At 63.1% G+C, this 115,343-nt stretch carries 91 protein-coding genes, 1 tRNA gene and 2 riboswitches (2 of these 94 cut by a window edge); of the genes, 59 read left to right on the top strand and 33 right to left on the bottom strand.

From position 1 onward, the window contains the following. On the bottom strand, positions 1 to 98 hold the 5' end (the start) of the coding sequence (locus MHM84_RS12305) for a 4'-phosphopantetheinyl transferase superfamily protein (RefSeq protein WP_239266561.1). The gene continues 625 nt to the left of window position 1, outside the view; only the first 98 of its 723 coding nucleotides appear in the window; its start codon is at positions 96 to 98; the stop codon falls past the left edge of the window. 3 nt (positions 99 to 101) lie between these two features. Continuing rightward, on the bottom strand, positions 102 to 722 hold the full coding sequence (locus MHM84_RS12300; protein WP_239266559.1) for a hypothetical protein: 621 nt from the start codon (positions 720 to 722) through the stop codon (positions 102 to 104). A 95-nt stretch (positions 723 to 817) separates the two neighbouring features. Between MHM84_RS12300 and MHM84_RS12295 the strand changes: the two genes are divergently transcribed. After that, a tRNA-Ile gene (locus tag MHM84_RS12295) sits at positions 818 to 894 on the top strand. A gap of 56 nt (positions 895 to 950) precedes the next feature. Then, on the top strand, positions 951 to 1,721 hold the full coding sequence (locus MHM84_RS12290) for a diguanylate cyclase (protein WP_239266557.1): 771 nt from the start codon (positions 951 to 953) through the stop codon (positions 1,719 to 1,721). Between the two features lie 43 nt (positions 1,722 to 1,764). Here MHM84_RS12290 and MHM84_RS12285 read toward each other — a convergent pair whose 3' ends face one another. After that, positions 1,765 to 2,187: a CBS domain-containing protein gene (locus MHM84_RS12285; RefSeq protein WP_239266555.1), complete on the bottom strand. Its 423-nt coding sequence runs from the start codon at positions 2,185 to 2,187 to the stop codon at positions 1,765 to 1,767. 309 nt (positions 2,188 to 2,496) lie between these two features. Between MHM84_RS12285 and MHM84_RS12280 the strand changes: the two genes are divergently transcribed. The 6 genes from MHM84_RS12280 to MHM84_RS12255 all read left to right on the top strand — a co-directional run bounded on the left by MHM84_RS12280 (position 2,497) and on the right by MHM84_RS12255 (position 13,306). Then, positions 2,497 to 5,160, top strand: a complete 2,664-nt coding sequence (locus MHM84_RS12280) for a bifunctional acetate--CoA ligase family protein/GNAT family N-acetyltransferase (protein WP_239266553.1) — start codon at positions 2,497 to 2,499, stop codon at positions 5,158 to 5,160. A gap of 815 nt (positions 5,161 to 5,975) precedes the next feature. Then, complete coding sequence (locus tag MHM84_RS12275) at positions 5,976 to 7,706, top strand: glucan biosynthesis protein (protein WP_239266551.1); 1,731 nt, start codon at positions 5,976 to 5,978, stop codon at positions 7,704 to 7,706. Positions 7,707 to 7,728: 22 nt separating this feature from the next. After that, positions 7,729 to 9,744: a glucans biosynthesis glucosyltransferase MdoH gene (gene mdoH / locus MHM84_RS12270; RefSeq protein ID WP_239266549.1), complete on the top strand. Its 2,016-nt coding sequence runs from the start codon at positions 7,729 to 7,731 to the stop codon at positions 9,742 to 9,744. 107 nt (positions 9,745 to 9,851) lie between these two features. Further along, complete coding sequence (locus tag MHM84_RS12265) at positions 9,852 to 11,621, top strand: SLC13 family permease (RefSeq protein WP_239266547.1); 1,770 nt, start codon at positions 9,852 to 9,854, stop codon at positions 11,619 to 11,621. Between the two features lie 82 nt (positions 11,622 to 11,703). After that, the gene (locus tag MHM84_RS12260; protein ID WP_239266545.1) at positions 11,704 to 12,369 is read left to right on the top strand and encodes an alpha/beta hydrolase; all 666 of its coding nucleotides are present in this window, start codon (positions 11,704 to 11,706) and stop codon (positions 12,367 to 12,369) included. A gap of 4 nt (positions 12,370 to 12,373) precedes the next feature. Then, positions 12,374 to 13,306, top strand: a complete 933-nt coding sequence (locus MHM84_RS12255; protein WP_239266543.1) for a prenyltransferase — start codon at positions 12,374 to 12,376, stop codon at positions 13,304 to 13,306. A 3-nt stretch (positions 13,307 to 13,309) separates the two neighbouring features. Here MHM84_RS12255 and MHM84_RS12250 read toward each other — a convergent pair whose 3' ends face one another. The 6 genes from MHM84_RS12250 to edd form a co-directional block, all read right to left on the bottom strand. Beyond that, complete coding sequence (locus MHM84_RS12250) at positions 13,310 to 14,281, bottom strand: carbohydrate kinase (protein WP_239266541.1); 972 nt, start codon at positions 14,279 to 14,281, stop codon at positions 13,310 to 13,312. Beyond that, the gene (pgi, locus tag MHM84_RS12245; protein WP_239266539.1) at positions 14,278 to 15,948 is read right to left on the bottom strand and encodes a glucose-6-phosphate isomerase; all 1,671 of its coding nucleotides are present in this window, start codon (positions 15,946 to 15,948) and stop codon (positions 14,278 to 14,280) included. The genes MHM84_RS12250 and pgi overlap by 4 nt, the downstream gene beginning before the upstream one ends. 100 nt (positions 15,949 to 16,048) lie before the next feature. Further along, positions 16,049 to 16,918 carry an aldo/keto reductase gene (locus MHM84_RS12240; protein ID WP_239266537.1) on the bottom strand — a complete coding sequence of 290 codons (870 nt, stop codon included), beginning with the start codon at positions 16,916 to 16,918 and terminating at the stop codon, positions 16,049 to 16,051. A 2-nt stretch (positions 16,919 to 16,920) separates the two neighbouring features. Beyond that, positions 16,921 to 17,784, bottom strand: a complete 864-nt coding sequence (locus MHM84_RS12235) for a D-hexose-6-phosphate mutarotase (RefSeq protein WP_239266535.1) — start codon at positions 17,782 to 17,784, stop codon at positions 16,921 to 16,923. Then, positions 17,781 to 18,749, bottom strand: coding sequence for a glucokinase (glk, locus tag MHM84_RS12230; protein WP_239266533.1), 969 nt, complete (start codon positions 18,747 to 18,749; stop codon positions 17,781 to 17,783). Before glk ends, MHM84_RS12235 begins: the two co-directional genes overlap by 4 nt. Beyond that, positions 18,746 to 20,602: a phosphogluconate dehydratase gene (gene edd, locus MHM84_RS12225; RefSeq protein WP_239266531.1), complete on the bottom strand. Its 1,857-nt coding sequence runs from the start codon at positions 20,600 to 20,602 to the stop codon at positions 18,746 to 18,748. Before edd ends, glk begins: the two co-directional genes overlap by 4 nt. A gap of 199 nt (positions 20,603 to 20,801) precedes the next feature. On the opposite strand from edd, the gene gap reads away from it, so the two are divergent. The 4 genes from gap to MHM84_RS12205 all read left to right on the top strand — a co-directional run bounded on the left by gap (position 20,802) and on the right by MHM84_RS12205 (position 25,028). Next, positions 20,802 to 21,803 carry a type I glyceraldehyde-3-phosphate dehydrogenase gene (gene gap, locus MHM84_RS12220; RefSeq protein ID WP_239266529.1) on the top strand — a complete coding sequence of 334 codons (1,002 nt, stop codon included), beginning with the start codon at positions 20,802 to 20,804 and terminating at the stop codon, positions 21,801 to 21,803. A 245-nt stretch (positions 21,804 to 22,048) separates the two neighbouring features. Continuing rightward, positions 22,049 to 22,411 (top strand): hypothetical protein, encoded by a 363-nt coding sequence (locus MHM84_RS12215; protein WP_239266527.1) that lies wholly within the window; start codon positions 22,049 to 22,051, stop codon positions 22,409 to 22,411. A 14-nt stretch (positions 22,412 to 22,425) separates the two neighbouring features. Continuing rightward, positions 22,426 to 24,102, top strand: a complete 1,677-nt coding sequence (locus MHM84_RS12210; protein ID WP_239266525.1) for a sensor domain-containing diguanylate cyclase — start codon at positions 22,426 to 22,428, stop codon at positions 24,100 to 24,102. Positions 24,103 to 24,170: 68 nt separating this feature from the next. Further along, positions 24,171 to 25,028, top strand: coding sequence for a dienelactone hydrolase family protein (locus MHM84_RS12205; RefSeq protein WP_239266523.1), 858 nt, complete (start codon positions 24,171 to 24,173; stop codon positions 25,026 to 25,028). Positions 25,029 to 25,047: 19 nt separating this feature from the next. Here MHM84_RS12205 and MHM84_RS12200 read toward each other — a convergent pair whose 3' ends face one another. Together MHM84_RS12200 and MHM84_RS12195 are read right to left on the bottom strand one after the other, a co-directional pair. Next, positions 25,048 to 26,475 carry a coniferyl aldehyde dehydrogenase gene (locus MHM84_RS12200; RefSeq protein WP_239266521.1) on the bottom strand — a complete coding sequence of 476 codons (1,428 nt, stop codon included), beginning with the start codon at positions 26,473 to 26,475 and terminating at the stop codon, positions 25,048 to 25,050. Between the two features lie 71 nt (positions 26,476 to 26,546). Continuing rightward, entirely contained in the window at positions 26,547 to 26,846 is a 300-nt protein-coding gene (locus MHM84_RS12195) for a DUF4190 domain-containing protein (protein WP_239266519.1), read from the bottom strand. Positions 26,847 to 26,944: 98 nt separating this feature from the next. On the opposite strand from MHM84_RS12195, the gene MHM84_RS12190 reads away from it, so the two are divergent. The 3 genes from MHM84_RS12190 to MHM84_RS12180 are packed head-to-tail and all read left to right on the top strand — an operon-like array spanning position 26,945 to position 30,788. Further along, positions 26,945 to 28,090 carry a GNAT family N-acetyltransferase gene (locus MHM84_RS12190; protein WP_239266517.1) on the top strand — a complete coding sequence of 382 codons (1,146 nt, stop codon included), beginning with the start codon at positions 26,945 to 26,947 and terminating at the stop codon, positions 28,088 to 28,090. A 25-nt stretch (positions 28,091 to 28,115) separates the two neighbouring features. Continuing rightward, positions 28,116 to 29,912 carry a monovalent cation:proton antiporter-2 (CPA2) family protein gene (locus MHM84_RS12185; RefSeq protein WP_239266515.1) on the top strand — a complete coding sequence of 599 codons (1,797 nt, stop codon included), beginning with the start codon at positions 28,116 to 28,118 and terminating at the stop codon, positions 29,910 to 29,912. 45 nt (positions 29,913 to 29,957) lie between these two features. After that, the gene (locus tag MHM84_RS12180) at positions 29,958 to 30,788 is read left to right on the top strand and encodes a fructosamine kinase family protein (protein WP_239266513.1); all 831 of its coding nucleotides are present in this window, start codon (positions 29,958 to 29,960) and stop codon (positions 30,786 to 30,788) included. A gap of 110 nt (positions 30,789 to 30,898) precedes the next feature. Here MHM84_RS12180 and MHM84_RS12175 read toward each other — a convergent pair whose 3' ends face one another. Then, positions 30,899 to 31,810 carry an alpha/beta hydrolase gene (locus MHM84_RS12175; protein ID WP_239266511.1) on the bottom strand — a complete coding sequence of 304 codons (912 nt, stop codon included), beginning with the start codon at positions 31,808 to 31,810 and terminating at the stop codon, positions 30,899 to 30,901. Between the two features lie 68 nt (positions 31,811 to 31,878). Continuing rightward, on the bottom strand, positions 31,879 to 32,496 hold the full coding sequence (locus MHM84_RS12170; RefSeq protein WP_239266509.1) for a TetR family transcriptional regulator: 618 nt from the start codon (positions 32,494 to 32,496) through the stop codon (positions 31,879 to 31,881). Positions 32,497 to 32,640: 144 nt separating this feature from the next. Here MHM84_RS12170 and MHM84_RS12165 point away from each other — a divergent pair, with 144 nt between their 5' ends. The 15 genes from MHM84_RS12165 to MHM84_RS12095 all read left to right on the top strand — a co-directional run bounded on the left by MHM84_RS12165 (position 32,641) and on the right by MHM84_RS12095 (position 65,143). Further along, on the top strand, positions 32,641 to 33,975 hold the full coding sequence (locus MHM84_RS12165) for an efflux RND transporter periplasmic adaptor subunit (RefSeq protein ID WP_239266507.1): 1,335 nt from the start codon (positions 32,641 to 32,643) through the stop codon (positions 33,973 to 33,975). A 15-nt stretch (positions 33,976 to 33,990) separates the two neighbouring features. Continuing rightward, positions 33,991 to 37,191 carry a multidrug efflux RND transporter permease subunit gene (locus MHM84_RS12160; protein WP_239266505.1) on the top strand — a complete coding sequence of 1,067 codons (3,201 nt, stop codon included), beginning with the start codon at positions 33,991 to 33,993 and terminating at the stop codon, positions 37,189 to 37,191. Positions 37,192 to 37,740: 549 nt separating this feature from the next. Beyond that, on the top strand, positions 37,741 to 39,327 hold the full coding sequence (gene glgA / locus MHM84_RS12155; protein WP_239266503.1) for a glycogen synthase GlgA: 1,587 nt from the start codon (positions 37,741 to 37,743) through the stop codon (positions 39,325 to 39,327). 76 nt (positions 39,328 to 39,403) lie between these two features. Then, on the top strand, positions 39,404 to 40,828 hold the full coding sequence (locus MHM84_RS12150) for an alpha amylase C-terminal domain-containing protein (protein ID WP_239266501.1): 1,425 nt from the start codon (positions 39,404 to 39,406) through the stop codon (positions 40,826 to 40,828). Continuing rightward, positions 40,825 to 42,645, top strand: coding sequence for a malto-oligosyltrehalose trehalohydrolase (gene treZ, locus MHM84_RS12145; protein ID WP_239266499.1), 1,821 nt, complete (start codon positions 40,825 to 40,827; stop codon positions 42,643 to 42,645). The genes MHM84_RS12150 and treZ overlap by 4 nt, the downstream gene beginning before the upstream one ends. After that, positions 42,642 to 44,774, top strand: a complete 2,133-nt coding sequence (gene malQ, locus MHM84_RS12140; RefSeq protein ID WP_239266497.1) for a 4-alpha-glucanotransferase — start codon at positions 42,642 to 42,644, stop codon at positions 44,772 to 44,774. Before treZ ends, malQ begins: the two co-directional genes overlap by 4 nt. Continuing rightward, complete coding sequence (treY, locus tag MHM84_RS12135) at positions 44,771 to 47,560, top strand: malto-oligosyltrehalose synthase (protein ID WP_239266495.1); 2,790 nt, start codon at positions 44,771 to 44,773, stop codon at positions 47,558 to 47,560. The genes malQ and treY overlap by 4 nt, the downstream gene beginning before the upstream one ends. Before the next feature lie 50 nt (positions 47,561 to 47,610). After that, positions 47,611 to 48,285, top strand: coding sequence for a DUF2934 domain-containing protein (locus tag MHM84_RS12130; protein ID WP_239266493.1), 675 nt, complete (start codon positions 47,611 to 47,613; stop codon positions 48,283 to 48,285). A gap of 90 nt (positions 48,286 to 48,375) precedes the next feature. Beyond that, positions 48,376 to 50,568: a glycogen debranching protein GlgX gene (glgX, locus tag MHM84_RS12125; protein WP_239266491.1), complete on the top strand. Its 2,193-nt coding sequence runs from the start codon at positions 48,376 to 48,378 to the stop codon at positions 50,566 to 50,568. 107 nt (positions 50,569 to 50,675) lie between these two features. Continuing rightward, positions 50,676 to 52,703: an alpha-1,4-glucan--maltose-1-phosphate maltosyltransferase gene (locus tag MHM84_RS12120; RefSeq protein WP_239266489.1), complete on the top strand. Its 2,028-nt coding sequence runs from the start codon at positions 50,676 to 50,678 to the stop codon at positions 52,701 to 52,703. A gap of 22 nt (positions 52,704 to 52,725) precedes the next feature. Further along, positions 52,726 to 56,064 carry a maltose alpha-D-glucosyltransferase gene (gene treS / locus MHM84_RS12115; RefSeq protein ID WP_239266487.1) on the top strand — a complete coding sequence of 1,113 codons (3,339 nt, stop codon included), beginning with the start codon at positions 52,726 to 52,728 and terminating at the stop codon, positions 56,062 to 56,064. Then, entirely contained in the window at positions 56,057 to 58,285 is a 2,229-nt protein-coding gene (glgB, locus tag MHM84_RS12110; RefSeq protein WP_239266485.1) for a 1,4-alpha-glucan branching protein GlgB, read from the top strand. The genes treS and glgB overlap by 8 nt, the downstream gene beginning before the upstream one ends. A 139-nt stretch (positions 58,286 to 58,424) precedes the next feature. Then, positions 58,425 to 60,722: a mechanosensitive ion channel family protein gene (locus MHM84_RS12105; protein ID WP_239266483.1), complete on the top strand. Its 2,298-nt coding sequence runs from the start codon at positions 58,425 to 58,427 to the stop codon at positions 60,720 to 60,722. A 281-nt stretch (positions 60,723 to 61,003) separates the two neighbouring features. Next, positions 61,004 to 64,354 carry an ammonium transporter gene (gene amt / locus MHM84_RS12100; RefSeq protein ID WP_239266481.1) on the top strand — a complete coding sequence of 1,117 codons (3,351 nt, stop codon included), beginning with the start codon at positions 61,004 to 61,006 and terminating at the stop codon, positions 64,352 to 64,354. Positions 64,355 to 64,456: 102 nt separating this feature from the next. Further along, positions 64,457 to 65,143, top strand: a complete 687-nt coding sequence (locus MHM84_RS12095) for a ThuA domain-containing protein (RefSeq protein ID WP_239266479.1) — start codon at positions 64,457 to 64,459, stop codon at positions 65,141 to 65,143. A 19-nt stretch (positions 65,144 to 65,162) separates the two neighbouring features. Here MHM84_RS12095 and MHM84_RS12090 read toward each other — a convergent pair whose 3' ends face one another. After that, positions 65,163 to 65,582: a hypothetical protein gene (locus MHM84_RS12090; protein ID WP_239266477.1), complete on the bottom strand. Its 420-nt coding sequence runs from the start codon at positions 65,580 to 65,582 to the stop codon at positions 65,163 to 65,165. Next, a complete protein-coding gene (locus MHM84_RS12085; RefSeq protein WP_239266475.1) occupies positions 65,566 to 66,372 on the bottom strand; it encodes a DnaJ domain-containing protein in 807 nt (268 codons plus the stop codon). Before MHM84_RS12085 ends, MHM84_RS12090 begins: the two co-directional genes overlap by 17 nt. 202 nt (positions 66,373 to 66,574) lie before the next feature. On the opposite strand from MHM84_RS12085, the gene MHM84_RS12080 reads away from it, so the two are divergent. The 8 genes from MHM84_RS12080 (at position 66,575) to cyoE (ending at position 74,093) form a co-directional block, all read left to right on the top strand. Next, positions 66,575 to 67,918: a hypothetical protein gene (locus MHM84_RS12080; protein WP_239266901.1), complete on the top strand. Its 1,344-nt coding sequence runs from the start codon at positions 66,575 to 66,577 to the stop codon at positions 67,916 to 67,918. A gap of 111 nt (positions 67,919 to 68,029) precedes the next feature. Continuing rightward, on the top strand, positions 68,030 to 68,245 hold the full coding sequence (locus MHM84_RS12075; RefSeq protein ID WP_239266473.1) for a CsbD family protein: 216 nt from the start codon (positions 68,030 to 68,032) through the stop codon (positions 68,243 to 68,245). A gap of 82 nt (positions 68,246 to 68,327) precedes the next feature. Continuing rightward, on the top strand, positions 68,328 to 68,648 hold the full coding sequence (locus MHM84_RS12070; RefSeq protein WP_239266471.1) for a glutaredoxin: 321 nt from the start codon (positions 68,328 to 68,330) through the stop codon (positions 68,646 to 68,648). A gap of 518 nt (positions 68,649 to 69,166) precedes the next feature. Then, the gene (gene cyoA, locus MHM84_RS12065) at positions 69,167 to 70,138 is read left to right on the top strand and encodes a ubiquinol oxidase subunit II (RefSeq protein WP_239266469.1); all 972 of its coding nucleotides are present in this window, start codon (positions 69,167 to 69,169) and stop codon (positions 70,136 to 70,138) included. Between the two features lie 4 nt (positions 70,139 to 70,142). Continuing rightward, positions 70,143 to 72,170, top strand: coding sequence for a cytochrome o ubiquinol oxidase subunit I (gene cyoB / locus MHM84_RS12060; RefSeq protein ID WP_239266467.1), 2,028 nt, complete (start codon positions 70,143 to 70,145; stop codon positions 72,168 to 72,170). Then, the gene (gene cyoC, locus MHM84_RS12055) at positions 72,170 to 72,823 is read left to right on the top strand and encodes a cytochrome o ubiquinol oxidase subunit III (RefSeq protein WP_239266465.1); all 654 of its coding nucleotides are present in this window, start codon (positions 72,170 to 72,172) and stop codon (positions 72,821 to 72,823) included. Before cyoB ends, cyoC begins: the two co-directional genes overlap by 1 nt. 1 nt (position 72,824) lies before the next feature. Continuing rightward, positions 72,825 to 73,157 carry a cytochrome o ubiquinol oxidase subunit IV gene (gene cyoD / locus MHM84_RS12050; RefSeq protein WP_239266463.1) on the top strand — a complete coding sequence of 111 codons (333 nt, stop codon included), beginning with the start codon at positions 72,825 to 72,827 and terminating at the stop codon, positions 73,155 to 73,157. 12 nt (positions 73,158 to 73,169) lie between these two features. Further along, positions 73,170 to 74,093, top strand: coding sequence for a heme o synthase (cyoE, locus tag MHM84_RS12045; protein WP_239266461.1), 924 nt, complete (start codon positions 73,170 to 73,172; stop codon positions 74,091 to 74,093). 93 nt (positions 74,094 to 74,186) lie between these two features. On the opposite strand, the gene MHM84_RS12040 is transcribed toward cyoE, so the two are convergent. The 3 genes from MHM84_RS12040 to MHM84_RS12030 form a co-directional block, all read right to left on the bottom strand. Next, on the bottom strand, positions 74,187 to 75,317 hold the full coding sequence (locus MHM84_RS12040) for an aminotransferase class V-fold PLP-dependent enzyme (protein ID WP_239266459.1): 1,131 nt from the start codon (positions 75,315 to 75,317) through the stop codon (positions 74,187 to 74,189). 145 nt (positions 75,318 to 75,462) lie between these two features. Further along, on the bottom strand, positions 75,463 to 77,454 hold the full coding sequence (locus MHM84_RS12035) for a methyl-accepting chemotaxis protein (RefSeq protein ID WP_239266457.1): 1,992 nt from the start codon (positions 77,452 to 77,454) through the stop codon (positions 75,463 to 75,465). A 152-nt stretch (positions 77,455 to 77,606) separates the two neighbouring features. Then, entirely contained in the window at positions 77,607 to 78,641 is a 1,035-nt protein-coding gene (locus MHM84_RS12030) for a L,D-transpeptidase family protein (RefSeq protein ID WP_239266455.1), read from the bottom strand. 200 nt (positions 78,642 to 78,841) lie between these two features. Here MHM84_RS12030 and MHM84_RS12025 point away from each other — a divergent pair, with 200 nt between their 5' ends. Continuing rightward, the gene (locus tag MHM84_RS12025; protein WP_239266453.1) at positions 78,842 to 81,184 is read left to right on the top strand and encodes a heavy metal translocating P-type ATPase; all 2,343 of its coding nucleotides are present in this window, start codon (positions 78,842 to 78,844) and stop codon (positions 81,182 to 81,184) included. 63 nt (positions 81,185 to 81,247) lie between these two features. Here the strand turns inward: MHM84_RS12025 and thiC are convergent, their stop codons facing one another. The 6 genes from thiC to MHM84_RS11995 form a co-directional block, all read right to left on the bottom strand. Continuing rightward, positions 81,248 to 83,137: a phosphomethylpyrimidine synthase ThiC gene (gene thiC, locus MHM84_RS12020; RefSeq protein WP_343218288.1), complete on the bottom strand. Its 1,890-nt coding sequence runs from the start codon at positions 83,135 to 83,137 to the stop codon at positions 81,248 to 81,250. Positions 83,138 to 83,217: 80 nt separating this feature from the next. Beyond that, positions 83,218 to 83,348, bottom strand: a riboswitch (TPP riboswitch). 62 nt (positions 83,349 to 83,410) lie between these two features. Next, entirely contained in the window at positions 83,411 to 84,076 is a 666-nt protein-coding gene (tenA, locus tag MHM84_RS12015; protein ID WP_239266899.1) for a thiaminase II, read from the bottom strand. 64 nt (positions 84,077 to 84,140) lie between these two features. Next, positions 84,141 to 84,292: riboswitch (TPP riboswitch) on the bottom strand. Between the two features lie 75 nt (positions 84,293 to 84,367). Next, positions 84,368 to 84,766 carry a hypothetical protein gene (locus MHM84_RS12010; RefSeq protein ID WP_239266451.1) on the bottom strand — a complete coding sequence of 133 codons (399 nt, stop codon included), beginning with the start codon at positions 84,764 to 84,766 and terminating at the stop codon, positions 84,368 to 84,370. Between the two features lie 49 nt (positions 84,767 to 84,815). Continuing rightward, positions 84,816 to 86,099 carry a PQQ-dependent sugar dehydrogenase gene (locus MHM84_RS12005; protein ID WP_239266449.1) on the bottom strand — a complete coding sequence of 428 codons (1,284 nt, stop codon included), beginning with the start codon at positions 86,097 to 86,099 and terminating at the stop codon, positions 84,816 to 84,818. A 54-nt stretch (positions 86,100 to 86,153) separates the two neighbouring features. Next, entirely contained in the window at positions 86,154 to 87,083 is a 930-nt protein-coding gene (locus tag MHM84_RS12000; RefSeq protein ID WP_239266447.1) for a lysophospholipid acyltransferase family protein, read from the bottom strand. A gap of 49 nt (positions 87,084 to 87,132) precedes the next feature. Continuing rightward, on the bottom strand, positions 87,133 to 87,516 hold the full coding sequence (locus MHM84_RS11995) for a VOC family protein (protein ID WP_239266445.1): 384 nt from the start codon (positions 87,514 to 87,516) through the stop codon (positions 87,133 to 87,135). A gap of 43 nt (positions 87,517 to 87,559) precedes the next feature. Here MHM84_RS11995 and MHM84_RS11990 point away from each other — a divergent pair, with 43 nt between their 5' ends. Both MHM84_RS11990 and MHM84_RS11985 read left to right on the top strand, forming a co-directional pair. Continuing rightward, positions 87,560 to 88,210, top strand: coding sequence for a class I SAM-dependent methyltransferase (locus tag MHM84_RS11990; protein WP_239266443.1), 651 nt, complete (start codon positions 87,560 to 87,562; stop codon positions 88,208 to 88,210). Between the two features lie 268 nt (positions 88,211 to 88,478). Then, the gene (locus tag MHM84_RS11985) at positions 88,479 to 89,867 is read left to right on the top strand and encodes an MFS transporter (RefSeq protein ID WP_239266441.1); all 1,389 of its coding nucleotides are present in this window, start codon (positions 88,479 to 88,481) and stop codon (positions 89,865 to 89,867) included. On the opposite strand, the gene MHM84_RS11980 is transcribed toward MHM84_RS11985, so the two are convergent. Next, a complete protein-coding gene (locus MHM84_RS11980; protein WP_239266898.1) occupies positions 89,864 to 90,523 on the bottom strand; it encodes a 2OG-Fe(II) oxygenase in 660 nt (219 codons plus the stop codon). The genes MHM84_RS11985 and MHM84_RS11980 overlap by 4 nt on opposite strands. Positions 90,524 to 90,546: 23 nt before the next feature. After that, a complete protein-coding gene (locus tag MHM84_RS11975) occupies positions 90,547 to 91,188 on the bottom strand; it encodes a CoA pyrophosphatase (protein ID WP_239266439.1) in 642 nt (213 codons plus the stop codon). 71 nt (positions 91,189 to 91,259) lie between these two features. Between MHM84_RS11975 and MHM84_RS11970 the strand changes: the two genes are divergently transcribed. Continuing rightward, positions 91,260 to 91,817 carry an NUDIX hydrolase gene (locus MHM84_RS11970; RefSeq protein ID WP_239266437.1) on the top strand — a complete coding sequence of 186 codons (558 nt, stop codon included), beginning with the start codon at positions 91,260 to 91,262 and terminating at the stop codon, positions 91,815 to 91,817. Here MHM84_RS11970 and MHM84_RS11965 read toward each other — a convergent pair. Next, the gene (locus MHM84_RS11965) at positions 91,814 to 92,125 is read right to left on the bottom strand and encodes a YqfO family protein (RefSeq protein ID WP_239266435.1); all 312 of its coding nucleotides are present in this window, start codon (positions 92,123 to 92,125) and stop codon (positions 91,814 to 91,816) included. The two genes, MHM84_RS11970 and MHM84_RS11965, sit on opposite strands and share 4 nt — an antisense overlap. 128 nt (positions 92,126 to 92,253) lie before the next feature. Here MHM84_RS11965 and ftsB point away from each other — a divergent pair, with 128 nt between their 5' ends. The 12 genes from ftsB (at position 92,254) to lpxL (ending at position 103,501) form a co-directional block, all read left to right on the top strand. Beyond that, a complete protein-coding gene (gene ftsB / locus MHM84_RS11960; protein ID WP_239266433.1) occupies positions 92,254 to 92,547 on the top strand; it encodes a cell division protein FtsB in 294 nt (97 codons plus the stop codon). Then, a complete protein-coding gene (gene ispD, locus MHM84_RS11955; protein ID WP_239266431.1) occupies positions 92,544 to 93,266 on the top strand; it encodes a 2-C-methyl-D-erythritol 4-phosphate cytidylyltransferase in 723 nt (240 codons plus the stop codon). Before ftsB ends, ispD begins: the two co-directional genes overlap by 4 nt. Before the next feature lies 1 nt (position 93,267). Then, on the top strand, positions 93,268 to 93,828 hold the full coding sequence (gene ispF, locus MHM84_RS11950; protein WP_239266429.1) for a 2-C-methyl-D-erythritol 2,4-cyclodiphosphate synthase: 561 nt from the start codon (positions 93,268 to 93,270) through the stop codon (positions 93,826 to 93,828). Further along, positions 93,825 to 94,877, top strand: coding sequence for a tRNA pseudouridine(13) synthase TruD (locus MHM84_RS11945; protein ID WP_239266427.1), 1,053 nt, complete (start codon positions 93,825 to 93,827; stop codon positions 94,875 to 94,877). Before ispF ends, MHM84_RS11945 begins: the two co-directional genes overlap by 4 nt. 64 nt (positions 94,878 to 94,941) lie before the next feature. Next, positions 94,942 to 95,697 carry a 5'/3'-nucleotidase SurE gene (gene surE, locus MHM84_RS11940; RefSeq protein ID WP_239266425.1) on the top strand — a complete coding sequence of 252 codons (756 nt, stop codon included), beginning with the start codon at positions 94,942 to 94,944 and terminating at the stop codon, positions 95,695 to 95,697. After that, positions 95,675 to 96,349 (top strand): protein-L-isoaspartate(D-aspartate) O-methyltransferase, encoded by a 675-nt coding sequence (locus MHM84_RS11935; RefSeq protein ID WP_239266423.1) that lies wholly within the window; start codon positions 95,675 to 95,677, stop codon positions 96,347 to 96,349. The genes surE and MHM84_RS11935 overlap by 23 nt, the downstream gene beginning before the upstream one ends. Continuing rightward, complete coding sequence (locus MHM84_RS11930; protein WP_239266421.1) at positions 96,346 to 97,275, top strand: DUF368 domain-containing protein; 930 nt, start codon at positions 96,346 to 96,348, stop codon at positions 97,273 to 97,275. The genes MHM84_RS11935 and MHM84_RS11930 overlap by 4 nt, the downstream gene beginning before the upstream one ends. Before the next feature lie 6 nt (positions 97,276 to 97,281). Then, complete coding sequence (locus tag MHM84_RS11925; RefSeq protein WP_239266419.1) at positions 97,282 to 98,547, top strand: peptidoglycan DD-metalloendopeptidase family protein; 1,266 nt, start codon at positions 97,282 to 97,284, stop codon at positions 98,545 to 98,547. A 125-nt stretch (positions 98,548 to 98,672) separates the two neighbouring features. Then, entirely contained in the window at positions 98,673 to 99,647 is a 975-nt protein-coding gene (rpoS, locus tag MHM84_RS11920) for an RNA polymerase sigma factor RpoS (protein WP_239266417.1), read from the top strand. Positions 99,648 to 99,809: 162 nt separating this feature from the next. Then, positions 99,810 to 101,282, top strand: a complete 1,473-nt coding sequence (locus tag MHM84_RS11915) for a TolC family outer membrane protein (RefSeq protein WP_239266415.1) — start codon at positions 99,810 to 99,812, stop codon at positions 101,280 to 101,282. Between the two features lie 135 nt (positions 101,283 to 101,417). Further along, positions 101,418 to 102,536 carry an alanine racemase gene (gene alr, locus MHM84_RS11910; RefSeq protein ID WP_239266413.1) on the top strand — a complete coding sequence of 373 codons (1,119 nt, stop codon included), beginning with the start codon at positions 101,418 to 101,420 and terminating at the stop codon, positions 102,534 to 102,536. Between the two features lie 59 nt (positions 102,537 to 102,595). Next, a complete protein-coding gene (gene lpxL, locus MHM84_RS11905) occupies positions 102,596 to 103,501 on the top strand; it encodes an LpxL/LpxP family Kdo(2)-lipid IV(A) lauroyl/palmitoleoyl acyltransferase (RefSeq protein ID WP_239266411.1) in 906 nt (301 codons plus the stop codon). Positions 103,502 to 103,642: 141 nt separating this feature from the next. Here lpxL and ettA read toward each other — a convergent pair whose 3' ends face one another. From ettA to MHM84_RS11885, 4 genes are all read right to left on the bottom strand, one after another. Further along, on the bottom strand, positions 103,643 to 105,304 hold the full coding sequence (gene ettA / locus MHM84_RS11900) for an energy-dependent translational throttle protein EttA (RefSeq protein WP_239266409.1): 1,662 nt from the start codon (positions 105,302 to 105,304) through the stop codon (positions 103,643 to 103,645). A gap of 174 nt (positions 105,305 to 105,478) precedes the next feature. Next, a complete protein-coding gene (locus MHM84_RS11895; RefSeq protein ID WP_239266407.1) occupies positions 105,479 to 105,691 on the bottom strand; it encodes a hypothetical protein in 213 nt (70 codons plus the stop codon). Positions 105,692 to 105,797: 106 nt separating this feature from the next. Continuing rightward, positions 105,798 to 106,238 carry a PAS domain-containing protein gene (locus MHM84_RS11890; RefSeq protein ID WP_239266405.1) on the bottom strand — a complete coding sequence of 147 codons (441 nt, stop codon included), beginning with the start codon at positions 106,236 to 106,238 and terminating at the stop codon, positions 105,798 to 105,800. An 83-nt stretch (positions 106,239 to 106,321) separates the two neighbouring features. Continuing rightward, entirely contained in the window at positions 106,322 to 107,635 is a 1,314-nt protein-coding gene (locus MHM84_RS11885; RefSeq protein WP_239266403.1) for an MFS transporter, read from the bottom strand. 95 nt (positions 107,636 to 107,730) lie between these two features. Between MHM84_RS11885 and MHM84_RS11880 the strand changes: the two genes are divergently transcribed. Further along, positions 107,731 to 108,000, top strand: a complete 270-nt coding sequence (locus MHM84_RS11880; protein ID WP_239266401.1) for a SelT/SelW/SelH family protein — start codon at positions 107,731 to 107,733, stop codon at positions 107,998 to 108,000. A gap of 34 nt (positions 108,001 to 108,034) precedes the next feature. Here MHM84_RS11880 and MHM84_RS11875 read toward each other — a convergent pair whose 3' ends face one another. Continuing rightward, complete coding sequence (locus tag MHM84_RS11875; RefSeq protein WP_239266398.1) at positions 108,035 to 109,051, bottom strand: zinc transporter ZntB; 1,017 nt, start codon at positions 109,049 to 109,051, stop codon at positions 108,035 to 108,037. Between the two features lie 130 nt (positions 109,052 to 109,181). On the opposite strand from MHM84_RS11875, the gene MHM84_RS11870 reads away from it, so the two are divergent. Then, entirely contained in the window at positions 109,182 to 110,069 is an 888-nt protein-coding gene (locus MHM84_RS11870) for a DMT family transporter (RefSeq protein WP_239266395.1), read from the top strand. On the opposite strand, the gene MHM84_RS11865 is transcribed toward MHM84_RS11870, so the two are convergent. Continuing rightward, positions 110,066 to 110,707, bottom strand: coding sequence for an arylesterase (locus MHM84_RS11865; protein ID WP_275445755.1), 642 nt, complete (start codon positions 110,705 to 110,707; stop codon positions 110,066 to 110,068). The genes MHM84_RS11870 and MHM84_RS11865 overlap by 4 nt on opposite strands. A gap of 40 nt (positions 110,708 to 110,747) precedes the next feature. On the opposite strand from MHM84_RS11865, the gene MHM84_RS11860 reads away from it, so the two are divergent. The 3 genes from MHM84_RS11860 to glyA all read left to right on the top strand — a co-directional run. After that, positions 110,748 to 111,464 (top strand): ATP-binding cassette domain-containing protein, encoded by a 717-nt coding sequence (locus tag MHM84_RS11860; RefSeq protein ID WP_239266392.1) that lies wholly within the window; start codon positions 110,748 to 110,750, stop codon positions 111,462 to 111,464. Then, positions 111,461 to 114,019, top strand: coding sequence for an FtsX-like permease family protein (locus MHM84_RS11855; RefSeq protein ID WP_239266389.1), 2,559 nt, complete (start codon positions 111,461 to 111,463; stop codon positions 114,017 to 114,019). Before MHM84_RS11860 ends, MHM84_RS11855 begins: the two co-directional genes overlap by 4 nt. Positions 114,020 to 114,142: 123 nt before the next feature. Next, a protein-coding gene (glyA, locus tag MHM84_RS11850) for a serine hydroxymethyltransferase (protein ID WP_239266386.1) crosses the window boundary here: on the top strand, positions 114,143 to 115,343 show its 5' portion. Its footprint extends 68 nt past the window's final position; only the first 1,201 of its 1,269 coding nucleotides appear in the window; its start codon is at positions 114,143 to 114,145; its stop codon lies beyond the right edge, outside the window.

Raw genomic sequence — 115,343 nt, 5'->3', positions numbered from 1 at the left:
TCGAAACGCACCGAGCGCCACTGCACGCCAGGAAGCGACGCCTGCCATGGCCAGGCGTCCTCCAGGAAATGGCAGCAAGCGGGGAGTCGTAACGCCATGAATCAGCGATTTTCCAGGCGGGCATCGAGCTCGACCGGCACCTCGTCGCCGATCGCCTCGTAGCCTAGCAGCATGAGAATCGTGCGTGCCGTCTGGTTCTGCATCAGTTCCTTGCCATCCAGCGCAATCCGTTCGGCGTTACGCACATGCAAGGTATTCTCGGATTCACGCGTGATGTGGACCTTCAGTGGCTCCTGCTGATGTTGGCCCTGGTTATCCACACCCAGCATGACCGTTTCGGTCGTCGATTCACCGACATTCAGATTATCGAGACGCTCGGGGGGCAGCTGGATAGTTACCGTGGTCAGCGTGGTATCGGCCAGCCCGGACAATAGCGGTGGCAACTGACCTACACGGTCGAGAATATCGGTTTGGCGAAGGCGCAGCGGTACCCGGAGGATACCGTCACTGCCCAGAACCCCTGATAACTGGCCGACCCGATGGGTATGCGGCACCGGTCCGGTTGGTGAAATCTCGACGACCGTCGCCTCGACGCGCGACTGCTCGGGCATGAGTTGCCAGGCGGCCTGTGCCGGTGAACCCAGCAGAAGGGCAGCCCCTGCCGCAGCGATCAACGACAGTGCCCGAGATGGGCGAGACGTAAAATGGTTGCTCGGTGGCATTGGTGGCCCTCCGTGGTGATGTGGCTCGCTCTTCGACAACGAAAACGCGGCTGGTCTCCTTCATTATCATTCGTTATCATACGCCACCACCGTTAGGGCCTATAGCTCAGTTGGTTAGAGCAGGGGACTCATAATCCCTTGGTCGTAGGTTCGAGTCCTACTGGGCCCACCATTAAATCAATGGCTTACGCTGTTTTTCTCCCTCCGTATCGCTGTACTTTTCCTCCTGTGGCAACACTGTGTCAACGGGCCGTTTCGGGCCGAATTTCACTGCATCCGCCAAGTGAAGGGGAGCAGGAACTGAATTTCCAACAGCGTATCTTCAAGGCGTTCGCGACGCCGCTGCGCGATGAGTCCGGCCAGGTCACGCGTTGCCTGCTGCTGACCCAAGACATCACCCGGCTAAAGGATGACCAGAAGGCGCTCGAGACGCTGAACCAGGAACTCGACCGCCTGGCGCGAACCGACAGTCTGCTGGGCATCAGCAATCGACGTGAGCTGGATCGGCACCTGGAAGCCGAATGGCTACGTGGTGGACGCGAGGGCCACTCGCTGGCCCTGTTGTTGATCGACGTCGACTGTTTCAAACGTTACAACGACGTCCATGGGCATCCGGCCGGCGATGCCAGCCTACAGCAGGTGGCGAGCGTACTGAGCGAGGCCATACGTCGTCCGGGCGATTTGGCGGCGCGCTATGGCGGTGAAGAGATGGCCGTGCTGTTACCGCATACCGAGATGGAAGGGGCGCTCTATGTCGCCCAGCGGATTCATGAGCTGTTGGCCGAACGCAATATTACTTTCTTGGCGTCGCCAGTGTCGGATCGGGTGACGGTCAGCATCGGCGTTGCGGTCGTGCTACCCACGCCCGAGCAAACGCCGCAGCAGTTGATCGAGCAGGCCGATCAAGCACTCTATCAGGCCAAGTCCAACGGGCGCAGTCGTACCGAAGTCTACAGAGAAGAGGCGCTACTCAACGAGAATGACAGGACGCCGCCATGATTGGCGGCGTCCGCTTACCTATGGACAATGCGCTTACCCATCATCAGTGGTAGTGCTTGCTGCAATTGACGATCTCCCGGGCAACGTTGTCGTCGTTACAACGGTCGGCAATGTCGCCAACGGTCACTACACCGGTCAAGTCCTTGTCATTGGGGTTGTTGAGAACGATCAAGCGCTGAACGCGCTGCTCCTGCATGTTCTTCAGCACGTTGACGACATCTTCGTCTTCATAAGTGTACAAAACGTCATTGGTCGCGATGCTGCTGGCCTTGTCGTCAGGGCTCTTGCCTTCGGCCACGGCACGTACGGCAATATCGCGATCGGTGATCGTGCAGGCAATCTTATCGCCCTGAACCAAGGGTTCGAAGCCGCTGGAATCCCGGCTCATGCGTTCGGCCACTTCACGAATGGTGGCGTCGGCGGATAGATAATCGGGCCGTGTAGTCATTACCTCTCTGACTTGCATGATAAAACTCCCTTGTCTCGATTCCATGAGATCGACCAGCGCTGAATCATGCTGGCCACACGTCATGAATAGAAAGCTGGACTGGGTTTATCAACGACGATTGCAAAGAGATTCTTTTCATTGGGTATCGGACTGTGAGCCGTCGAGTCCGGGCTGGCTCGGGTGTCTGACGCCAGAAACCTTGAGCGACATCAATGCCGGGTGTCGCTTGTGAATCGAGCGTTGGCGAGATGGGACGCGGGCGGCGATGATAGGAGGTGAACATGTTCGTTTCCCTCTGCGCTGCCGCCTCCCGGTCAGGAGTTCGCCTTGTCCATCCGCAATCTCGATGCGCTTTTCAATCCGTCATCCATTGCCCTGGTCGGGGCCAGCAACCGGCCAGGGTCTATCGGGGCCGTACTGGCACGTAACCTGTTCGAAGGAGGATTTGCCGGGCCGGTCATGGCCGTCAATCCGCATGAACGGGCGATTCGCTCGACGCTGAATTACCGATCCATTGGCGAGTTGCCACTGCCTCCCGATCTGGCGGTGATCGCTACGCCGCCGACCACGGTGCCTGAACTGGTCAGGGAGCTGGGCGAGCTGGGGTGCCGTGCCGCCGTGGTGATCACCGCAGGCTTCGGTGAAGGCGACCGGGAGGAGGGCAAACGGCTCAGGCAGGCCATGCTGGAGGCGGCCAGGCCCTATCTGATGCGCATCGTGGGGCCCAACTGCCTGGGAATCATGGCGCCACATGCCGGGGTGAATGCCAGTTTCGGGCATGTTGCGCCCCGTCAGGGCCACTTGGCCTTCGTGACTCAATCGGGCGCAGTGGCAACCTCGATTCTGGACTGGGCCGACAGTCGAGGCATTGGTTTTTCCCACGTGGTGTCGCTGGGCGGCATGAGTGACGTGGACTTTGGCGACATGCTCGACTATCTGGCGCTCGATCCCAAGACGCATGCGATCCTGCTCTATGTCGAGGCAATCAGCCAGGCCCGCAAGTTCCTGTCCGCCGCCAGGATGGCGTCGCGCACCAAGCCGGTCATCGTGGTCAAGGCGGGGCGCAGCGATGCCGGCGCCAAGGCGGCACTGTCGCATACCGGCGCCCTGGCCGGCTCGGATGCCGTTTACGACGCCGCCTTCCGGCGTGCGGGCATGCTGCGTGTCGATACGCTCGATGAATTGTTCCAGGCGGTCGGTACCCTGGCCACCGGTGTGCGGGTCAAGGGCGACCGGCTGGCGATCCTGACCAATGGCGGCGGTATTGGCGTGCTGGCCGTCGATGAGCTGGCCGAGGGGCATGGCCAGTTGGCGACACTTTCGGACATGACTGTCGAGCGCCTGAATAATGTGTTGCCGGTAGCCTGGTCCCGAGGCAATCCGGTCGACATCCTCGGCGATGCGCCAGGAAAACGCTATGCCGATGCCCTCGATATCCTGCTGGCCGAACCCGATGCCGATGCACTGTTGGTAATCAACTGTCCGACGGCGGTGGCGGACAGCCTGGATGCAGCCCGGTCGGTCACGCAGGCCATCACGTCGCAGCGCATTCCCGTGCTGAATTGTTGGCTGGGCGAAGCGGCCGGCCAACAGGCGCGTCACTTGTTCGCCAGGCATGGCCTGCCCTCCTATGAAACCCCCGAGCAGGCCGTGCGGGCCTTCGCGCACCTCTGGCGCTACCGGAGCAACCAAGCGCTGCTGATGCAGACACCGCCTGCGCTCACCGGGCTGGACTTTGATCGGAACACGGCCGAAGCAATCATCGACACGGTACTGGATGATGGGCGTAGCCTGCTCACCGAGCCTGAAGCGACGGCACTGCTGGCGGCCTATGGCATTCCCACGGTACCGGCAAAAACGGCACGCGATCCCGATGAGGCGGCAGCTGCCGCCGAGGAGTTGGGCACTCCAGTCGTGCTCAAGATCCTGTCCCGGGACATTACGCATAAGTCGGATGTGGGCGGCGTAATGTTGGACCTGAAGTCGCCCGAAGCGGTGCGGGAAGCGGCCGAGGCGATGCTCGAACGGGTGCGAAACGTCGTACCCGAGGCGCGTGTCGACGGGTTCAACGTCCAGACGATGATCCAGCGTCCCGAGGCCCACGAATTGATCGTCGGTGTCGCCGAGGATCGAGTCTTCGGGCCGGTGATCCTGTTTGGCCAGGGAGGGACGGCCGTCGAGGTGGTCGGCGACCGGATGATGGGGTTGCCGCCGCTCAATCCGCTGCTTGCGCGGGAGATGATCGACGGGACGCGGGTTGCCCGACTGCTGCGCGGCTATCGCAGCCGGCAGGCCATCGACTTCGAGGCGCTGACCCTGACGCTGGTCCGGGTGTCGCAGATCGTCTCGACACTGGAGCGTGTCGCGGAACTCGACATCAACCCACTGCTGGTGGATGCATCGGGCGTGATCGCCCTGGATGCCAGGGTCGTGGTTCGTCGGGACCGCCAGCCCTTGGCGATTCGTCCGTATCCGCAGCAGCTCGAGCGCTGCGTCGCGACTCGGTCGGGGCAAGAGTGTTTTCTGCGACCGATTCGCCCGGAAGACGAATCGGCGCTGGTCGAAATGCTGCGTCGATCTTCGCCCGACGACGTACGGCTGCGTTTCTTCGGGGCCATCAAGTCGTTCGATCACGCCTTCGCCGCGCGGTTGACCCAGATCGACTACGACCGGGAGATGGCGCTGGTGGCGTTCATGCCTGGCGGTACGGAAATCTGCGCCGTGGTGCGACTGATCGCCGATCCGGACAAGGACAGTGCTGAATATGCTGTCATGGTCCGCTCGGATATGAAGCATACCGGACTGGGTTATCGCCTGATGAGCGAGATACTCGACTATGCCAAGGCAACGGGGATTCGCCGGGTCTTCGCCGACGTGCTGAGAGAGAACGAGCCCATGCTGAAGATGGCGCGAGAATTCGGTTTTATCGTTAAGGGCGGGGCGCAGGGCGACGATAGCGTAACCGTCGAACGGTATATGCAGTCGGCCTGAACGCCGGGGGCATTATCGTACGTTGCCAGTGCGGGTATGTCGGAGAGACAAAGCCCTATTACTGATGAATGAGGTCGTCTCGAAACCTATCCCGGTGACTATCCCGAAGAGTGCACTTGCAAGTGTGCAAGAATAAGGATTAAGAATTTTACCTTTTGCCTCGTATTCATGCTTTATTTCTAAAACTTCTTATTGGCTATCGTTAAATAGCTAATATCAATCGCTGATTCTACCTCTCTTGCTGCATACTGCGACGGCGTTAAAGAACGTCGCCGAACGTGTATTGCAGCGAGACATCAGTGCAACGCTAATGGGCGGTGGAAATTTCCACTGTTGGCATTGCTCAAGCCAGGTGATTTCGTAAAGTACTGTCCGGTTTTGATCGACCCCGTCAAGAGCACTATGCTTCAGCATAACGGCATATATGCCGGAAGCTCGCCGGAAGAGGCCATGTCGTAGCTGACTGCATTCGAGTGAGGAGCGCGTCGTCTCCATTATTCTACGGTAGCCCGCCGTTCCACTGCTCATTGCGCAATTGCTCGCTCCGAATGTGTGACGATACGTTTGGGGCGACCCATGCCGTGCGTGGACACTTCGCGGCCCGAGAGAACAAGGCCGTCGACGTTCGACTGCGATATCGGTATGGTAAGATCTCGATAACCGGACGCCGAAGACGACAATATCAAGGGTAATGGCGGCAGGGCCGTTATCGGCAGGCGAAGACACAATGCAAAGCGCGCCGAAGAAGTAAAGTGACAGCTATAGTTGCTCAGGGACGTGGGGTCGCATAATGACTATGGAAATGAGGAAGTCGCATGAAGGTGTGGCAATGCATCGTTGTGTCGGGGTTGGCCTGTGTGCTGACCCTTGCTCAAGCTCAAGAGACCTCCACTTCCCCTCAGAATGGCGAGCCGCCGGCCGAGAATCAGCCGGAGCAGCCTTCGCAGGGTGCCGCAGAGCCTAAGGAGCAGCCCGCGCAGCCCGAGACGGGTGACGAGCAGGAAGCCGACCAGGAAACCACCCAGCAGGCCAGTAGCGACTCCGCTCCCAAGCAGGATTGGACTCCCGATGCCGTGTTCGAGCACGTCATCGAGAGGGCGCGCGACATGGCCGGGGCGGCGTACACGGCGCCTGAATCGGCGCTCCCCGAAGAACTGGCCAACATGGAGTATCACGATTTTCGCAACATCCGCTTTCGGCGCGACGCCGCCCTGTGGCGGGATGAGCGGCTGTTCGAGGTACAGTTCTTTCACCCTGGATTTCTCTACGACACGCCTGTCGACATCCACGTGCTGCGCGACGGACGCATCGACGAGATCGCGTTCGATAGCGAGATTTTCGAGTATGAGGGGCAAACGGGACACATACGCGATGTCGTGAAGGGAATGGATCCGGGGCAACTGGGATTCGCCGGCTTCCGCCTGCATTTTCCGCTGAACACGCCCCAGTACAAGGATGAGTTTCTGGTCTTTTTGGGCGCGTCGTATTTCCGCATGATCGGGCGTGACCAGACCTACGGCATTTCAGCGCGTGGCTTGGCAGTGGATACCGCGACCCAGGGGGGCGAGGAGTTTCCGGCCTTTCAGGAGTTCTGGCTGGTTCCGCCGGAGCCCAATTCGTCGCATATCACGGTATTCGCCCTGCTCGATAGCCCGTCGGTCGCCGGCGCTTATCGCTTCGACATCGAAGCCGCCAACAATACCGTCATCAACGTGGATTCGCGCCTCTTTGCTCGCAACGACGTAGCCAAGCTGGGCGTGGCACCCTTGACCAGCATGTTTCTCTACGGCGAGAACAGCGTACAGCACTACGACGATTTTCGACCCGAGGTCCACGACTCGGACGGCATGCTGATGCATACCTCGGGCAATCAGTGGATCTGGCGCCCCCTGTCCAACCCACCGTCGCTCAACGTCAGCCAGTTACGCGACAACAACCCGCTGGGCTTCGGCCTGATGCAGCGTGACCGGGACTTCGAGCACTATCTGGATACGGCACTGAACTACGAGGAGCGCCCGAGCCTGTGGGTCGAAACGCAGGGCGGCGATTGGGGCGAAGGCGGCGTGGAACTCGTCGAAATTCCTGCGGATTCGGAAACCTACGACAACATCGTTGCCTATTGGGTCCCCGACAAGGAATTTCGAGCCGGCGACGAGCGGCGTTACCAGTATCGCCTGACGACCTATGACGAACCGATTCCCCACAGGGAATTTGCCCGTGTCGTGCGGACGCGGCAAGGGTGGGGCGCGCAACCCGGCGAGTCGAATGGACCGCCGCGCAGCCTGCGCCGTTTCGTGGTCGACTTCGCAGGGGGGGAACTGTCGTCGCTGTCTGCCTCCCAGCCGGTCGAGGCCAAGCTGACGACCTCTACAGGCGAAACCAGTGAACTTCATGTCAGGAAATTGCCCGATGGCAAGACCTGGCGAGCCATGTTCAAGCTAGCGCCACAGGACGACGATCCGGCCGACATGCAATTGCAGTTGATGTTGCGTGGCAAGCCGCTTACCGAGACCTGGAGCTACATATGGGATCCCAATGACTTATGACAATCAAGGTCGTGGATGCGGTATGAGCGAGCAGGAGTTGAGTCCCGGTCATACCGAGAGCGTGACCGCTCCGTTGGGGCCGGCCGAGAAAAAGGCCAGTCCTGAATCATCCACCCGTCATGCCGTACAGGCGCCGCCCCGCTCGAAGGAGCAGCGCATTCCGCTGCTGGGGCTGCGGCGCCTGATCTTCTTCACGCTGTCGCTGCTCACGGCCATTCAGGGCGGCTACATGATGTTCGACATTCTGCGCGCCAATGGCCTGAGCATGCTGGAAATGTCGATCTGGGTGCTGTTCCTGGTCATGTTCGCCTGGCTGTCGATCTCCTTCTGGACGGGCATTGCCGGCTTTCTGGTCGTGGCCATGAAGCGCGATCCGTTGACCCTGAAGCGCGCCAAGCCGCTTGAGCGGACGCTCGATCCCACGCGGCGTGTCGCCTTGGTGATGCCCGTCTACAACGAGGACACCGAGCGGGTCATCGCCGGGCTCGAGGCCACGTGTCGCTCGCTGATCGATACCGGTCAGGCCGCGGCTTTCGATGTCTTCCTGCTCAGCGACACGACCGACGAGACCATCGCCGCCGCCGAAAAGCAGGCGGCCTACGCGCTGCGCCAGCGACTGGACGGTGACCTGACGCTTTACTACCGGCGTCGCGAACGCAACATCGGCCGCAAGGTCGGCAATCTGTCGGACTTCTGCTGTCGCTGGGGACAAGACTACGAAAGCATGCTAGTGCTCGATGCCGATAGCGTGATGGGCGGACGCACCATGGTCGGCATGGCAGCGGCCATGCAGGCCAATCCGCGTCTGGCGCTGCTGCAGACCGTGCCGCTGCCGGTTCGCTCGAGCACGCTGTTCGGTCGCTTCCTGCAGTTCGCGGCAACGTTGTACAGCCCGATGCTGGCCGCGGGACAGAGCGTCTGGCAGGGCGACACCGCCAACTACTGGGGCCACAACGCGATCATTCGCGTTGCCGCGTTCGTCGATTATTGCGGATTGCCGTCATTGCCCGGCAAGGCCCCGATGGGCGGCGATATTCTCAGTCACGACTTCGTCGAGGCGGCCATGCTGCGGCGTGCCGGCTGGGAAGTGCGCCTGCATGCGGGCGTCGAGGACAGCTATGAAGAGCTACCTGGCAGCATCATCGAATACGCCAAGCGCGATCGCCGCTGGTGTCAGGGCAACATGCAGCATCTGCGTCTGTTGTTCGCCAGTGGGCTGCACTGGGTCAATCGTCTGCATTTCCTGCTCGGGGCACTGGCCTACATGGCTTCGCTGCTGTGGCTGGTCATGCTGGCGCTGAGTACCGTGGATGCAGTGACGAGGGCGGTAATCAAGGTGCGCTTCTTCACCCAGGATTACCAGCTGTTCCCCGAGTGGCCGGAGTCGCGTGTGGCGATGATCGCATCGCTACTGGTCATTACCGTGATCATGCTGGTCGTGCCCAAGTTGCTGGGGCTGGCCGTTGCCCTCGGACAACGTCGCAAGGAGTTCGGCGGTGGCGTCAAGCTGACGTTCAGCGCGTTGCTGGAGATCGTCTTCTCGATCCTGATCGCCCCGTTGATGATGGCGTTCCACGCCTGGTTCGTGATCAGCGTGCTGTCTGGAAGGACCGTATCGTGGAGTACCCAGGCGCGCGGTGGACGTCTGATTCCCTGGCGTGAAGCATGGCGGCGGAGTTGGGCCATGACGCTGGCCGGCCTGGTTTGGGGCGCAGTCAGCTTCTACTATTCACCGCTGTTCTTCTGGTGGCTGTCGCCGGTCTTGCTGGGAATGGTGACCTCTGTATTCATCATTCGTTTCACCAGCAGCATCCGCGCCGGTCAGTGGCTGCAGCGTCACGGCATCCTGTGCATTCCGGCCGAGGTACGCCTGCCGGAAGTGCTCGAGCGCCTGGAAGAGCACGAAGAGGCTCCGGCGACGAGCGACACCGAGTTTGCCGATCATGCCTTGTTGCCAGCCAATGAGCGCTATCAGGCAATGCCGGTTCAGTCGCTGCGTGCGCCTTTCGGGCTGGGGGGGGCCCAGGCGCCGCTTTGATATATTTCTTTTTGATTTATATAAATTTCTACAAATAACTTCCAGGAATAAAGCGTGGCGGTCAGAATGCGGGACGGTTTCATTCATTGTCTCGCAGGACCGCCACCATGCCCTGGGATGCCTGGATTACGCTGGCCACGACAGTGGCTGCGTTCGTATTGATGGCCACGACACGTATCGGCCCCGACATGATCATGCTCGGGGCCGTGGTGTGGTTGTTGACGCTGGGGATCATCGACGCTTCCGGGGCGCTGGCCGGTTTCTCCAACAGCGGCCTGTTCACTGTCGCGTTCATGTATGTGCTGGTGGCGAGCATTCGCGAGACCGGCGGCATCGATCTGATCATTCGCTACGTGCTGGGGCGTCCCCGAAGTGAAACGGGGGCACAGTTCCGGTTGCTGATTCCCGTCGCTGCCATCAGTGCCTTCCTCAACAACACCCCGGTCGTGGCGACCTACATTCCTGCCGTGATGAGCTGGAGTCGCCGGCTGGGACTGTCGTCGCACCGTTTTCTGATGCCGCTGAGTTTCGCCTCGATCCTGGGGGGCACCTGCTCGCTACTGGGCACCAGTACCAACCTGGTCGTGAATGGCTTGCTCAACGAGCGCTATCCCGAGCTTTCGCTGGGGCTGTTCGATATCGCCTGGGTGGGGGTGCCGATAGCCGTGGCGGGATTGACCTACCTGCTGCTTGCCGGGCGCTGGTTGCTGCCCGAGCGCTCCGGCGCCGGACAGTTCTTTGCCAATCCGCGTGAGTTCACCATCGAGATGGAAGTGGCGCCGGACGGCCCGATCGTCGACAAGACCGTCGAGGAGGCGGGGCTGCGTCATCTCGAGGGCCTGTTCCTGGTCGAGATCGAACGCGGCGGCAATGTGGTCAGCGTGGTCGGTCCGGGCGAGAGACTCAAGGGCGGCGACCGTCTGGTCTTCGCGGGGACCACCGAAGCCGCTGTCGAGCTGCAGCAGATCCGTGGACTGCAACCGTCGAGTCAGGGCGAATCCAGCTTGCAGAAGGACTTCAGTGAGCGGCGCCTGGTCGAGGCCGTGGTGTCGGACCAGTGCCAGTTCATCGGTCGGCGTATTCGCGAAGGCCACTTCCGCACGCTCTATGGCGCCGTGGTGCTGGCCGTGTGCCGTCACGGCGAACGGGTTGCCGGCAACCTGGGGCAGATCCGTCTGCAGCCGGCCGATGTACTGCTGCTCGAGGCACGTCCCCCCTTCATCGAGCGTCACCGTCAATCCAAGGACTTTTTGCTGATCAGTCGGGTCAACGGACAGGCGCGTCCCGTACATGAAAAGGCCTGGCTGGCCTGGAGCATCCTTGGTGGCGTCGTGATCCTGGCGGCGTTTGGCGTACTGAGCATGCTCAATGCGGCAATGTTGGGGGCGGCGCTGGCGGTACTTACCGGTTGCTGCTCGATCAGCGCCGCCAAGCGCGGCCTGGATACCCAGGTACTGTTGACCATCGCCGCATCGTTCGGGCTGGGACTCGCCCTGGAGAGCTCCGGTGCTGCCGCCAGCCTGGCCAATCATGCGTTGGCGCTGGCGGGCGGCAACCCTTATCTGCTGCTCATCGGGACCTACGCGATAGTGGCGCTACTCACCGAAGTGGTGACCAACAATGCCGCTGCCGTGATCGCCTTCCCGATAGTCACTGCCAGCGCCGAGAGCCTGGGGGTAAACGTGATGCCTTATGTGATCGCCATCATGTTCGCCGCATCGTCCAGTTTTCTGACGCCGATCGGCTACCAGACCAATCTCATGGTCTATGGACCGGGGGGCTATCGTTTCAGCGACTTCCTGCGTGTCGGCGGCGTGCTCAATGTGCTGGTGGGAGTGGTGGCGTTGGCGCTGATTCCACGTATCTGGCCCTTTTAGGCCGGCATGGTTTTCGCCACGGTTCGTCGGGGGTGGGGCTGTCGGGTTAAAGTAACCTCATCGTCTCCAAAGGAATGCAGTCATGCCTGAATCCAAGCCGCTCATCATCGAACCCGACCAAGGCCGCAAGGCCGACGCTGCCGTCATCATCCTGCATGGCCTGGGCGCCGACGGTCACGATTTTGCGCCCTTGATTCCCGCCCTTGCCATTCCCGGCAAGCCGGCGATCCGCTACGTGCTGCCGCATGCACCGCGCCGCCCGGTGACCATCAACAACGGTATGCTGATGCCGGCCTGGTACGACATCCTCGACATGAACCTGGGACGCCGGATCGACGAGATTCAGCTCAAGGCCTCGGCCAAGCAGGTGCAGGGGCTGATCGACGAGCAGCAGCGGACAGGTATCGACAGCGAGCGGATCATCGTCGCCGGCTTTTCCCAGGGCGGCGCAGTCGCCTATGAAGCGGCGTTGTCCTACCCCGACGCGCTGGGTGGCCTGCTGGCGTTGTCGACCTATTTCGCCACGGCCGACAGCATCGAACTGGCTGAGGCCAACCGCCACTTGGCGGCCGAGGTGCACCATGGCACCTTCGACCCCGTCGTGCCCGAGTCGCTGGGGCGGGCCGGTTTCGAGCGTCTGCGCGCGCTGGGTATCCCGGCCGAGTACCGAACCTACAGCATGGCCCACGCTCTGTGTCCGCAGCAGACCGTGGATATCGGCAATTGGCTGGGCCACTGTCTGGGCTGACTACATGAAGGACGCTAGTTCGCCGGTCATGCGCTGGCAGGCCTGCCTTCAGGCGGCGCGCCCGCCGTTTCTGCTACTGGCGCCGCTGTGCGTTCTGCTGGGCGTCGGTGCGGCGCGGGCGGAGGGTCTGGCGCTGTCCTGGTGGGATGTCTGGCTGGCGCTGCTGGGCAGTGTCACGGCGCACGCGGCGGTCAACCTGCTCAACGAGCACCACGACTTTCGCAGCGGCCTCGATGCCATGACGCGCCGCACACCGTTCTCGGGCGGCAGCGGCGCCTTGCTGGCCTGTCCGCGTGCCGCACCTCTGGCGGCTGTAACTGCCGCAGCCTGCCTGGTCGTCACCGCGCTCATCGGGGGCTATTTCCTGGCCCAGCGAGGACCGGCAATGCTGATATTCGGCATCGCCGGGCTGGCGTTGGTCTGGGGCTACAGTGGCTGGATCGTGCGTCGGCCGTGGTTGTGTCTGCTGGCGCCGGGCGTTGGTTTCGGGGTGCTGATGGTGCTGGGCAGCCATTGGGCGGTGGGCGGCCGGTTGGGGAGCACCGTGTTGGCGGTGGCGCCGGTGCCCATCCTGCTGGTAAGTGCCTTGCTGCTGGTCAATCAATTGCCGGACATCGATGCCGACCGGCGGGTCGGGCGTCGCCACCTGGCGATCGTCTTGGGCGTAAGCCGGGCTGCGCAGGTGGCGGCGTGGCTGAATGCAGCAGCCTTTGTCAGCCTGATGCTGGCGATCGGCCTGAACGGCGTGCCTCGGGCCGTCTGGCCGGCTTTACTGCCCGGGCTGGCGGCGGCCTGGCTGATCCGGGGACTGTATCGACTCGACGAGCGGGAGGTCGACGGTGACCGTCGACGTCTGTTGCCACTGATGGCCACCCAGGTCGCCATCCTGCTCATCACGCTTGCCGTGCTCGACCTGAGCCTGTGGTGGTCTGCCTGAGTCTCAGCCGTCGAGCATGGCCTTGAGATCCTCCCGTGAGGGCAGGGCGGCATAGGCACCGGGGCGTGTCACCGCATGCGCCCCGCAGCGACAGGCGGTTTCCACGGCACGGGTCAGTCGTTCGTCGTCCTCGCTCCAGCGGGTGAAGGCGGCCGCATCCACATCGGCCTCGGCGAGCATGGCCAGCAACCCGCCAATGAAGGCGTCGCCGCCGGCCGTGGTGTCGACGGCCCGGACCTGCGGCGGCAACACGTTCAGGCGACGGCCGGGGCGGTGTATCTCGACCGGGCGGGGGCCGTCGGTGATCACGATCAGCTTCACCCCGGCGGCGAGCCGTCGGTTGAGCCAGGCATCCTCGGGATGGTCGCCGCGCAGTTTGTCGACCTCCTCGCGGGACAGCTTGAGCAGGTGCGCCCGATCGAGCAGCGACGTGGACAGGCCGATATCCACGTTGCCTTCGGGCCACAGGTTGTCGCGCAGGTTGGCGTCGACACTGACCAGGCTGCCCGAGCGTTTGGCGATGTCGGCCAGCGCCAGAGTCGTTTCGGCGATGCTTTCCTCGGTCAGGCTATTGGAACACATATGCACGATGGCGGGCTGGCTGAAGACACCGGCCGGCAGGTGTTCGAGCCGGTAGAGCAGATCGGCGGCCGGTGGGCGATAGAAGTCGAAGGTGCGCTCGCCCTCGGCATCCCGCGACACGAAGGCCAGCGCGGTACGGGCTTGTCGAGTGGTCACTACGCCCGAGGTGTCGACGCCGTGGCTGGCCATCTCGGTGGTCAGGAAACGCCCGAAGCGGTCGTCGCCGACCATGCCCAGAAACCGGCTGGGTACGCCGAGCCGGGCGCAGGCCACGGCGACATTGGCAGGTGCGCCGCCGGCATAGGGCGTGAAGGTCTCCGGTCCGCTGTCGTTCCCCAGGCGGCTCGATAGCATGTCGACGAGGGCTTCGCCGAAGGCGATGACGGGAATCATGACGTTTTCCCCTGACTGGTGGCTTTGGCCTTGGACTTTTCCGGGGAGCGACCGCCTGCGGGTGGCTCGGCGGGCCGGTGGGCGGGAAAGTGCTGGCGTACCAACGCTAACAGACCTTGGGTCGAGGCGTCGAAGTCCTGGGTGCGTTCATCGATGCGCTCGCTGATCTCGCCGGCGATGCGTTTGCCCAGTTGCACGCCCCATTGGTCGAACGAGTTGATGTTCCAGATCACCCCCTGAACGAACACCTTGTGTTCGTAGAGCGCAATCAGTGCACCCAGGTTGCGTGGCGTCAGCTCGTCGAGCAGCAGGGTACTCGAGGGGCGATTGCCCGGGCAGCTGTAGGGGTCGAGCTGGCTGCCTCCCTGGCTGCCCTCCATGAAGGCATTGGCCTGGGCGAGCATGTTGGTGAGCAGCGCGAAGTGGTGCTCCTCGACGCCGGGCTCGGGCTTCAGCGAGGCGATGAAGTCGATGGGCACGTAGCGGGTGCCCTGATGCAGCAACTGGAAAAAGGCGTGCTGGCCGTTGGAACCGGTCTGCCCCCAGACGATCGGCCCGGTCTTGTAGTTCACCGGCTGGCCGAAGATATCCACGGACTTGCCGTTGGACTCCATGTCGAGCTGCTGCAGGAAGGCCGGCAACTGATGCAGCGCCTGATCGTAGGGCACGATGGCCTGGGTCTCGGCGCCCATGAAATTGATGTACCAGATGCCGATCAGGGCCATGAGCACCGGCATGTTCTCGGCGAAGGGTGCCTCGATGAAGTGACGGTCCATCTCGTAGGCGCCTTCGAGCAGTTCGAGGAAGCCCTCGTAGCCGATCGACAGCGCAATGGGCAGACCGATCGACGACCACATCGAGTAACGCCCGCCGACCCAGGCCCAGAACTCGAAAACGTTCTCCTCGCGAATGCCGAACTCCATGGCCGCCTTGCGATTGGTGGAGGCCGCGATGAAGTGAGCGCCCACGTCGGCGTCTTCGCCGGCATTGTCGAGAAACCAGCGCCGGGCAGTCTTGGCGTTGAGCAGCGTCTCCTGGGTGGAGAAGGTCTTGGTCGAGACGATGAACAGCGTGGTGGCCGGATCGAGCCGGCGCAGCACCTTCTGGATATGTGCGCCGTCGACGTTGGAGACGAAATGGAAATTCAGGTCGCCGTGGCGATAGTTGAGCAGCGCGCGGCAGGCCATGTTGGGGCCGAGGTCCGAGCCACCGATGCCGATGTTGACGACATCGCGAATGCGTTGGCCGTCGTAGCCCTGCCAACTGCCGTCGCGCACGGCCTCGGAGAAGGCGCGAATCTGTTCGCGGGTGCGCCTGATCTCGGGCATCACGTCCTGGCCGTCGACGATCACCGGCTCATCGCCCTGGTTGCGTAGTGCGGTATGCAGGACCGGGCGATCCTCGGTGACGTTGATGATGTCGCCGGAAAACATCTGCGCACGCCGCTGCACCAGCGCCGAATGATCGGCCAGCTCGATCAGCTTGGCGAGTACGGCGTCGGAGATATGGTGCTTGGAATAATCGAGAAACAGCCCGCCGACACGCAGGCTCATCTTCTCGAAACGCTGGGGGTCGCGGCCGAAGTAGTCGCGGATACGGTCGTTGGCGGTGTCTCGGTGCAGGCGCTCTAACGCCTGCCAGGTAACGCTGCGGGTTAGCTGGAACATGGACGTGTCCTTTGTTGTTTTCGATAAAGTGAATCGTGTCACTTTATCGCATGGCAAGGCGTCAGTCTTCGCCTCCCGGGTAAGCCTGCTCCGCAGCGCCTCAGGTTACACGTTGACTGCGCGCCTCTTCGAGCAAGGCGAACCAGGTCGGGCGATCGAGGTCGACCCGACCCTCCCGGGCGAGTTCGCGAATGCGGCTCTCCTTGAGTGTGCCGATGACCGGTATCGGCTGGCCGGGCAGGCGGCGCAGCCAGGCCAGGGCCAGGCCGGCGTGGCTGATCTGCAATTCCTTGGCAATGCGTTCGATGGCCGTGCCCAGCACATCCTCGAACACCGAGCCGCCGCCCAGCGACGACCAGGCCATTGGCTGGTGGCCATCGCTGAGCACGGCGTCGTACAGGCCGCTGAACAGCGAATCGGGATGCGCCAGCGACAGCTCCAGCTGATGCACGGCAAGCGGATTGGCCATGGCCTGCTGCAGGCGGCGCCATTGCTCCGGCAGGAAGTTGGACACCCCGACGGCGCCGACCTTGCCGGCGGCGATGGCGGCATCCAGCGCATGTGCAGTGGCGTTCACGTCCATCAATGGGTCGGGACGCTGCACGAGGAAGTGGTCGAGGCGCTCCACGCCCAGACGCGACAGGCTGGCGTCGATCGCCTTGCCAAGATAGGCCGGTGAGGTGTCGTAGTGCTTGACCCCGAAACGGGAGCTATCCCGACTGCGCAATACCACGCCGGCCTTGGTGACGACCCTGATACGCGGCTTGAGGGCCGGACGCAGGGCCAGGGCTTCGCCGAACAGCATCTCGCAGCGGCGGTCGCCATAGGTATCGGCGTGGTCGAACCACACCAGGCCCTCGTCGAGCCTGGCCTCGATCCAATCCGCCAGGATCCTGGGGTCGCTTAACGCTGGCGAGTCGCTGAGGCGCATCATGCCCAGCAGGAACGGAACGTCGAAGCCGGGCGTCATGGTTAGCTGTCTCGCGAAATCGTGGTGGCCAGCAGGTGCTGGGCGCCCGGCACCAGCCATACCGGGTCGACACGTGTGCAGGCTGCCTCGACGCACAAGAAGCGCCGCGCCACGTCGGATGGCGTATCCGCGGGCAGCTCGCTGTCAGGGTGCCAGACCACGGTGGAATCGCTACCCTGCTTGGCGATACGCAGCCTGCGCGTATCGTCGTCGAGAACCACCTCGCGGTTGGACTGGTAGATGCGGTCGATGGCGCTGCGAATGCCCGGCTCGCCCTGCTGAACGCCTTCGGCGAACCCTTTGAGCTTGTCCAGGTAACGGGCCCCGGCCAGGCCTTCGATGCGGCAGCGGTGCGTGTCGCTCACGCTGAAATAGGTGTGCAGGGCGCCGGTGTACTTGACCGGCGTTTCGCCACGGTGTTCGGTGATCAGCTCGACGTGCAGACGCTGGGCATTGGCCTGAATCACGGCGCGGGGCACCAGCTGATCGTGCAGACGTTCCTCGGGCGACAGGTGCAGCTCGACGCCCTGTTCGTGTTCATCGGCGGCGTCGAGTCGCCACTCGGCCTTGCGCGCCGTGCCATGCATCGGCCCCTGACCGTCCGGCGACTCGTCGGCGAACCAGGGCCAGCACAAGGGAATGCCGCCGCGAATCGCGCCGGGCAAGGCTTGGGGAGTCGAGGTGACCCACAGCCATCCATCGCCCTCTTCACCGGCAGGACGAAAATGCAGGACTTGGGCGCCTTGCAATGACACGGCCAGTTCGCCCCAGGTCTCGCGGGCCAGCCATACACGACGGCCCTCCCACTCGGCCTGGCGTTGGCCGTCAGTGGCATCGAGCAGTACGCGCAGGGATTGGGGAATCATTCCACCTCCTTGTTGTGTAGCGCTTCGGCAGCTCCCAGCAGCCCGGTCCAGGGCGCGGTGACCACCCAGATGGGGATGCTGTCATTGTACTCGCGCATACGCCCCTTGTTGATGAAGGCTTCTTGAAAGCGGCTGTGCTGCAGCCAGTCGATCAAGCGCGGCATGATACCGCCGCACAGGTAGACACCGCCTCGCGCGCCGAGAGACAGCGCCGCGTCGCCGCACACATCGCCCATGATCTTGAGGAAGCGCTGAAGGGTCTCGACCGCTACGCTATCACCGGCGCGTGCCGCCCCGGTGATTTCCGCGGGGGTATTGTAGCGTGGCGGCACCTTGTGCAACTCCGCATGGGCGCGGTACAGGTCGAGCAGCCCCTGACCGCACAGCAGGCGCTCCACCGAGACGCGACCATAGCGGCTGATGAAATAGCCGGCCAGCTTCAACTCCTGTGCATCGGTGGGGGCGAAAGTGATGTGCCCCCCTTCGGTGGTCAGCGGAATCCAGGCCTCGCTTCCCGGAAACAGGCCGGCGACACCCAGCCCCGTGCCGGGACCCATGATCAACCGTGCCCGGCGTGGCTCGGCCTGTCCCGGCTTGACCTGGACCCGCTCGTCCTCGGCGACATGAGGTACGCCCAATGCCTGCGCCGTGAAATCGTTGATGACCTTGAACAGTTCGAAACCGAGAGTTTCCTTTACGTCCCGCTTGGAGAAGCTCCAGTGGTTATTGGTCATGGTCACGATATCGTCATGCACCGGGCAGGCGAAGGCCAGGCAGGCTTCCACCGGCGCATCCTCGCCGGTCGCGCCGATGCGCTCCAGATAGTCGCGCACGGCATCCACCAGGTGCGGATAATCCGCACAGGGCAACGTCTGGATGTCGTGCAGGTCGAACGAATCCGGCGTCACCAGGGCGAAGCGTGCATTGGTGCCGCCGATATCGCCGATCAGTGCCGCTCGGGTCATGCCTGGCCGTCCTTTTCGATCAGATCCTGAGCCTCGAAACCGCCGAAAGTGGCGGCGCCGTCCTCGGCGCGACCGACTTGGCTGCGGAAGCCGGCGAACAGCTCACGGCCCATGCCATAGCGGTAGTCCTCGAGGTTGGTGGTGGCCAATTCGCGGGCTTGCCACTCGGCATCGTCGACCAGGGCATTGAGCTCGCCCGCGTTGGCGTCCAGGCGCACCACGTCGCCTTCTTTGAGGCGCGCCAGCGGGCCGCCATCGACCGCTTCGGGGGAGAGGTGGATGGCGGCCGGCACCTTGCCGGAGGCGCCGGACATGCGCCCATCGGTGACCAGGGCGACCTTGTAGCCGCGATCCTGCAGCACGCCGAGGTAGGGCGTGAGCTGGTGCAGCTCAGGCATGCCATTGGCGCGCGGCCCCTGGAAACGGACCACCACCACCACGTCACGGTCGAGCTCGCCGGCATCGAAGGCCGCCTTGAGCTGACCCTGGTCGCTGAACAGGCGCACCGGCGCTTCGACCACGCGATGTTCCGGCTGTACGGCGGAAATCTTGATCACGCCGCGACCAAGGTTGCCGTCGAGCACGGTCATCCCGCCAGTGGGCGAGAACGGATCGGTAACCGGACGCAGCACGTCGGGATCCATGCTCTCGGTGGGGCCTTCGCGCCATACCAGCTTGCCGTCCTGAAGGAAGGGCTCCTTGGTGTAGTCGCGCATGGAGCCGCCGAAGACGGTGGGAATGTCCTCGTGGAGCAAGCCGGCATCGAGCAGCGTGCGAATCAGGAAGCTCATGCCGCCCGCGGCCTGGAAATGGTTCACGTCGGCCTGACCGTTGGGGTAGATACGGGTCAGGCTGGGAATCACTGCGGACAGCTCGGTGAAATCGTCCCAGGTCAACGTCAGGCCCACGGCGCCGGCCATCGCTACCAGGTGCAGCGTATGGTTGGTCGAGCCGCCCGAGGCGAGCAGTCCGATTACCGCGTTGACGATCGCCTTCTCGTCGATTTGCTGCCAGAAGGGACGGTAGTCGCCGCCGGGCTCGCTGTTGCGAATCGCCTGCTCCGTCGCATACTGGGTCAGGGCGTCACGCAGCGGTGTGTAAGGGTTGACGAAGGAGGCGCCGGGCAGATGCAGGCCCATCATCTCCATCATCAACTGGTTGGAGTTGGCCGTGCCGTAGAAGGTGCAGGTGCCCGGCCCGTGATAGGACTGCGACTCGGCTTCGAGCAGTTCGTCACGGCCAACCTTGCCCTCGGTGTAGAGCTGGCGTACACGCGCCTTTTCCTTGTTGGGCAGGCCGCTGGTCATCGGGCCGCCGGGAACGAAAATCGCCGGCAGGTGACCGAATCGCGCAGTGCCGATGAACAGACCGGGCACGATCTTGTCACAGATACCGAGCAACAGTGCCGCGTCGAACATGTTGTGCGATAGCGCCACGCCGGTGGCCATGGCGATTACGTCACGGGAAAACAGTGATAGCTCCATGCCCGGCTGACCTTGAGTCACACCGTCGCACATGGCGGGCACGCCGCCGGCGAACTGGGCCGTGGAGCCCATGTTTCGCGCAGCGCTCTTGATGAGTTCGGGGAAGGTCTCGAACGGCTGATGCGCCGATAACATGTCGTTATATGACGAAACGATGGCCAGGTTGGCACTGTTCATCATTTTCAGCTGGTTCTTGTCCTCTGCACCGCAGGCGGCAAAGCCATGGGCCAGGTTGCCACAGGACAGCTCGCCCCGGTGAACGCCACGGCGGTGCTGGTCCTGCATATGACGCTCGTAGAGCGCGCGCCGGTCAAGCGAGCGTTCGCGAATGCGCTGAGTCACGCGGGACACGGTTTCATGAACGGCCATGGGAACCTCTCTTCACGGTCGGTATAGTATTTCGTAAACTTACCAAAACGGGGCTTGAATGTCGTGACCCTTTTGGGTCAGATTATGGTCTAAAGCGTAGGATTGTTTCATCGTGACTGCCTCCTGATCGCCACCTGCGGCAGGCGAGCGTGGTCACTTCGGATTCACGCCAACTACTTCGTTGCAGTTAGGAGGTCACATGACGCTGCGTATCGCCATCAACGGTTTCGGGCGCATCGGTCGTAACGTACTACGCGCTCTTTATGAAAACGGCTACCGCGATCGGGTTCAGGTCGTTGCCATCAATGACCTGGGCGATCCGGCCCTGAATGCACATCTGCTCCGGCACGACAGTGTGCATGGTCATTTCGGCCGTTCCGTCGAACACGACGAGCAAGCGCTGATTGTCGATGGGGATCGGATCGATACCTTCGCCCAGCGCGACCCGGCCCAGCTGCCGTGGGACAAGTTGCAGGTCGACTTGGTCATGGAGTGCACGGGGCTGTTCACCAAGCGGGCCGATGCGGCCAAGCACCTCGAGGCCGGTGCCGGCCGCGTGCTGATATCGACGGCCACCTCGGACGCCGATGCCACGGTGGTCTATGGTGTCAACGAGCATGTACTCAAGCCGGAACACCGCGTCGTCTCCAATGCATCATGCACCACCAATTGCCTGGCGCCGCTGGCCAAGGCGCTCAACGATGCCATCGGTATCGACAATGGGCTGATGACGACGGTGCATGCCTATACCAACGACCAGAACCTGTCCGACGTTTATCACAAGGATCCGTACCGGGCACGCAGCGCTACCCAGTCGATGATTCCTACCAAGACCGGTGCGGCGGCGGCGGTTGGCCTGGTACTGCCCGAGCTGGCAGGCAAGTTCGACGGGCTGGCGGTGCGCGTGCCGGTCATCAACGTCTCCCTGGTCGATCTGGTGTTCACCGCCAGTCGCGACACCAGCAAGGAGGAAGTCAACGACATCGTCAAGCAGGCGGCCGCCCAGTCGGATGTTCTGGACGTCAACGCTCAACCCCTGGTGTCGATCGACTTCAACCATAACGCGCATTCGTCTATCTTCGATGCCAACCATACCCGCGTGAATGGCCGGCTGGTCAAGGTCATGGCCTGGTACGATAACGAGTGGGGATTCTCGAATCGTATGCTGGACACGGCGCTGGTCATGCAGGCCACGGCCTGAGCCGAAGGCTGGAGCTTGGCTCGGCAAGACGATGCGATGGGAAAGGGTGCTTCGGCACCCTTTTTTGTGCTGCTTGCGCAGATGCACCGCTGTGCTGGAATGGATTGGCACATGCAGGCATGGAGACGTGCCACGGATAGCGTTAAAGTGCGGGTTTGCAAGCCCCAATCGGTGCGTACGGTCGTATCCGGTTGTGTTAGCTTTAAGTAAATTTAAGGACCAATGTTTTACAGACTGCATTGCACATGAATGATAGCGTTACCCAAGCACAGCGGTTGATCGGGGCTCGCTTGCGCGACCCTCGACGTCGACGCCAAGGGTGCATCATCGGCATCGATCAGAATGGCGGGCAGCCGGCATTGCTGATTGTCTGGGAAGGGCAGGGAAGGGCCGAACGCGTGCCGTTGCCGCCTCACGAGCTGCGCACCCTGGTTCAGGCCTGCGATACCGTGCCCCCGAGCCGGAGAGTCTGGGGCAACGGCCACCAGGCCCTCGTTTCCACAGCCGGCCTGCCGCGATTGCCGGCGCCGGCTGTGGAAAACATCAAGGATGAGCCGATCACGGCGATCGAGGCGCCCCGCTTCGCGCTGGCACAAGGAACGTCATAGAGGATGTCACGAATATGCCGGCAACGTCGTTGCAGCTGCTGCCCCGGTTTCTCGATGCACTGCTTTGCGCGTCACCGGCGGTAGTCTATGCCACGGATGCCCAGTGGTGGCAGGGCAAGCTTCACTACCTGGGCGTCAACGTAAAGACATTGTGCGGCATCGATCGTGACTGGCTGCGTGAATCCCCCGCCCGTTGGCTTGATCTGCTGACGGCCGCGTCGCGAGACGAGGTTCTGGCGCGGCTGAGCCGGGCCTGCCGGGAAGGAGAAAGCCAAGTCTCCTTGCACTACACCCTGCGCCATCACGACGGATCGTTACATCATCTGCAGGACGATGTCGTCATTCACCGCGATGGTGAAGGCGCCATCAGCGAGTTAGTGGGGTCGTTGGTCGATGTCACTGAGCGGCAGAACCTGCTTCAGCGCTTCGAGAAGCTCAGCGAACAGCTTCCTGGCACGCTCTATCAGTGCCGGATGAGCCCGGAGGGAGCGCTGTCCTTCCCTTTGGTGAGTTCGGGCATACTGCGCCTGTTCGGGATTTCTCCCCAGGCCATCATTGACTGTGCCGAGACAGCGCTATCCTGCGTTCATCCTCATGATATCGATGGGCTATGGCGGAGCATCCGGCGCAGTGCCTCGCGCTTGAGCGTCTGGCGCTACGAATTTCGCTGTATCCACCCGGATGGGCGTGAATTGTGGGTGTGCGGCCATGCGTCGCCGGAGCGCGAGCCTGACGGCAGTACCCTATGGCATGGTTTCTGCGAGGACGTGACCCTGCGCAAGCAGGCCCAGCATGCGCTTGCCGAAAGCGAGCGTCGCTACCGCTTCATCGTCGAGCACGTCAGCGACCTGATCATGCTGATCGATGCCGATGGTATCTGCCGCTATGCATCGCCGTCGGTCAGTAACGTACTGGGCTACGTGCCGGAAGACCTGACGGCACGCGCCCTGATGGAATTGCTGCCGCCTGACGATGCCCCCCGCATCCAGCGTCGCATCCACGAATCCTCGCGCATGGGGCGCAATCTCCAGATCGAATTGCGGGTTCGTCACTGCCAGGGCCACTACCTCTGGCTGGAAACCAGCTGTTCGCCCTACATCAATCCGTACAATGGCCGCTACGAGTGGGTTCTCGCCGTGGGGCGGGACGTTACCGATCGCAAGCTGCGCGAGATGAAGCTTCACGAGCTGTCGACCACCGACAGTCTGACGGGGGCTCTCAATCGCGGTGCCTTCCTGGGGTGCTTGAAATCGTCGATCGAAGCGGCCGAGAGCATGCCGTCGCGGCTGTCGTTGATGATCTTCGATATCGACCACTTCAAGGCCATCAACGATACTTGGGGGCATGCTGCCGGCGACCTGGTCCTGGCCAGTCTCGGGGAGATATGTCGCAGTACGTTGCGTTCCCATGATATTTTTGGCCGCATCGGTGGGGAGGAGTTCGCTTTGGTGCTCACTGGGCGCTCGTTGAGCGAATCGGCGATACTTGCCGAGCGGTTACGCAAGAAATTCGAGGGCGTCCGAGTCGAGTTCCATGGCCAATGGCTCAACTTTACCGTCAGCTTCGGCATCGCCGAGCGTCGTGATGGCGAGACGCTGGACGATCTGATGCACCGTGCCGACATGGGGCTCTACGTGGCCAAGCGTGAAGGCCGCAATCGTGTGCATCAAGCCCTGTCCGCCGAGTCGTGAGCGACGTTCAACGGCTTGTACATCACAGACCGGCGCTGTCGGGAGCCACGAAAAACAAGGAGATTGGTATGAAAGCCCGCTTCACGTGGTTGTGTCTGCTGCCGGTCCTGATGCTGGCGGCCTCGGCACAGGCCCAGATCCAGACCAACCCCACACAGGTCGACGATGCCGAGATCGATGTCGTTCAAGGTCCGCTGGTCAAGGGCGAGCCGTTCGAATATTCCACCGGTGGCGAGACTTACCAGGGGTATCTGGCCCGCAACGTCAACGACAAGACGCCGCGCCCCGCCGTGCTGATCGTTCATGAATGGTGGGGGTTGAACGACTACGCCAGGCGGCGTGCCGACCAGTTGGCCGCGCTGGGCTTCGTGGCATTGGCCGTCGACATGTATGGCCAGGGCCAGGTCGCGACCCACCCCGATGAAGCCGGAGCCTTTTCGAGTCAGGTCATGCAGGATTGGCCTGCGGCGCGTGCACGCCTCGAGGCCGCCATGACCAAGCTGAGCGAACATCCCGCCGTGGCGGATACCGGCATGGCGGCCATTGGCTATTGCTTCGGCGGCGGCATCGTCATGAACATGGCGCTCTCGGGAATGCCGATCGAGGCGGCAATCAGCTTCCATGGCAGCCCGACCCGGGCCGTCAAGAATCCTCAATCGTTCGGCGGTGTCGTACAGATCCATAACGGCGCCGAGGATCCGCTGGTCGAGCGCGAGGCGCTAATGGACATGGCCAAGGCGCTCGAGGCGCAGGGCGCCGAGGTGAAGGTGGTCCACTATCCGGGCGCAACGCATGGCTTTACCAGCCCCGAAGCCGACGAGGTAGCCGAGGAGTACGGTTTGCCGCTGGGCTACAATGCCGCCGCCGATGCGGCGTCCTGGCAGGCAGCGTTGCTCGCGCTGGATGAGGCACTCAACGACAACTGATCGCTCCTTTCCGGCGTGGTCAGATGACGCGAAGCAGCTTCATCAGCCAGCGCCGGTAAGGCGGCTGCATCAACCAGGCCATATTGCGCCGGGCCTGATGGAAGACGCTGCGCTCGTGGCTGAAGGTGACGAAACCGTGTTCGCCATGATAGGCGCCGATGCCGCTCTGGCCGATGCCGCCGAAGGGCAGGGTGTCCTGGGCGGCCTGAAGTAGCGTGTCGTTGAACGCCATGCCGCCTGAGTGAGTATGGGTCATCAGCCGTTCACGATAGGCGGCGTTGCGGGTGAACGCGTAGAGGGCCAGGGGGCGGGGATGCCGATTGACGTAGTCGATGGCTGCCTCGTCGTCCTTGACGCCAATGATCGGCAACAGCGGCCCGAAGATTTCCTCTTGCATCAGCGTCAGCGTGTCATGGGGATTGATGACGAGCGTGGGTGGCAGCTTGCCGCTCGCTTCCAGCTGCTCGGCATTGGCGCCCATTTCGATCACGCGACAGCCCCGATTCTCTGCATCGTCTCTTAGAGCGATGAGTCGCTGCCGATGCCGGCGGCTGATGATGGCCGTGTAATCGTCATTGCCCGCCAGGCGGGGATAAAAGCGCTTGACGGTACGCTCGAGGGCCTCGGTCAGGCTTTTGAGTCGCCGTTCGGAGACCAGCACGTAATCCGGTGCGATACAGGTCTGGCCGGCGTTGAGCCACTTGCCGAAGGCGATACGTTGGGCTGCCTCGTCAAGGTCGGCATCGTCGGCGACGATGGCGGGCGACTTGCCACCGAGTTCGAGCGTGACCGGCGTCAGGTTGGCGGCAGCAGACTGGGCAACCTGACGGCCGACCTGGGTGGAGCCGGTGAAGAACAAGTGATCGAAGGGTAGGCTGGCGAAGGCCTTGCCGGTTTCCCGGTCACCGGTGATGACGCACAGCTCGTCCTCGTCGAAGTAGCGCTCGGCAAGCTCCGCCATCAGGCGTGAGGTGGCCGGGGTCAGCTCACTGGGCTTGATCATGACGCGATTGCCGGCAGCCAGGGCGCTGAGCGCGGGCAACAGGGCCAGTTGCCAGGGATAGTTCCAGGGTGAAATGATGCCCACCACGCCCAGCGGCTGACGGTGGATCTCGCCTCGTGCCGGCAGGAAGCGCCAGTTGAGCGCCACGCGCTGCGGACGCATCCAGCGCTTGAGATGCCGGCGAGTGTGGCGTAGTGCCATCTTGAGCGTGGTGATTTCAGCCAGCCGGGTCTCGACCGATGAACGGTGGCCGTAGTCCTGGCGGATGGCGCGCTCGATCTCATCGGTATGACGCAGGGTCATGCGTTCCAGCCGGGCCAGGCGATCGCGACGCGTCGCCAGGGTCGGGTAGGGCGCTTGGCGAAACGCGGCCTGCTGCTGGGCAAAACGACGCTGCAGCGAGGTGACGCCGGCCAGGGTGGGAACAGTCTCCGTCATCGTCATGCAAACACCCCTAGGCTTCGTGAGCTGATTTTTCAATGCGGTATGCCGGGTGCAGGCAGGTTTCGTAAAGCCTAGACCGTGAATGCCATGATACCGAACATGGTGAGCACGAAACCGCCGAACAGCAGCAGGCCCGCCAGCGACACCAGGATGAGCAGGTAGCCCAGAATCAGCGCTGCCAGGGCCCATCCATCGCCCTGTTCGCCGCTCTGGCGGATCTGGTGTCGGGCGATATGCCCACACACCACGCCGCCCAAGGCCGCCGGCGCGACGAACACCGCCAGCACGCTCAGACCGAAGGCAACCACAGCCATCAGGTTGGTCCTGTCGGGGGAGGGCGAAGGGGGAGGGAACGAAGGGTACTCGGCCATGTCTGTCTCTCTGTTTGTGTCGCCTGGCCCTTAGACAGTAACCCAACCGGGGGCTATCGTGAATGCGCCTGGCGTTACACGCCATGATGGGAGACGAAATGCATTGTGAAGTAACCACGATCGATGCCATCGAGGCGGTTCCTGCCGACCCTTGGAATGCCCTGGTCGGTAGCGATCACCCCTTCCTGCGCCATGAATTCCTGCACGCCCTGGAAGCCACCGGGGCGGTGACGCCCGAGACGGGATGGTCGCCACGTCACCTGCTGGTATGGCAAGACGGCTCGTTGGTGGCGGCAATGCCACGCTATGCCAAGGATCACTCCTACGGCGAGTACGTGTTCGATTGGGCTTGGGCGGACGCCTGGGAGCGTGCCGGGGGCGAGTATTATCCCAAGGGGTTGACGGCCGTCCCCTACACGCCGGTGCCTGGCCCTCGGGTACTGCTGAGTCGAGAGGCGCAGCGACAGGACGTTTTGCGGGCCCTGGCCGCGCAATGCTGCAACGATGACCAGTCGAGCTGGCATCTGCTGTTTGCCGATGACGCCGAGGTGGATGACTGGCTGCAGGTACATCCGCAACTCATCGAGCGGCATGCCGTGCAGTTCCAGTGGCAGGACCGGGGCTTCGGCGACTTCGAGGGCTTTCTTGCCGCGATGACCTCGAAGCGCCGCAAGGAGATCCGCCGCGAACGACGCCGCGTCGGGGAGCAGGGGCTGGTCATGCACCGTCTGGCCGGTACGCACATCGACGATGCTGCGCTGGAGCACTTCTACCGCTGTTACCGGATCACTTATATGGAACGCGGACAGCATCCCTACCTGCCGAGGGCGTTCTTCCAACGCCTGCGCGAGCGTATGCCGGAGTCGCTGCTGCTGGTGCAGGCGCGCCTGGAGGGGCAGCCGGTCGCATCGGCATTGTGCCTGCAGGGCAGCCATACCCTCTATGGGCGTTACTGGGGCAGTGAGGTGGAGGCGGATTGCCTGCATTTCGAAACGTGTTACTACCAGGGAATCGAGCATTGTCTGGCGCATGGCCTGGTACGCTTCGATCCGGGTACCCAGGGTGAGCACAAGCTGGTGCGTGGCTTTGCCCCGCGGCGCTTGCGCTCGCTGCATCACATCGCCCATCCCGAATTTCACCGGGCAGTGGCGCGCTTCTGCAAGGAGGAGCGCGGCTACATCGAGGCTTACCACCGCCAAGCGCTGACGCGCCTGCCGTTTCGTCAGCCTGAGAATCAACAGTAACGCAAGACAAGGGTGGTCCGGTTACATGCACTTTCTTTATGAAGCGGCGGTACTGCTAGGGGCGGCAATCATCGCCGTGCCTCTTTTCCAGCGTCTTGGGCTCGGTTCGATCCTTGGCTATCTTGCCGCCGGGTTGATACTCGGCCCGTCGGTCACCGGCTTCATCGCCGAGCCTGAGACCGTGCTGCACTTCGCCGAGTTCGGTGTCGTCATGCTGCTGTTCATCATCGGCCTCGAATTGGAGCCCTCGCGCCTATGGGCGATGCGCAAGCGTTTGTTCGGCCTCGGCGTGCTGCAATTGCTGGGCTGTGCCGCGCTACTGATGCCGCTCGGACTGACGCTGGGATTGTCGGTCGAGGTGTCGGTCCTGCTGGGGCTGATTCTGGCCTTGTCATCGACGGCGTTTGCCTTGCAGGTGCTCAACGAGCATCACCAGCTACCGTCGCCGCATGGCCAGGCGGCCTTTGCCATTCTGCTCTTCCAGGATCTGGCGCTGCTGCCGCTGTTCGCCGGCGAGATCGCCGTGACCTCCGAGGACTCCTGGCTGGCCGTGCTGCGTGGGGTGGGGTGCGTGGTGGCCGCTATCGTCTTCGGCCGGCTGGTCTTCCCACGGGTATTGGCGGTCGTGGCACGTAGCGCCGTTCACGAGGTCTTTACCGCCTCGGCACTGTTCATGGTGCTGGGCATGGCGCTGGTCATGGAGTGGGCCGGGTTGTCGATGGCGCTGGGCGCCTTTCTGGGCGGCGTTCTGCTCGCCGATACCGTCTACCGGCACGAACTCGAGGCCAACATCGAGCCATTCAAGGGGTTGTTGCTGGGGCTGTTCTTCATTGCCGTGGGCATGTCGGTGGATCTGGCGCTGGTATTCGACAATCTGTTGTGGGTACTGGGCATCACCTTCGGGCTATTGATCGCCAAAATGTCCATCATTGCCGGGGTGGGGCTGGTGGCGCGGCTGCCATGGACCGAGCTGCCGCGCCTGGCGACGGTGATTGCCCAAGGCGGCGAGTTCGCTTTCGTGCTGCTGACTGCAGCGGTCAGTGCCGAGGTCTTCGATCAACGCATCGCCAGCCTGTGCATCGCCGCGGTCACGCTGTCGATGGCGTTGACGCCGTTCCTCTATCGGGCCGGTGAGCGTTTCGGGGCAAGGTTTCGCGAAACGCGGGCCTACGATGGCGATTTCGGCGACGATTCTCCGCCGGTACTGATTGCCGGGCTGGGGCGTTTCGGCCAGATGGTGGCGCGCATGCTCAAGACCCAAGACATCAACTTCACCGCGCTCGATCCCAACATTCGCCAGGTGGAGTTCATTCGCCGCTTCGGGTCGCGTATCTACTATGCCGATGCCACACGCCTGGATCTGCTCAGGGCTGCTGGCGCCGAGCAGGCCCGCGTGCTGGTGATCGCAGTCGACGATGCCGATACGGCAAATACCATCGCCCGGCTGGCGAAGCTGCATTTTCCCCAGCTCAAGGTCTTTGCGCGAGCGCGCAATCGCCACCATGCCTGGCTACTGATGGAGATCGGTGTCGACGGCGTGGTCCGCGAGACGTTTCCGGCGAGCCTGGAAATGAGTGCCGAAGTGCTCAAGGGACTGGGCTATCCGAGCTCCAACGCCATGGATGCCGTGCGCACCTTCCGTGATTTCGACATTCGCTTGTTCCAGGATTCCTACGAGCATCGCCACGACGAGGAGACGCTGGTGGCCAACGAGAAAGCGGCCATGGCCGAACTGCAATCCTTGTTCCAGAAGGAACTGGGAGGTCGGCCGCTGCGCGACGGGACGCCGGGCGTGGAGCGTACCGAGCCGGAAGTGCCTTGACGCTGCTTGGCAATGCCTGGCGTCGATCGGACAAGGAGGAGTGACATGGTGCCCAAACACTGGCGTGAACGCCTGGAGTCGTTGGGTCTCACTGCCCAGGGCGAGCTGACGCCCTTGGCCGGGGGCGACATTGCCGCGGTATGGCGCCTGGAAACCCAGCAGGGCCCCGTGGTACTCAAGCAGGACGATGCCCAGCGTCTGGCCGGCGAGGCCGACGGGCTGCGGTCGCTGCATGCGGCCGGTACCTGGCTGGTGTTACCCCAGGTATTGGGACTCGACGACGACCTGCTGGTCATGGAGGCGCTGGATGCCGGCGGGCGTCGCGACGAGCAAGCGTTTGGCGAAGGATTGCGCGAATTGCATGCAGTGACCGGTGAGACCCACGGCTGGGAGCGCGACAATGCCTGTGGGCTGACGCCCCAGCCCAATACGCCTTGCGATGATGGCCGCACGTTTCAGCGCGAGTATCGCCTTCTGCCGTTGGGCAGGGCCTGTCACGACGAGGGACTGTTGGACAAGGCGATGCTGGGCTCGCTCGAGAGTGTCGCCGAGCGGCTCGATGAATGGCTGCCCGATACCCGCCCCAGCCTGCTGCATGGCGATCTCTGGTCGGGGAACGTACTTTACACGCCGCGTGGCCCGGCAATCATCGACCCGGCCGTCTACCGGCACTATCCCGAGGTGGACCTGGCCATGCTGACGCTGTTCGGATCGCCCTCGGCAGCGTTTTTCGAGGCGTACTGGGATGGGCCGGCGCCGGACGACTGGCCGCGCCGCCAGACCCTGTTCCAGCTCTATCCGCTGCTCAACCACCTGCTGCTGTTCGGTAGCGGCTATCGTGGCGCGGTGGAGCGCGCCATTGCCGGGCTGCTGTAATGCATACCGCCATTGCGGTCCGGCAATGGACGCTGAAACGCGCGTAGGTGGGATCAGTCGGTGCAGCGAAACGGCCGGCAAGACGATTTGCACCATGACGATGCAGGAAGCTAGCGGGTCGAGACCAGACGCTGCCGGAGCTTCTGCCACCAGCCAGCGGTTTGGCGCGGCCGGCGTTCGGCATCGCCCGAATGCTCCAGAAACTCCCGGATCGGAGTGACCTGCGCGGCACGGTCCAGCATGGGGGCATGGCCGCAGCCGGCGGCGGTCAGTGATGCCATGTCCGGATGGATCTCCTGCATGCGTTCGACCGTCGCTTCGCTGAGTAACGGCGAAAACTCGCCGCGGATGACCATCAGCGGGCAGTGGATGGCGCGCCAATCCGCCCACAGGTCGCGAGGTGTGTCGTGGAAGAACTGTTCGGCGATGCGTGGATCGTAGTGAAACGTCCAGGTGCCATCGGGCAGGCGTCGGGCGCTATTCAGCGTTAGGCGACGCCAGTCGTCCTCGTTGTCGATGCCGAAGCCGGTATAGTGCGACTTGACCTCGTTCAACAGGGCGCCAAAATTGGGAAAAAAGTGTGGGACAGCGAAGTAGCTGGCCAGATCGCTCAGGCCCTCGGTTTCGATCTCGGGGCCGACGTCATTGATGACGAGACGCTCGATGCGATCGCGTCCCTGGTCGGAGGCGGCCAGCATCATGCCCAGCAAACCACCCATCGATGTCCCCAGCCAGGCGACATGGGTCAGCCGAAAATGATCGAGCAGTGCCAGGGCTAACTGCATGTAGCGCTCGTAGAGGTAATCGTGTGCCGGAAACAGTGACCAGCTCGACAGTCCCCGCCCGGGTGTGTCGGGGGCGATGATTCGCCAGTCGGGGCCGAGTTCGCGGGCCAGCCCGTCGAAATCGCCCCCGTGGCGGGCCAGGCCATGCCAGGCGATCAGCGTGCGAGACGCCTGGGGATGCCAAATGCGAACCGCAATTTCCTGCGCCCTGATCTCCACCAGCTCCAGCGCGTCCATGGCTCTCCCCCCGTATCGCTATGCGTAAAGGCAGTGTAGCGACTACGCTGCTTTGCAACATGCGAATCTCATGGCTCTCTTCGCATGAGCCGGAAGAGGGAGTTGACCAGTTCACGGCCCTCTTCTTGAAGAGAGAAGCGCTCCGGATTGCGCAGCCAGTCGTGGATGAGCCCTCCCAAGGTGGTTTGCAACAGGCGTGAGGCCGTGTCCGGAGACAGGTGAGGCGCCAGCAGGCCCAGCTCATGGGCATGACGAAATTGCTCGCGCATGCCGGCCTGACACTCTTCCACCAGGCGGTTCTGCATTTCCAGCGGATTGATGTCGCTGAAGAACTCACAGCGGTGCAGGAGGATGGCATGGATACGCCGGGACTTGGGCTGTTCGATGCGCGTCAGGCCATTGAGGCAGGCCAGGCGCAGGGTTTCCAGGGGCGACTCGACATCCGTCGTCGCACGGACCTCGTCCATCATCTCCTCGAAGGGCATGCGTACACGATCGAGGAGGGCGTGAAACAGGTCGGCCTTGTTCTTGAAGTGCCAGTAGACCGCGCCACGGGTCATGCCGGCATGGCGGGCAATCTGCTCCAGTGAGGTGCGTGCCACGCCGTTGTCGTAGAACACGTCCTCGGCGGCATCGAGCAGGGCCTCGCGGGTCGCTTCGGCTTCGGCTTTGGTTCGTCTGGGCATGGTAGGGGCCCCCGCTGTGTCGGTACGTGCCGGAAATGTGACAAGACTACGAAAAGCATCTTACCGTAACTATCCGCAGTTTACATTCATGTATGTATGCTTGTAAGCTCGCGCCATCCCATCGTATATCCAAGGTGACCAGGCATGCGTCCGACGACGATCAACCGTAGGTTTGCCGCCATCGCTACGCTGCTGCTGGCGCTCATGCTGTCGGCATGCGGCAGCGAAAGCGAGCAGCAGGCCCAGCAGCAGGGTGGCGGTCAACAGGAAAAGCCGCCTAGACCGGCACAGGTCATGACGGTCGAGCTGCGCGATCTGCAGCTCGACAAAAGTTACCCCGCATTGCTACGTAGCGAGCAGCAGGTAACCGTGGTGGCGCGCGTGTCCGGGGTGCTGCAAGAGCGCCATTACGAAGAGGGTGAACAGGTCGAGGAGGGCGAGTTGCTGTTCACCATCGAGCAGGCGCAGTACGAGGCGGCAGTGAGGCAACAGCGTGCCGATCTGCAAAGCGCGCGTGCGGAGCTGAATCAGGCACAGCGTAATTTCGACCGTTATCAACGCCTTTACCAGCAGAATTCGGTAAGCCAGCAACAGCTCGACGAGGCCAGGGCGAGCCAGGAAACCGCCCAGGCCGCCGTGGCCCAGGCGCAGGCAGCACTCGACCAGGCCCAGCTGGATCTCGATTACACCACCGTGGTAGCCCCGGTGACCGGGCAAATCAGCCTGAGTGAGGTCGATACCGGCAATTACGTCCAGGCGCAGCAGACGCTGGCGACCATTACGCCGCTGCAGATCATCGAAGCGCGCTTCTCGCTGCCCGAGGACGATGCCGTCGCCCTGCGCTATCAGCGCCGCCAGCCGGACGCCCCCGAGGTGAGTGCCTGGTTGCATGCACCGACGCTGGCGCCGAGCCTGCCGAGCCTGGCGGATCAGGGCATTCGCGGCAGCATCGATTATCTGGGAGCCAGCGTCGATACCAGTACCAGTACGGTGCAAGCCGAGGCGGTGTTCGACAATACCGACCAGCTCTTTCTGCCCGGACAGTTCGTGCGTGTCGCCCTGGAGGGACTGCAGCGCTTCCAGGTGCTGGCCGTGCCCGAGGTGGCGGTGACCGAAGGTCTCAAGGGGCCGCAGGTCTATGTCCTCGACGATGACGATACCGTGACCAGCCGCTTCGTCGATCTCGGCGAACAGGCCGGAGACTGGCAGATCGTTACCGACAATCTTGAGCCGGGCGAGCGCGTGGTGGTCACTGCCATCGGCAGCCTCAGTCCCGGCGACAAGGTCGACCCTCAGCCGTTCGACGGTGACCCCGAGGTGCTCCAGGAGGAAGAGGCCCAGACCACGGGAGGTGGCACTGCCCAGGCGACCGGTGGCAACGCCGGCGTGCAGGAGAGCCAGGCGGACGGTGCATCTGGCGAGGGGGCTGTGAACGAAGACACGGCGCAAGCCTCCTCGACCCAGAACGGGCAAGGCTAAAGGCGGAGTGTACGGATGAACTTTTCCAGCGTATTCATCAGGCGTCCGATATTCGCTACGGTCCTGTCGGTCATTATCACCCTGATCGGCCTGATGGCGGCCCGGAGCCTGCCGATCGAGCAGTACCCTCAGGTGGTGCCGCCCAGCGTGAGCATCTCGGCGACCTACCCGGGCGCCGATGCCCAGACCGTGTCGGACACCGTGGCGGCGACGTTGTCCGAGCAGGTCAACGGCGTCGAGGACATGATCTACCTGACCTCGACCAGCTCCGATGCCGGCACGATGTCGATGCAGGTGTACTTTGCCATCGGCACCGACCCCCAGGTCGCCACCATCAATGTCAATAATCGCGTGCAGCGGGCCATGTCCCAGTTGCCCAGCGAAGTGCAGGCCCAAGGGGTCACGGTGGAGCAGCGTTCCAATAGCGTCCTGCTGTTCATTGCCATGACCTCGGAGTCGGGCGAATACGATTCGCTGTACATCAACAATTACACCAACCTCAATGTCATCGATGAGCTCAATCAGTTACCCGGCGTCGGCCAGGCCCAGGTATTGGGCAACCAGCAGTTCGCCATGCGGGTTTGGCTCGACCCGGAAAAGCTGTCGCTCTATGACCTGACGCCGGCCGAGGTCACCTCGGCGATTCGGGCCCAGAACAGTGTCGTTGCCGCCGGCAAGCTGGGTGCCGAGCCGCAGAGCGACCCTACGCCGTATACCTATACGTTGACTTCGCAAGGTCGCTTCGAGGGCGTCGATGAGTTCCGCAACATTCTGTTGCGCACCGACCAGGAAGGTGCCTCGCTGCGCCTGAGCGATGTGGCGCGCGTCGAGCTGGGCCAGAACAGCTATGGCGTGCAGGGCTACGTCAATAATGCACCCATCGCCCCCGTGGCCATTTACCTGCAGCCTGGCGCCAACGCGCTGGAAGTCGCCGCGGAAGTCAAGCAGACCATGCAGGACCTGAAGCAGCGCTTCCCGGCGGGCCTGGACTACGTGATTCCCTATGACACCACGCTGTTCATCGATGCCTCGATCCAGGCGGTGGAACACACCTTCATCGAGGCGTTGCTGCTGGTTGCGGTGATCGTCTTCCTGTTCCTGCAGAGCTGGCGCTCGACCCTGGTCGCGATGTCGGTGGTACCGATCTCGGTGATCGGGACGTTTGCGGGCATGTACCTGCTGGATTTCTCGATCAACCTGCTGTCGCTGTTCGGGATGATCCTGGCCATCGGCATCGTGGTGGATGACGCGATCGTGGTCATCGAGAACATCGAGCGTATTCTCGACGAGGATGAGAACGCCACGCCGCTGCAGGCCGCTTTCGAAGCCATGCGCGAGGTGTCCGGGGCGGTCATCGCCACATCGCTGATCATGGCGGCGGTATTCATCCCGGTCGGCTTCATGGGCGGCCTGACGGGGCAGATGTATCAGCAGTTCGCGATCACCATCGCCATGTCGGTGGCCATCTCGGCCATCGTGGCGCTCTCCTTCACGCCGGCGATCAGTGCGATCTTTCTCAAGAACAAGCCGCGCATGCACCAGTCGCGTGTGGTGCGCGCCCTCAAGAAGCCTTTCGATTGGTTCAACAAGGGCTTCGAGAAAGTGACCGATTTCTTCATGGCGGTGACGCACTTCCTGATTCGCCATCTTATGATCATGCTGGTCCTGTTCGTGGCGACCTGCGTGGCGTCCTGGTGGATCTACGAGCGTCTGCCGGGAGGCTTGATTCCGGCCACCGACCAGGGGGTGGCCATTGCCTCGGTCACTCTGCCTGCGGGCGCCTCGCTGGCGCGCACGGACGAGTATGTGCATGAATTGACCGAGCGCATCCAGGCCGAGATCCCGGCGGTGGAATACGTGACCGGTATCGCCGGTTTCGACCTGCTGTCCGGCGCGGCGAACACCGCCAAGGCGACCATGTTCATTACCATGAAGCCTTGGGAGCAGCGCGACATTACGGTGGATGACCTGACCGGCAAGATCATGCAGCTCGGCGCGCAGGTACCGGGAGGGAATGCGATGTCCTTCAACGTGCCGCCGATCCAGGGGCTGTCGCCGACCGGCGGTTTCACGGGCTATCTACAGTCGTTCGGGGGCGACTCGCCGCAGGAACTCTACCAGGCATCGCTCAAGGTCATGCAGGCGGCCAATCAGCGGCCCGAGCTTACCCAGGTCTTCACCACGCTCAACGTCAGCGTGCCGACCTATCGGCTGACCGTGGACGAGGACAAGGCACGCAGTCTCGGCGTGAGCATCAGCGATCTGAACACCACGCTGTCGAGTACGTTCGGGAATGCCTTCGTCAATTATTTCACGCGCTTCAGTCGCAATTTCCAGGTCTATGTCCAGTCCGAGGACGAGTTCCGCCGTTCACCGGACGATCTGGCCAACGTCTATGTGCGCGGCGGCGATGGCCAGCGGATTCCGCTATCGGCGTTGGTGTCGATCGAGCGCGATCATGCCCCCTCGGTGCTCAACCGCTACAACGTTTATCCTGCGGCCCAGTTCCAGGGCAGTCCGGCACCCGGCTATAGTTCCGGCCAGGCGGTCGAAGCCATGCAGGAAGTGGTGCAGGAAACGCTCGGCGGTCAGTATGCCATGGGCTGGACGGGGGAAGCATACCAGCAGCTCAACGTAGGGACCGCGGCGACCCTGGCGCTGACTTTCGGCATCGTGATGATGTTCCTGATCCTGGCGGCCCAGTACGAGAGCTGGACGTTGCCGCTGGCGGTCGTCACGGCGACGCCGTTCGCTTTTCTGGGTGCAGTGCTGGCGGTCTATCTACGCGACATGTCGACCAGCGTCTACCTGCAGATCGGCTTGCTGGTCGTGGTCGGTTTGGCGGCCAAGAATGCCATCCTGATCGTCGAGTTCGCCGAACAGCAGCGCACCCATGCCGGCAAGTCGATCGTCGAGGCAGCGCGAATCGCTGCCCGCCAACGCTTCCGGCCGATCGTCATGACCTCGCTGGCCTTCATTGGCGGGACGTTGCCGCTAGCGCTGGCGACCGGAGCGAGCGCGGCAAGCCGTAACCAGATCGGGACACCGGTGGTAGGCGGCATGATCACGATTACGGTAATGGCCAGCGTCTTCGTGCCGGCCGCCTACGTGCTCATCATGCAGACCCAAGTCTGGCTGGCCGCCAAACTGGGAGGGGACAGGCGCCGCCGTGAACAGGACGGCGACGAGGCTGAACCAAGACAATCCACCAGCTGACGAGTCCGTCCGGCTTGCTCGTCTTGACCAGACAGCGCCGTCACGTTCGTGACGGCGTTTTTCATGCGTGAAAGCGATAAGGAACGGTCAAACGTCCATTTATTGACCATCGTCAAGGTAGGCATTTTTAACCAGAGATATGAACTTCCCCGGAACTGAAGCCTTGCCGTAGTCTATGCTGTCAATAAGCGGGCGCATTTAATGTTACTGCATGGTTAGCCGAACATTGTCTTTTATTGCAGTCGAAACTATTTCGTCAGTTGCTTTGACGGTAGGGCATCAGGTGTCTTATACATTTTTCGTCGATAGTGGCGTACGGTCGATCGCTTCGAATCGTCAGTGCTGAAGCCATGCGAAGTAGCAATGCTCGGTTTTATATCGGTTTTATCTGATCGATGACTATTACTATTAGAAACCTAAGGTAGGCACGCGCAGCATCCGCTTTCCAGGGAAATGGAAAGCGGACAAGGGATTGAGGGTAGTGCAGAAAAATTAACGAGCCCTGACTCCAGGGTTCATTGCCATGTGAATCGAGCAGGGAGGTCGAACATGGGTAGTGTGGCGTTGCATGGTGTTTCTTCGACTCAGGGCATCACAGCGGTCAGATACATTTCGGATAAGGTCATTCCGCAGGAGCGTCGTGCCTGGAATGATCGGGTTGCCAAGGATGGCGACGATGGCTTTCGCACCCTTTTCGTGACGCCTGAAATCGCCGATTTCGTCAAGGTCGGTGGGTTGGGCGATGTGTCTTCGGCACTGCCCAGAGCATTGGCGTCACGCCATGACGTACGCATCTTGATTCCTGCCTATCGGGAAATGATCGCCTCCGATCATGAAATCGAGATTATGGGCGAGTTGCCCGCCTATGCCGACATTCCCGCCTGTGAGCTGGGCAAAGTCACCTGCAGCGATGGATTGATCGTTTACCTGCTGCTCTGTCCCGATCTCTTCGAACGCGAAGGCAGCCCGTATTGCGATGAAATCGGGGTCGGCTGGGAGGATAACGACATACGTTTCGCCCGCCTGTCGTTGGCCGCTGCCCAGATTGCCAGCGGGCAGGCCGGTCTCGACTGGCAGCCCGAACTTCTGCACCTCAACGACTGGACCTGCGGCCTGGCGGCAGGCTACCTGCACTGGTGGGGGTACGAAGTACCCAGTGTCTTCACCATTCACAACCTGGCCTACCAAGGGCTTTACGATGTCTCGCGCTGTCGGGCCCTGGGGATTCCAGAGGCGGCCTTCAACATGCACGAGGTCGAGTACTTCGGTCAGCTCTCGTTCATGAAGGCCGGGTTGGTGTATGCCTCGCATATCACCACGGTCAGCGCCACCTACGCCCGGGAAATCACCACGCCCCAGTTCGGTTGCGGTCTCGATGGCCTGCTCAGTCAGCGCGCCGAGAAGGGGCAGTTGAGTGGCATTCCCAACGGAATCGACGACTCCTGGGACCCGCGCACCGATACGCATCTTGCCCAAGCGTTCGCCATGAACGACTGGCGCGGCAAGCGGGCCAATGCCGAACACGTGCGCCGTATGTTCGGGCTCGGGGTAAGCACTGGCCCGTTGTTTGCGGTGGTGTCGCGCCTGGTTCACCAGAAGGGCCTGGACCTGACCATTGGTGCCGCGGAATCCATCGTGCGTGCCGGTGGGCAGATCGTTTTCATCGGCCGGGGCGAGTTGCCGGTAGAGAAGGCCCTGTGCAACCTGGCGGCCCGTTTCCCCGGTGCCATTGGCGTTAATATCGGTTTCGACGAAGGCGAGGCGCGCTGCATGTATGCCGGCAGCGACTTTCTGCTGATGCCGTCACGCTTCGAGCCATGCGGCTTGAGTCAGATGTATGCGCAGCGCTTCGGCTCGCTGCCGATCGCCCACCGCACAGGGGGGCTGGCCGACACGATAGAGGATGGCGTCACCGGTTTCCTGTTCGACGAGATGACCCTGGAAAGCTATATCCATGCAATTCAGCGCGCCATGACGGTGTTCCACGCTACCGACCTATTCTACGCCATGCGGCGGGCAGCCATGGCCGGACGTTATCACTGGCGGCAGTCGATCGCGCCATATAGCCAGCTGTATCGCACGGTGGTAATCGGCAAGGAGGAACAGCAGCGACACGTTCACGCTGTGGCGCAATGACCTGACGATATGGGCCGCTCTATGCAACGCGAGTCAGGGGCGGCCCGGTATGCTCCCAATGACAAGGATGGTAGCCATGACCAGTCATATTTCCCTCAGGCCGCCGTGGTCACCCTCCGGAGAAACGCTGCAGGATACGGCAAGCGCATCGGCCGCTTCGGCAGGGCAGGACGCCGATGCATCCACTGACCAGGGCTCGGACAGGCGGGGCCATTGGCGGGAGCGCTTGGCGTCGCATCGCTGGTACGATGGCGTATGGATGGGGCAACGGCGTCGCGAGGACCCGCTCCTCTATCCTTTGTCGATCTACCGGCTCGATCCGCAAGCCTGGCGACATGATACGCTGGGCAACCCGCTGGACTGGGAAACCCTGGCTTCGCAGCTGGTTCCCTACGCTGCCGATCTCGGTTTCACTCACGTCGAGGTCAAGCATGTTGCCGAGACCGATGGCGGGACGGGCTTCGCCCGCTTCGTCAACGATTGCCATGTTGGCGGTCTCGGGGTAATCGTCGAATGGCCGCTGGCCTTGCCGCAAGCGGGACTATCCGAACCGGCCTCGCTCGATCTGGCCTGCGATTGGCTCGCGTACCTGCATATCGATGGGTTGCGCCTCAAACCGGCCCTGCCGGAGAACGACGGGGCCGAACTCGGCCGTTTCATGGATGGCCTGGTGGCGCATACCCCGGACGTGCTGCTGTTCGTCGATGAACACGATGCCGAGGCGGCGCCGGTCACGGCACGCGCTCTGGCGCTCAACACGCACTGGTCGCGTGCCACGCAGGCCTATCTGAGCCAACCGCACGAGGTGCGCGGCCAACATCACCACCGCTTGGTCGAAGGGCTGGCCAGCGCCTTCGAATCGCATTTCGTCCTGCCGCTGATCGACGACCAGTCCGACGACGGCGATGCGACCTGGCTGGGACGCATGGCCGGCGACACCTGGCAGCGCTTCGCCAATCTGCGGGCCGGGCTCGGCTTCATGTGGGCGCATCCCGGCAAGAAGCTCGTCGGCATGGGCACCGAATTCGCTCACGGTCAGGGCTGGCGCCCGGCCGGTGAGCTCGACTGGTCGTTGCTCGACGATCCCTGTCATGCCGGCATGCTGCGTCTGGTCGCCGACCTCAACCGCCTCTACGGCAACGAGCCGGCGCTGCATCACTTCGATTGCCAGCCGGAGGGCTTTGCCTGGGTGGTGGGGGACGACAGCGTCAACAGCGTCATCGCCTTCCTACGCTATGGGCCCGAGGGTACGGCCCCGCTGCTGGCGATTTCCAATTTCACGCCGCGTGTCCTGACGGGTTACCGGTTGGGCGTCCCAGCGCTGGGAACATGGTACGAGGTGCTGAATACCGACAGTACATTCTATAGCGGCTCGAACGTCGGCAACGCGCATGGCGTCAGGGCGCAACTCTCGCCCAGCCATGGCTATCCGGCATCGCTGGAGCTGACCTTGCCGCCACTTGCCACACTGCTACTCAGACAAGGGGACTGGCCCGCATGACGGACGAGCTACGACAGGCTGCGTTCACGCCAACCTACGGTGCCCACCTGATCGACACCGACCGCACCCGTTTCGTGCTGTGGGCGCCCAGCGCCCGTGCGGTCCACGTCGAGGTGGATGGACAGCCCAGCCAGCCGATGCAGGCGACCCACGACGGCCATTACGAAGTCGAGGTCGACTGCGGGCACGGGGCGCGCTACCGCTACCGCGTGTTCGGAGCGGACGGCGATGAAGGCACGCTGGTGCCCGACCCCGCCTCGCGGGCCCAGGACGGCGACATCGACGGGCCCAGCCTGGTGATCGACCCGCAGCGCTATCGCTGGCGTCACGAGGAATGGAAAGGGCGTCCGTGGCACGAAACGGTGCTCTACGAACTGCATATCGGTACGTTGGGCGGTTTCGACGGCGTGCGCGAGAAGCTGGCCTATCTGGCCGACTTGGGCATTACGGCCATCGAACTCATGCCCGTCTCGGAGTTTCCCGGTGGGCGCAACTGGGGCTATGACGGCGTGCTGCCCTATGCCGTGGAAGCCGCCTACGGCAGCCCCGACGACATGAAGGCGTTGATCGACGAGGCCCACGCTCAGGGCTTGATGGTCTTTCTCGACGTGGTCTACAACCACTTCGGCCCCGACGGCAACTATCTGGCGACATATGCCGATAGCTTCTTCCGTGATGACCTGCAAACGCCCTGGGGACCCTCCATCGATTTCCGTGAGCCGCAGGTGCGTCGCTACTTCATCGACAATGCCCTGATGTGGCTGCAGGAGTATCGCCTCGATGGGCTGCGTTTCGATGCCGTGCACGCAATCAGCGAGCGCGATTTCCTGGTCGAGATGGCGCGCGAGATTCGCAGCCACGTCGATCCGCAACGTCACGTCCATCTGGTGCTCGAGAACGAAGGCAATAACGCCAGCCTGCTCGACGCGGACCACTACACCGCCCAGTGGAGCGACGATTGGCACAACGTCATGCACGTGCTGCTCACCGGCGAGTATGAAGGGTACTACTCGGATTTCGTCGAGGATGCCACCGCCAAGCTGGTGCGTTGCCTGAGCGAAGGTTTCATCTATCAGGGCGAACGCTCGCGCCATGGCCACACCCGCGGCGAGCCCAGCGCGCACCTGCCGACCAGCGCCTTCGTGATTTTCCTGCAGAACCACGATCAGACCGGCAACCGGGCCCTCGGCGAGCGGCTGAGTCTGCTGGCCGACCCTGACGCGCTCGTTGCCGCCAATGTGCTGCTACTGCTGTCGCCGATGGTGCCGCTGCTGTTCATGGGTGAGGAGTGGGGCTCGCCCCGCCCCTTCCTGTTCTTCACCGAACACCGCGACGAACTGGCCGATGCGGTGCGCGAGGGACGGCGTTCGGAGTTTGCCGAGTTCAGTGCGTTCCGCAACGAGGCGACACGCAGCCGCATTCCCGACCCCAATGCGTTGCAGACCTTCGAGGACTCGATCCCCGATTACGAATTGCGCCACACGCCGCCGCACGACGACTGGCTGGACAGGACCCGAACCCTGCTAAGGCTGCGCCACCGCGAGATCGTTCCGCGGTTGACGGGTGCGCGATCGCTGGGTGCCGAGGCGCTGGGCGACAAGGCCGTGGTGGCGCGCTGGCGCATGAATGACGGTAGCCGGCTCGCCATCGCCATCAATCTCAGCGACAGCGACGTTTCGGCGCATGACATCGGCAGGGGACGTTGCCTGTTCGAGTCGCGTCCGGGTGTGGCAGGCGGTGTGACGGAAGGGCGCTTGCTGCACCATGGCGCCGCTGCCTGGCTGGATACCGAGGACACGCACGAGGTCACTGAATGAGCGACGATCGACTCAGGGAACTTGCCGACGCCGCTGGCATACTCGTCGAATGGGAGAACAGCGACAGTGAACGCTGCGTGCTGTCTTCCGAGACCCAGCGAACCCTATTGGCTGTGCTGGGCCTTGCCGCCGATGACGACGCGGCGATCGAGGCCAGTCTGGCGCAGTTGGAACAATGGCGTCATCCCGACGAGCCTGCACAGTGGCCGCCGTTGATTACCGCTGATTGCGGTTCGCCGATTGCCTTGCCCGGTCTGGTGCCCCAGGGTACGCCTTTTACGCTCATCCTCGAGGATGGCGTCGAACAGCGCGGCGAGGTCGATGCTAATGGCCGTCTGCCGCCAATCGGTGCAATGGGCTATCACCGTTTGCAGATTGCCGGCACCCAACTGAGCGTGGCTGCAGCTCCCAAGCAGTGCTACGGCCCGGCCGATGCCAGTGGCCAGCCGGCACCCCGCCTATGGGGGATGGCCGCACAGCTCTATGCGCTGCGCCGGCCCGGCGATGGAGGCATCGGCGATACCTTGGCGCTGGAGCATTTTGCCCGTCGGGCCGCCGAGCAGGGCGCCGCCTCGTTGGCGATCAGCCCGACCCACGCCATGTTCAGTGCCGATACCGAGCGCTACAGCCCTTATTCCCCCTCCAGCCGTCTGTTGAGCAACGCCTTGTACGCTGCCCCCGAACAGCTGTTGGGGGAAAGCGCGGTTGCCAGCGCCACGCTGGCCTGCGGGCTGGATGACGACTTGCGTCGGCTCGAAGCCGATGACGAACTCGATTGGCCCGCTGCCGGGCGCGCCAAGCTGACCTGGCTACGTCGGCTATACGACGACCTGATGTCACGTGACGACGACGAGGCGGTCGAGGCACGCCGCCGGCTGGAGGCGTTCCGTGCTGACGGCGGCGACACCCTCGAGGATCACTGCCGTTTCGAGGCCCTGCAAGCCGTACGCGGGCCCAGCTACTGGCGACACTGGCCAACCCCCCTGCAGGACCCGGCCAGTGCCGAGGTGGCGCGCTTCGCCGAGGAGCATGCCCATGAGGTGGGTTTTCATGCCTTTCTGCAATGGCAGGTGACGCAAGGATTGGCGCATGCCCAGCGCGTGGCGCGCCAGGCCGGCATGCCGATCGGCCTGATCGCCGACCTGGCGGTCGGTGCCGACGATGCCGGCAGCCAATCCTGGAGTCGGCAGGGGGAAATGCTCGAAGGCGTGTCGGTCGGTGCACCACCCGACACGTTCAATGTACATGGCCAGGACTGGGGGCTGGCGGCCTTTTCGCCGCATGGCCTGGTGCGCTCCGGCTTTCGAACGTTCATCGACATGCTGCGTGCCGGTTTCCAGCATGCCGGCGGTCTGCGCATCGACCATATTCTCGGGTTGATGCGGCTGTGGCTGGTGCCGCATGGAGCGTCGCCCACCCAAGGCGGTTATGTGAGCTACCCGTTGGACGACATGCTGCGCCTGGTGGCACTGGAGTCCTGGCGTCATCGCGGCATCGTGATTGGCGAGGATCTGGGCACCGTGGCGCCGGGGTTTCGCGACAAGCTCATCGAACGCGGCATCCTCGGCATGCAGGTGCTGTGGTTCGAGCAGGATGACGACGGTGATTTCCTGCCCGACAGGCAATGGTCCAATGCAGCGATGGCCACTACCTCCACCCACGATCTGCCCACGGTGGCCGGCTGGTGGGCGGGGCGCGACATCGACTGGCGCAGCCGGTTGGCGCTGCTCGGCGAGAACCAGGATGCCGACAGCGAGCGTCAAGAACGCTGCGCGGCGCGTGCCCGGCTGGCCGCCACGCTGGACCTGCTAGGTCATGCGGTGCCTCATCCCGCGACGCTGCAGGCGTCCGACCTGTCGGCTTCGCAGGTGTTGGATGCCTGCGCCCGGCATATCGGTCGGACACCTTCGCCGCTGGCGATCCTGCCGGTGGAAGACGTGCTGGGGCTCGAGGAGCAGGCCAACCTGCCCGGCACGCTGGACGAGCATCCCAACTGGCGGCGGCGCTGGATGGCCGAGGCCGATGTGCTGCTGACGCCTGACGAGGTGCGCCATCGCCTTGGCGAGCTGCAGCGCGCCCGTGACATTTCTCGCAAGGCGGCAAACGCGCCCGTGGAGCCCAATTCATGAAGGACATCCGTGCAACCGTGCGGCTGCAGTTCCATGCAGGTTTTACCCTCGACGATGCATCCCAGTGGGTCGACTATTTTGCCGATCTCGGCGTGAGCCATGTGTATGGCTCACCACTGTTGGCCTCGCGGGCCGGCTCGACGCATGGCTATGACGGTATCGACCCGACCCGCATCGACCCGGAAATCGGCGGCGAGGCGGCGCTCGAGCGATTGGTGACGCGCCTGCGCTCGCGGGGCATGGGGCTGATCCTGGATATCGTGCCCAACCATGTCGCGGTGGGCGGCTCGGAAAACCCCTGGTGGCAGGAAGTGCTGGCCTGGGGGCGTGACAGCCCGTATGCCGATTTCTTCGACATCGATTGGCAATCGCCCGATCCGTTGCTCAAGGGGCGCCTGCTGGTGCCGTTCTTGGGCGCGCCCTACGATGAGGTGCTGACCTCGGGGCTGCTCAAGCTGGGTTACGTCCCCGAGTCGGCAAGTTTCACGCTCGAATATCACGAACATCGCTTTCCCGTCGATCCGCGCCGTTACGGCGACATTCTGCGTCATGCAGAACACGAGGCCATGCGTGAACTGGCGGTGCAGTTCGACGGCCTGCAGACGCGTCTCGACGCCTACACCGGCGTCGGTGAGCTGCGCCGTCGGCTGCGTCATGCGCTCGAGGACGAGTCGGCCAGGGCGGCGCTGGACCAGGCGCTGCAGCGCTTTGCCGGGGATGCCCCAAGCGGGGCCGAGCAGTTGCATGCCCTGATCGAGCGCCAGAACTACCGCTTGGCGTGGTGGCGCACGGCCTCCGACGAGATCAACTGGCGGCGCTTCTTCGATATCACCGAGCTGGGTGGCCTGCGTGTCGAGCTGCCCGAGGTCTTCGAGGCGACGCATTCGTTGATCCTGCAGCTCGTCGAGGCGGGGTGGGTGGATGGCCTGCGTGTCGACCACATCGATGGTCTGGCCGATCCGCGCGGCTACTGCCTGCGCCTGCGCGAGCGGCTCGATGCCCTGCAATCGAAGCGTCCGGCCGATGTGCCTGACCGGGTGGCGTTGTACGTGGAAAAGATTCTCGCCGAAGGCGAGCAATTGCACACCGACTGGGGCGTGGACGGCACCACCGGCTACGAATTCATGAACGAGGTGTCCGGGGTCCAGCACGATCCTGCCGGTGCCGCCCCGCTTCATCGTCTGTGGCGCGAGGTGAGCGGGCGCGAGGACGATTTCCTGGCCGAGGTTCGCCAGGCCCGGGCCGAGATGCTCGACACCGTGCTGGCCAGCGAATTCGAGGCTTGCGGTCTGGTCTTGCATCGGGTCGCCCGAGCCCGTCGCGAAACGCGGGACGTCACGCTGGGCGCAGTCAAGCGCGCCTTGAAGGCGCTGGTCGTGCATTTTCCTGTCTATCGTACCTATGCCGACGACAATGGCCGCCCTGCACAGGACGCGCCGTTCTTTCAGCAGGCGGTGGCCGGGGCGCGCGGCGATCTGAATCCGCCCGACGTGGCGGTGCTCGATCGGCTTGAGCGCTGGCTGGGCGGCGAGCCGCCTCACGCTTGCCAGAATGACGACGAGCGTGCCCTGCGCCTGCGCGCCATTACCCGTTTCCAGCAGTTGACCTCGCCGGTGGCTGCCAAGGCAGTGGAAGATACCGCAGGCTACCGCAGCGCGGTGCTTATCTCGCGCAACGACGTGGGTTTCGATCCGCAGAACTTCTGTGTCGCCCCGGCGGAGTTCCATACCGCCAGTGCGTTTCGGCAACGCCATTTTCCCCACTCGCTGGTCACCACGGCGACTCACGACCACAAGCGTGGCGAGGACGTACGCGCGCGGTTGGCGGCCCTGAGCGAGAAAGGCGAGGCCTTCGGCGAGCGTGTCTGTGAGTGGCGTGCCCAGGCCGGTTCACTGCGTCGCGAGGTGGCCAGTGGCATGGCGCCGTCGCCGGGCGACGAGCTGATTCTCTACCAGGTGCTGCTCGGTGTCTGGTCGCCGTCGCTCGATCCCGACGATGACGATGGCGTACGCGAGCTCACTGAGCGTCTTGTCCAATGGCAGCAGAAAGCGCTGCGCGAGGCCAAGCTGCGCACCCACTGGCTGTGGCCCGACGAAGCCTATGAAGAGGCCTGTCGGGCGTTTCTCGAAGGGCTGCTCGGCGAGCCGGGCCGGCGCAAAGCCGTGGTGGCCGCGGCCCGCGAGCTGGATCTGCCCGGGGCCATCAATGGTCTGGCGCAGGTGACACTGCGCATGACGGTTCCCGGCGTGCCAGATCTCTATCAGGGCACCGAATACTGGGATTTCAGTCTCGTCGATCCGGACAATCGCCGGCCCGTCGACTATGCGGCGCGCCGGGCGTCGCTGACCCAGGCCGAACCGCCTGTCGACGCCTTGGCGCACTGGCGCGACGGTCACGTCAAGCAGGCCCTCGTCCATCGTCTGCTGGCGCTGCGTGGAGAATATCCGACGCTGTTCGCCGCAGGCGACTATCAGCCGCTGCATGTCGCTGGCGATCGAGGCGCGCATGTGCTGGGCTTCATGCGACAGCATGCCGACCAGGCGGTGCTGGTCGTTGTACCCCGGTTGCCCGCAAATCTGCTGGAAGGGGCTACGCTTCCATGTATACCGGCGAAAAGTTGGGGCGATACCCAACTGCAGGTAACGGCGGCGATGCAGGGGGAATGGCGAGACGTACTGTCGAATGCTGCGCTGCGACTACGCGAAGGGACGATCCCGATCCGCGAGTTGCTGAGTGAATTCCCGGTCGCGGTACTGACTTGGGAATCGGGTGACGAACGCCGCTAGTCGGGAACGAACGGACGAAAGAGCGTAACAAGCGCTAAGGGAGCTAGAGGATGGCAGACGACGAACTGAGGGTGCGCCAACTGGCCTATCGCATCTGGGAGTCGGAAGGTCGACCCGAGGGCCAGGAACAACGTCACTGGGAAATGGCCCGCAAGATCGTGGCCGCCGAGCGTGAGTCCGGTCGCGACGCGCAACCCGATATCGAGATCGAAGCCGACGAGAAGGACCCGGATCTACCCGTGCGCGACGATGAGCTTGGGGTGGAGCAGGACGACATGGGCTTGGGATCGTCCGGAACCCGGCCTCCGGCCACGGATCCGGAAGAGGATGCTCTGGCCGATGAGACGCCTGATCGTAACTTGGGCCGCGACAAGGAAGGCGTGCCGGTCGCCCAGAGCGATGCGTCGAGCGCCACGACGCCGTTGCCCGAGGAATCCGCCACGGTGAAGCGGACCCGGCAGCCTCGACGCAGCGAGGATACCGTGACCACGCCCAATGCCACCGACACGTCGTCGCCGGGGCGCAGTTCGACGACGCGCTCACGGGCCGGGGCGGCGAAAACGGAGGCCAAGGCGGCCAAGTCGAGCACGGCAACCAAGACCAAGGCGGGCAGCAAGGCGACGGCCGATAAATCGGCCAAGTCACGCGCGACGGCTGCCGGCAAGAGCGACAAGACCGATAAGAAGACCAAAGCCAGCGACACACCGCGCAAGCCCAGGAAATGACATCGGCTGAGGCTCAACCCTGAGATATGACGGTAGGCAGGGCTGGACGACGTCGTGTCGTCAGTCCGCCTGCCTCCAAGGATATATGGAATGACTACCAAGGAAGCGCCACGGCAGAACGACGAGTCCACGATGGCCAACGAATCCCCCATCGTCAGGAACCGGTCGCGGGTACGCGAAGGATTGCCCTTTCCGTTGGGGGCGACCTGGGATGGATTGGGTGTCAACTTTGCGCTGTTTTCGGCCAATGCCACCAAGGTGGAGCTGTGCCTGTTCGATGCCGAGGGCGAGCATGAGATCGAACGTATCGAACTGCCCGAATATACCGACGAGGTGTGGCACGGCTACCTGCCGGATGCGCGTCCCGGACAGCTCTACGGCTACCGCGTGCATGGCCCCTACGCTCCCGAGGAGGGCCACCGTTTCAATCCCAACAAGCTATTGCTCGATCCGTATGCGCGCCAGATCGTCGGTGAACTGATCTGGGACGAGGCGCTGTTCGGCTATACCATCGGCCACCCTGACGAGGACCTGAGTTTCGATGAACGCGACAGCGCGCCGTTCATGCCACGCTGCCGGGTGGTCGACTCTGCCTACACCTGGGGGCGCTCGCAGCGTATCCAGATGCCTTGGGACCATACGATCCTCTACGAAACGCATGTGCGTGGCTACACCATGCGCCATCCGGCGGTGCCGGAGAACCTGCGCGGTACCTTCTCGGGCCTGATGGTCAACGAGGTGATCGACCATATCCGCTCCCTCGGCGTGTCGTCGGTGGAGTTGATGCCGATTCATGCCTTCGTCCAGGATCAGCATCTGCTGGAAAAAGGCCTGCGCAACTACTGGGGCTACAACACGCTGGGCTTCTTCGCCCCGCATTCCAGCTACTTGGCCGGCGAAAGCATCAATGAGTTCAAGGAAATGGTGGCGCGCTTCCATGCCGCCGATCTCGAGGTGATTCTCGATGTGGTCTACAACCACACGGCGGAAGGCAACGAACTCGGCCCGACGCTCTCCCTCAAGGGCATCGACAATGCCACCTACTACCGGCTGATGCCGGACAACCTGCGTTACTACATCGATGACACCGGTACCGGCAACACCGTCAACCTCAGTCATTCGCGGGTGCTGCAGATGGTCACCGACTCGCTGCGCTACTGGGCGACCGAGATGCGTGTCGACGGCTTCCGCTTCGACCTGGCGACCATTCTCGGTCGCGAGCCCCACGGTTTCGACGAGGGCGGCGGCTTTCTCGACTCCTGTCGACAAGACCCGATACTCAGCCAGGTGAAGCTGATCGCCGAACCCTGGGACTGCGGACCCGGCGGCTATCAGGTCGGGGGGTTCCCGCCGGGCTGGGCGGAATGGAACGATCGCTACCGGGACACGACGCGCGCCTTCTGGCGCGGCGACGAAGGTCAACTGGCCGAGCTGGCCACCCGGCTGATGGCCTCGGCGGATTTCTTCGATCGGCGTGGGCGACGCCCGTTCGCCTCGGTCAACTTCGTGACCGCTCACGATGGGTACACCTTGTCCGATCTCGTCTCCTACAACGACAAGCACAACGAGGAAAACGGCGAAGACAACAACGACGGGCACGATGACAACCTGTCATGGAACCACGGTGTCGAGGGGCCGACCGACGATCCCGATATCCGTACCCTGCGTCTGCGTCAGATCCGCAATTTCCTTGCCACGCTGATGTTCTCGCAGGGCACGCCGATGATGCTCGCCGGCGACGAGATGCTGCGCACCCAGGAAGGCAACAACAATGCCTACTGCCAGGACAACGAGATCAGTTGGCTGGACTGGAACCTGAGCGGCGATGCTCACGCCATGATCGATTATGTACGCCATATCATCGCCTTGCGTCATCGCTACCCGATCCTGCGCCGCGGACGCTTCTTGAGCGGCGACTACAACGAGGATCTCGGGCTCAAGGAGGTGACATGGCTAACGCCGGATGGCGACGAGATGGACGTCGAGCGTTGGGAGGATCCTGAGACGCGCAGTCTCGGGGTGCTGCTCGATGGACGTGCCCGGCCCAGCGGTATCCGCCGGCCCGGTGCCGATGTCACCCTGCTGCTACTGCTCAATGCGCATCCCGAAGCGGTGGCCTTCCAGTTGCCTGAAGTGCCGCGCGGCAGCGGCTGGATGTGCCGGTTGAATACGGCCATGTCCCTCGAGGAAACCGAGTGCCGCCGTGCCTTCGGCGATGAACATCGCCTGTTGGGCCAATCGCTGGCCCTGCTGGAACTGGTTCAGGACAACGCTTCGTCATGATCTTGGATCGTCCGTGCCCGCGAGCAGCGGCATAGCGAGACGTTGCTGCCCGGTACGGCGATGCCGAACGAACAGCCACTCCGCCCCAGGGACGGAAGGAGACGCCAATGACTACGAGTTCATCGCCGCAGCAGACCCAGGACACGCCCTTGCCGCCGGGCGGTGAGGGAGTCCATGCGGCAGCGCAAGCGCCGCGCATCGCCATCGAATCCGTACAGCCTTCGCTGGAGCAGGGGCGTTTCGCTGCCAAGACGATCGCCGGCCAGCCGATTACCGTGTCCGCGGTGATCTTTGCCGATGGTCACGACGTGCTGGCCGCCGCCGTGTCCTGGTGCGACGACCAGGGCCAATGCCAGCGCGAACCCATGCATCTGGTGCAGCCGCTAGGCAAGGACATCTGGGAGGCGACCTTCACCCCAACCCGGGTCGGCCGGCATACCTTCGTGATCGAGGCGTGGTGGGACACGTTCGGCACGTACCGCGACGAGCTGTTCAAGAAGCACCAGGCCGGCGTACCCGTGGAACTCGAACTCGAAGAGGGCAGGCGCCTGGTGGCGGCGGCGGCCGAACGCTCGGACGGGGAACAGCACGATGCGCTGGAAAGCGTACTCGAGCGTTTCCAGGCCGCTGGCAGCGAAGGCGAGCGGGTCGGCATCCTGCTCGATACCCGCACCGCCCACTGGATGCATGCCGCCGATGCGCGACCGCACCTGGCGCGCAGCGAGGCGGTTTATCCGCTCGAGGTCGAGCGTCGGGCGGCCCAGTTCGGAAGCTGGTACGAGTTGTTCCCACGTTCGGAAACCGACGACCCCGCACGTCATGGCACCTTCAACGATGTCCACAAGCGCTTGCCGATGATTCGCGACATGGGCTTCGACGTGCTTTATTTCCCGCCCATTCATCCGGTGGGCCGCGCTCACCGCAAGGGCCGCAACAACACGCTTCAGGCCGGCCCCGACGATCCCGGCAGCCCGTATGCCATCGGCAGCGAGGAGGGCGGTCACGAGGCGATCCATCCCGAACTCGGCACGCGTGAAGACTTTCGCAATCTGATCAGGGCGGCGGCCGATCACGGTCTGGAAATCGCCCTGGACTTCGCCATCCAATGCTCGCCGGATCATCCCTGGCTCAAGGAGCACCCGGGCTGGTTTTCCTGGCGACCGGACGGCTCGATTCGTTATGCCGAGAATCCGCCCAAGAAGTATCAGGATATCGTCAACGTCGACTTCTATGCCGAGGATTCGGTGCCCTCGCTGTGGCTGACGCTGCGCGACGTGGTGCAGGGCTGGGTGGACGAAGGGGTGAAGATCTTTCGCGTCGACAACCCCCATACCAAGCCGTTGCCGTTCTGGGAGTGGCTGATCGCCGATATTCGCGGACGCGACCCGGACGTGCTGTTCCTCGCCGAGGCGTTCACCCGGCCGGCGATGATGAAGCGACTGGGCAAGATCGGCTTCAACATGAGCTACACCTACTTCACCTGGCGCAACACCAAGGCGGAACTGAGCGAGTACCTGACCGAGCTCAACGAATCGCCGATGCGCGAGTGCTACCGGCCCAACTTCTTCGTCAACACGCCGGATATCAACCCTTACTTCCTGCAGTCTTCCGGCCGGCCCGGATTTCTGATTCGCGCCGCACTGGCGACCATGGGCTCGGGCCTGTGGGGCATGTATTCCGGCTTCGAGCTGTGCGAGGGCGAGCCGGTGCCGGGCAAGGAAGAGTATCTCGACTCGGAGAAGTACGAGATCAAGCCGCGCGACTATACCGCGCCCGGCAACATCGTCTACGAGATCGCTCAGCTCAATCGTATTCGCCGAGAGAACCCGGCGCTGCAGACCCATCTGGGGGTCGCCTTCTACCCGGTGCACAACGATCGGCTGCTGTTCTTCGGCAAGCGTACCGACGACTTGGGCAATTTCGTACTGGTAGCCGTCAATCTCGATCCGTTCGAGGCCCAGGAGGGAACGTTCGAGTTGCCGCTGTGGGAATACGGGCTGTCCGACGATGCGGCCCTGCACGTCGAAGACTTGATGTCCGGGCACCGCTGGACATGGCATGGCAAGTGGCAGTCGATGCGACTGGAGCCGTGGCATTTGCCATTCGCCATCTGGCGCATCCACCCGGTGCGCTGAACAGGATAAGGAGGAAAGCACCATGATGGATGCCAGTAGCGAGTCGCACGCCGTCGAGACCCTTAATTTTCTCGACGATCCGCTATGGTACAAGGACGCCGTCATCTACCAGGTGCACGTCAAGTCGTTCTTCGATGCCAACGATGACGGGATCGGTGATTTTCGGGGACTGATCGAAAAGCTGGATTACATCGTCAGTCTGGGCGTGAACACCATCTGGATATTGCCGTTCTACCCGTCGCCGCGGCGTGACGACGGCTACGACATTGCCGAGTACGCCAACGTCAGCCCCGACTATGGCACGCTGGAGGACGCCCAGCGCTTCATCAGCGAGGCGCACCAGCGCGGTCTGCGCGTGATCACCGAACTGGTCATCAACCACACCTCGGATCAGCACGAGTGGTTCCAGCGCGCCCGTCGTGCGCCGCCCGGCTCGCCCGAGCGCGATTTCTACGTGTGGTCGGACACCGACCAGAAGTATCCCGGCACGCGGATCATCTTTCTCGACACCGAGTCGTCCAACTGGACCTGGGATCCGGTGGCGGGCGCCTATTTCTGGCACCGCTTCTATTCCCACCAGCCGGACCTGAACTTCGACAATCCCCAGGTGCTCGATGAAGTGCTCAAGGTCATGGAGTATTGGCTGGACATGGGGGTCGACGGTTTGCGCCTGGACGCGATTCCCTACCTGGTCGAGCGCGAGGGCACCAACAACGAGAACCTGCCCGAAACGCATGATGTGCTCAAGAAAATCCGTGCGGTAATCGACGAGCGCTATCCCGACCGCATGCTGCTGGCCGAGGCCAACCAGTGGCCGGAGGATACGCGGCCCTATTTCGGCGACGGCGACGAGTGCCACATGGCATTCCACTTTCCGTTGATGCCGCGCATGTACATGGCGCTGGCTCAGGAAGACCGTTTTCCGATCACCGATATCCTGCGCCAGACACCGGAAATTCCGGCCACCTGCCAGTGGGCGATCTTCCTGCGCAACCACGACGAACTGACCCTGGAGATGGTCACCGACAAGGAGCGCGACTACCTCTGGAACCATTACGCCGTCGATCGCCGCGCACGTATCAACCTGGGCATCCGGCGTCGTCTGGCGCCGCTGCTCGAGCGCGACCGGCGCCGCGTCGAACTGCTCAACAGCTTGTTGCTGTCGATGCCGGGCACGCCGGTGCTCTATTACGGCGACGAGATCGGCATGGGTGACAACATCTACCTGGGCGATCGCGACGGCGTACGTACCCCGATGCAGTGGTCGATGGATCGCAACGGCGGTTTCTCGCGGGCCGATCCGGCCAAGCTGGTGCTGCCGGCGATCATGGACCCGCTATACGGTTTCCAGTCGGTCAACGTCGAGGCCCAGACCCGCGACCCGCATTCGCTGCTCAACAGCATGCGCCGGCTGCTGGCGGTGCGCAGCCAGCATCGCGTGTTCAGCCGCGGCACCATGCGCCCGCTGTATCCCAGCAACCGCCATATTCTGGCCTACCTGCGCGAGCTGGTGCTGGACAATGGCGAGTCCGAGGTGCTGTTGTGCGTGGCCAACGTGGCGCGCAACGCCCAGGCGGTGGAACTCGACCTGTCGGCCTTCGCCGGGCAGGTGCCGGTGGAAATGGTCGGCGGCAGCGCCTTCCCGCCGATCGGCAAGCTACCGTACCTGCTGACCCTGCCACCTTACGGCTTCTACTGGTTCCTGCTGGCGCCCGAGACCGCCATGCCCGAATGGCACGTGCCGGCGCCCGAACCCATGCCGGATTACGTCACGCTGATCGTCAAGCGGCAACTGGAGGAGATTCTCGGGGATGCATGTCGTGGGCTGTTAGAGAACGAGGCGCTGCCCAGCTACCTGCCCAAGCGGCGCTGGTTTGCCGCCAAGCAGTCGCGCATCTCGCGAGTGCACATTCTTTATGCCGTGCGTATCGAGGACGATCGGCACTCCATGCTGCTCAGCGAACTCGAGGTTCAGCATTCCCAAGGGACCGATCGCTACCTCCTGCCGCTGGGTTTCCTCGGCGAGGACGACCGCAGTGGGGCGATGGCGGAGCAACTCGCCTTGGCCCGGGTGCGGCGCGGGCGTGATGTCGGACTGCTCACCGATGCACTGGGGCTGGATGCCTTCGCCCTGCGCATTCTCGACCTGCTGCGCAGCGGGGCCAGCTTGCCCTGCGAAGGCGGCGAGATCCGTTTCGTGCCGACGCCGGCACTGAGCGAGCTGGAACTGCCCGATGACGTCGACGTGGCCCACAACAACGTCGAGCAGTCCAACAGCTCGGTGATCATCGGTCACAAGGTGGTGCTCAAGTTGTTCCGGCGCCTGGAGCCGGGACTGCATCCCGAGGCCGAGATCGGCCACTATCTGAGCGAGCACGGTTTCGAGCATGTGCCGCCACTGTACGGTGAGGTGGCGCGTCGCAATGCCGCCGGCGAGTCGCAGACCCTGATGCTCGTGCAGGGCTTCATCGCCAACCAGGGCGATGCCTGGTCATGGACGCGCAACGCCCTGGAGCGGGCAATCCGCGAAGTGGGCGAGGAGAGCGAGACCAGTGCCGAGGAGGGTGGCTACAAGGCGCTCGACGAACTCGAGGAGTTCGCCACGACCTTGGGCCAGCGCCTTGGCGAGCTGCACCGGGTGCTGGCTCTGCCGAGCGAGAACGCCGATTTCGCACCGGAGCAGGCCGGCGAAACGCACGTGGCGGCCTGGTCGCAGCGTGTCCGTGAACAGGTCGAAAAGGCACTCGATCTTCTGGAGCGTCACAAGGGCAACGCCAGTGAGGCCGACCAGGCGTTGGCCGAGCAGGTGCTATCCGAGCGCGACACTCTACTGTCTGCCGTCGAGCCGCTGGCGCAACAGGCCAAGGGTAGCCTGCTTACCCGCATCCATGGCGATCTGCATCTCGGCCAGGTGCTGGTGGCCCATGACGATGCCTACATCATCGACTTCGAGGGTGAGCCCGCCCGCTCGCTGGAAGAACGGCGTGCCAAGGACTGCCCGCTACGCGATGTGGCCGGCATGCTGCGTTCCTTCGATTATGCCGGCGCCAAGATGGACGAAGCCGTTGCCGGCAAGTCTCACGATGAGAGTGCGGCCGAGATGGCGCATGACGTGGCCGAGCGCTACCTGGTGGCCAGCCGTCGCGCCTTCCTCGAGGCCTACTGGCAGAGTGCTGCCGATATTGCCCATCGCTGGGCCTCCCATGATGGCGCCAACGCCGCACTGGAACTGTTCGTACTGGAAAAGACGGTCTACGAGATCGCCTACGAAGCTGCCAATCGCCCCGCCTGGCTGGGCGTGCCGCTCCGCGGCCTGGCAGCCATCGTCGACCAACTGTCCACGAGAGGGGCACATGACTGATCTGAACGTCAATACCGTCAAGGACGATGCCCTCTGGTTGTCCCCCGAGGACGCCGAAGCGCTGGCGCGGGGGACGCACGGCAACCCGTTTGCGGTTCTGGGCGTGCATGCCTGCGGCGAGGCGGATGCGGAAACCTGCCTGCTACGGGTGTACCTGCCTGGCGCGCTGGGCGTGGATGTCCTCGATCGCGACACCGGCCAGCGGCGTTGCAGCCTGACTGGCATCCAGATGGCTGGGCTGTTCGCGGGCAGGTTGCCGCATGTCGCACCGTACAAGCTGCGTATCCGCTGGCCAGGCGGCGAGCAGGAAACCGAAGATCCCTATTCGTTCGATCTGCTGCTCGGCGAAATGGACCTGTATCTGATCGGCGAAGGCAATCACCGCAATCTGGGCCACTGCCTGGGTGCCCAGCCGATGGAAGTGGACGGCGTACCCGGCGTACGGTTCGCTGTCTGGGCGCCCAATGCCCGGCGTGTCTCGGTGGTCGGCAATTTCAATGCCTGGGACGGCCGGCGGCATGTGATGCGTTTGCGCCATCCCGCCGGGGTCTGGGAGCTGTTCCTGCCCCGCCTGGGGCCTGGCGAGTCCTACAAGTACGAAATTCTCGATGCTCACGGCGCCATCGCGCTCAAAGCCGATCCGGTGGCGCTGGCCACCGAGACGCCACCGCACACGTCGTCGGTGGTGGCCGATACCACGCCGTTCACCTGGCACGACGCCGAGTGGATCGCCCAGCGCGGTGAACGACAGGCCCCCGACAAGCCGATTTCCGTCTATGAAGTGCATGCCGCGTCGTGGCGCAAGCATGGCGGACATGACGGGGTCACCTACAGCTGGCGCGACCTGGCCGAGCACTTGATTCCCTATGCGCTCGAGATGGGCTTCACCCATCTCGAACTGTTGCCGATCATGGAGCACCCCTTCGGCGGTTCCTGGGGCTATCAGCCATTGGGCCAGTTCGCGCCCAGTGGTCGTTTCGGCAAGCCCGAGGATTTCGCCTACTTCGTGGATGCCTGCCACCAGGCAGGATTGGGCGTGATTCTCGATTGGGTACCGGCGCACTTTCCCACCGACCCGCACGGTCTGGCGCGCTTCGACGGTACGGCACTCTATGAGTACGAGCATCCCTACGAGGGCTTCCATCAGGATTGGAACACCTATATCTACAACCTGGGGCGGCGTGAGGTGCACGGTTTCATGCTGGCGTCTGCGCTGCACTGGCTGCGCCATTACCATATCGACGCGCTGCGCGTCGACGCCGTGGCATCGATGCTGTATCGCAACTACTCGCGCAACGAGGGCGAGTGGATTCCCAACAAGTACGGCGGCCAGGAAAATCTCGAGGCCATCGAGTTTCTGCGTCACCTCAACGACGTGGTCCATGAGGAAGTGCCGGGCGCCTCGGTGATCGCCGAGGAATCGACTGCCTGGCCGGGAGTCACCCAGCCGACCCGCGACGGCGGCCTGGGTTTTGCCTACAAGTGGAACATGGGCTGGATGCACGACACCCTGGAGTACATCGCCAAGGATCCGATCTATCGCTCGTATGCCCATCATGAGCTGACTTTCCCGATGGTCTACGCGTTCTCCGAAAAGTATGTGCTGCCCATCTCGCACGACGAGGTGGTGCACGGCAAGGGTTCGCTGATCGGCAAGATGCCCGGGGACGAGTGGCAGCAGTTCGCCAACCTGCGCGCCTATCTGTCGATCATGTGGACGCAGCCTGGCAAGAAATTGCTGTTCATGGGCTGCGAGTTCGGCCAGTGGCGCGAATGGAACCACGATCGCGAGCTCGACTGGTCGCTGCTCGGCGAGGAAAACCATGCCGGTATCCAGCGCTTGGTCGGCGATCTCAACCGGCTCTACCAGGAAGAGATGCCCCTGCATGAGCGCGATACGGAGCCGGAGGGCTTTGCCTGGGTCGTCGGTGACGACAGCACCAACAGCGTGTTTGCCTGGCTACGTTGGAGTCTGATCGGCGAACCGCTGCTAGTGGTGGCCAACATGACGCCGGTGCCCCGTTACGATTACCGGCTCGGCGTGCCCACGGTGGGAAGCTGGAAGGAAATCTTCAACAGCGATGCGCAGCGTTACGGTGGCACCAACCAGGGCAACATGGGACAGATCCAGGCTCAGGACATGCCGCTCCACGGGCAGACGGCCAGTGTTTCGCTGACGCTGCCCCCGCTGGGCGTGCTGGTGCTACGTCCCGAAAGCTGATCTCGAATACGCGCCACCGAGCGGGAGGCGGTGGCGCGTATTCGCTGTTCGCAATGTGTTGAGTCACTGAGCTGACTTGGATTTTTTCCCGTCTCACGGCACCCTTGCGGGCAGGACATTGACTGCCGCAGGAGGTGGCATGCCAGTTTCACGATTGACGAGTTCGCCATGGTCGGCAGTATTGCTGCTGGTCACGAGCATGCTATTGGCCGTGTCATTGGCGATGCCGGTTCAGGCGCAAGGCCTATCGCTCCCCGGGCTCACCGGTGGCGGAGGCGACACTGGCGACCAACAGGCCGAGGTCGACCCCCAGGCGTTACGTGCCTCCCTCGATCAGGTCATTACGACCCTGGAGAACGATGCCCAGCGTGGCGAGTTGCTCGCCGAGCTCAAGGAATTGCGTCAGGCCAGTGAAACGATAGCGAACGGACAAGGAGAAAGTCAGTCGGGACAGGGAGGGCTGCTCGGCGCACTCGCCGATTCCTTCACGGAGTATGGCGATCAGGCCCAGGCCGGCCAGGCGCCCCTGAACATCTGGACGCAGCGGACCCTGCGTGCCGGTGAAGATCTCGAGTCGCTGTTTGCTTCCATCAGTCGTGAGGAGTTGCTGCGCGACTCGGCCGAGGTCGCCGTATTGCTGGCGATATGGGCCGGCCTGCTGTTCATGCTGATCGGGGCAGGGCGCCTGCTGGCGCGTCGTCGCGACTGGCCCAGAGTCTTGCCACCCGAGCCACGCGGTTGGATGCTGATCGAGCATTTTCTGCGCAAGGCGCTACCCTGGATGCTGGCCTTTGCGGTCATGCTGGCAGCCCTGAACTGGATCGAAGTGTCTCAGGCGGCGCGTACCATCGTGCTGGTGGTGGCCTACATCACCATGTGTGGCAGGCTGCTATCGACGGTGTTCGACGTGGTGATCTCGCTGTTTACCCGCGGGCATCGCCGGGTAGCGGTGGCCATCCTGCGCCAGGGAGCCTTGAGCCGGCTTTTTTTCATCGGCGCGCTGGCCGCGTTGGGCGATGCCGCCAGCAGCGAGCGCCTGATCGAGCAGATGGGCGCCGAACTGGCCGGCTGGGTCTCGGTGATCTGCAATGTGCTCGCCGGAATCATCAGCGGTGGCCTGGTGATCCGCTACCGTCGTCCGGTCAAGCATCTGATCCGCAATCGGCCCTATCCGCAGCGCCGCGAAAAGACCACGAGCCAGGAAATCATCAATGTCATCGGGCGGCTCTGGCATGTACCGGCGTTGCTGCTGATCGGCGCCTCGCTGTTGGCCATCTTCTTCTCCGCCGGCGAGGCCGACGGCGCCTTCACGCGTGCCATCGTCTGTGCGGCGCTGCTGGTACTGACCCTGGTCATCAACGGCGTCATCCAACGCCACAGCGAAAAGACCACCCAGCGGCGCCGCAAGTCGCAATACCGGCGCCGGCTGGAGCGCTTCGGCTATACCCTGTCGTACTTCGTGTTCTGGGCGATCTTCGCCGAACTGTCACTGCGCGTCTGGGGGCTGTCGTTTCTGGGCATCGGCGAAGAGGGCGCAATCAGTGCGCGCATCGGCCAGGCGTTGCTGGGTGTAGGCGTGACGGTACTGCTGGCCTGGCTGGCGTGGATCTTCGCCGATACCGCGATCCAGCGCGCATTGACCAGCTCGGCCCGGTCGCGGGGGCGGCGGGTACATAGTGCACGGGCACAGACCATCACGCCGATGATCCGCAACGCGATCTTCATCACCATCATCGTGATTGCCCTCATCGTGGGGCTGGCCAACCTCGGCGTCAACGTCACGCCACTGCTTGCCGGTGCCGGGGTGATCGGCCTGGCGATCGGTTTCGGGGCGCAGACGCTGGTTCAGGACCTGATCACCGGGCTGTTCATCCTCATCGAGGATTCGTTGACCATCGACGATTTCGTCGACGTCGGCGGCCACATGGGCACGGTGGAGCGTCTCAGCCTGCGCACGGTGCGTCTGCGCGACCTGGACGGCATCGTGCACATCATTCCCTTCAGCCAGATCAAGGGCATTCAGAACTTCTCCCGCGAGTTCGGCATTGCCCTGATGCGCATTCACATTCCCCACGACATGAAGATCGACGATGCCATCGAATTGATGCGCTCGGTCGCCGATGACCTGCGCCAGGATCCGATGATGCGCCACTACGTCTGGTCGCCGTTGGAAGTGCAGGGCGTGCAATCCTTCGAGCAGGGCACGGCGCTGCTGCGTATTCGTATGCGTACGGCGCCGGTCATGCAGTGGGACGTGGCGCGTGCGTTCAATCTACGTCTCAAGCAGCGGCTCGACGAGCAGGGGCAGAGCCTGGCCATGCCGCGCATGAGCGTCACCATGGAAAACGCCGAACCGGGCGGCGAGTTCCAGGAGACCCGCGACGATACCAGCCAGGGGCCTGACGCGCCGCGTCATCATGCCTCGATGCAGGGATAGTTTAGGGCTGGTTGGGGATAGTTTGGCATCGCTCTTGCTTATATCTTGATGCGCTAATGCTTTTTCAACCGCTCCCGATGACCGTGGAGTGTGCGGCGAGGGCTTTCGCTGCCACTGGGTCATTGGCCGCCGATGCTCTTGCTCCAAGAAGGTGCGGGTTGTGCACGCTTGTGGAGCGTGCATAACGCTAACTGGGGTACCAAGGACGATAGAAATCGAGAACAACAGCGCTGATCCATCAGGGAGGAAGGCGTCAGCGTAACCTTGGGGAGCCTGAGTGGATGCAATCCTCGTTACTGGACGCGTTGTGGGTACTTTGGGGCGCCATGCTGGTCTTCGTGATGCAGGCCGGCTTTCTATGCCTTGAGTCGGGCGTTACGCGCAGCAAGAATGCCATCAATGTGGCCATGAAGAATTTGGCCGACTTCACGGTCACCGTGGCGGTGTTCTGGCTCATGGGTTTTGGCCTGATGTTCGGCGAAAGCGTCGGTGGCTGGGTGGGCGGCAGCCACTTTCTGCTTCATCTACAGGTTGGCCAAGATGCTTGGCTGGCCACGTTCTTCCTGTTCGAGGCGATGTTCTGCGCCACTGCGACGACCATCGTCTCGGGCGCCGTAGCTGAGCGTATGCCGTTTCTTGCCTATCTGCTGATCACACTGGTCGTTGGCGCTCTCGTCTATCCGCTATTCGGTCACTGGGCCTGGGCCAGTGCCCTGGGCGAGCACTCCGGCTGGCTCGAATCGCTGGGCTTCGTCGATTTCGCCGGTTCCACGGTCGTACACAGCCTGGGTGGTTGGGTCGCGCTGGCTGCACTACTGCACATTGGACCCCGCGCAGGGCGCTTCACCGAAGGCCGGCCGCTCAAGCCGGTGCCGGCTAGCAACCTGCCGTTGGCCATGCTTGGCGTGCTGCTGCTGTTTCTTGGCTGGTTCGGTTTCAATGGCGGCAGCACGCTGTCGCTCGACGAACGGGTTCCCGGCGTGCTGGTCAATACCGTGCTCGGTGCCGTTGGCGGTGTGTTGTCGGGCATGCTGGTGGGCTGGCGCCTGCGCCGCTACGCCGAGGTCACCTATGCCATGAACGGCGCAATTGCCGGGCTGGTGGCGATCACCGCCGGGGCGCATGCGATATCCGCCCCGCAGGCTCTGTTCATCGGCTCGGTGAGCGGTGTAATGATGGTGCTGGCCAGCGAAGCGTTGCTGCGCTGGCGTATCGACGATGCGGTAGGGGCGATACCCGCGCATCTGGTTGCCGGTATCTGGGGCACGTTGGCCGTCGGCATGATGGGCGATCTGGCCTTGTTGGGGACAGGGCTATCGCGCTGGGAGCAGATTCAGGTGCAGTGCCTGGGGATTCTGGTCTGTGCCGTGTGGAGCGGCGGCGGTGCTTGGTTGATCTTCACCGTGACCGGCAGGATGTTGCCGTTACGGGTGTCGCCCGACGCCGAGCGCCTGGGGCTCAATATGGCCGAACATGGGGCGCGCAGCGAACTCTACGAACTGCTCGAGGCAATGCGACAGCATGAGCGCAACGGCAATGTACATGGACGCGTGGAAGCCGACCCGTTCACCGAAGTCGGAGAAATTGCGGCCAGCTATAACCGAGTCGCGTCGGCCTTGGAAAAGGCCATGGCGCGTACTCAGGTATTGGTACGCAATCTGCGCGACGGTGTCGTGACCTGGCGCAGCGACGGGACCCTGACCGGCTTGAACCCTGGGGCCGAAACCCTGTTCGGGGTCTCCGCCGAGCAGCTGGTTGGCCAACCGTTGAGTCGGCTGATCAATGGCGATCTGCCGCAGCCCGGGCAACGTCGGGAACTACGCATTCACGATCCCAGGCAGGGCGCGCGCTATCTGGAGCTGCAGTTCAGCGAGGGGGCCACGGGCTCGGACGCCGAGTATGCCGCCATGGTGCGTGACATTACCGATCGCAAGCGGGTTCAAGAGCAACTGCATCGCGAGCGCGACTTGGCTCAGGTGACACTGGCCTCCATCGGCGACGGCGTGATTACTACCGATGAGGGCGGACGGGTCAGCTTCATCAACGCCGCAGCCCAGCGCCTGACCGGCTGGTCACACGAGGAGGCGGTTGGCCAACCGATCGCCCGTATCTACCAACTCGTCGACGAAAGTACGGATAGCCCGGTAACCAACCCGGCTCGCTGGGTACTTGGCGGCGGCCAGCCCCCGAGCCATCATGAAGCGCATTTGCTGGTATCGCGTAGCGGTGAAAAATGCCCCGTGCAGGATTCGGTAGCGCCGATCCGGACCCGCAACGGCTATATCATGGGTGCCGTCGTGGTGTTTCACGATATGTCGATAACCCGCGACCTGTCGCGCAAGCTCAACCATCAGGCCACCCATGATGCGTTGACCGGCATGGCCAATCGGCGCAAATTCGAGAGCGAGCTGGGGAGCCTTGTCGACCGTGGCATGGGCCAGCATGTGGTCTGTTATCTCGACCTCGACCAGTTCAAGGTGGTCAACGATACCTGCGGCCATATGGCCGGCGATGAGCTACTGCGTCAAGTGGCGGTGTTGTTGCGTGCAGGTATTCGTCACTCTGATCTGCTCGCCCGATTGGGCGGTGATGAGTTCGGCATCGTGTTTTTCGAGTGTCCGTTGGACAAAGCGCTTGCGGTCGCCGAGGCGATCCGTGAGGCCATCGACGATTTTCGCTTCGTTTGGGAGGGCAGGACCTTTTCGATCGGAGTGAGTCTGGGGCTGGTGGCGGTGACTGGGGTGCGACGTCTAAGCGACGTCCTGAGTGCCGCAGACGCCGCCTGCTATGCGGCCAAGGAGGCCGGACGCAACCGCGTGCATATCTATCAACGCGACGACAGCGTACTGCTCGAGCGGCGCGGCGAACTGCAATGGGTGCCGCGCCTGCAGGCAGCGATCGATAGCGACAGTCTGCGCCTGTATGCCCAGCCGATCGTGGCAGTGGGTAAAGGCCGTGAGGTCAACCATTACGAGATACTGGTGCGCCTCGAGGAACAGGGTAAAGTGATCTCTCCGGGAGCCTTCATGCCGGCGGCGGAGCGCTACAGCCTGATGCCACGCATCGACCGCTGGGTGGTACGCAATACGCTGGCCTGGCTGGCCGACAGCGTGCGTTGCAATCGCCACTGCGGCTTGTGGTCGGTCAACCTGTCCGGTGCCTCGCTATCCGACGAGCGCTTCTGCGAGGACCTGCGCGATTGGGTCGCTGGGGCGGGCCTGCCACCGGGCACCTTGTGCTTCGAGATCACCGAGAGCGTGGCCATCGCCCAGTTATCCCGGGTAACAGTGCTGATCAAGCAGCTCAGGGCGCTGGGCTGTCTGTTCTCGCTGGACGATTTCGGGGCCGGCCTGTCGTCGTTCGGCTACCTGAAGCAACTGCCGGTCGACTTTCTCAAGATCGATGGCCGCTTTGTCCGCGATATCCACGAAGATCCCATCGACTGCGCTATGGTCGAGGCGATCAATACTGTCGGGCACACGCTCAACCTCAAGACCATCGCCGAGTTCGTCGAGAGCGAGGCGATCATGCGACAGCTCGAGAGGTTGGGCGTGGACTACGCCCAAGGCTACCTGATCGATGTTCCCAAACCGTTGGAGACACTGGGCGAGGTCAGGGTCATGCCGCGCTGACCGTGCATTGCGATCGCTGGAAGCTATGCTGTCAGGCAAGCGAGGGAGACTGTGTCGCTCCGTCGCACAGCGTGTGAGGGCGAGCGAACGATGGGAGGTCGCATGATCCGGGCACTGGTATGGGGCGAGAACGTTCACGAGCAGGACGATGCCGAGGTGGCCAGACTCTACCCGCATGGGATGCATGGCTGCATCGCCGCCGGGCTTGGCGAGGATGCTGGCATTCAGGCACGCACCGCGACGCTGCAGGAGCCCGAGCATGGCCTGACCCAGGATGTGCTCGATGCCACGGACGTGCTGGTGTGGTGGGGACACGTTGCCCACGATCGGGTCGATGCGGCCGTGGTGGAGCGCGTCCATGCCCGCGTGCTCGACGGCATGGGCCTGATCGTGCTGCATTCCGGGCACTTTTCCCGGATCTTCAAACGTCTGATGGGAACCGCCTGTTCCCTGGGCCGTTGGCGCGAAGATGGCGAACGCGAGCGGCTATGGGCGGTCGACCCCTCGCATCCCATCGTTCAGGGCGTCGGGGAGTGTATCGAGCTGCCACAGGCGGAAATGTATGGCGAGCCCTTTGCGGTACCCAAGCCCGATGACGTCGTTTTCGTCAGTGCCTTCGAGGGCGGTGAGGCGTTCCGCTCGGGGCTGACCTATCAGCGCGGTGCTGGGCGCATCTTCTATTTTCGGCCCGGCCACGAAACCTTTCCCATCTATCACGATGCGACGATTCGCCGTGTCCTGAAGAATGCCGTGAAGTGGTCTGGCTGGCGCGACGTATCGCACCGTTGAATCGAGAGGCCTCGATCCTTCAGCCGGCAAGAAAGCCCACCGCAACGGTCGTCGTGGCAATCATCGCGAACCCGCCCGCGACGATCCAAGGCGCATGGCGGCGCCAGCGTTGCACGCTGTCGTGCAGTGCCACGGCCTGCGTGACCTTGCTGACCAGAGCGTCGTGACGGGAGTGATCGTTATCGGGCGCCAGCGAGAAATCGTTGGCGGCGCTGTCCAGCCAGTACTGCCCGTGGGTAAGGCCGAGACGTGCGCGTAACCGGCCGATGTCGCACAGCAGGCCATGCAGCCGGTCGTACTCTTCGCGGCGTGATTTCACGCCCAGCACGACGCTGGCTTCGGCTTTCAGGGCCGTGTGCTGACAGGCCTCGACGGCGGCGGAGATTTCCGCATCGGAGGCGGCCTGGTCGATGCCCAGGCGTTTATATAAATCGCGCATCTTGCATCAAGTATTCGTAGGCTTTCTGGATTTTCTGAAAACGCATGGACGCCGAGGCGACATCCCGCTCACCGAGCGCAAAGAAGCGATCGGGATGGTGGGTCTGCGCCAGTCGCCGATAGGCTTTCTTTATCTCGTTACGCGTCGCCCCGGCATCGAGCCCGAGGATATCCAAGGCGCGCAAGGTCTTGGCGCTATGCGACCGGTCGCCGCCCTGCCGGGAGCCGCCGGCATGATTCTGCGAATGACGCTGCCTGTGGTGCGACTGCTGCTCATGCTGGCGCTGTTCGGATTGCGAGCGCTGCTGTTGTCGGGCATGCTCGCGCGCTTGCCAGTAGGCTTCGCGACTTGGGTCCTCGGGGCTATCGAAGGGCTTGCCGGCGACGTCGCGATACAACTGGGCGAACTGCTGCGGGGACGTGCCCAGCAGGTCGGCCAGAAATCGCAGAATATGATTGGTGCCCGCAGCCAGCTTGCCTTCGGTGACGCCAATCTCTATCGCCTGCCGCAAGAACGGTGAGGCCTGGGTGCCCCAACGGTCCTTCTGCAGCACTTCGGCAGCGAGCTGGATGGCGTCCAGGTCCTGGCGTGAGCCGATGTCGAGAATCGCCTGGCAGTCGTGCCCATGCCGCATGCTGGCCGACATGGCGGCGATGCGTTGTCGATCCGCTTCGGACAGGCCGTCCTTGCTGGCAGCCACCCAGGTCAGCAGGAGCAGGGCAGCCGTATCCGTCTGATTCCTGCTTTTCAGCAGCAGCAATTCGAACGGTGTGAAGCGGGTTGTCGCCATGCCTGACTCCGGCAAATCCAGCGTGTTGTTATGATCGAGGACGCTGCAGTATACCCAATGCCCACGGCATTTGTCGGCAGCCGCTCTTGTGAGAAAAGTGCAACGAAAAGCGCTCGCTATGCAGCACGTTTCCGGGCAATGACTGTCCACGTGCAGTGGCACAATCGTCATGAATCCTGTGGACTGGAGAATCGGCAGCAACGTGATCAGCGTCGAGAATAAAGATGGCTTCAACATCAAGATATCGCGGCGGTTGCGTGAGGCAACCTCGCATAAGCTGGACCTCTACCTTTTCGTGCCCGGTGAACTGGGCCTGACGACGCATGTGGTGCCGGAAAGCGAGTTCTACCATAACGCCATTCACGTCAAGCGTACCTATTATAGCGACAAGCACCACCTGCCCCTGGTACACAGCCGCCTGGCCAGCCGGGGCAAGCTGTCCAGCGAGCAATACCGGTTGAGCCTCAGCCTGTATGCCTATCAGTACATCGTGGCGCTGGAAGCCTCGACACGCGAGGTGCTGAACGCCGACGAGGAAACCCAGCTCGACCAGCTTGAGGAACTGGTCGAACTGGCGCTGGGCATTCTCAAGCGGCTGCGGCGCAACACGCCCGGTGACGACGGCATGCTGCAATACTACGTCAATATCGACAATTACCTGTCCTGGGCCACCGAACAGCGTCTGTTATCGCTGATCGTCAGCCTGCCCACCAGCGAAGACTACCAACCCGTCCGCGAGCGACTGTTGGAGATATGCGAAGCGGAAAACGCCTATCGCTACGCGCAGAACTACAACTCCAGCCATGCGCTTCAGGACCCCGAACGCATGTCCAACAAGATGCGCCTGCTGCGTCGCCTCATCGAGCATCCGGTCACGTTGGGCGCCCAGATTCAGGAGCTGGGCCAGGGTGAGGAAAAACTGGTCAAGGGCACGGCCACGGCGATCGTCATGATCTTCGTCACGTTGATGGTGTTGCAGGCCAACCACGTGCTCAGTCATCTGACCACCCTGTTCGTCTTCGTGCTGGCGCTTATCTATGCGCTGCGCGAGGTCTTCAAGGATGACCTGCGCAATACCTTGTGGCGCTGGTTGCGCAAGGGGCGGCCAAAGTGGCGGCGACACTACTTCGATGCCAACAGCGGCGAGCTCGTCGGGCGCCAGCTCGAATGGTTCGATTACCAGCGGGTGCATAAGCTCGACGATGACGTACTGGCGGCACGTCGCGCCAACGTCACTCAGCGCGAAGAAGTCGTGCTGCACTACGGCAGCAGTTCACGTATGTCGCCGACCCGTTTTTTGAGCGGTTACGAAGAGGTCCGCGAAACGCTGCTCCTCGATCTCGATGTCCTCGCCAAGCTCATGGACAAGGGCGCACACGACGTCTACCGGCTCATCGACGGGGAAGTGGCGTGTGAAACCGTCGAAAAGCGTTACCTGATCAATCTGGTAGCCAGGCAGGCACAGGGAGATCGCCAGGCAACGATTCAGCGCTGGAAAATCGTCATGAGCCGTTCGCGGATCATCGACATCGAAGCGGTAACCTAGTCGGGACAGCCTTCATTCCGGTGAGCTTGACTCTCAGCCACACATGCTACGCTGATTGAGGCGGGCGGAGTTTTTCCGACCGCAACGCCAGTCAGACAATGGAGGTGTCGCATGAAGGATTCCAAGACGGACAAATCGGAAGGCATGATCGAGCGCGCGGCCGGCAAGGCCAAGGAAGCGCTTGGCAAGGCTGGCAAGGATCGGGACACCGAGGCGCAAGGCAAGGCCCAGACCTCGAAAGGCCATGCCAAGCAGGCCAAAGGGGATTTGAAGGACTCCCTGAAGTCGGGAAGCCAGGCCGGGCGGTCGGACGATCCTAACCGGTAAGCGCGACATGTGTCGGTTTCGATAACAGCATCCTGTGGGGCAGGGCCGGTTGGCGCCTGCCCTAGGTAAGGACGGAGCAGTCATGTTTGGAAACAAGGCGAAGGAACGCTCGGCCGAGCATCAGGCCGAAGTGGATAGACTGAGCCAGGGCTTGGCTCTTTACCAAACCCAGTCCTGCCCATTCTGTATAAAGGTTCGGCGTGAAATCGACCGGCTTAACCTACCTATCGAATTGCGCGATGTGAGTCGCAATCCACACTATCGCAAGGAACAGATCGAAGGCGGTGGGCGCGCCACGGTGCCATGCCTGAAGATCACTGACGACCAGGGCAAGGTAACTTGGATGTACGAGTCCGAGGACATCAATCGTTACCTGCGTCGGCGCTTCGAAAACGTGTCGTAACGCGTGGCCGTGCATGCCAGCGACAAGCTGACCCAGACCCGCCAGGCTCTGTACGGCAGCTGCGCCGTCGCCCTGGTGATCGTCTTCTGTTATTGGTAGCGACCTTCCCTCATTAACCCACTGCTCATCATGACGGCGATCCCGCTCGGTGTGGCGAGCGGGATCGTTGGTTTGGTATTGACGAATGACGTGAGCGCCATCGCTTCCTAAAACATGGCGAGTCTTTTGTCCATCCGACAACTTTGACCTGCGACAAAAAGTCCCTTTTTGTGTCGCACCGATTACGCGACAATTCGCCGCTCTCTCGATTTGGCGGCCTCTTCACTCCTTCCCATAACGAAGCGGGTCCGTCCAATGGCGTGTTCACGTATCGGGATGCGTCGTTCGAGTGAACCCTCGTGCGGGTGTCGCCAGGAAGGCGGAACAACATCCGATCCAGATAAGTCAGCTTGATAGCCTGCTAATCATTAGCTTAGGTGCATTAGATGGCCACTTCCATGCCTGAACGAAGCCGTAGAATGAGGATAAAAAATCTCATTTTTTTCAAAGCGTTGCCATTGCTGATCCTGCCACTGCTATTGAGTGGCTGCAGCATGGCGTTGATGGATCCCAAAGGGGAAGTCGGCAGTGAGATCAAGTCGCTGATCATCACTGCCTTCTGGCTGATGATGATCGTGGTCATCCCGGTCATCGTGATGACGTTCCTGTTTGCCTGGCGTTACCGCAACACCAACTACAAGGCCAAGTACACACCGAACTGGGCCCATTCCAACGTCATCGAGGCAATCGTCTGGTTCGTTCCCCTAGTGATCATTGCCTTCCTGGCGATCATTACCTGGCAGACGTCTCACTCGCTCAATCCCAACGTGCCTATCGATGCCGAGGAAGGCACCGAGCCGATGGAGATCGATGTCGTCGCCCTCGACTGGAAATGGTTGTTCATTTATCCCGATCTGGGCATCGCCAGCGTCAATGAAGTCGCATTCCCGGTCGATACGCCGGTGCAGTTCAACATCACCTCCGGCACGGTGATGAATGCGTTCATGATCCCGCGCCTGGGCAGCCAGCTCTATGCCATGGCCGGTATGGACAACGAACTGTATCTGATCGCGAACGAAGAGGGCATCTATCCGGGGCGCTCCACCAATTTCAGTGGTGCCGGTTTCTCGGAAATGATCTTCGCAGCACAAGCCACTTCGCAGGAAGGGTTCGAGGCCTGGGTCGAGAAGGTGCGTCAGTCGTCCGAGACGCTCTCCTTCGAGCAGGGCTACGAAGAGCTTGCGGCACCGTCCGTCGGTCATCCGGTCGAGTATTTCTCGAACGTACCGGCCGAGCTCTACGACAACATCGTAATGAGCTTCAAGAACGGCACGGCTGTCCAGCCGGGGCATAGTGGCGGTCATGGCGGCCATGGTGGTGGTCATGCGGCAGAACAGGACGAGCATGGCGAAGGGCACGACGTCGCCATGAGCGCAGAGGTAGCGGAGTAACGTTATGTTCGGAAAACTGAGTTGGGATGTGATTCCTTACCACGACCCCATCATCATGGTGGTGGTCGCAGGCATGGCCGTGATCATTGCCGGGCTCGTGGCTTGGATCACCTATAAAAAGAACTGGGGTTACTTGTGGAAGGAGTGGATCACCTCCGTCGATCACAAGAAGCTCGGTATCATGTATTTCCTCGTCGCGCTGGTGATGCTGATCCGCGGTTTTGCGGATGCGCTCATGATGCGTTCCCAGCAGGCGGCCATGGCGCTCGGCAGCCCGGAAGGCTATCTGCCGCCGGAACACTATGACCAGATCTTCACCGCCCACGGCGTGATCATGATCTTCTTCGTGGCCATGCCCATGGTCATCGGTCTGATGAACCTGGTCGTGCCGCTGCAGATCGGCGCCCGCGACGTGGCCTACCCGTTCCTGAACAATCTGAGTTTCTGGCTGTTCGCCTCGGGTGTCATCCTGATCAACGTCTCTTTGTTCCTCGGTGAATTCGCCAAGACCGGCTGGCTGGCCTATGCGCCGCTCTCGGGGATAGATTACAGTCCCGGGGTCGGGGTCGATTACTGGATATGGGCGTTACAGATATCGGGGATAGGTACGACCCTGACGGGTATCAACTTCTTCGTGACGATCCTCAAGATGCGCACCAAGGGCATGACCCTGTTCCGCATGCCGATCTTCACCTGGACGTCGTTCTGCGCCAACATCCTGATCATTGCCTCTTTCCCGATTCTGACGGCGACCATCGCGATGCTGACGCTGGACCGCTACCTGGGAACGAACTTCTTCACCAATGATCTTGGTGGCAACCAGATGATGTACGTCAACCTCATCTGGGCCTGGGGCCATCCCGAGGTTTACATCCTGATCCTGCCGGCATTCGGCGTGTTCTCCGAGGTCATTGCAACCTACAGCAGGAAGCGCCTGTTCGGCTACCACACCATGGTGTGGGCGACGATGGCGATCTCGTTCCTGGCGTTCATCGTCTGGCTGCACCACTTCTTCACCATGGGGTCGGGCGCCAACGTCAATGCCTTCTTCGGCATCGCGACGATGATCATTGCCATTCCCACCGGGGTGAAGATATTCAACTGGCTGTTCACCATGTACCGCGGACGCCTGGAGTTCACGTCTCCGGTGCTGTGGACGCTGGGCTTCATCATCACCTTTACCTTGGGTGGCATGACCGGGGTGATGCTGGCGGTGCCGGCGGCGAACTTCGTGCTGCACAACACGCTGTTCGTCATTGCGCACTTCCATAACGTCATCATCGGTGGTGTGGTGTTCGGCATGTTGGCCGGCCTGACCTACTGGTTCCCCAAGGCGTTCGGCTTCAAGCTGGACGAGAAGTGGGGCAAGCGTTCCTTCTGGTGCTGGATCGTCGGTTTCTTCACCGCCTTCTCGCCGCTGTACGTGCTGAGCTTCTATGGTGCCGTGCGCCGCATGCAGTCGTACGACAATCCCGAGTATCACGTCTGGATGCTGATCGCTTGGGTGGGTGCCGTCATCATCATGCTGGGCATCGTCTGTACCGTGATCCAGTTCGTCGTCAGCTATCGCAACCGCGAGCAGCTGCGTGACGTGACCGGCGATCCGTGGGACGGCCGTACCCTGGAGTGGTCGACGTCGTCACCGGCGCCGTTCTACAACTTCGCACACCTGCCGGAAGTGAAGTCCATCGATACCTTCTGGGAGATGAAGCAGGCCGGCGAATTCGAGACGTCCAAGCCGCCATACAAGGACATCCACATGCCCAAGTACACGGCTGCCGGTCCGATCATCAGCCTGTTCGCGACGATCCTCGGCTTCGCACTGGTCTGGCACATCTGGTGGCTGGCCATCGTTGGCGCCCTGGGAGTCTTCGTCAGCTTCCTGGCGCGGATCTTCAACGACGATGTGGATTACTACGTACCGGCGTCGGAGGTCGAGCGTATCGAGCGCGCGCACCACGAACGGCTCACCGAGTACAGCAAGCAGCATGACGTGCGTGGCAACGTCGGAACTATGGGGGCGCAGTCATAATGGCTACCGATACTCTTGGCAATCGCATCGTTGAGCCCAGCGATCATGGGCGCGATCAAGGCCACGACGTACAGGCTCATCAACACGACCATCACGATGCCGGCGGCATGAAAGTGTTCGGCTTCTGGGTCTACCTGATGAGCGACCTGATCATCTTCGGGACGCTGTTCGCCACCTATGCCGTGCTCGTTGGGGGCACGGCGGATGGCCCGACGCCCGGGGAGATCTTCGATCTGCCGCTTATCATGGCTGGCACCTTCTTCCTGCTGTTCAGCAGTTTCACCTACGGCATGGCCGTGCTGGCCATGAACGCCAATCGCATCGGCCAGCTCAAGGCCTGGCTGTGGGTGACGCTACTGCTGGGCGCCGGCTTCATCGGGCTGGAACTCTACGAGTTCCAGCATCTGATCCACGAAGGCTACGGCCCGGGGCGCAGCGCCTTCCTGTCGGCCTTCTTCACGCTGGTCGGCACCCACGGCCTGCACGTGTTCTTCGGCATGATCTGGATGCTGGTAATGCTGATTCAGCTTCAGACCAAGGGCCTGAACGACATTACCCGGCCACGCATCATGTGCCTGAGCCTGTTCTGGCACTTCCTGGACATCGTCTGGATCTGCGTGTTCACCTTCGTCTATCTCATGGGGGCAATGTGACATGAGCGGTTCACACACTAGTCACGGTGATACCAGCCACGGCAGCGTCAAGTCCTATGTGATCGGTCTGATTCTGTCCATCGTCCTGACCATCGTCGCATTCGGCATGGTCATGACCGGGGCATTCAGCACGCTGACCACGGTGATCGTGATCGTTGCTGCCGCGGTATTGCAGCTTCTCGTGCAGCTGATCATGTTCCTGCACATGAACACCAAGGCCGATGAAGGCTGGAATCTGATGTCGTTCATTTTCACGGTGAAGATTCTGGTGCTGGTGATCGGTGGTTCGCTGTGGATCATGCACAATCTGCACATCAACATGATGCTCGACTAAGCGGGCGAGACGATGATCAAGCTCTATCTGAACCTGACCAAGCCGGGAATCATCTTCGGTAACTTGATTTCCGTGACGGGCGGCTACTTTCTGGCCGCCCGGGGGGAGTTCGATCTCCCCCTGTTTCTCGCCACGCTGGCCGGGGTCGCGTTGGTAATCGCTTCCGGCTGCGTGTTCAACAACGTCATCGATCGCGATATCGACGTCAAGATGGAGCGTACCCGCAACCGGGCGCTGGCCCGGGGGCTGGTGTCACCGCATGTCGCCCTGGCTTACGCCACGGTACTGGGGCTGGCCGGGTTCGCGCTGCTCTATTGGGGGGCCAACCCGCTAGCCGCATTGTTCGCCGGGCTGGGCTTCTTTGTCTATGTCGTGCTCTATAGCCTCTACTTGAAGCGAAATTCGGTCTACGGGACGCTAGTCGGCAGCCTGTCCGGGGCGACGCCGCCGGTGATCGGCTACTGTGCCGCCAGTGGGCAGTTCGACATGGGTGGGGCGATTCTGCTGCTGATCTTCAGCCTCTGGCAGATGCCGCACTCCTATGCGATCGCCATCTTCCGCTTCAACGACTACCGTGCCGCATCGATTCCGGTGCTGCCGGTGAAAAAGGGCATTGCCGCCGCGAAGCGTTCCATCGTGCTGTACATCGTGGCGTTCATGGCGGCGGCTTTGGCGTTGTCAGTGCTGGGGTATGCCGGCTACGGTTACTTTGCCGTGGCAGCGACGATGAGCCTGTACTGGCTGTATCTTGCTTCGCTGGGCTACCGCAAGAACGATGACTGCGCTTGGGCGAAGAAACAGTTCGCCTTCTCGATCGTGATGATCACTGCACTCAGCGTGATGATGGCAGTGGATTTTAGGGCGGCGCCGGCGGCCATGCTCGCCGACGCCCAACCTCAGATCGACAATTTCCTGCGCGCCAGCCTGTCCTTGTAACCACGGGCTATCAGCAAGCACAGTAGCGTTAGCTGCTGGTCCATGCAGTATCGACGCCCTGGCCGATTGGCCAGGGCGTTTTTCGTGCTGACGTCAGCTTGCAGTCGTGACGCGGGAGAGCGCAGATTCCAGCGTTTCGACGCTGCGTTCGATATGGTGCAGCTTGTCGAGGCCGAACAGGCCGATGCGAAAGGTCTGGAAGTCCTCGCCTTCGTCACACATCAGCGGCACACCGGCTGCGACCTGCAGGCCGGCCTGGGCGAACCGGGCGGCGAGGCCTGACTCGTCGGTATAGCTCACCACCACGCCCGGCGCCTGGAAGCCTTCTGCGGCGACGCTGCGGAATCCGTACTCGGCGAGTAGCGTACGCACCCGGTCGCCGAGCAGTTGCTGCTCGGCACGCACCTCGTCGAAACCGTAGGCTTCGGTCTCGCGCATGATGTCGCGCAGCCGGGTCAGACCGTCGGTGGGCAGGGTGGCATGGTAGGCATGGCCGCCATTTTCGTAGGCCTGCATGATCGACAGCCACTTGCGCAGGTCGGCGGCAAAACTGGTGCTGGTCGTCGACTCGATACGCTCGAGCGCGTGCGCACCCAGCATGACCATGGCGCAACAGGGCGAGGCGCTCCAGCCTTTCTGCGGCGCGCTGATCAGGATATCGACGCCGATGTCTTGCATGTCTACCCACAGCGTACCCGAGGCGATGCAATCGAGCACGAACAGCCCGCCGGCGTCATGCGTGGCTTGCGCCACTCGGCTCAGGTAATCGTCGGGCAGCAGCATGCCGGACGCGGTCTCCACGTGGGGAGCGAAGACCAGGGCTGGCCGCTGTTTTTCGATGGTGGCAACCACCTCATCGATGGGCGCCGGGGCGAAGGGGGCCTGGGGACCGTCGCTGACGGGCCGAGCCTTGAGTACCGTTTCGGTCGCAGGAATACCGCCCATCTCGAAAATTTGCGACCAGCGGTAGCTGAACCAGCCGTTGCGGATCACCAGGCACGACTGACCGGTGGCGAACTGGCGGGCGACCGCTTCCATGCCAAAGGTGCCACTGCCCGGCACGATCACTGCCGCCTCGGCGTGATAGACCTGCTTGAGCGTGCGAGAGAGATCCCGCATGACACCCTGAAAGGTCCGTGACATATGGTTGAGTGAACGGTCCGTGTAGACCACCGAATATTCGAGCAGACCGTCTGGGTCTACGTCGGGCAGCAGGCCTGGCATGCGCATTGTCTCCTCATCGCTGTATACAAAACCTGAGGATATTCGCTGGCGAAGCCGTCAGCCAGTCCTGTTCGCGGGGATCGCCTCTGGGTGCACGAAAGACATTCGAGAACCTGCCGGGCGGGGCCGCCCGGCAAGTCCAGCGTCAGGCTGCGACGACGCTGCGTCGCAGCGGCTGGAGCAGGGGGCCATGACCGGCTGAAGGAGAAGCGAGTGCGTGCGGCGTGTCGCTGACCGTGAACTGACCGACCACTTCGGTCATGTCGACCGCCTGCTCGTCGAGCGACTTGCTGGCGGCTGCCACCTGCTCGACCAGCGCCGCATTCTGCTGGGTGACCTCTTCCAGTTGGGCGACAGCCTGATTGATCTGTTCGATACCCGCCGACTGTTCGTTGGTGGCGGAAGAGATATCACTCACCAGCGAGGCGACCTGGCCGATGCGCGAGACAATCTCGCTCAGGGTCTGGTGGGTTGCCGAGACCAGCCGGTTGCCGGTGTCGATGGTCGTGACGTTGCGCTCGATCAGCGCGCGGATGCGCTCGGCCTCGCTGGCGCTACGACTGGCGAGCTGGCGGACCTCGGAGGCGACCACGGCAAAGCCGCGCCCATGCTCGCCGGCACGCGCCGCTTCCACCGAGGCGTTCAGCGCCAGCAGATTGGTCTGGAAGGCGATACTGTCGATGGCGGCGACGATCGCCGTGACTTCCTGATTGGCAGTATGGATGTGAGCCATGGCCTGGCGAGCCTGGTCGGCAACGCCACTGGCCTGGCTAGCCTGGCCGGCCGCGTCTTTGGCGAGGTGCTGTGCCTGGTCGGCATTCTCTGCGGTGTGGCGGACCGTTGCGGTGATCTGTTCCATGCTCGAGGCGGTCTCCACCAGGGACGCGGACTGCTCTTCGGTGCGCTGGGCAAGATCCTGGTTGCCTTGGGCGATCTCGCCACTGGCGACCTCGATGGACAGTGCACTGCGACGAATGTTGGTGATCAACCGCTCGGTATCGTCGGTGGCCTTGTTGAAAGCCTGGTAGAGCTGGGAGAGTTCGTCGCTACCCGGCACGGCCAGACGCTGGGTCAGGTCGCCGCCTCGGGTGGTGATCTCATGCAGGGTGCGCTTGAGCGGGATGATGATGGCACGCACGATCGATACGGTCACTACCAAGGTAAGCAAAGAGGCCAGGCTGGCAATGGCGACATAGGTCCACAAATCGATACGCGCCTCGCGGTGCAGGGCCTGGGCGGTGGATAGAATATCCTCGGTCACGGCGTTTTCCACTGTCTTGAGCCGGTCGATCTTGACCGTCTGCCAGTCGAACCACTGCTGAGGGTCGACCTCGAAACCGCCCTGATCGGCACGTTCGATGACTAGCTCGCGTAGTCCGGCCAGGCGGTCGATGTCGGACCCGGAAAGCGCCTGTCGATAGTGTTCGCGGATTGTGGCGGTAGCCAGTGTGTCGAAGCCCATCAGAAAGGCGGCTTCCTCACCGACCAGATTCATGAACCGACGGTACAGTGCCGGGGGCATCTGGTCGGCGGCGAAAGCGTTGGCCAGCAGGGCGCGCTCGATACCGGCGAGATCCTTGGCTTCCAACAGGTTGTAATAGGCGGCCAGGCGTCGGGCGACGCTGGCTTCGACGGTCATATGGCTCAGCTTGCCGGCCAGACCCATCAATGCGGCATTGATGCCGGTGTAGTGCCCCAGGGCATCGTTGACAGGGATGGAGAGGGCATCCACGCGACGGCGCAGGTCGGCCGTAGCGTCGAGCCGTTGACGAGCCGTCGCGATCTGGGCGGCGAGATCGGAATCCAGAAGCCGGGTGTCGAGTGCGTCGAGACTGGCCACGAAGGTTGCCGCCTTGGCGTCGGTGGCCGGACGCTGTTCGCGCAGTTCGCTGCGAAAGGTTTTGCCCCCGCTACCCAGGAAACCCGACGTCATGCCGCGTTCGCGCTGGATTTCGTGAACGAGATTGCCGGCTTGCTGGGCCAGGGCAGTCAGGGATTGCAGCCGATCCATGTTGGTCACGACCTGCTGGCGCTCGAGGACGCCGGATACGGCGAAGAACAACATGGCCAGCACGGGCAGTGCCAAGGCAAGCATGAACTTGCGGCTGATGGAAATGCGATGCAACAGATGCTTCATTGGGGGGCCTTTTCCTGAGCGGGGATAATGAACGCGGCAGGAAAGGTAAACGCCACTTGTCTATCGTCTGCTTTCAGGGCTCTCCTGCCGATATGATTATCGGCAGGAGTCTTATCCTTTGGAGGAAGCGCACCTCGATTATCTGATGTGGATCAATCTTCTGTCGTTTGCATCGGTGTCGCGTCGAGCTGACTGAACAATGTCGGATCGAGCGTCAACTGATCGTAGAAGTGATAGGGCACCTCGAACGGCGCGTCGGTGAGCATCACGGGATGAGGGATCCCGTCGGCATTGACCACCAACTCTTTCACCCGGGCGTAGTCGACCAGTACGCCACGCTGGTTGGCCGCCTGGGTCACCGAGGCGAAGGCCGTCTCGACGCGTTCCGCCAGTTCCTCCGGCGTGGTCTCGGGAACCGGATAGCTCTGAACTTCCAGCGTGCCCCGCGGCGTCCAGCCGATCTTGACCGGCTCGTTGATCAGACGTACCTGGGCGCCTTTGGGCACGCGGTAGATGAGGCTCTCGATATCGCCCGGCAGCATGCGTATACAGCCGTGCGAGACGCGCATGCCGACCCCCTGGGGGCGATTGGTGCCATGAATCAGGTAGCCGGGAATATCCAGCAGTATGGCATGCTCACCGAGCGGATTGTCCGGTCCGGGGGGCACGACGTTGGGTAGCGTTTCGCCACGCTCGGCATGCTCCTTGATGATGCTTTGCGGAGGATACCAGGCGGGATTTTCCAGCTTGTGGGTGACCGTCGTCGTGCCCAGCGGCGTCTGCCAGTCCAGCCGACCGATACCGATCGGGTAGGTCTCGACGCGTGGTGTCTCGCCATCGCTTGCCGAGGGATAGTAATACAGGCGCAGCTCGGCGAGATTGACCACGATGCCTTCGCGCGGGCCGGGTGGCAGGATGTAACGGGTCGGCAGCACGATCTCGGTGCCTTCGCCGGGCAGCCATGTCCGGGTGTCCGGATTGGCGGCACGCATCGCGTTGAAGCCGATGCCGTGGCTCAGGCCAATGTCGATGAGGGTATCTTCCTGTGACGCTTCGACCGTTTGGACCTGGCCGACGACGTCGCCCTGTTCAGGGAGCGCATAACGTCCCGTCGATGTCGATTCGTCCTCCTGTGCCAGGAGCAGGCGTGGCATGGCCAACATGCCCAGCGCCATCCAGTAACCCATCCCTCGTTTGCATACTCTCATCATCGTGACCTGTCGACCGTGTCCTTCGGTGGGGCGGAATAGCGTGGTGGAGGCCGTAAACTAAACGAACGTCGCCGTCGGGTCCAATGGGCGGCCTGCCTTACGTCATAAAACCTTGGCTTGAGCCTGTAGTCGCTACAGGGAATAGACTGGCGACAAAACGACTCAGAGGCCTAGCCATGGCAACCGAATCCGCTTCATTCGACATCACGCATCAATGGATCGTTCAAGGCATGGATTGTCCTAGCTGTGCCACCAAGATCCGCGGCGCCGTGGAGCGCCTGGCCGGCGTCGACGACGTTCGGGTTTCGGTCATGAACGAGACGCTATCGCTGCGGCTCGACACGCACAAGACGTCGCCGGTACGTGTCGAACGAACGGTCGCGGCCTTGGGTTACGGCATCACGGCGAAACGAGCTGCTTCCCAGGAAGCGACCAGCGCCGGCTGCCAGTCGGCGTGCTGCGGCGAAGCAAGCGATACGACAAGCGCTTCCTGCTCTCCTGTCGAGGAGCGCGAGCCTGCGTCTTTCTCCGCGAGGATGATGTACAACCTGCGCAAGAACGGCAAGATCCGCCTGGTGCTGCTGACCGGGGCACTATTGCTGTCGGCATTGATCATCGGTCTGGCGGCACCGCAACCTTGGGGCGATTGGGCCTTTGCGCTGGCCTGTCTGGTTGGCGTTATACCTGTAGCGCGACGGGCCTTTGCCGCCCTGCGTGCCGGCATGCCCTTCACCATCGAGATGCTGATGACCCTGGCGGCCGGTGGCGCGCTGGTCATCGGGGCGGCCGAGGAGGCGGCGCTGGTCATCTTTCTATTCGCGGTCGGGGAGGTTCTCGAGGGTGTCGCGGCCGACCGCGCACGAGCCGGGATCCGGGCGCTGGGCAATCTGATACCCAGGACGGCAAGGGTCGAAGAGAATGGCGAAATTCGCCAGGTGGATGCCGCTCGTCTGCGCATCGGCCAGATCGTGCAGGTACGTCCGGGCGACCGCATGCCTGCCGACGGCGAGATCGTCGAGGGCACGGCCTCGCTGGACGAATCGCCGATCACGGGCGAGTCGCTGCCCAAGGGCAAGAGCGTGGGCGAGGCCGTCTTTGCCGGGTCGATCGATATCGACGCGGTACTGCGGGTAAGGGTGACCAAGGCGCCCGAGGACAATACCATCGCCCGAATCATCCGCCTGGTCGAGGAGGCCCAGGAGGCCCGCGCCCCGACCGAGCGCTTCATCGACCGCTTCAGCCGGGTGTACATGCCGGCCGTGGTCGGTACCGCCTTCCTGGTGGCGGTAATTCCGCCGCTGGTCTTTGGCGGCGCCTGGGGCGAGTGGGTCTATCGTGCCCTGGCGCTGCTGCTGATCGGTTGTCCCTGTGCGCTGGTGATCTCGGTGCCGGCCTCCATCGCCTCGTCGCTGTCCGCCGGAGCACGTCATGGCCTGCTGATGAAAGGGGGCGCGGTGATCGAGACTGCGTCGCGTACCAGCCTGGTTGCCTTCGACAAGACCGGTACGCTGACCCACGGTAAGCCGGAGGTTACCGATGTCGAGGCTTTCGTAGGCGAGCGTGATGAGCTCATTGCCCTGGCCGCCGCCGTCGAGAGCGGCTCCAGCCATCCGCTGGCGGCGGCCATCCTGGCGCATGCCGAGACGAAGCGCATCCGACTGCCTCGTGCCAGCCAGGCGCGAGCGATTGCCGGCCATGGCGTCGAAGCGCATGTCGATGAGGTGCGCAGCGTCGTTGCCTCGCCGCGCTATGCCGACGAGGCCGGCATGTTGAGCGACACGGCCAAGGCGCGGATCGCGACGCTGGAAGATCAAGGCAAGACCGTGGCCGTGGTGTGCCGTGAAGCGTCGCTGGTCGGGTTGATCGCTCTGCGCGATGAGCCGCGAGCCGACGCCGTTCAAGGCGTGGAGAGCCTCAGCAAGCAGGGGGTGCGAAGCGTGATGCTTACCGGCGACAATCCTCGTACGGCAGCGGCGATTGCCGATGGTCTCGGTATGGAGTATCGCGCTTCGTTGCTGCCTGACGACAAGGTGGCGGCGATTCGCGAATTGACCGTCGGCGAGCGGGTGATGATGGTCGGCGACGGCATCAACGACGCCCCGGCGCTGGCCACGGCCCATGTCGGCGTGGCGATGGGCTCGGGCACCGATGTTGCCCTGGAAACGGCGGATGCCGCACTGCTGCGCAACCGTGTCGTCGACGTGGCCGCCAAGATCGGCCTGGCCCGGGCGACGATGGCCAATATTCGCCAGAATATCGCCATTGCGCTGGGATTAAAGGGAATCTTTCTAGTGACTACCGTGTTCGGTATCACCGGGCTGTGGCTGGCCATCCTGGCGGATACGGGGGCGACGGTACTGGTCACGTTGAATGCGTTGCGTCTGCTGCGCTTCGACCCCTGGCGCCATCTGGGCATCGCTTCGGAAACCCCGAGAACACCGACCGCGTCAGCGGTACCGACCTCCGTTGCCGTGGGCCAGTGGCAGCCGGACGGCAAGGAGGCTGTGGCAAGCAAGTAGCGCCAACGAAAACGCGCCGGTCGATGACCGGCGCGTGCCGTCTGGTGTTCAGCCCTTTTCCGTCTAGACCTCTTTATAGAGTTCGGCACCCTCGCGACGGAACTTCTCCGCCTGCTCCTCCATGCCTTTCATCACTGCTTCCCGGTCGCCGTCGAGGCCCTTGTCCTTGGCGTAGTCGCGGACTTCCTGGCTGATCTTCATCGAGCAGAACTTGGGTCCGCACATCGAGCAGAAGTGGGCCACCTTGGCCGAGTCCTTGGGCAGCGTCTCGTCGTGGTACTCGCGCGCGGTGTCCGGGTCCAGGCCGAGGTTGAACTGGTCCTCCCAGCGGAATTCGAAACGCGCCTTGGACAGGGCATTGTCGCGGCGCTGGGCGGCCGGATGCCCCTTGGCCAGGTCGGCGGCATGCGCGGCGATCTTGTAGGTGATGATGCCGGTCTTGACGTCGTCCTTGTTGGGCAGGCCGAGATGCTCCTTGGGCGTGACGTAGCAGAGCATGGCGCAGCCGTACCAGCCGATCATCGCCGCACCGATGCCCGAGGTGATGTGGTCGTAGCCGGGGGCGATGTCGGTGACCAGCGGACCGAGCGTGTAGAAAGGCGCCTCGTCGCAATACTCGAGCTGCTTGTCCATGTTCTCCTTGATCAGGTGCATGGGCACGTGGCCGGGCCCTTCGATCATCACCTGCACGTCGTGCTTCCAGGCAATGTGCGTCAGTTCGCCCAGCGTTTTGAGTTCGGCCATCTGCGCCTCGTCGTTGGCGTCGGCCACCGAGCCCGGGCGCAGACCATCGCCCAGCGAGAATGCCACGTCGTACTGCTTGCAGATATCGCAGATCTCTTCGAAGTGGGTATAGAGGAAGCTCTCCTGGTGGTGATAAAGGCACCACTTGGCCATGATCGAGCCGCCGCGCGAGACGATGCCGGTGACGCGCTTGGCGGTGAGCGGCACGTAGCGCAGCAGCACGCCGGCATGGATGGTGAAGTAATCCACACCCTGTTCGGCCTGCTCGATCAGCGTGTCGCGGAAGATTTCCCAGGTCAGGTCCTCGGCCACACCGCCCACTTTCTCCAGCGCCTGATAGATCGGCACGGTGCCGATGGGCACCGGCGAGTTGCGGATGATCCACTCACGGGTCTCGTGGATGTTGGCGCCGGTGGACAGGTCCATGATGGTGTCGGCGCCCCAGCGAATGCCCCAGGTCATCTTGTCCACCTCGTCCTCGATGGAGGAGGTGACCGCCGAATTGCCCAGGTTGCCGTTGATCTTCACCAGGAAGTTGCGGCCGATGATCATCGGCTCTGATTCGGGGTGATTGATGTTGCAGGGAATGATTGCGCGGCCTTCGGCGACCTCGCGGCGCACGAACTCCGGCGTGATCTCCCCGGGCAGCCGTGCGCCGAAACCCTGACCGGGATGCTGGTGGCCGAGGATGCGCTCGACTTCGTCGCTACCCAGCGCTTGCCGGCGCTGATTTTCACGGATGGCGATGAATTCCATTTCCGGCGTGACGATGCCCTGGCGGGCGTAATGGAGTTGCGTGACGTTACGGCCGGGCCTGGCACGTCGCGGCGTACGCGTCAGGTCGAAGCGCAGCGGGGCGAGCATGGGATCGTTGGCCCGGCGCTGACCGTACACGGAGGTCGGTCCGTCGAGAAACTCGGTGTCGCCGCGTTCGTCGATCCAGGCGCGACGCAGCTCAAACAGGCCGCGGCGCAGGTCGATACGTGCGTCGGGGTCGGTGTAGGGGCCGGAGGTATCGTAGACCAGCAGCGGCGGGTTGGCCTCGTCGGCGCCGGAAGTTCTGGTCGGCGACAGGCTGATTTCGCGAAACGGCACGCGAATGTCGGGGCGCGAACCCTCGACATGGACCTTGCGCGAGCCGGGCAGGGCCTGGATGGCGGCGTCGTCGACGCGCGCCGTTTCAGCGAGGAAATGATCGGTCTTTGCCACGGTTGTTCTCCCAGGTAAACGATAGTCGTCAGGGAGGACAGCGGAGGAGGACAGGGGCAGGGACACACGAATGTGGGGCGGCCTGCGTGTCGCTTGATCCCTACGCTGGTCCTAGCCAGGTCAGGTTCAACGGGCCCCACCGTGACGACACGCTGACTGCTGTGTCGTAGGGTGATCTCAGCCGGTTCCACCGGCACCCCGTCAAGCGATGGCGCCGCTTGGCGGCGCCGGATTGTCCGGGCAATCAATCACGCCCGGCTTTCGGCAGAGGGCTCAGACGGACTGATCCAGCCCCATCTGCCAGAAATCGATCTCCAGTCGGGTGGCGTCACGGAAGATCGTGACGAGTTGTTCGAAACGCGCGGCATCGAGCGTTGCAAGGCGCTCGTCCAGCCAGGCGGTTTCGGCATGCATCGCCTGCTGAAACTCGTCACTGGCGTACATGGTGATCCAGTCGGCGTAAGGGTTGCCGTCATGGCGTGTGAACGGTTGGGCATTGAGCCAGTTGGTGATCTCGCCGTAGCCGATCAGGCACGGGGCCAGGGCGACATGCAGATCGAGCAGATCGCCACGGTTGCCGGTATCCAGCACGTAGCGGGTATAGGCCAACGTGGCACGGGCTTCGGGGAGCTTGGCCAGGTCGTCCTCGCTGATTCCCCACTCGCGGCAGTAACCGATATGCAGATCGAGTTCCACATCGAGGATGGTTCTGAGCCCATCGTAGGCCTGGCGCAGCTCGGCCAGCGTACGGCTCTTGTAGGCCGCCAGCGCATAGGCGCGAGCGAAGTGGATCAGAAACAGGTAGTCCTGCTGCAGGTAATGGCGAAACGCCTCGGGCGCGAGAGTGCCGGCGCCCAACCGAGTGACGAAGTCATGTTCGCAGTAGGCGCGCCAGTCGGCCTGGCAGGCGGTCTTGAGGTCGGCAAAGCGGTAAGTCACGTCGTGCTCCTGTCGTGGCGCTTGGGCGCCGCGAAATGGCACGCAGGGAATCTCGCGAAGGGAAGGTCTACCCAAGCTTGATCCCTACGCCGGTACACTTTCCTTCTTGCTCGAAGACAGGAAATTACCCGGATCAGGTTCTACGGGATCGACCCTGGAGTGCAGCACACTCATGGGTCATCTCAGCCGGCTCCACCGGCACCCCGTCAAGCGTTCGATAACGTTCGGTAGTCTAGCAGGTCGACGCGGTGTTGCCAGTTGGCTTTACGCCCGCGCCGTAGCGTCTAGCGATCACCACAGCCAGCTATAGGGATTGGCCGGCGAGCGGCGCCGGCGCACGTCGCGCAGGCCGATCACGCAGCGCACGACCAGCCAGACGGCCAACAAGGGCCAGGCCAGTGCACCCACCGCAACGAGACTGAGAAAGAAGGCAGCGATGGAGTAGACCAGACCGATCCAGAAGGTCCGGATCTGGTAACGGTAATGGGCGCGCAGCCAGCGCGGCGCATCGCCCCGGTAGACGTAAGCCATGACCACACCGACCAGCAGGGTGGCATTGACGGTGATCAGGCCGGCCAGATACAGCACGTAGATCACCTGGGGAATAGTGATGTCCTGCTGTCTTGCATGTTGTTGTTCCTGCGGCTCTTCCTGGGGAGTTTCTTGGGCATTGGGCGACGTTTGCGTCATCGTCTGGCTCCGCAATCGAAAAACCTAGTGTCTCACTCCTTTAACAATGTTACGAGCTTGGCGCCTTGTCCTGTCCTGTGTTGGTGCCGGTGGCCGTATCGAGCAGTCTAGGTTCGGCGCCGACAGGGCCGCCGCCGAAGGTCACTCGGTAGAGGCCGGTCTCGCCGCTGTTCGAGGTGAAATACAGTGCCCTGTCCGGCCCGAAGGCAATCCCGGCAGGGCGCGCCCAGCGATTGCCCCGGTCGTCCTGGAAACCGGTGATCAGGTCGCTGACCTGACCGTTGCCCTGCGCATCGATGACGATGCCGGCAATGCGCGGCTCGCGGCGGGTTGAGGGGTCGCCGGCGGCGCTACCGTCGGGCTGGGTTCCCCAACTGCCATGCACGGCGGTGACTGCATCGAGGGGCAGCATGCTGCCCTCGGGCAGAAAGTCCAGGCCCAGCGGGGCGCTGCGGGCGGGTAAGGTCGCCACCGGTTCGGGAATCTCGCTGGCCGGGCGCGGCGGCTCGCTGGCAATGCAATCGTCGCGCTGGAACTCGCCGTCCACCCACTGAAACCACGGCATGCCATGAAAGCTGCCTCGTTCGGCGCGAACCAGGACTTCGCCTGGGGCCTCGTATCCCCAGTGGTCGGGGCCATTGTTGATGGCATAGAGCGTGCCCGTATCGTCCCAGGCGAGACCGACCGGGTTGCGCAGGCCGCTGGCGTAGGCCTGCCATTGCGGCGAGTCGCCGTTTTCATCGAGCACCAGAATGCCGCCACGGCGATCCTCGAAGTCATAGCCCTCGCCGATGTACTGGTCGGAGCAGTTGCCTTGGATGCCCAGCGATACGTAGAGCCGGTCGTCCGGCCCGACCGTCAGCGTACGAGTGTCGTGTCCGCCGCCGCCGGGCAGCTCGGCGTAGACCGAGAAATCGCTGCGCGATAGTGACTGGCCGGTAGCGTAGGGGGCACGTAGCAAGGCAGCGGTGGTGGCGACGTAAAGATAATCGCCGCGCTGCACCACGCTGTTGGGGTAGGCGTCGAACTCGGCCAGAGTCTCGGCCTGATCGTAGGGTGGAGCCAGGCGATAGATCTTGGAGGCATTGGAGCCGATGAACATCTCGCCGCCCGGGCCGATGCTGATCATGCGCGGAGCATCCAAGGCCGTGACCTTCTCGACCTGCACGTCCCCCGGTACGTTGAGGCGATGCTCGGTTCCGGCCACGTCGACCGGATGCAGCGTGTCGGACTGGGCCAGACCTGCAGAGGGCAGGGCCAGCATGGCGCCGAGCAGGCCGGCAGCGGTCCATGTCGACGTTACACGAATGGCCCGGGGGCGGCGTAGGGGCATGATTCGACTCCTTGAATCCGGTTTGCCCCCAGTGTAGCCGAACCGGCGACTTGCTTAGCGATAGAGCCGGAAGCGCCGAAATTCCGGATGCCCCTGTTCTTCCTCGGGCGTTTTGCGATAACGCTTGTACTCCCATTGATACTGTACAGGATCCAGATCGATGGCGGCTTCCACGCTGGCATTGACGCCACGTGCCGAGATGGCCTCGTCGGCGGCATAGACGCGCTCGTCGGCGGCGAGAAAATGAATGTCGAAGCCGTGACCGTTGCGCCGCTTGGCGACGCCGGTCACCACCCGGGCCTGGGTGCGGGCGACCAGCTTGGGCAGCAATGTGGCGGTATAGGCGGGACGATGGAAAAAATCGGCGAATACGCCACTGCCCCAACTGGGTACCTGGTCGGGCAGGATGCCGACGGCTTCGCTACGCTTGAGCGCCTTGAGCAGCGAAGCGACACCGCGCGGATTGGTGGGCACCAGACTGGCGCCCATGCGCTCGCGGCCGTGACGAATGACCGGATCGAGCCCGGCGATCTTGGGCGGTTCGTACATCGCGGTGAAGGGGAAATGACTCGATAGCCAGAAGTTGAGGATTTCCCAGTTGCCGTAGTGCGGCGCCAGGACGATCACGCCGCGGCCTTCGGCCCGCGCGTCGTCGAGCAGTTCGCGCCCGTGCACGGCGCGCACCGAGGCCTCGACGCGCTGGGGAGAGGCCATCCAGGCAAACCCCAGTTCCAGCATGGTGGCGGTGGAGTGAACCATGCTCTGCCGCCCTTGGGCGCGACGCCGGTCGGGGGGCAGCTCGGGAAAGACTTCACGCAGGTTGATGTCGGTAACCTGGCGCTCACGCCGGCTGAAACGGTAGACCAACGGCCCGAGCAGGCGCGCCAGACGCCAAAGGGCGGATAGCGAACATGACGATAGCGCGCGCCATGTCGCGGCGATGGCCTTGGCCTGGATGGACGAAGCGGAATCGGTCTGGCTCATGGCTCCACGAAGCGAATCAATGGGACGGTCATTATACCCGGCATGAGGGTCAGCCGCGCTCCGGCCGACAGATTTCGATCAGGTTGCCGTCGGGGTCGCGCAGGTAGAGCGACACGATGGCACCGTTGGCGCCCTGACGGGAAACCGGGCCAGCCTCGATGGGAATCTGCAGCGCGCTCAGATGAGCCTGCACTTCATCGAGGGGAAGCACGCTTCTTACGCACAGGTCGATGCTGCCGGGGGTGGGATGCGTGGCCTTGGGGCTGACCGCGGTATCGCAGTGATGCAGGCGCAGCGCCATATCGCCGAGCATCAGGTCCACCCGCTCGTTATCGCGATAACGCGCTTCCAGACCCAGTACGCGCGTGTAGAAATCCACCGCGACGGGAATATCCGCGACGGTGACGACCAGATGATCCGGGCCGGTTAACATGGCGTACTCCGTGACTGTTTTCTTCAAGGATACGATGTCATCCATGCCCCTGTCGTGCCCCCTGTGCGGGGAAATGCACATTCGCCATTACCATGGCGACAGCCGTCGTGATTACTGGCACTGCCAGATCTGCCAACTGGTGTTCGTCGAACGTGGACAGCACCTGTCGCCCGATGACGAGAAGGCCGTCTACGACTGCCACGAAAACTCTCCCGAGGACATGGGCTATCGGCGTTTCCTGGCGCGCCTGTTCGCACCGCTGAACGAGCGCCTGGCAGCGGGAAGCCACGGTCTGGACTTCGGTTGCGGACCCGGGCCGACGCTGTCGGTGATGTTCGAAGAGGCGGGGCACTCCATGGCACTTTATGACGTCTATTATGTGCCGGACCGTCAGGTGCTCGAGGCGAGCTATGACTTCATTACCGCCAGCGAAGTCGTCGAGCATCTGGCCGAGCCGGGCCGGGTGCTTGCCCAGCTGGCCGACCGGCTCGCCCCGGGCGGCTGGCTGGGACTGATGACCAAACGTGTCCGTACCCGGGAAGACTTCGCCCGCTGGCACTATATTCTCGATCCGACCCATGTCAGTTTCTTCAGCGAGGCGACATTCGAGTGGCTCGCCGTGCGTCTGGGCATGCAGGTCGAGTTTCCTGCCGCCGATGTGGCGCTGCTGCGTAAACCTTTATCCAGCGCCTGAAGCGTTGCATGGCGCTGAGTCAATTAGCATCTTCTACAATGGTGATCGAGGTGGCGTAAGGCGTGCGTGCTGAGGCGAAAAAAGCGTTGCCCGGCGGCTGGCGTGGGGCTATATTTCGCCGCGCAAATCCTGGCTCGGCACAACGTTGGCGAGCCGGCAGCGTTTTTTCTCCGGGGCGCGTTCACGGCGGCGATCCATCTCACTGATGATGGGCCTGCGTGGACGCGCCCCGTGTGTTTTGTTCAAGACAAGCGTGAGGTTTCCTTTCATGTCGCGGCAGTTATTGGCCATGGCGCTGGCCCCGTTGTTGGGGCTGTTCATTCTCGGTATCGGCAACGGTTTTTTGGCCACGCTGATCACCCTGCGACTCGATGCTGCCGGCGAGTCGGCGGTGGTCATCGGCTGGGTGTCGTCCGCTTACTTCATTGGCCTGGCGATTGGGGCGGTGCTCAACGATCGCCTGCTGCTGCGCATCGGGCACATTCGTGCCTATGCCTGTTTTGCGTCGCTGGTAGCCATCACCGTGCTGCTGCAGGGACTGTGGCTGGAGCCCTGGGCCTGGTTCGTGCTGCGCCTGATCGGTGGTTGGGCCACGGTGGGCGTCTACCTGGTCATCGAAAGCTGGTTGCTGACTGCCTCGGACACCAAGGTGCGTGGACGATTGCTGGCGCTGTACATGATTTCGTTGTATGCCGCGGGCGTGGTCGGTCAGCTGATGTTGGGCGTCACCGATGCCGCAGGCGAAGCGGTACCGTTCATGGTCATCGGCATGCTGGCCTCGCTGTCGGTGCTGCCCATGGCCGTGATTCCGCGGGTGTCGCCGCTGATCGAGCATGCCGAACCCTTGCCGCCGCTGCGTCTGATCATGCTCACACCCACCGGGGTCATGGGTTGCTTCGGCTCCGGCCTGGCGATCGCCGCCATCTATAGCCTGTTGCCGCTCTACCTGCAGCGGACCGGCTTCGCCGTCGAACAGATCGGTCAGATGATGGCCGTCGTGGTGCTGGGCGGCATGCTGTTGCAGTATCCCATCGGGCGCTGGTCCGACCGACACGATCGCCAGTTGGTGTTGATCCTGGTTGGCCTGGCCACTGCCATGATCTCGCTTGGCGTGCTGCTGTTTTCCGACCTGCCATGGGCGCTGGCGGGCATGCTGTTCCTGCTCGGCGGCGGGACGTTTGCCATCTATCCGGTCGCGGTCAGCCACGCCGCCGATCGGGCGCCGGCCGGTGCGTTGGTGCGCATGAGCCAGGGCCTGTTGCTGATCAATGCCGTCGGTTCGACGGTCAGTCCACCGCTGATCACGCCGTTGATGAGTGGCATGGGGGATGGTGGACTGTTTTGGGCGTTGGCGGGGCTGGGCGGTTTCCTGGCGGTCTTCTTTACCTGGCGGCGTAGCCAGCGTCCCGCACCGCTTCCCATGGCGCCGTTCACGCCCAATCCGCCGATGTCCGTCGTCGGCGCCGAGCTCAACGTCACCGACGCACTGGTCCAGGGCGCCATCGAGCACGAGCATGCCGAGGACCTGTCACAGGCAGTGCCCGAGGTGGCCGTCGCCGAGCCGCTTCACGGCCCACCGCGTCGCGAAGACTTGATCATCGAGTATATCGACGAGGAGGACGGCAAGCCGCATTCCCGTCCGGTGGAGTCGCGCTAACGCGCCGGGTCGATGCGTCCGCCCAGCGAGGCGTTGCGCCGGAACCAGCCGGCGATGCTGGCCCGCGGATAGCGGGTCGGCAGCACGGCGTGCGGGATGCGGTCGGAGAGGAAGCACATGAACGTGCCGGCTTCGGGGCGGACACGCGCCACTTCGCGAGTCTCGTCGTCCTCGGCATAGACTGCCATTTCACCGCCGCCGTCGTCGGGCCAGTCCGGGTTGAGGTAGAGCACCGTGGAGATGACGCGGTTGGCACGGCCCTGGAAGCTGTCGACATGGCGCTTGTAGAAGGCGCCGGGCGGATACTCGGCGAAATGCGCCTCGAATTCGAACAGGCCCAGGTAGAGTGCGCGGTTGATCTGCTGCTGAAGTTCCGCCATCAACGCCAAGTAGTGGCGCTGCGCCTGGCTTTCGCGATCGAGCCAGTGAATGGCGTCGCCACGGATATCGCGGCGCAGCCGATGCTGATCGCCACGGCCGATGCCCGCCTCGCTCAGCGCCTGGTTGGCGGAAAGCCGCTGAAGCTCGTCGTGCAGGGACCGGCATAACGTGGTGTCGATGAAACGTTCGCCCGCGAACCAACCTTGCTCGACCAAGCCGTCGACCAGTTGCGACACGGCATTGCCATCCAACCCGCTCAGACCGCCGGGTACCATGAGAGTCGCGTTCATCAATGACCTTATGCGTCGGTGTCGATGTCCGGAACGGCGCGCTGCCGTTCCGGACGATAATTCAGGCGGCTGCCCGGTGGAGCGTGATCGAGGCTGATCGGCTTGCCGAATCCTTCCGCCAACAGTTCCACCAGCATCATTGCCGATAGTCCCCAGATGACATGACCCTGCGCTTCATAGCTGGGCACGTACAAGGTACGGCCTCCGGCGACGATGACGTCGGTGTGGCTGCGCCGGTCCTCGAGAAACAGCGATAGCGGGACTTCGAAGATGGTGTCCAGCTCGCCCGGCTCGGGACGTAGCGACAGACCGGGAGGAATCAGGCCGACGAACGGTGTGACACGCAAGCCATGCAGCGAAATCAGATCGCCCAACTGGCCGAGCATGCGCACGCGCCGGGGCGACAGGGCGATCTCCTCCTGGGCCTCGCGCAATGCCGTGGTCAGCAGGTCGGGGTCCTCGGGATCGCGCTTGCCCCCGGGGAAGGCCACCTGACCGCCATGCTGCTTGAGATGGGCCGCACGCCGGGTAAAAAGCAGCGTCGGTTCATCGTGCTCGACGATGGGGATCAGCACGGCGGCCTGACGAAGCGCCGGGCTGAGCTTGCGCGGGCGATGCGCTTGCAGGCGTTCGTGGAGTTTATCTAACATGGAGCATCCGTCGGGTTTCGTTCCTTGTACCCAGCCCCCCGGTAAGCGTCAAGCCAAGTCGCGAGGTGTCCATGAATTTCTGCAGCCATTGTGGCCAACGTGTGCGTTTCGCGATTCCCGAAGGCGACGATCGCCTGCGCTACCTGTGCGACGACTGCGGTACCATCCACTACCAGAACCCGCGTATCGTGGCCGGCACGCTGCCGGTATGCGATGGGCGTGTGCTGTTGTGTCGGCGGGCCATCGCGCCGCGCAAGGGCTACTGGACCCTGCCGGCAGGATTCATGGAAAACGCCGAGACGACACTCGAGGCGGCGGCCCGTGAAACCTGGGAAGAAGCCTGTGCCCGGGTCGAAATCCATGACCTGTACACGCTGATCAATCTGCCGCACATCAATCAGGTCTACATGATCTTCCTGGCCGATCTCCAGGGCGGTTTCGCCGCTGGCCCCGAAAGCTTGGAAGTGGCGATGTTCGCCGAGGACGAGATCCCTTGGGACGAACTGGCCTTTCCCACCATCGAGCGAACCTTGCGCCATTACTTTGCCGACCGGCGCGGCGCGGTGTTTCCCTTGCATATCAGCGATATCGGCGAGGAAGATCGCGAGCGCTACTTCGGCTCCGCCTAGATGTCCTCCAGCCGCCACACCTCGTAGGCCGGCTCCTCGTAGGGGTGTGCAGCCTTGAGAGCGGCGACGGCGTCGTGAATCAGGTCGTCGCGACACACCAGTTCCACCTTGAGTTCCGCCACGCGCTCCAGGTCGCCGACGCGGCCGATGTGCGGGTCGGCGCCATCGAGTGGGCGAAACTGGCCGAGGCCGCGAGTCTGGAAGCAGCAGGCTTCGTAGTCGCCGATGCGCCCGGCGCCGGTGGAGAAGACCGCTTCCTTGACCGGTTCCGCCTCGCCGACGGGAACGAAGAATGCCAGTTTGTACATGCGAACTCCTTGTCAGGATGAATGTCGGGCCGAGGTGGCTTGGCCAGCGATTTCGGCCTGCGCGTCCTCCCATGATGATGGCATAATGCCCGCCGTACGTACTTCGTTTTTCAATGTCTGGATATCCGATGCTCAAGTGGCTTGCGGTCGTGCTGATCGCTCTACTCGGCCTGTTGCAATACAGCCTCTGGCTGGGGGAGGGCGGCTTGCGTGAGTTGGCGCATATCCGTTCGCGTGTCGACACCCTCGCCGCCGAGACCGAAACGCTGGAGGCGCGCAATCAGCGTCTCGCCGCCGAAGTGGTGGACCTCAAGAATGGCCTGGATGCCATCGAGGAGCGCGCGCGCAGCGATATCGGCATGGTGCGCAGCGATGAGCAATTCTTCTGGGTACCGGGTGTCGAGGCCGAGGATCGGCCATGAGCCTGCCGCGACTCTGGTTAGTGGTGCCCGCAGCGGGACAGGGTAAACGCATGGGGGCGGACCGGCCCAAGCAGTACCTGGTCCTGCATGGCCGGCCCGTGCTGGCGCATACCCTGGCGCGCTTGCACCACGCGTATCCGCAGGCCTCGTTGAGCCTGTGCCTGGACGAGACCGATGCCTGGTTCGATCCCGCCTGGGTGCCTTTCGCCGACTGGCGCCGGGTGGCCGGTGGCGAGGAACGAGTGGATTCGGTCACTCGGGCACTGGATGACCTGGCCGGCATTGCCGCTGCCGACGATCTGGTGCTGGTGCACGACGTGGCGCGTCCCTGCGTGCATCCCGAGGATCTGCGACGTCTGCTCGATATCCTCTGGAATGAGCGAGCCGGCGCGCTACTGGCCGCGCCGGTGGCGGATACCATGAAACGCGCCGATGGCGCGGGCAGGGTAGCGAACACCGAATCCCGCGTCGGGCTGTGGCATGCGTTGACGCCCCAGGGGTTCCGCTATGGCATGCTGTGCGAAGCGTTGGCGGCGGCACGGCGCGCCGACATAGCCATCACCGACGAGGCGTCGGCGATCGAGGCGTTGGGCTTGGCGCCCCGCCTGGTCGCCGCCCGCCGCGACAATCTCAAGATCACCCATCCCGAAGACCTGCAACTGGCTGCGCTCATTCTGGACGCCCAGGCGAGGGAACGGGATTCCGTAATCGAGGACTGACATGATCCGGATCGGCCACGGCTTCGATGTGCACCGTTTTGGCGAGGGCGACCATGTAATGATCGGGGGCGTACGTATCGCTTACGAGCGGGGCGTCATCGCCCATTCGGATGGCGATGTGCTGCTGCATGCCCTGAGCGACGCGCTGCTCGGCGCTTGCGCCCTGGGAGACATCGGTCATCATTTTCCGGATACCGACGTGCGCTGGGCCGGGGCCGACAGCCGCGCACTGCTGCGCCATGTGGTGCACCTGGTCGGCGAAGCCGGCTACCGGATCGGCAATGTCGATGCTACCGTCATCGCCCAGGCACCCAAGCTGGCGCCGCATATTGCCGCCATGCGCGCCGCGATCGCCGAGGATCTCGGGCTGGAACTCGGGGCCGTCAATGTCAAGGCGACCACCAGCGAGCGGCTGGGCTTCACCGGGCGGGGCGAAGGGATCGCTGCCGAAGCGGTGGCTCTGCTCGAAACGCATTCCGCGCATTCGCCACCGTCTCAGCCGTTCGAGCCCGAAGCGTTGTTCGAGCCCCAGCCACCCAGCGATACGAGTAGCGACAAGTGAATGCAGGCTGGCCACCGGCCTGGCCCTATGCGCACGGCGCGCCATTGGCGGCAGGCGAATACCGGGCGGTGCCCGAGGACTTCGTGGTCGAGGAGCGGCTCGATTTCACGCCGGAAGGCGAGGGCGAGCACCTCTGGTTATGGATCGAGAAACGCGACCTGACCACGCTGGAGCTGGTCCGTCGTTTAGCCCGGGCATGCGACGTGACGCCAAGGGATGTGGGGTTCTCGGGCATGAAGGACCGTACGGCAGTGACGCGGCAGTGGCTGTCGATTCACCTGCCGGGGCGCGCGACGCCGGACGATCTGGTCGAGCGCCTGGGAAACACCCCGGTACGCGTGCTCGAACAGCACCGTCACCCGCGCAAGCTCAAGCGTGGCGTGCATCGCGCCAATCGCTTCCGCCTGCGGATGAGCGGGCCGGTCGTCACGCACCCGGGGTTGGCGGCGCGCTGGCAGCAGCTCCTTGAACACGGCGTACCCAACTATTTCGGTCCGCAGCGCTTTGGGAACGAGGGGCGCAATCTCGAGCGGGCCCGGGCGATCCTGGCGCGCGGCTGGCGCAAACGCGACGACCGCGAAGGGCTGATGCTGTCCACCGCCCGCAGTTATCTGTTCAACGAATTGTTGGCGGCACGCCTGGACGAGGCAAACTGGGCGACCCCGCTCGACGGTGACGTATTGATGCTCGACGGCAGCGCCAGCATATTCTCCATTGACCGTTCCGATGCGGCTCTGGTCGAGCGAGCGGCACGCCTCGATCTGCACCCGGCCGGGGTGCTGTGGGGCACTGGCCCGTCAAGCGCAAGGGCTGAGGCGGGAGCCTACGAAGCCCGTCTGCGAGAGCGCCACACCGACCTATGCGCCGGGCTGGAGCGGGCCGGGGTCCGCCTGGCCCGCCGGGCGCTGCGCATTCGCCTGGCCGATGCCTCGCTGCAGTGTGAGCCGGGGGGCTGCGAGCTGAGCTTCGAATTGCCGCGTGGCGCGTTTGCCACCTCGGTGCTAAGAGAGTTGATCGACCATCCGACGCTGTCGCCGGGTACCGCATGACAGAACGGGACGAACGATGAGCGTCGACCGGAAGTTCGCTGCCGGCTCGACCCAAGGAGACACGATGCGCAAGCTCTTGCTGTCCAATGACGACGGTGTCCATGCGCCAGGGCTCAGGGCGCTTCATGACGCTCTGGCGGCGCACGCCCGTTTGCGGGTGGTAGCCCCCGATCGCGACAAGAGCGGGGCGAGCAATTCACTGACCCTGTCGCGGCCCTTGGCCCTCACGGCGCTCGACAACGGCTTCTACAGTGTCGACGGGACACCGGCCGACTGCGTTTACCTGGGCGTGAACGGCGTCTGGGACGAGCGTCCCGATCTGGTGATTTCGGGGATCAATCACGGCGGCAACCTGGGCGACGATGTGCTCTACTCGGGCACCGTGGCCGCCGCCATGGAAGGGCGCAACCTGGGCATGACGGCGATTGCCATGTCGCTGGTCGGTTGCCGCCACTTCGAGACCGCCGGCCGTGTGGCGGCGAGCCTGGTCGGCGCTGCCGATACGCTGTCGCTGCCGCCACGCAGTTTGCTCAACGTCAATGTGCCCGATCTGCCCTGGGAACAGATCCAGGGGTTTCGGGTGACGCGTATGGGCTACCGCGGTCCCGCCGCGCGGCCGCTGGAGGTGCGCGATCCACGTGGACGTGTGCGTTACTGGATTGCCGCGGCCGGTGAGAATGCCGACGACGGGTCCGATACCGATTTTGCCGCCATAGAAGCCGGCTACGTCTCGATCACGCCGCTGCATACCGACCTGACCCGACATACCGCACTGCACGATGTACAGGACTGGCTGGATGCACTGTCACGAGTCTCTTGAATTCAGCGGTATCGGCATGACCTCGCAGCGCACCCGCGATCGCATGGTGGGGCGACTGGTCGAGGCCGGTATCCAGGACTGGCGCGTACTCGACGTGATGGCCCGCGAGCCGCGCCATCTGTTTCTCGACGAGGCGCTGTCGCATCGCGCCTACGAGGATACCTCGCTACCCATCGGTCACGGCCAGACGCTTTCGCAACCCTGGATGGTCGCGCGCATGAGTGAGCTGGTGCTGGCTGCCGAGCCACGCAACGTCCTCGAAGTTGGCACTGGATCGGGCTATCAGACGCTGATCCTGTCGCGCCTGGTCGATCGGGTGTGGTCGCTGGAACGTATCCTGGCACTGCAATCCCGCGCCAGGACGAGATTGCATCGGCTCGCGGCGCACAACGTGCGTCTGCGCCTTACCGACGGCGCCCACGGCTGGCCCGAAGCGGCACCGTTCGACGTCATTCTGCTGACCGCCTGCGCCAGCGAACTCCCCTCGGCGCTCCTGGCGCAGCTGAGCGAAGCAGGCGTGCTGATTACACCGCTGGAGGACGAGGACGGCAACCAATGGTTGACCCGTATCCAGCGACACGGAGAAGGTTTCGATCATCAGCGGCTCGAACAGGTACGCTTCGTGCCGCTACTGGAAGGAGTCATACGTTGAAGCGAGCGCTAGCGCTGTTTCTCAAAGGTGCCGGGATGGGCGCCGCCGATGCCGTTCCCGGTGTCTCGGGAGGGACCATTGCCTTCGTGACAGGCATCTATGAAGAACTGATCCATACCATTCGCCGCTTCGGTCCCGAGGCGTTTCCCGCCTGGCGGCAGGGGGGGCTGGCCGGGTTGGTCGAATACCTCAATCTGCGCTTTCTGATTCCCCTGGTGGTCGGCCTCGCCTGCAGCCTGATCAGCGTGGCGCATCTGGTGACCTATCTGCTCGAGGCGCAGCCGCTGCTGCTCGATGCCTTCTTCTTCGGGCTGGTCGCGGCATCGGCCTTCGTCGTCGGGCGCCAGGTCAAAGGCTGGCGTTGGTGGTACATTCTGCCGCTAGTGGCCGGCTTGCTTCTGGCCCAGGCGCTGCCCGGTCTGATGCCGCATTTGACCGGGTTGGGAAGCTGGCTGCTGATAGTGGCTGGCGCCATTGCCATCAGCGCGATGCTGTTGCCCGGGGTGTCCGGTAGCTTTCTGCTGCTGACCATGGGGCTCTACGGCACCGTCATGGAGGGCATCAAAAGCTTCGATATCGGTCTGATCCTGCAGTTCGGCGCCGGTTGCGCCATTGGCCTGTTCACGTTCTCGAGACTGTTGTCGTGGTTGTTTCGCCATTACCATGAGCTGACATTGCAGCTGCTCATCGGCTTCATCGTTGGGTCGCTACCTACGCTGTGGCCATGGCGCGAGATGATCCGCTATCGTCTCGGTCCCGACGATCAGTTGATTCCATTGGATTACCGTTACCTGTTGCCGGACGATTATGTCCTGCTGACCGGCGATTCCGCCCAGTTGGTGCCGGTGATTGCGTTGATGGCTCTGGGAATGCTGCTCGTTCTGGTCGTGGGCGAACGCTCCACATCGAATCGCAAGGAGGATTGACCCTACATGCGTAAGGCATTCGTGGTTTCGGCGCTGATGCTGGGCATTGCCGGCTGTGCCGCACCCCCCAATAACGCGCCCGTGGTGCGCGACCTGTCAGCGAGTCGCAGCACGCAAAGTGGCGATACGGTGACCGTCCAGAGCGGCGATACGCTCTACGGGATCGCCTGGCGGAACAATATGGACTTTCGTGAGCTGGCACAGATCAACAATGTCAGCCCACCCTATCGGCTGGAGCCCGGGCAGACGTTGCGGCTGAACGCCGGCGCAGCGGCAGGCAATGCACCTCAGAACGGCGCTGCGCAAAATGCGCAGGGCGTCACCGTAGCCAGCGTCAATGGTGCCGAAACGGCGACCGCGAACGGAACGCCGGACTGGCTGGCGCCGGATACCGAGACCATCGAGCGCAATCGTCGCCTGACCAGTCGCCCGCTGGACGGCGCTCAGACAACGTCATCAACTGCATCGTCTGCCGCAACACAGCCCAGCGGCGAAGCGTTGTCGGCCGCCGGCCGGGCCGGGGGTAGCGATGCACCCGGGCCGATCTACAACTACGGCAGCCCCGGCGCCGATGGCCAGCTCAGCGCTCGCGACCAGGCCGAGCGCGACGCGCTGGCTCAGCAGCGATCCAGTCAGCAGGCGAGCGCCTCGGCGGAGGTGTCTCAGCCGACGCCCCCGACGCCTGACACAAGCGATGTAAGTGTCGCCGATCAGAGTGTGTCAGGGACTTCCGCGAACGCCGCCGGGGCCGGTAGCCAAGCTGCAACGTCTCCGTCATCGTCCCCGGGCGATACTGCCACCAACACGACGGCGAATGGCGGGGCGAGCGATGCCGGAACCGCTGTGGCAGGCGAGGCGAGTGGACCATCCCGCGAACAGCGGACGTTCCAGCCGGTCGAGGACATCCCCTGGCAATGGCCTGCGGATGGCCAGGTGGTGGGCCGTTTCGGCGACGGTTCCAATATTACCGCCGGCATTGATATCGCCGGCCAAAAGGGGCAACCTGTCAAAGCAGCGGGGCCCGGTATCGTGGTCTATGCCGGCAATGGCGTACGTGGCTACGGTAACCTCATTCTCCTCAAGCATAACGACCGTTATCTCAGCGCCTATGCGCACAATGACAGTCTGAGGGTCAAGGAGAACGACGTCGTCGAAGCCGGTGAAGTGATTGCCAGCATGGGCAACACCGATGCCGACAGCGTCAAGTTACATTTCGAGGTTCGCCAGGACGGCCAGCCTCAAGATCCCCTCAAGTTTCTTCCACAACGCTGAGGGGTCAGTATCGCAGGGAAAGGACGGCCTCCGGCTCTGCCGGTGGCCGCCCCAGACAGGGCATAACAACAATATGAGCCAGTCAACGACTGCATCTTACGAGTAGCAGACAACGGGGTAGCGAAATGAGCATGCTTGAACGGGACCTTCAGGATGTGGATCTCAATGAAGTCGAAGTCGATGACAACGATGACGACGAAGCGGATAGCAAGGAGGCTGAAGAAGCGTTCGAAAAGGCGCTGAGCCGCGAAGAGAACACCTACCACCAGAGTCTGGACGCCACCCAGATCTATCTCAATGAAATCGGCTTTTCGCCGCTGCTGAGCCCCGAAGAGGAAGTCCACTACGGACGCTTGGCCCAGAAGGGCGACCCTGCCGGGCGCCAGCGGATGATCGAGTCCAACCTGCGTCTGGTGGTGAAGATCGCACGACGCTACCTCAACCGGGGGCTTTCGCTCCTCGATCTGATCGAAGAGGGCAACCTGGGCCTGATCCGGGCCGTCGAGAAATTCGATCCGGAACGCGGGTTCCGCTTTTCGACCTATGCCACATGGTGGATTCGTCAGACGATCGAACGGGCGCTGATGAACCAGACCCGAACCATTCGCCTGCCGATCCACGTGGTCAAGGAACTCAACATCTATCTGCGTGCGGCGCGCGAACTGACCCAGAAGCTGGATCACGAGGCGACCGCCGAAGAGATTGCCGAGTTTCTCGACAAGCCGGTGAGTACCGTCAAGAAGATGATGGGGCTCAACGAGCGCATCTCGTCAGTGGATTATCCGCTGGGTGGCGAAAGCGACAAGCCGTTGATCGAGACGCTGGCCGACGAGAACGAAAGTGGGCCGGAGTCGTCGCTGGTCGACGTCGACGTCAAGCAGCACGTGGATGAATGGCTTGCCGAGTTGACCGACAAGCAGATGGAAGTGGTCGTTAGGCGCTTCGGCTTGCGTGGTCATGAGGCGGCGACGCTGGAAGAAGTCGGCGAGGAAATTGGCCTGACCCGCGAGCGGGTGCGCCAGATCCAGGTCGAAGCCTTGAAAAAACTGCGTCGCGTACTCGAAAAGCAGGGGCTTTCCCTGGATGCCATTTTCGAGTGAGGACGTTCGAGACGAGTCTTGTGGTGTAGACGCGGGCCTTTGGGCCCGCGTTGCCGTTCTGACTTGCACGTTCCGTGCACGACATTTGCGGAATTGATTGGCAAGCTAACATGCGTCATTGTATGTATGATATGCGCAAGTCTCATGAAAGGAAAAACGTCGATGTCGTCCCAAGGTCTGTTTCAGCGCACCCGCGGTGAGCCGTGGCCGCTGCGCCGCACGTGGCTTTCCCTGGTAGTCACAGTTGGACTCATTTCCCAGGCGCAGGCTGCCGATCTGCTCACCATCACCCGCGATGCGCTGGAGAACAATGCGGCGTTGGCCTCATCGCGGTCGATCTACGATGCCGTCGAGGCGACCCGTGACATTCAGCGTGCCGATCTGTTACCGCAGGTGGGCGCCTCGGCGGGAGTCGCGCGTAGCGACAGTTTCGAGCGCCAGCAGCAGGCGGGTGCCGGCGCGGGGCAGAGCGACGACGGCTATAACGGCGTCAATGCCAGCATCGAGGCCACCCAGGCGATCTTCGATGCGAGTAACTGGTACGAATATAGGCAGACCGCCGACCAGATCGACCAGCAGGCCCTGGTACTCGAAGGCGACCGGCAGCAGCTGATTTATAACGTGACCGAAGCCTATTTCGAGATTCTGCGTGCCCGCGATGTGCTGGAAGCCTACGTCGCCCAGGAGCGGGCCATCGAGCGCCAGCTCGAGCAGTCCCGCGAGCAGTTCGAAGTGGGACTGATCGCCATCACCGACGTACACGAGGCCCAAGCTTCATTTGACCAGGCTCGTGCACAGCGCATCGCCGCCCAGAGCGATCTGCAGATCAGCTTCGAAGCTCTGGAGCAATTGACCGGCAAGGATTACGAAACCATCGAAGGGTTGACCGAAGAACTGCCCGTCGAATCGCCGAAACCGAGCTCGCGCGATGCCTGGGTGGCGCTGGCATTGGAGAACTATCCGACGTTGCTTGCCAGTCAGGAGGCCGTCGAAATTTCCCGTAGCGACATCGATATTGCCCAGGCTGGCTACCTGCCGACGCTCGATGCCTATGCCCAGTACAATTACTCCGATACGGACCAGAACAACGTGTCGGGCTACAACTCGGGGAGCGAGATCGGCCTGTCCGCCACCGTGCCGATCTTTACCGGGGGACGCACCAGCGCTCAGGTCAATCAAGCGACCTACCTGCTCGAATCCGCACAGTACGATTTCGAGTCCGAGCGGCGCTCGACGGTGCAGCAGGTGCGCTCGCTGTTCACCCAGGTCGTCAATGACGTACAGACCGTGGAAGCGCAGCGTCAGGCCATCATCTCCAGCCGCAGCGCCTTGGAAGCGACACGCTCCGGCTATGAGGTCGGCACGCGCAATATCGTCGACGTACTCAGGGCCGAGCAGGAACTTTACAATGCCTTGGCCAACTATGCCGAGGCGCGTTACGCCTATGTCATCGACATGATGGCGTTACGCCAGCAGGCCGGTGTGCTCGACACCAGCAACATCCGTGCACTCAACGACTGGCTGCAGGAGGAAAATGCAGTACGTCTCGAGCTGCCCGAACAGGAAGGCGACGGGGTGGGCAACATGGATATCGATCTGGATATCGGTGCACCGCCAAGGCCGCCTCAGCAATAACCCGGCAACGTTATTTTCTAAGCAGCGGTGGAATATTGGTCGTGTCGACTGGTATTTCGCCGCTTTTCGTTTGTTAGAGGTGATGAAAGTCGATGCCGTTTGGCAAATAATGAGGGTTTTCAGGAGGCTTGAGCCATGGGGCGCCCGCTGGTTGCCGATATCGATCTCGATGCATTGCGACACAACTACCGCCTGGCTCACGGCCTGGCGCCTACCAGCCAGGCGTTGGCGGTCATCAAGGCGGATGCCTATGGGCATGGCGCCGTGGCCTGCGCGCATGCGCTGAGCGATCTGGCGCCGGCGTTCGCCGTGGCCTGCATCGAAGAGGCCGAGACGCTGCGCCGTGGTGGCATCGACAAGCCCATCGTGCTGCTGGAGGGCATCTTCACCGGCGATGAGTTGCGTCGTGTGGACGAGCTGGGGCTGTGGCTGACGGTTCACAGTGACTGGCAGGTGGAGGCAGTGCTGGCCTTTCGGCCCCGCGCGCCGATACCCACCTGGGTCAAGGTCGATTCCGGCATGCATCGACTCGGGTTTGCGCCGGAGCAATTGCCGTCGGTCTGGCATCGCCTGCAGGACGCACCGGATCGCGTGTGCGAGCTGCATCTGATGAGCCACTTCGCCACCGCCGATCTGCTGGACGATGGCTACTTTCAACGACAGATGGCGTTGCTCGACGGACTTGCGACAGAACTCGATGCTCCCACTTGCCTGGCCAACTCACCGGCCACCCTGGCATGGCCGCGAACCCACGGGGCCTGGAATCGGCCTGGCGTGATGCTCTATGGCAGCGACCCGCTGGAGGGCGCCAACGATGCCAGCCGCAAGCTGAAGCCGGTCATGACGCTACGCTCCGAGATCATCGCCGTGCGGGACATCGACACGGGGGAAGCGGTGGGATACGGGGGACGCTGGAAAGCACCGAGGCGTTCCCGGATCGGCGTGGTCGCCGCCGGATATGGCGATGGCTATGATCGGCACGCCATCGACGGAACGCCGGTGCTGGTCGACGGCCAGCGTACGGTCCTGGCCGGCAAGGTCTCGATGGACATGCTCACGGTAGACCTCACCGACCTGCCACAGGCCGGCATCGGCAGCCGGGTCGTACTCTGGGGGCAGGACCCCGACGGGGCGATCCTGTCGATCGACGAGGTCGCCCGCTACTGCGATACCATCAGCTATACCCTGCTCACGGGCATCCTGCCGAGAGTGCCGCGCCGCTATCATGGCGGCCACCAGGTTGGCGAGGCCTGACGGCCTCTTTCCGGGCGGCTACAATGACGCCCGGTAATTAACTGACCCAAGGATACGGTTTGTCCAAGACATCATCCTTCCTGCATCCGCGTTACTGGCCGACCTGGGGCTCGATCGGGCTGATGCGCCTGAGCGCCTGGTTGCCCTGGCGACTGAAACTCGCCGTGGGCAAGGCCATCGGGCTCTTGGCCTGGCGCTTCGCCAAGCGTCGCCGCCACATCACCGAGACCAATCTGCGCCTGGCCTTTCCGGAGTTGGGGGACGCCCAGCGGGCCAGGTTGGTGCGTGACACCTTCGCCGCCAACGGCATCGGTATCGTCGAGACGGCCACCGGGTGGTGCCGCGACCCCGAGCATCTTCGCCATCGCGTCACCTTCAAGGGCGAAGAGCACATGCACCGGGCCATGGCACAAGGCAAGGGGGCGCTGATCATCGGCATCCACTTCTCGACGCTGGATCTCGGTGGTGCGCTGCATTCGCTGTTCTTTCCCGCCGACGTCGTCTACCGTCCGCATGACAACACGTTGTTCGAGCGCTTCATGACCCGGGCGCGCTCGCACATCTTCGGCAAGGCCATCGACCGTTACGACCTGCGGGGTGTCGTACGTCGCATCAAGGCGGGGCATGCCGTGTGGTACTCGCCGGATCAGGACTTCGGGCGCGAAGCCAGCGTATTCGCACCGTTCTTCGGCGTTGAGGCCGCCACCATCAAGCTGACCGCCAAAATCGCCCGCATGACCGACGCACCGGTCATGCCGCTGATCTTCCATCGCAACCCCGACGATCGCAGTTATACCCTGGAGTACCTGCCGGCCCTCGAGAACTTCCCGACGGGGGATGAAGTCGCCGACGCGACACGGATCAACGCCGTCATCGAAGCGGCGATTCGTCGCCACCCCGAGCAGTACCTGTGGCTGCATCGTCGCTTCAAGACCCGGCCCAAGGGCGAACCGGGCTTCTATTGAGCGCGGCCTGACTCATCACAGCAAGTCCTGGGCAAGGGAAAGCGCATGGATGCGAACCTCTGCGTCGTTGCTCTCGCATAAACGACGGCGCCCTGTCTCGGTTCGAGACAGGGCGCCGGGCAGGGCCAAAACGGATGGGCGTCAGGCGTCGATGCGCTTGTACTTCATCCGCTTGGGTGTGTCGTTGCCGACCCGCTTGCGATGATCCGCCTCGTAGTCGCTGTAGTTACCCTCGAAGAACACCACCTGCGATTCGCCTTCGTAGGCGAGGATGTGGGTGGCGATGCGGTCGAGGAACCAGCGGTCGTGGGAGATCACCATCGCGCAGCCGGGGAAGGCCAGTAGCGCCTCTTCCAGGGCGCGCAGGGTCTCGATGTCGAGATCGTTGGACGGTTCGTCGAGCAGCAACACGTTGGCGCCCTGCTTGAGGGTCTGCGCCAGCTGCAGGCGACCACGCTCACCGCCGGACAGGTCCGCCAGACGCTTCTGCTGGTCGTTGCCCTTGAAGTTGAAACGACCGACGTAGGCGCGCGAGGAAACCTCGTAGCCGTTGATGTTGAGAATGTCCTGACCGTCGGAAACTGCTTCCCACACCGTTTGCTTGTTGTCGAGATTGTCACGCAACTGCTCGACATAGGCGAGGTCGACGGTGTCGCCGACGATCACTTCGCCCTCGTCGGGCTGTTCGGTGCCGTTGATCATGCGGAACAGTGACGACTTGCCGGCGCCGTTTCCGCCGACGATGCCGACGATGGCACCCTTGGGAATCTGGAACGACAGGTTTTCGAACAGCAGCTTGTCACCGAAACGCTTGGAGACGTTGTGCAGTTCGATCACCTTGTCGCCCAGGCGCGGACCGGGCGGAATGTAGATCTCGTTGGTCTCGTTGCGCTTCTGGTACTCGCCGGACTGCATCTCCTCGAAACGGTTGAGACGCGCCTTGCTCTTGGCCTGACGGCCCTTGGGATTCTGGCGCACCCACTCCAGCTCTTCCTTGATGGCCTTCTGGCGCGAGGCTTCCTGCTTGGCTTCCTGGGCGAGACGCTTCTCCTTGGTTTCCAGCCAGTTGGAGTAATTGCCTTCGAAGGGGATGCCGTGGCCGCGGTCGAGTTCGAGAATCCAGCCAGCGACGTTGTCCAGGAAGTAGCGATCGTGGGTGATCGCCACTACGGTGCCCGGATAATCGTGAAGGAAGCGCTCCAGCCAGGCCACCGACTCGGCATCGAGGTGGTTGGTGGGCTCGTCGAGCAGCAGCATGTCCGGGTTGGAAAGCAGCAGGCGGCATAGCGCCACGCGGCGGCGCTCACCGCCAGACAGCACGCCGACGTTGGCGTCCCACGGCGGCAGACGCAGCGCCTCGGCGGCGACCTCGAGCTTGCGCTCCAGGTTGTGCGCGTCGGCAGCTTCGATCAGGTTCTCCAGACGCGCCTGTTCGGCAGCCAGGGCGTCGAAATCGGCATCGGGTTCGGCATAGGCGGCGTAAACCTCGTCCAGCTTGGCCTGGGCTGCCTTGATCTCGCCCACAGCCTCCTCGACGGTCTCGCGCACGCTCTTGCTGTCGTCGAGCTCGGGCTCCTGCGGCAGGTACCCGATGTTCAGTCCGGGCATCGGCCGGGCTTCACCGTTGTACTCGGTATCCACCCCGGCCATGATGCGCAGCAGGGTCGATTTGCCGGCACCGTTGAGACCGAGTACGCCGATCTTGGCACCCGGAAAGAAAGACAACGAAATGTCTTTGAGAATCTCGCGTTTGGGGGGCACGACCTTGCCCACCCGGTTCATGGTGAAGACGTATTGCGCCATGGAAATCCGGTCTGGTTTGAAATGGAGAATGGCCAGATGATAGTGGCCGCTCGGGCGAAACGCCAGTCGATACCCGGATGAACGAAAACGGACGCCGAGGCGTCCGCATGATCCAGCGAGTCGTTCAGGACCGTCGAGAAGCTTGAAACGAGAGGCCTGAAGCGAGAGATGAGGCTACTCTTCTTCCTCGTCGTCAATCTCGTTGAGCCAGTCGTCCTCGATGGCTCGCTTCAGCCGGCGTTCTTCCAGTAGGGCCTCGACTTGACGGCGTACTCGCAAGGTATCGGTGCGCGTGCTGCGGGACCGGGAGAATTGCGCGTCATTGACGGCGTCGAAGAAATCCTGCTCATCGGTAAGTTGTTCTTCAACAAGCGTTTCATGGCTCATGCTAGACCCTCCACAGACGCTGTATAGCGAGCCGGCATCCCATCGATGCCTTTGCCCGCTATATAACGTCTGCCGGAGACAATGGCAAGCCCTGCGAAAATAAATTTTACTCTTCGACCCCTTCCGGTCTGCTGCGCAGGGTCTCGAGTTCCTGCAATGCCTGCATGTAGGCAGTGACGTCCTTCTGTACGCCGATGTAATAGGTCAGTCGGTCCTGCTCGTTGAATACCGGTGTGATGGATAGCTCGTTCCAGAACAGGCTGCCGTCCTTGCGATAGTTGCGGATGACTTCGCGGCAGGGACGGCCTTCGGCGATAGCGCGGCGAACGTTGGCAAGTGCCGTCTGGTCGCGATCGTCATTCTGCAGGAAGCGGCAGTCGCGGTAGAGGATCTCGTCGGCGGAATAGCCGGTCAGGCGCTCGAACCCCTGATTGACGTAAATGAGGATGGTATCGTCGCCTTCCTGCTCGGCCACGGTGATGCCGTCCTCCGAGGAGTTGACGATCCGTTCCAGCAGCTCTGCGTTGATCATCGGGGGTCTTTTCATGCGCCTTTACGGTCCTGTGAGCTCGATCAATCGTTCATCATGGCCAGCCGCGCTGGGCTTTTCAATATCGCAAGGCAGAGATGTCATTCCACCTCGGGGAGTCGGTGTGCCGTGATGGATGCCACCAAGGCACACAGGGCCAGGGCCAGCAGCAGAATGTCGCTACCCAGCCAATGCGCCAACAGGCCGATGACTCCGCCTGCCACCAGCAGCATGACGCCGGTCAAGGTGTTGGAGAACGCGACATACAGGGCGCGATTGTCACTGTCGGCCAGATCGACGACATAGGTCTTGCGCCCCAGGCGCACGCCCGCATGGGCGATGACCAGAAGGCCGTAGACGAGGGCGTACGGCCAGATCGAGGAGGCCCAGGTTCCCGGTACCCAGGCGATCGCTGCTGCAGCCAGGCAGCACAACGCGGCAATGATACCGGCGTCGCGCATGACCTGGCGGCTCGAGGCATCGGCGCGCTTGCCCCACAGCGGGCTGGAGAGCATGCCGGCGATACCCGAGATGACGATGAGAATACCCAGGCCGCCCAGGTCTTCGCCGCTGCGCCGTTGGCCGAGCAGGGCGATGTAAGGCAGTGCCAGCGCGCTGGAAAGTAGCAGGGATCGGGCGACATTGAACTGCAGGAAGGCGCGATCCTCGCGCAGCAGGGCGATGCCGCGCGTGATGCTCCGCCAGGCGTTCTCGCCGCCTTGCGTGGCGCTGCGTTCCTCTCGGATCAGCGCCACGCACAGGGCGGTGGCCGCCCATCCCAGTGCCGCGACCATGAGCAGGGCGGCCAGGGTGCGCGTACCGGTATGCTCGTCGAGCAGCATCAGCACGAGCCCTGTCAGCAGCGTGACGGCACCGGCAACGCTGCCGCTCCAGCCCTGCAGCGTACCGCGACGCCCCTTGGCGATCGTCTTGCCCATGACATCCTTGGTGGCAATGGACGACACGCCGCGTGACAGCGCCAGCACGACCAGCAGCCCCAGTACCAGTGCGCCGCCCATGGCACCACCGGCAAGCAGGGCCGTCAGTGCGAGCAGGACGGCGCAGGCCGCCTGCAATACGCCTCCGGCCACCCACAGCCACTTGCGGTGCGGCATGCCGCGGATGATTCCGGCCACGACGATCTGGGGCAGCAGTGAGCCGGCTTCGCGGATCGGCACCAGCAGGCCGACCATCCACACCGGGGCGCCGAGCGTGCCGAGCAGCCAGGGCAGGACCAGGCGCGCGCTGGATAGCTCGTCGGCGAGTTTGTTGCCCAGCGAAGCGAACAACTGGCGTACGAAGTTTCCCGGTTGTTCGCGACAGGCGTCGGCGGAGATGTCCTGGCACGAATGGTCGTCTTCGCTGCCGGTCAGTTTCTCGAACAATCTCGACTGGCTGATGCCGGTCTCGGCCATGCATAACCTCCTTGGCGTCACGTCGCGGGTACCTAGCGAAGACCGTACGACGACTTGTTATGATGGCCATCGACACTTCAGCGGAGACGCAGACGATGGCACGGGTTCGCATCCATTATTGCACGCAGTGCCAGTGGCTACTGCGTGCGGGCTGGTATGCCCAGGAACTGCTTTCCACCTTCGGCGAGGATCTCGAGCAGGTCGCCTTGGCGCCCAGCCATGGCGGTCATTTCGAGGTGTTCTTCGACGACGAGGTGATCTGGGAGCGTAAGCGCGACGGCGGTTTTCCCGACGTCAAGGAACTCAAGCGTCGCGTGCGCGACAAGTTGGATCCGCAACGGGACCTGGGCCACATCGACCGTTAGCACCGGCGGAAAACGGGCGGCATTCGGCCATGTTTCACCACCAGCGCTTGCGCTTGAGCAGGCCCAGTACGATCACGCCCACCGCGAGGGTGATCGCCACGAAGGCAATGAAGCCATACGGGCTTTCCGCACCGGGGATGCCGCCGACGTTGATGCCCAGCAGGCCGGTCAAGAAGCTCAACGGCAGGAATACGGTCGTGACGATGGCGAGCATGTACATGCGCTGGTTGAGTTGCTCGTTGTGCTCGCTCCATAGCTGTTCCTGCAGGATCAGCGCGCGTTCCTGCATGGCGTTGAAGTCCTCGACGTAGCGCGACAGCTGGTTGGCGCTCTCGCGGATCGACACCTTGGTTTCCTCATCCAGCCACAGCGGTCCCTGGGCGAGCTGCGCCAGGCAGTCGCGCTGCGGGCCCATGAAGCGGCGCAGGGTGATCAGCGGACGGCGCAGGCGCGTCAGGTCGTCGACATCGAAGTCGCCGTCGTCGGTAAGCTGAGCGTCCTCCAGCTCGGCCATGCGCTCTTCGAGCTGATGGGTGACGTCGCCGACCTGGTCGACCAGCGTCTCGACCATCCAGGCCAGCAGGTCGGGCACCGAAAGTGCCCCCTGGCCGCTGTCGATGCGCTCACGCACCACGCTGACCGCATGCAGCGAGCGCCGGCGCAGGGTGATCAGGCGCTTGGGCGTGACCCAGACGCGCAGCGAGATCAGATCCTCCGGCGCGGCGCCGGGGTTGAAGTTAATGCCGCGCAGCGTGGTCACCACGCCGCGTCCGAAGCGTGCGACGCGTGGGCGGGTATCTTCCTCGATCAGCGCCTCGATGACCGCCTCGTCGAGTCCGGCCAGTGAATGCAGGTAATCCATGACATCGTCATGGCGAAAGTCCAGGTGCAGCCACAACGATGCCTCATCCTGATGCCAGGCCTGGTGCAGTTGGGTCGTGTCGAGCGCCTGCCCGCCACCCTTGCCATCCAGCCGGTAGGCAATCACGAAGGCGCTGCTTTGAGGCTGCGAGGCGGGGGCGGCCGGCACGGTACTGGAAGGTGTCGCCATGACGGGATGGTCTCTCGATGAAATAACGGTGGAAGCAAGGCGCGACAGACTCGTCTGTCTCGCCCGCTACGGTTAGGCTACTCACCTTAACTAATGGAACGTGTTTCGCGAAAGCCGAATGGGAGCAGGGATGACGCAGGATCAGCGGGCGATGCTGTACGGCGTGGGTGCCGTGGGACTGTGGTCGACGGTGGCCACGGCGTTCAAGCTGGCGCTGGAGACCATGTCTCCGGTCGAGCTGATGTGGATCGCCGCGCTGGTTTCGTGGCTGCTGATCGGCGCTCTGGTGTGGCGGCGCAATCAGTTGGGGCTCGCCCTGCGACATGGCTGGCGCACGGCGCTATGGGCCGGACTGATGAACCCGGTGGCCTATTACCTGGTGCTGTTCGCGGCCTACGACCGGCTGCCGGGGCAGGAGGCCATGGCGCTCAACTATACCTGGGCGCTGGCCATGGCGTTTCTGGCCGTGCCGATCCTCGGTCAGCGGCTGACCCGCACCGACCTGCTCGCCGGGCTGATTGCCTATGCCGGGGTATGGACCATCGCCACGCGGGGCCAGGTGTTCGACGTGGCATTCGCCGATCCGTGGGGCGTGGGGGCCGCCTTGGCCTCGACGCTGCTGTGGGCGCTGTACTGGCTGCTCAATGCGCGTGACCATCGCGAGCCGCTGGTCGCCCAGTGGCAGAATTTTTCAGTGGGGTTGCCGGTGTTGACGGTCATCGTGGCACTTGGTCCGGGATTCGGCTGGTATGGCTGGGCAGGTGTCGGCGCCGGCGTCTATGTCGGCCTGTTCGAGATGGGGATCGCCTTCGTGCTGTGGCAGATGGCGGTACACACTGTCTCGCGCACCGCCAAGGTCTCCAACCTGATCTTCCTGTCGCCGCCCGTGTCGCTGTTTCTGCTGCACGTCATCGTCGGCGAGCCGATCCTGGCCTCGACGCTGGTCGGGCTGGCGCTGATCCTGGCCGGGCTGGGGCTTCAGCAGTTGCAGAAGGCGCCCGCGCCCGAAGCGACTTAACCCTGCTGTTCGGCGAGCTGTCGCTCTTCGGTTAGCAAGGATTCCAGGGTCGGCCACACGTTATCGAGAATCCGGGGTTGGGCCGCCGCGGTGGGGTGGATACCGTCGTTCTGCATCAGCGACTTGTCCAGGGCGATACCCTCGAGCAGGAACGGCACCAGCGGGATGCCATACTCATCGGCCAGGCCCTGATAGACGCGCCGGAAGGCGTCGGTATACGCCTGGCCATAGTTGGGCGGCACCTCGATGCCCAGCAGCAGTACCTTGGCGCCGGCATCCTGGCTGGCCTCGATCATGCGTGCCAGGTTGGCGCGCATCTGTCCCGGCGGCAGGCCGCGCAGGCCGTCGTTGCCGCCGAGTTCGAGCAGAACGATGTCGGGGTCATGCTGTCCCAATAGCTCGGGCAGGCGTGCCGCGCCACCCGAGGTCGTCTCGCCGCTGATACTGGCATTGACGATCTCGACATCGTCATCCAGACGCTTGCTCAGGAGATTGACCCAGCCGAATTCGCGTTCGATACCGTAGGCGGCGCTCAAGCTGTCGCCCATGACCATGACGGTCGTCGGTGCGGCCAGCGCCGCACTGGCCCATAGCAGTCCGGCCGCCAGCGCCAGTTGCCAGAGTCGCTTGAATCGCATTGATCGACTGAACCCGATAACCACAGGAAAACCTTGCACCATGTCCGACTCCCATGCGCGTGAAACCACTGCCATTCTACATGCCCGAGGCCTGGGCAAGCAGGTCGATAGCGGCGAACGCCGCCTCGATATCCTGACAGGTCTCGACCTGGATGTGTTCCCCGGCGAGAGCGTGGCGATTCTGGGCAGCTCGGGTGCCGGCAAGTCGACGCTGCTGGGTTTGCTGGCCGGACTCGACGCCCCGACGCATGGCGAGCTCATGTTGTTTGGCAAATCCCTGGCATCGCTCGATGAGGATGGACGTGCGCAGTTGCGGGCCGGACGGGTCGGCTTCGTGTTCCAGAATTTCCAGTTGCTGCCCACGCTGACGGCACTCGAGAATGTCCTGCTGCCGCTCGAGCTGACGCCCGGCAAGGACCATCAGGCCCGGGGGCGCGACTGGCTGGGGCGGGTCGGTCTGGGCGAGCGACTCGATCATCTGCCCAAGCAGCTTTCCGGCGGTGAGCAGCAGCGTGTGGCGGTGGCGCGCGCCTTCGTTACCGAGCCGGAACTGGTATTTGCCGACGAGCCTACCGGCAACCTCGACCGCGCTACCGGCCGCAAGGTCATCGATCTGCTCTTTGCCCTGAATCGCGAGGCCGGGACCACCCTGGTGCTGGTAACGCACGACCACCACCTGGCGCGGCGTTGCCAACGCTGCCTGCAGCTCGAGGGCGGCCGCCTCGTCGAGCTCGACCGCGACGAGGTGGAAGCATGACAAGACATGCCAGGCGCGATGGCGTCTTCCGTCTGTCCCTCAAGGGGCTGCGCCGTGATCTGCGGGCCAGCGACGTGCGGGCGCTGTTCGTCGCTTTGGCCCTGGCGGTGGCGGCCTCGACGATGATCGGCTTCTTTCTCGATCGCCTCGACCGCGGCCTGACGCGCCAGGCCAGCCAGTTGATGGGCGGTGACATCAAGCTCGAACAGGACGAGCCGTTCGATGGCGAGCTACGCCGCCAGCTCGAGCAGGCGGGGCTGACCCTGGCCGATCAGGTCGACCTGGTGTCGATGGCCAGCCATGGCGATGCCTTTCAACTGGCGAGTCTCAAAGTGGTCGATGCGGCCTATCCCTTGTATGGGCAGGTACTCGTCGACCGCGGGCAAGGCGTCGTTCGGCTACCCCACGGACCGGCGCAGGGTGAAGTGTGGATCGCCCCGCGTCTGGCACAGCTATTGGATGTAGGTATCGGCGACGACGTTCAGGTCGGGCAGGCATCCTTCGTGGTAGGCGGCCTGATCGAGCGCGAGCCCGACCAGTCCGCCGGATTCGGCAGCTTCAATCCGCGCCTGATGATGCACGTCGACGATCTCGACGCGACCGGGCTGGTGCGCCCCGGCTCGCGGGTGGAGTTCGAGTTGCTGGCCAAGGGCCCGCCAGAGGCGGTGGATAGTGTCCAAGGCCTGCTGTCGCGGTTGCAGCAAAAGGGCATCGAGGTCGAGGACGTACGCGAAGACCGCCCGCAACTGGGCAGTGCGCTGGAGCGTGCCGAGAAGTACCTCAGCTTGGCGGGGCTGGCCGCCGTGCTGCTGGCCGGGGTGGCCGTGGCCATGGCCACGCGACGCTATGTCGACCGGCACCTGGATACCGCGGCGTTGCTGCGCTGTTTCGGGGCGTCCCAGCGCCAATTGTCTCGGCTGTTCGCGCTGCAGCTGATGTGGCTGGCGTTGGCCTCGGCCATCGTTGGCGCTTTGCTGGGGCTGGCCGGGCAGGCCGGTCTGCTGGCCTTGTTGATGCAATTCCTGCCCATGGAGTTGCCGCCGCCGGGCTGGCTGCCGCTGCTGATGGGCGTACTGACCGCCGTGGCAGTACTGATCGGCTTTGCCGGGCCGACACTGCTGCGTCTCAAGCGAGTCAGCGCACTCAAGGTGCTGCGCCGCGAGCTCGATCCGCTGCCGGCCTCGGCGTGGCTGGTGATCGGCGTGGCCAGCCTGGTCTTTGGAGGGCTGCTGTGGCTCTACTCCGGCGATCTGGGGTTATCACTGGGCCTGCTGGCAGGCGGGCTGGTGGCGCTCGTCCTGCTCTGGGGGCTGGGTTGGCTGTTGCTCGGCGGCGTACTGCGCCTGGCCGGCCGCTGGAGCAACGGGCAGGGCTCCGCCGCCCAGGCAATACGCCTGGGGGCGCGTCAGTTGGCGCGTCGTCGCCAGGCCAGCCTGGGGCAGCTGTTGGCCTTTGCCGTGACCTTTGCCGCCATGGCCATCATTACACTGGTGCGTGGCGACTTGCTGACCACCTGGCAGGCCCAGTTGCCCGAGGATACGCCCAACTACTTCGCCATCAACATCCAGCCCGGCGAACGCGACGGCTTTCTCGACATTCTCGATGACGCGGTGGACAATCGGTCGGCGCTCTATCCCATGGTGCGCGGACGCATCACGGCGATCAACGACCAGCCGCCGCGTGAGGTGGTGCCGGAGGCGAACCGCGGCGACAACTCGCTGCGCCGCGAGCTCAACCTGACCTGGCGCGAGGCCATTCCCGAGGGCAACCGCATCGTGGCCGGCGAATGGTTTGGCCCTGAGGCGGGCGTCAACTACGCGGGCGGGGCACAGGCGGTACCCATCTCCATGGAGAGCGGGCTGGCCGAGCGCCTGGGTATCGGGCTTGGCGACACCCTGACCTTCGCCATCGGCAGCCAGGAGATTACCGGCGAGATCATGAGCCTGCGCGATCTCGACTGGGACAGCTTCCGGCCCAACTTCTTCGTCGTCTTCCCGCCGGACGTGCTCGAGCGCTTTGGGCACAGTTACATCACCGCCTTCCACCTCGACCGGGAGAATGGCGGGCAGGTACTCGGTGAGCTGGTGTCGGCGTATCCCGGCGTCTCGCTGATCAACGTCGAGGCGATCCTCGGTCGGGTTCGCGAATTGCTCACCCAGGTCACGCGGGCCGTGGAATTCGTGCTGGCCTTCGTGCTGCTGGCAGGGGTCAGCGTGCTGTACGCCGCGCTGACCGCCAGTCATTCGCTGCGCACCCACGAAAGCGGCCTGCTGCGCGTGTTCGGCGCCGGGGATCGCTTGATCTCGCGCGTGCAGGGCGTCGAGTTCGCATTGCTGGGCTTCACCAGCGGCCTGATGGGGGCGCTCCTGGCCGAACTGGCCGCCGCCGGGGTGTATGTCGGCTGGCTCGATCTGGCGCCGCGCATCCACTGGACGATGTGGCTGGTCCTGCCGCTGGGCGGAGCGCTGCTGATCGGCGTGATCGGGCATGCGCTGTCGCGCGGCGTGCGTCGCCAGACCCCGATGGCCAGCCTGGGCTTGCTGGGGGAAGCGTGAGTCTGACTAAACCCAACGTGAGAAATTCTCGGCCAGCCATGACGCCCTTTCATGTGAAAGGGCGGGGGCTCTGGGGTATCATTGCGGCCCCAGATTCTCCCGTGATTTCGAGGACTCTCGCCGATGTTCACCCGTGACATGCAGATCGCCGGATTCGATGATGCCCTGTGGGACGCCATGCAGCAGGAAGTGGCTCGCCAGGAAGCGCACATCGAACTGATCGCCTCCGAGAACTATGCCAGCCCGCGCGTGATGCAGGCCCAGGGCACGCAGCTCACCAACAAGTACGCGGAAGGTTATCCCGGCAAGCGCTACTACGGCGGCTGCGAACACGTCGACGTGGTCGAGGACCTGGCGATCCAGTACGCCAAGCAGCTGTTCGATGCCACCTACGCCAACGTGCAGCCGCACTCCGGCTCGCAGGCCAACGGCGCCGTGTTCCAGGCGCTGGTCAAGCCGGGCGACACCGTGCTGGGCATGAGCCTGGACGCCGGCGGTCACCTGACTCACGGCGCCAAGCCCAACTTCTCCGGTAAGCACTACACGGCGGTGCAGTACGGCCTGGGCGAGGGCGGCCTGATCGATTATGACGAGGTGGCCCGTCTGGCGCGCGAGCATCAGCCGAAGATGATCATCGCCGGCTTCTCGGCCTACTCGCAGATCATCGACTGGGCCAAGTTCCGCGAAATCGCCGACGAGGTGGGTGCCTACCTGCTGGTCGACATGGCGCACATCGCCGGACTGGTGGCGGCCGGCATCTACCCGAGCCCGCTGCCCCATGCCCATGTGGTGACCACCACGACCCACAAGACCCTGCGCGGTCCGCGTGGCGGGTTGATCCTTTCCGCCGAGGGCGACGCCGAGATCGAGAAGAAACTCCAGTCCGCCGTGTTCCCGGGCGGCCAGGGCGGCCCGCTGATGCACGTCATCGCCGCCAAGGCGGTGTGCTTCAAGGAAGCCATGGCGCCGGAATTCAAGACCTACCAGCAGCAGGTGGTCAAGAACGCCCAGGTCATGGCCGGCGTGTTCATCGAGCGCGGTTTCGAGGTGGTGTCCGACGGTACCGAGGATCACCTGTTCCTGCTGTCGTTGATCAAGCAGGGCCTGACCGGCAAGGACGCGGACGCCGCGCTGGGGCGTGCCCATATCACCGTCAACAAGAATGCCGTACCCGGCGACCCGCAGAGCCCATTCGTCACCTCCGGTCTGCGTATCGGCACCCCGGCGGTCACCACCCGCGGTTTCGGCGAAGCCGAATGTCGCGACCTGGCCGGCTGGATCTGTGACATCCTCGACGCCATGGCCAATGGTGATTCCAGCGCCG

It is taken from the genome of Halomonas sp. McH1-25, from assembly GCF_022348165.1.
In the GTDB taxonomy this organism is placed as follows: Bacteria; Pseudomonadota; Gammaproteobacteria; order Pseudomonadales; family Halomonadaceae; genus Modicisalibacter.
The sequence above is the reverse complement of the archived record's forward strand: the minus strand, read 5'-3'. Positions and strand labels throughout refer to the sequence as shown.

What these genes read in the sequence shown, in the direction of transcription:
- MHM84_RS12300 (WP_239266559.1), bottom strand. Translation starts at nt 722, where the DNA reads ATGCCACCGAGCAACCATTTTACGTCTCGCCCATCTCGGGCACTGTCG.
- MHM84_RS12285 (WP_239266555.1), bottom strand. Translation starts at nt 2,187, where the DNA reads ATGCAAGTCAGAGAGGTAATGACTACACGGCCCGATTATCTATCCGCC.
- MHM84_RS12275 (WP_239266551.1), top strand. Translation starts at nt 5,976, where the DNA reads ATGAAGGTGTGGCAATGCATCGTTGTGTCGGGGTTGGCCTGTGTGCTG.
- mdoH (WP_239266549.1), top strand. Translation starts at nt 7,729, where the DNA reads ATGAGCGAGCAGGAGTTGAGTCCCGGTCATACCGAGAGCGTGACCGCT.
- MHM84_RS12265 (WP_239266547.1), top strand. Translation starts at nt 9,852, where the DNA reads ATGCCCTGGGATGCCTGGATTACGCTGGCCACGACAGTGGCTGCGTTC.
- MHM84_RS12260 (WP_239266545.1), top strand. Translation starts at nt 11,704, where the DNA reads ATGCCTGAATCCAAGCCGCTCATCATCGAACCCGACCAAGGCCGCAAG.
- MHM84_RS12255 (WP_239266543.1), top strand. Translation starts at nt 12,374, where the DNA reads ATGAAGGACGCTAGTTCGCCGGTCATGCGCTGGCAGGCCTGCCTTCAG.
- MHM84_RS12250 (WP_239266541.1), bottom strand. Translation starts at nt 14,281, where the DNA reads ATGATTCCCGTCATCGCCTTCGGCGAAGCCCTCGTCGACATGCTATCG.
- pgi (WP_239266539.1), bottom strand. Translation starts at nt 15,948, where the DNA reads ATGTTCCAGCTAACCCGCAGCGTTACCTGGCAGGCGTTAGAGCGCCTG.
- MHM84_RS12240 (WP_239266537.1), bottom strand. Translation starts at nt 16,918, where the DNA reads ATGACGCCCGGCTTCGACGTTCCGTTCCTGCTGGGCATGATGCGCCTC.
- MHM84_RS12235 (WP_239266535.1), bottom strand. Translation starts at nt 17,784, where the DNA reads ATGATTCCCCAATCCCTGCGCGTACTGCTCGATGCCACTGACGGCCAA.
- glk (WP_239266533.1), bottom strand. Translation starts at nt 18,749, where the DNA reads ATGACCCGAGCGGCACTGATCGGCGATATCGGCGGCACCAATGCACGC.
- edd (WP_239266531.1), bottom strand. Translation starts at nt 20,602, where the DNA reads ATGGCCGTTCATGAAACCGTGTCCCGCGTGACTCAGCGCATTCGCGAA.
- gap (WP_239266529.1), top strand. Translation starts at nt 20,802, where the DNA reads ATGACGCTGCGTATCGCCATCAACGGTTTCGGGCGCATCGGTCGTAAC.
- MHM84_RS12215 (WP_239266527.1), top strand. Translation starts at nt 22,049, where the DNA reads ATGAATGATAGCGTTACCCAAGCACAGCGGTTGATCGGGGCTCGCTTG.
- MHM84_RS12210 (WP_239266525.1), top strand. Translation starts at nt 22,426, where the DNA reads ATGCCGGCAACGTCGTTGCAGCTGCTGCCCCGGTTTCTCGATGCACTG.
- MHM84_RS12205 (WP_239266523.1), top strand. Translation starts at nt 24,171, where the DNA reads ATGAAAGCCCGCTTCACGTGGTTGTGTCTGCTGCCGGTCCTGATGCTG.
- MHM84_RS12200 (WP_239266521.1), bottom strand. Translation starts at nt 26,475, where the DNA reads ATGACGATGACGGAGACTGTTCCCACCCTGGCCGGCGTCACCTCGCTG.
- MHM84_RS12195 (WP_239266519.1), bottom strand. Translation starts at nt 26,846, where the DNA reads ATGGCCGAGTACCCTTCGTTCCCTCCCCCTTCGCCCTCCCCCGACAGG.
- MHM84_RS12190 (WP_239266517.1), top strand. Translation starts at nt 26,945, where the DNA reads ATGCATTGTGAAGTAACCACGATCGATGCCATCGAGGCGGTTCCTGCC.
- MHM84_RS12185 (WP_239266515.1), top strand. Translation starts at nt 28,116, where the DNA reads ATGCACTTTCTTTATGAAGCGGCGGTACTGCTAGGGGCGGCAATCATC.
- MHM84_RS12180 (WP_239266513.1), top strand. Translation starts at nt 29,958, where the DNA reads ATGGTGCCCAAACACTGGCGTGAACGCCTGGAGTCGTTGGGTCTCACT.
- MHM84_RS12175 (WP_239266511.1), bottom strand. Translation starts at nt 31,810, where the DNA reads ATGGACGCGCTGGAGCTGGTGGAGATCAGGGCGCAGGAAATTGCGGTT.
- MHM84_RS12170 (WP_239266509.1), bottom strand. Translation starts at nt 32,496, where the DNA reads ATGCCCAGACGAACCAAAGCCGAAGCCGAAGCGACCCGCGAGGCCCTG.
- MHM84_RS12165 (WP_239266507.1), top strand. Translation starts at nt 32,641, where the DNA reads ATGCGTCCGACGACGATCAACCGTAGGTTTGCCGCCATCGCTACGCTG.
- MHM84_RS12160 (WP_239266505.1), top strand. Translation starts at nt 33,991, where the DNA reads ATGAACTTTTCCAGCGTATTCATCAGGCGTCCGATATTCGCTACGGTC.
- glgA (WP_239266503.1), top strand. Translation starts at nt 37,741, where the DNA reads ATGGGTAGTGTGGCGTTGCATGGTGTTTCTTCGACTCAGGGCATCACA.
- MHM84_RS12150 (WP_239266501.1), top strand. Translation starts at nt 39,404, where the DNA reads ATGACCAGTCATATTTCCCTCAGGCCGCCGTGGTCACCCTCCGGAGAA.
- treZ (WP_239266499.1), top strand. Translation starts at nt 40,825, where the DNA reads ATGACGGACGAGCTACGACAGGCTGCGTTCACGCCAACCTACGGTGCC.
- malQ (WP_239266497.1), top strand. Translation starts at nt 42,642, where the DNA reads ATGAGCGACGATCGACTCAGGGAACTTGCCGACGCCGCTGGCATACTC.
- treY (WP_239266495.1), top strand. Translation starts at nt 44,771, where the DNA reads ATGAAGGACATCCGTGCAACCGTGCGGCTGCAGTTCCATGCAGGTTTT.
- MHM84_RS12130 (WP_239266493.1), top strand. Translation starts at nt 47,611, where the DNA reads ATGGCAGACGACGAACTGAGGGTGCGCCAACTGGCCTATCGCATCTGG.
- glgX (WP_239266491.1), top strand. Translation starts at nt 48,376, where the DNA reads ATGACTACCAAGGAAGCGCCACGGCAGAACGACGAGTCCACGATGGCC.
- MHM84_RS12120 (WP_239266489.1), top strand. Translation starts at nt 50,676, where the DNA reads ATGACTACGAGTTCATCGCCGCAGCAGACCCAGGACACGCCCTTGCCG.
- treS (WP_239266487.1), top strand. Translation starts at nt 52,726, where the DNA reads ATGATGGATGCCAGTAGCGAGTCGCACGCCGTCGAGACCCTTAATTTT.
- glgB (WP_239266485.1), top strand. Translation starts at nt 56,057, where the DNA reads ATGACTGATCTGAACGTCAATACCGTCAAGGACGATGCCCTCTGGTTG.
- MHM84_RS12105 (WP_239266483.1), top strand. Translation starts at nt 58,425, where the DNA reads ATGCCAGTTTCACGATTGACGAGTTCGCCATGGTCGGCAGTATTGCTG.
- amt (WP_239266481.1), top strand. Translation starts at nt 61,004, where the DNA reads ATGCAATCCTCGTTACTGGACGCGTTGTGGGTACTTTGGGGCGCCATG.
- MHM84_RS12095 (WP_239266479.1), top strand. Translation starts at nt 64,457, where the DNA reads ATGATCCGGGCACTGGTATGGGGCGAGAACGTTCACGAGCAGGACGAT.
- MHM84_RS12090 (WP_239266477.1), bottom strand. Translation starts at nt 65,582, where the DNA reads ATGCGCGATTTATATAAACGCCTGGGCATCGACCAGGCCGCCTCCGAT.
- MHM84_RS12085 (WP_239266475.1), bottom strand. Translation starts at nt 66,372, where the DNA reads ATGGCGACAACCCGCTTCACACCGTTCGAATTGCTGCTGCTGAAAAGC.
- MHM84_RS12075 (WP_239266473.1), top strand. Translation starts at nt 68,030, where the DNA reads ATGAAGGATTCCAAGACGGACAAATCGGAAGGCATGATCGAGCGCGCG.
- MHM84_RS12070 (WP_239266471.1), top strand. Translation starts at nt 68,328, where the DNA reads ATGTTTGGAAACAAGGCGAAGGAACGCTCGGCCGAGCATCAGGCCGAA.
- cyoA (WP_239266469.1), top strand. Translation starts at nt 69,167, where the DNA reads ATGAGGATAAAAAATCTCATTTTTTTCAAAGCGTTGCCATTGCTGATC.
- cyoB (WP_239266467.1), top strand. Translation starts at nt 70,143, where the DNA reads ATGTTCGGAAAACTGAGTTGGGATGTGATTCCTTACCACGACCCCATC.
- cyoC (WP_239266465.1), top strand. Translation starts at nt 72,170, where the DNA reads ATGGCTACCGATACTCTTGGCAATCGCATCGTTGAGCCCAGCGATCAT.
- cyoD (WP_239266463.1), top strand. Translation starts at nt 72,825, where the DNA reads ATGAGCGGTTCACACACTAGTCACGGTGATACCAGCCACGGCAGCGTC.
- cyoE (WP_239266461.1), top strand. Translation starts at nt 73,170, where the DNA reads ATGATCAAGCTCTATCTGAACCTGACCAAGCCGGGAATCATCTTCGGT.
- MHM84_RS12040 (WP_239266459.1), bottom strand. Translation starts at nt 75,317, where the DNA reads ATGCCAGGCCTGCTGCCCGACGTAGACCCAGACGGTCTGCTCGAATAT.
- MHM84_RS12035 (WP_239266457.1), bottom strand. Translation starts at nt 77,454, where the DNA reads ATGAAGCATCTGTTGCATCGCATTTCCATCAGCCGCAAGTTCATGCTT.
- MHM84_RS12030 (WP_239266455.1), bottom strand. Translation starts at nt 78,641, where the DNA reads ATGGGTTACTGGATGGCGCTGGGCATGTTGGCCATGCCACGCCTGCTC.
- MHM84_RS12025 (WP_239266453.1), top strand. Translation starts at nt 78,842, where the DNA reads ATGGCAACCGAATCCGCTTCATTCGACATCACGCATCAATGGATCGTT.
- MHM84_RS12010 (WP_239266451.1), bottom strand. Translation starts at nt 84,766, where the DNA reads ATGACGCAAACGTCGCCCAATGCCCAAGAAACTCCCCAGGAAGAGCCG.
- MHM84_RS12005 (WP_239266449.1), bottom strand. Translation starts at nt 86,099, where the DNA reads ATGCCCCTACGCCGCCCCCGGGCCATTCGTGTAACGTCGACATGGACC.
- MHM84_RS12000 (WP_239266447.1), bottom strand. Translation starts at nt 87,083, where the DNA reads ATGAGCCAGACCGATTCCGCTTCGTCCATCCAGGCCAAGGCCATCGCC.
- MHM84_RS11995 (WP_239266445.1), bottom strand. Translation starts at nt 87,516, where the DNA reads ATGTTAACCGGCCCGGATCATCTGGTCGTCACCGTCGCGGATATTCCC.
- MHM84_RS11990 (WP_239266443.1), top strand. Translation starts at nt 87,560, where the DNA reads ATGCCCCTGTCGTGCCCCCTGTGCGGGGAAATGCACATTCGCCATTAC.
- MHM84_RS11985 (WP_239266441.1), top strand. Translation starts at nt 88,479, where the DNA reads ATGTCGCGGCAGTTATTGGCCATGGCGCTGGCCCCGTTGTTGGGGCTG.
- MHM84_RS11980 (WP_239266898.1), bottom strand. Translation starts at nt 90,523, where the DNA reads ATGGTACCCGGCGGTCTGAGCGGGTTGGATGGCAATGCCGTGTCGCAA.
- MHM84_RS11975 (WP_239266439.1), bottom strand. Translation starts at nt 91,188, where the DNA reads ATGTTAGATAAACTCCACGAACGCCTGCAAGCGCATCGCCCGCGCAAG.
- MHM84_RS11970 (WP_239266437.1), top strand. Translation starts at nt 91,260, where the DNA reads ATGAATTTCTGCAGCCATTGTGGCCAACGTGTGCGTTTCGCGATTCCC.
- MHM84_RS11965 (WP_239266435.1), bottom strand. Translation starts at nt 92,125, where the DNA reads ATGTACAAACTGGCATTCTTCGTTCCCGTCGGCGAGGCGGAACCGGTC.
- ftsB (WP_239266433.1), top strand. Translation starts at nt 92,254, where the DNA reads ATGCTCAAGTGGCTTGCGGTCGTGCTGATCGCTCTACTCGGCCTGTTG.
- ispD (WP_239266431.1), top strand. Translation starts at nt 92,544, where the DNA reads ATGAGCCTGCCGCGACTCTGGTTAGTGGTGCCCGCAGCGGGACAGGGT.
- ispF (WP_239266429.1), top strand. Translation starts at nt 93,268, where the DNA reads ATGATCCGGATCGGCCACGGCTTCGATGTGCACCGTTTTGGCGAGGGC.
- surE (WP_239266425.1), top strand. Translation starts at nt 94,942, where the DNA reads ATGCGCAAGCTCTTGCTGTCCAATGACGACGGTGTCCATGCGCCAGGG.
- MHM84_RS11935 (WP_239266423.1), top strand. Translation starts at nt 95,675, where the DNA reads ATGCACTGTCACGAGTCTCTTGAATTCAGCGGTATCGGCATGACCTCG.
- MHM84_RS11925 (WP_239266419.1), top strand. Translation starts at nt 97,282, where the DNA reads ATGCGTAAGGCATTCGTGGTTTCGGCGCTGATGCTGGGCATTGCCGGC.
- rpoS (WP_239266417.1), top strand. Translation starts at nt 98,673, where the DNA reads ATGAGCATGCTTGAACGGGACCTTCAGGATGTGGATCTCAATGAAGTC.
- MHM84_RS11915 (WP_239266415.1), top strand. Translation starts at nt 99,810, where the DNA reads ATGTCGTCCCAAGGTCTGTTTCAGCGCACCCGCGGTGAGCCGTGGCCG.
- alr (WP_239266413.1), top strand. Translation starts at nt 101,418, where the DNA reads ATGGGGCGCCCGCTGGTTGCCGATATCGATCTCGATGCATTGCGACAC.
- ettA (WP_239266409.1), bottom strand. Translation starts at nt 105,304, where the DNA reads ATGGCGCAATACGTCTTCACCATGAACCGGGTGGGCAAGGTCGTGCCC.
- MHM84_RS11895 (WP_239266407.1), bottom strand. Translation starts at nt 105,691, where the DNA reads ATGAGCCATGAAACGCTTGTTGAAGAACAACTTACCGATGAGCAGGAT.
- MHM84_RS11890 (WP_239266405.1), bottom strand. Translation starts at nt 106,238, where the DNA reads ATGAAAAGACCCCCGATGATCAACGCAGAGCTGCTGGAACGGATCGTC.
- MHM84_RS11885 (WP_239266403.1), bottom strand. Translation starts at nt 107,635, where the DNA reads ATGGCCGAGACCGGCATCAGCCAGTCGAGATTGTTCGAGAAACTGACC.
- MHM84_RS11880 (WP_239266401.1), top strand. Translation starts at nt 107,731, where the DNA reads ATGGCACGGGTTCGCATCCATTATTGCACGCAGTGCCAGTGGCTACTG.
- MHM84_RS11875 (WP_239266398.1), bottom strand. Translation starts at nt 109,051, where the DNA reads ATGGCGACACCTTCCAGTACCGTGCCGGCCGCCCCCGCCTCGCAGCCT.
- MHM84_RS11870 (WP_239266395.1), top strand. Translation starts at nt 109,182, where the DNA reads ATGACGCAGGATCAGCGGGCGATGCTGTACGGCGTGGGTGCCGTGGGA.
- MHM84_RS11865 (WP_275445755.1), bottom strand. Translation starts at nt 110,707, where the DNA reads ATGCGATTCAAGCGACTCTGGCAACTGGCGCTGGCGGCCGGACTGCTA.
- MHM84_RS11860 (WP_239266392.1), top strand. Translation starts at nt 110,748, where the DNA reads ATGTCCGACTCCCATGCGCGTGAAACCACTGCCATTCTACATGCCCGA.
- MHM84_RS11855 (WP_239266389.1), top strand. Translation starts at nt 111,461, where the DNA reads ATGACAAGACATGCCAGGCGCGATGGCGTCTTCCGTCTGTCCCTCAAG.